This is a genomic window from Psychroflexus salinarum (assembly GCF_042677225.1).
Lineage (GTDB): Bacteria > Bacteroidota > Bacteroidia > Flavobacteriales > Flavobacteriaceae > Psychroflexus > Psychroflexus salinarum.
Genome location: NZ_JBHTIV010000009.1, coordinates 1 through 115,343, shown reverse-complemented (window position 1 = coordinate 115,343; position 115,343 = coordinate 1). Strand labels below are relative to the sequence as shown.

Here is a 115,343-nt window from a genome sequence, read left to right as displayed (position 1 = left end):
AATTGATCAAAATGGACAATCACAAATCATAAATTTCTTAAAAAATAATTTATCTAAAAATACAGGATGTACTGAAACTATATATACTACTTGTAGTCAGGGTATTCATTCTTTTGCCGATGGAACGGCAATGGAATGTACTTATTGGAATAATTTAAGTCAAGGCACACCTCCACAATTAACAACAGTTCCAATTGGCTGTTCAGGTTCTGGAAGTTCTGGAGGTTCGGATATTGGGGGTGGAACTTCGGGAGGAACTGTAAGTCCTGGCGGAGGTGTTTCTACGGGACCAACAGGCGGAGGAGACTCTGCGACTCCGTCTATTACAAAGGAAGAATGTGAAATAATGTTGGATTGTGATGATTGTAACCTGCAATATGATTTAAACGATGATTGCCAGATATCCTTTGATGAAGTACATTTTGTATCATTTCTCGAAACTTTAACAAGAGAAGAAAAATCTTTTATTATAAATGATTCGCTATTTTACGAAACATTATATAATTACTTTAGTCAAAACAACCAAAGTGTAGAATCCCACAATTTTGGATATTATGCTCTTTTAGCTAAGATAGAAAACCCAGAGGCAGAAGTGGATTTTGAGGATAGGATAATAGATGAGTTAGAGGGTAAAGAGAAATGTCTAAACGACCATTTGGAGGATTCAGGCAATGATTTTGTAAAAGATATGCTTTCGAATTTTCAAGGAGATGATTCTGAATTTGGAATAAATATAAAATCTGAAGACCAAGTCATTCATATAGATGATGATGGAAATCCTGTAGAAGTTAATGCAAAAACTACGTTTTCTGGAAATAGTAATATAATTAATATTGAAATAAGCACTTCTAGAGCACAAAGCAGAAAGGCCTTACAAGTCGTTAGAACATTACTTCATGAATATATCCATGCTGATATATTCAGAAAATTAAATACATTACCACCGTCAAATAGTGATTTAGATTTTAGAGATTTTTATGATAGTTTTGAAAATAATAATTTTGAACCTACTCCTGCTCACGAGACTATGGCTGCACTTTACATAAACTCAATGAAAGAAGCCTTAAAAAGTTTTCACATGACAGTCATGACTGGTGATTATGATTATTTATCTTCTCTTAATCCGAATAATTTAGATGCATTTTATGAAGCTTCGGCCTGGCAGGGATTAAAAAACCATAGTGTAGAAGCCTGGTTAAATATGCCTCAAAATCAAAAAGATAGTATTGATCAAGCCTATCAACAATATATTTTCACTACGACTAATAATTGTCCAAACTAGCTAATATGAAAAACTATATAATCCTTATTGTATTTGTAATGCTTGTGAAATGTGCTTTTTCACAATCAATATCAACTAGTCTTTTTTTGGTGGTAGATAAAAAGACAGATTCTATTAAAGTAAGTAATAAAGATTCAATTAACTTTAAATACTCTCATTTTAATAAAAAAAAGAATTGGCTAATAAGTATGTCTCATATTTATGTATCTGGAGCAGATCAGAATAATTACAGATATTTATTACCAAAAGAAATGATATCAGAATTGGAAAGAAAAGGAAATCTTGAGGATATTCAACCTTTTATGATTAAACTCAACCACTTTAATTTTAAAGAATTAGCACAATTTTTTAGTAAACATTATTCTTATTATTATGAGTATTTGTATAGGAGCAGAAAAAAGACCTACAAGCGTTATAATATTTTTATCATTTTTAAATCAGACTTAGATAAAACTTTCGTGCCCTGTTATGAAATGTCTTTGTTAAAGAGTAGAATCACGCATATTTAATTATTACTAAAAGCAATTAAATGAAAAGTATTTTAATTTTGTTTTTACTCATGTCAAGTTTTTTTACCTTCTCTCAAGGTACAAATGAACTTTTTATTTAAAAGGGGAATCTTCCTCCATTACTGCCGATGAATATGGTAAATTATACTACACGCTTGTTATAAATAGTCAGGAAGAAGATTTTATAACTGACGCATATAAATTTGAGATCCCGAATAAAAAAGATTTCGAAAACTATCATAAGTTATCAGAAATTAGAAAAGAAGTGGATTTAGATACTATACAATTTCAAGATAAAAAACAATTAAGTACATACAATCCTTGTGATTTACATAACTACATCAGCAGTAAGTCTATAGTTTACCTTCTATATGAGGATATTGATGGCTATTATTTTGTAAAGATGAATTATTTGGGAACCCAAAAAAATGTTGAAGTTTTAAAAACGGGTTTTTAGCTTATTTATAAGATCATCTTCCGAAAAACGGAGAAAATGAATAGCAAAGATATACACTTATCAATTTTAAGAAAAAACCACCTTTATTGAGGTGGTTTTTTCTTAAAATTAAATCCAATTTAAATCCTAACCCTTCTAATCCACAACATAATTTAATGGCACATCATATGATAGGTACACTTGTAAATTTTCTTATGCAATTTGACTCTTCACTTTCATAAACTCAAGCAGATGCTTTAGCTTGGGCAGGTTTGAAAAGGGTACAATATTTGAAATTAATGCATATGGTCAAGATTTAAATGCAGGTTCAGCACAATGGTTGATATTAAATAAATACTACTAAACATGAAGGCATTATTATCAATATTTTTAATTATTAATTTTTTATATCAAAATACGATTAAAGAAGAATTGATGACAAAAATATTAAAACATAAGGAAGTTTTACATTATGTAGATGATCCAATCGTTTTTAAAAATAGCCTAAGTGAGAACTTTAAAAATCTGCCTTTAACATCTGATAAAAAATATCGTGATGTTTTAGTTATCAAAGTTTTAAAGAAAATAAAGCCTAATAAAGAAAATTATAAGCTCGGAATTTTTATTCCTAACGAAAACGCTTATATAGAGTTTGAAGCTTTAAAAGATTTTTATGGATGTTGGGATATCAAAATACTAAGCTCTGTTGAATATTAATCGCCTATGACTTAAAGAATAAAAAGGCGGTTCTACATTATTAGATTCGTTTTCTTTTGCTTGGTGTTGCAATTTTACATGAGTTTGTTCACTACAGCAAATATCAAGGAGAAGAATGGAACTAATAAGCATTGGATGATTTCTTATACGTTCGAGAAAACTTTGGTCCATATTTCAAGCATAAATACAGTGTTGAATCTGATACCTGGAATTATTCTCATCCTGTTGGTGGACATCAGAATCATATTCATTTCTCAGTTAGATAATATAATTATGGAAAAAGCATTTTTAAAATTAAGTATTTTCTTATTTTTTTTAATTTCAACTATAAGTTGTAAAAGTCAGGAAGGGTATATTGAAATTAACAATAAAGAAGATTTAAGATATTATTTATCAAGCATAAATGAATTAAATGTGAATAGCTACAGTATGTATTCTAATGCTGTATTCCTGAAGATATTTATAATGGATGACTCAAAGGCGACTCCAGATGATTTTTTTGAAGGTTATGACGGAATACTTCAAAGTCTATTGATAACTATAAATCCTGATGGAGATTATTATACTCAAAGTAAATTGTTCAAGATAGAAGGAGTTTTGAATCCTGAAATAATAGAAATAAAAGAACTGGAATACCCAAATTTTAAAATTGTTATTGAAATAGGCAATGTTAATGATAGGGTGCAAAAATCATTTAATTTCAACGCTAAGTTTGATTAGAAGCTCTAAACAATGGTGGATTTAGATATTAAGGATGGCAATTTAATTCCTACTAATCAATAATATCATGAAACTATTATTCATTATTTCAGGACCAATATTTATAGTATTCATTTATCTACTTGTTAATTTCTTTATCAAAAATCGAGTCAAGTTCAAAACAAAGACTAAGCGTATTTTATTTACAATTTCAACGTCTATCTTAATTTATCTAATTGTTTTTTTGAGCACTGTATTTATTTATTTATTTCGGTTTTACACCTCAATTAGATTTTAACCAGCAAGTATGGATAGATGAGCCTTCAAAAAGATACTTAATGCTTGAAGACTTGATGGAAAGCAAGTTGCTTACTTCTTATACGACTGACGAAGTAAAGGAGAAGCTAGGTGAGCCAACGGTCGAAAATGATAGCATTTTTGAATATAAAATAATCGAAGTAGGTAAATTAGATTTTTATGAAAATAGATTGCTTATTTATCATGAAAATAAGGAAGTCATTAATGTGGACTTGAAAAAGCGAAAACTGCATTAGAATTACTTAAGTTAAATCCTCTTCAACCCCTTCAGCTAGATCCTCTTATCCAAGATACCTCTTAAAAGTCAGGAACAATTTTTTAAACTGAATATCTAAAAACATCAAACCATCAATGCACAAATTCAGTAGAAATAGAAAATAATAAGAGACAAGCACATTTCTTAAAATCTTTAATCCCGGGTTTGTAAAAGAAATTGTTGGATTGTCTTTATCTTTGCGGCTTTAGAAAATTATACACTCATGCAATTATCAGAACAAGAACGCGTAAGGCGAGATAAACTGGCTACTCTCAGGGAAATGGGCATCAATCCGTATCCTGCTGCTCAATTTGATTATACTCATACCTCCAAACAAGTAAAGGAGGATTTTGAAGAAGGTCAAAAGGTAGTGGTTGCTGGTCGTCTGGTATCACGTAGAATCCAGGGAAAAGCATCTTTTGCTGAGTTGCAGGATGGGGAAGGTCGCATCCAGGTTTATTTTAACAGAGATGAAATTTGCACAGGGGAAGATAAAACTTTGTACAATGAAGTATATAAAAAGTTGCTGGATATTGGTGATTTTATCGGGATAGAAGGAGAGTTGTTTACGACTCAAGTCGGTGAGAAAACCATTAAAGTTTTGGATTTTCAGCTCTTGAGCAAGTCTTTAAAACCGCTTCCACTACCCAAAAAAGATAGAGAAGGCAAGGAGTATGATGGGTTTCATGATGCCGAGCAGCGCTACAGACAGCGCTACGCCGATTTGGCGGTTAATCCTGATGTGAAAGAGATTTTCAAAAAACGCTCGGCTTTGTTTACAGCCATGCGGGATTTCTTTAATGCGCAAGGCTATATGGAGGTGGAAACGCCAATTTTACAATCCATTCCTGGTGGTGCGGCAGCGCGTCCTTTTATTACGCATCACAATGCTTTAGACATTCCATTGTACCTGAGAATTGCCAATGAATTGTATCTGAAGCGTTTGATTGTTGGTGGCTTTGATGGTGTGTATGAGTTTTCCAAAAACTTCAGAAATGAAGGCATGGACAGAACCCACAATCCTGAGTTCACGGCCATGGAAATTTATGTGTCTTACAAAGACTACAACTGGATGATGGAGTTTACCGAAAACTTGCTGGAGCATTGCGCCATGAAAGTCAACGGAACGACAAAAGCGAAGTTTAAAGAACATCATGTGGACTTTAAAGCGCCGTATAAGCGAGTGACCATGACCGATGCTATTATAGAGTTTACAGGCTTTGACATCACAGGCAAGTCTGAAGAAGAGTTGAGAAAAGCAGCTCTCGGTATGGGCTTGGAAGTGGATGAGACCATGGGAAAAGGTAAGTTAATCGATGAAATTTTTGGAGAAAAGTGTGAAGGCAACTATATAGAACCTACGTTTATCACCGACTATCCCAAGGAAATGAGTCCGTTGTGTAAAGAACATAGAGACAATCCGGATCTGACTGAGCGTTTCGAACTGATGGTGTGTGGAAAGGAAATTGCCAATGCCTATTCAGAATTGAATGATCCAATCGATCAGCGTGAGCGTTTTGAAGAGCAGCTAAAATTGGCCAAGAAAGGTGACGATGAAGCGACTGAGTTTATTGATTATGATTTTTTAAGAGCTTTGGAATACGGCATGCCTCCAACCTCAGGTTTGGGAATTGGTATGGACAGATTGATTATGTTTTTAACCGATAATCCATCTATTCAGGAAGTTTTATTCTTCCCGCAAATGCGTCCGGAAAAGAAAAAAGTAGAGCTTACTGAGGAGGAAAAAATAGTTTTAGAATTACTAAAACAAGAATCTCCACAAGAGTTAGAAGCTATCAAGTCAGCTTCAGAACTGAGTAATAAGAAATGGGATAAAGCTATAAAAGGATTGAGAAGTAAAGATCAGGCTACGGTTGATAAAACTGACGAAGGTTTGTTTGTAAGGTTGTTGTAAGCAGTAAAAAAACTTAAAACTGATTCTCTGTGAACTCCGTGTCTCTGTAGTTAAATTCTCATCATTAAGACACGTAGTGAACAAAGCCTTTGATGAAAGGCATGAGTCCTTCTAAAGTTCTATCTTTTTAAGCTGATAGTTGCTGAAAGTCTCCAGCGTTTTCTCTAAAGCATACTTCATGTTGGTCTCAGCCTTCAGGCTGTCATGAAAAACGATAATGCTGCCAGGTTTAGCTTGATTTCTTATCCGAAGAAAACAGTCTTCTTTTGAGACTTTTGCATTATAATCCTTACTAATTATGTCCCACATGATGATGTGCTGATAGTCTTTTAAAATGAGCTTGGCTTGAGTCGAGGTACATTTACCATAAGGTGGTCTAAATAGATTGGATGTAACTGAATTTGATTCTATTTCTTCTTTGCAAAGCTTTACATCCTTCAGGTATTCTTGGGTTGAAGTCTTCCAGCCATTGATATGGTGGAAGGTGTGATTGCCAACAGCATGTCCTTCAGCTATAATTTGTTGAAACAGTTCAGGATGCTTTCTGATGTTATCACCAATGCAGAAAAAAGTAGCCTTAGCCTTATGCTTTTTTAGTTTATCCAACACCCAAGGGGTAACTTCAGGAATTGGCCCGTCATCAAAAGTGAGGAACATCTCTTGATTTTGTGTAGAGATGTTCCAGACACGTTTGGGAAAGATTTGCTTCAGAAAGTCATTTGATTTCAAATCTTTTATTCATTTGGAATTTGATCTGGCCTCAATAAACCCTTCTTCGAGCTATCCTTTTCTATCTCCTTCATATCTTCTTCATTTAGTTCATCCAAAAGATCCTGGTCCACATTTTCAGACTCTGAATCTTGATAAAAATGACTGAATTTCTCTAAGTAAGAATTAAATTCAGCTGCCTTTTCTTTTACCATTTCATTGTCCTGATAAATGATTAAGATATCGACCAAACTTCTATACTTTTCGATTTCGGTAAAAATTCTTTCAGCATGTTCAACTTGGTTTTCATAACTCATACCTGCGTAATAGTTAAGCCATTCCTGGTAATTCGTAGCTAACTTTTCCCAAATTTCTCTGGCTTTTTCTGGTTTATCAATTTGATAGTAACCTGTTACAAAAGGTTCGACTAATTGATAATACTGATAATGTTCTACAGGGATGTGCTTCATGCCCAGATCAAGAACATCTTCTGCTTTTTCAAACTTATTTTCTTTAATCAATTTTTCGACAAGACGAGCCAGGTTACTTCTGTAAGTAATAGCGTTTTTTCGAGTTTCGGGATCGTGATAAATATCGTCACTTCCACTATTTCCCCATTCCCAATCCCTGACGATGTCATACATCTTGTCCTCGTCAATACGCCCCATATCAAATGGGTTATTTGGATTGACGGGTGTTTTGATAGGCACGAGTTTATAAGTCACTCCTTCAAGCTGCAAATAGTCTTTCATCCAGAGATAGTCTTCATCTCTAAAACTTCCCCCGGTGAAATAAATAGGCCTTTCCCAATCATTATTGGCTAGCAAGTCTAGCATCATCAAGTTGGGCTTATAAATCAGATTATCTTCAAGAGTAATATAAATATTAGGCTCAATTAAGTCAGCGTCCTCTGGCTTTACAATTCCATTTTGTAATATTTTTTCTTTGTCGACAGGAACTCTAATATTTTTGGTAGGAAACGTATTGATGACTTGTCCGCTTTGTAATTCAGCTTTAGTGGTTTCGTTATCACTTTTGATATATTGTATAAATTTATCAATGGAAAGTGTATCATTTATTCTAGGATCTTCTTGATACCAAACTGCATCATTAGTTCCATATTTATAATCATCGTGTTTTAAAGTAGTTTTAATGGGTTCACTTTCATAAGCTTTCCTTCTCATCTGGTCGATATACCAGTCGGTTGCAAAAAGACTTGTATTGATGGTTCTTACGTCTGTTCTGTAGCCTTCAATTTCCTGAGCATACCATAATGCAAACGTATCATTATCACCTATAGTGAATAGAATAGCATTTTCATCTACAGAGTCCAAATACTTTTTGGCCATCGCTAAAGTAGTATACTTGCCCGAACGGTCATGGTCATCCCAGTTTTCTGACGCCATCAAAACAGGCACACAAAGCAAACAAATAATTCCCACTGCCGGAGCTACTATTTTAGGAGTGATGTATTGCTTTAGATAATGAAATAAAGCATAAACTCCTAGACCAATCCATATAGCAAACACATAGAACGAACCTACGAGAGCATAATCTCTTTCCCTTGGTTCAAAAGGGCGTTCGTTCAGATAAATCTTTAGAGCTATCCCTGTAAACAGGAAGAAAACTGTGAGTACCCAGAACCGTTTGACATCCTTAGACGCATGAAAAAAGAGACCTATGAGTCCTAAGATGAGTGGTGAGAAGTAATAAGTATTTCTAGCTTTATTTTCAGATAAATCTGAAGGGAGATTTTCTTGTGTGCCCAATCTATTTTCATCAACGAAATCGATTCCACTCAACCAATTTCCATCAAAATTGGTGTATTTACCTTGATTATCATTTTGTCTTCCAGCGAAATTCCACATAAAATATCTCCAATACATATAACCCATTTGAAATTCAAACAAGTAATTGAAGTTAGATGCTGTAGATGGTTTTTGAATATCTAAATATTGATTGAACCTCTTTAAAAAGCTGATATATCCTTCTGAAGACACCTCTCCGTTTCTAAAGTCAGACCTAAATGTATTGACAATGGACGTTAGCTCTTGCTCTCCTCTGTATTCTGGTTTTATGGAAAAATCCAATGGTCCAGTAAACATCATGTAATTGGAGGCATGTTGAGTACTCCACATTCTAGGAAGGAAAGTTTTATGCGCCGCATCTGAGTTTTGCTTAGCATTTTTATAGTCGTTTATAATTACATATTCACCTTTCTCTTCATCTTTTTCATAAATAGGATCATCATCTAAATAGGGGTTCTCTGGGTCTAGGCCAGCAAAGATCTCTGTAAATTGAGGTCCGTAAAACAAATGAGTTTCTGGGTATTGATCTCTGTTATAATACGCTAATAACTGTTGAGCACTACTTGGATCGTTTTCATTAATAACCGTTCCTGCGTTGGCTCGAATAGGAAGCATGACCCAACTTGAAAACCCTATAAAGACAAATAAAATACAAAGCAAGACCGTATTGGTATGAATGTAATTTTTTCGTCTAGTATATTTTAATCCAAAGTAAAATCCAGCTATGACTAATAAGCCAGCGATGATTGTTCCAGAGTTGAAAGGAAGTCCAATACTATTAACAAAAAACACTTCCATCTTTGCGAAAAAGGTAAGCGAGTAGGGTAGAAGTAGTTTAAAAATAAACAGTAAAATTCCGACAACAACTACGTTAGCTATGACAAAATTTTTGACAGTAATAGTTTTATAATTCTTGAAATAGTATAAAAATCCGATAGCTGGAATTGTAAGTAACCCCATGAAATGTACACCAAATGAGAGTCCAATTATCAAACAAATCAAAATCAACCAGCGATTCCCTCTTGGCTTATGCATGTCTCTTTCCCATAGCAATCCAATATAAAACATCGCTGCCATGAGGCAGGCCGCCATCGCATATACTTCAGCTTCAACGGCACTAAACCAGAAACTGTCTGTAAATGTGAATGTAAGAGCCCCGATTAAACTACTCGATAATATAGCTATGTCCGATGCTTTAGTTTTTACTTCAATGTTTTTAGTTAGTTTTTTCAATAACAGCGTGATAGACCAGAACATAAATAAAATCGCAAATGCACTAGCTACTCCAGACATGAGGTTAACCATAAAAGCAATCTGGCTATCATCTGAGGCAAACATAGAAAAGAATGCACCAAATATTTGGTAAAAAGGGGCGCCAGGAGGGTGGCCAACTTGAAGTTTTGCTGAGGTAGAGATATATTCTCCTGCATCCCAAAAGCTAGCTGTGGGTTCTGCTGTGAGATAATAGGTAATGAACGCTACTAAAAAAGCAAACCAGCCTAATAGTTTGTTCCAAAATGAGAAGATGTGCTTTGCCATTGAAAAAAATTTTGGACGAAAATAAACAATTATGAAATCTTATAAACACTTGATATTGTTTATTATTCTGACTTGTTTTAAGTGATTCTGATGTAAGCTAAAATTTTTATTAAATAATTTTCAAAATGGGTTTGGTGATATGAAAGTTAGTTTTATATTTGCACTCCAATAATTATTGGCCTATGGTGTAACTGGCAACACATCTGGTTTTGGTCCAGAAGAGTCTAGGTTCGAGCCCTAGTAGGCCAACTTTATTTAAACCGATTTCTTAAATGGAATCGGTTTTTTTGTTTTTAATAGAAAGTTTTTAAGGGCGAGAAGTTTATCCTGAGCGAAGTCGAAGGGAGCCCTAGTAGGCCAACATTAATCAATCCGATTTCTTAATTGAAATCGGTTTTTTTATTTATTATCTCAAGGGTATTTTCCACATTCATTTAATTTATACAGATATTGCTTAAACGTCCCCTGTAAATCTCTTTAAAAGGCTGTCTTTATAATTGAAATTAGATTTTTATTTCCGCAAATTTTATTTTTTGAAAATTTCAGTATTTGGTGGAACTTAAGCTGATCCGGGTTGATTCGCTTATATATTATAGTAACTAAATATTTTTTCTTTAAAGATTGTAACTACTTAAATATCAATTTTAGCTTATTTATTAAACTATTTTATATTTAAATTGAAGTCATAAAAAAAGCTGATTATGAAAATCAGCTTTAATTTTGAGTTATAAGCTCAAACATAGGATGAGACATAATAGATTATATTTTAAATGCCATTGTGCAAAATTACGTCTTAAATTAAGCTGTGTCAATACCTGTTATTGGGTATTTTCCATTCTAATTAACAGCAAAAAGCTCCACAATATTTGTGGAGCTTTTCAATTTATATAAACCGATGTGTTATTTTAATTTCTTTTTTACTTCAACTTCCTGGTAAGCTTCTAATATATCACCTTCCTGTATGTCGTTGTAATTTTTTAATTGCATACCACAATCGTATCCTTTGGAAACTTCTTTGACATCGTCTTTGAAACGTTTCAGAGAGGTCAATGTTCCTGTATGAATTACAATACCGTCACGGATGAGTCGAATTCCAGAGTTTCTGTAAATTTTCCCTGTTAATACCATACAACCAGCGATTGTTCCAATTTTAGAAATTTTGAAAGTTTCTCTGATTTCTGCGGTACCCGTAATTTCTTCTTTCAGTTCTGGAGACAGCATACCTTCCATAGCATCTTTGATGTCATTGATCGCATCATAGATGATTGAATACATTCTGATATCGATTTCTTCATTATCAGCAAGAGTTCTCGCATTTCCTGCTGGTCTTACGTTAAATCCGATAATAACAGCTTCAGATGCTGAAGCTAGGAGCACATCACTTTCCGTAATGGCGCCGACACCTCTGTGTATTATATTAACCTGAATTTCTTCAGTTGAAAGTTTCTGTAAACTGTCTGTCAAAGCTTCAACAGAACCATCCACATCTGCTTTCAAAATAATATTTAATTCTTTAAAGTCTCCAAGTGCAATACGTCTTCCAATTTCGTCAAGAGTGATGTGTTTCTGAGTTCTAACACTTTGCTCTCTTTGAAGTTGATTTCTTTTAGAAGCAATATCTTTTGCTTCACGTTCGTCTTGCATCACTTGGAAAGTATCACCAGCTTGTGGTGCTCCATCGAGTCCAAGTATAGAAACTGGTGTGGATGGCCCTGCTTCTTTTACTTTATTGCCACGCTCATCTTGCATAGCTTTTATCTTACCACTAGTAGTTCCGGCTAAGACGTAATCTCCAATTTTTAAAGTACCTGTTTGTACTAAAATTGTGGAAACATATCCTCTGCCTTTATCTAGAAAAGCTTCTACAACACTACCTTTTGCAAGTCTGTCTGGATTTGCTTTTAAATCGAGAAGTTCAGCTTCTAATAATACTTTTTCCAATAATTCAGGAACACCAGTACCATGCTTTGCAGAAATTTCTTGAGATTGAACTTTACCACCCCAATCTTCTACAAGAAGATTCATGTTTGCAAGAGATTCTTTAACTCTTTCTACATTGGCAGTAGGTAAATCTACTTTGTTAATTGCAAAAACAATTGGGACACCTGCTGCTTGAGCGTGAGAAATTGCCTCTTTGGTTTGTGGCATTACATCATCATCTGCAGCAATTACAATAATAGCAATATCTGTAACTTGAGCACCTCTAGCTCTCATTGCCGTAAAGGCTTCGTGACCAGGTGTGTCAAGGAAAGAAATAGTTTCTCCTGTTTGTATTTTTACACTGTAAGCACCGATGTGCTGTGTAATTCCTCCAGATTCACCAGCAATTACGTTTTCTTCTCGTATGTAATCTAATAAAGATGTTTTACCATGATCAACGTGTCCCATCACAGTTACAATTGGAGCTCTTGGTTTAAGATCTTCAGGGTTCTCTACTACTGTTTCAGTTGTATCTTCAACTTCAGCACTTACAAACTCTACTTCATAGCCAAACTCTTCAGCAACTACACTTAAGGTTTCTGCATCCAATCGTTGATTCATCGTTACCATCATTCCAAGAGACATACAAGCCGAAATGATTTTAGTTACTGGGACATCCATCATTGTGGCAATCTCATTGACACTTACAAACTCAGTAACTTTAAGGATTTTACTTTCCTTTTCTTGTTGGGTAATATCGTCTTGAGAACGCTGTTTATGCTGATCTCTTTTGTCTCTTCTGTATTTTGCACCTTTCTTACCAGAGGATCTACCTTGAAGTTTTTCTAAGGTTTCCCTTACTTGTTTTTGTACTTCTTCTGGTGTAGGGTCTTCTTTTTGAACAGGCTTAGCACCTCTTCTTGAAGAAGGTTTTTGTCCGCCTCTTTTATTAGCAGTTTTATTTGCTCCAGGAGAAGTGTTTGTTTTAGAAATACGTTTACGTTTTCTTCTTTTTGAAGCGGCTTCTTTTTCTTTCTCTTTTTCTTTCTCTTTTTTGGTAGGTGTTTTCTTGAATTGATTTAAATCAATTTTCTCACCTGTGAAGTTTGGTCCAGATAACTTGGTGTATTGTGTCTCGTGCTTGACATCTTCTGGAGATTTTTCCTCTTCTTCTTTTTCAGTTTTTTTAATCTGAGGCTTTTCTTCAGCCTTTTTCGGAGTTTCTTTTGAAACAGGCTTAGCAGGTTTTGAAGACTTTTCAGGCGAATTTGATGCTTTTTTGCTTTTAGGTTTTTCTTTCCTAGCATCTTCAAGCTCAATTTTTCCGACTTGTTTTAAGCCAGAAATTTTAGACTTAGACCTAATAGTTTCTTCTTGCTGCGCAGTAGCTTTCTTAGATTCTTCGGCTTTGGCTTTTTCTTCTTCTTTAGACTTTGCCTTAGCTGCTTCTGCCTTTTTCTTATTTTCCTCAGCTTCACGCTCTCTTCTGGCTTCCTCTTCTTTTTTCTTTTCAAGCTCTTGTTCTCTTGCAAGACGCAACTCTTCCTTTTCCTTTTTGCGCTCTTCACTTACCTCTTTGGAAGCTACTTTTTTGCTTTTATCAGTCTCAAATTTGTCTGATAAAACCTCGTAAACTTCCGAAGAAATTTTTGTCGTAGGTCTTGCTTCAATTTCGTAGCCTTGAGCATTTAAATATTCCACAGCACGATCTAGTGAAATATTAAATTCTCTCAGTACTTTGTTTAATCTTGTTTGTTTTGATTCAGCCATAAATTGCCTCTAATATTACCTCTTATATAATGTTACAAAGATGAGTTTAAATAATCTATTCTTCAAACTCTTCTTTTAAAATTTTAATCACGTTCATAACAGTCTCTTCTTCCAAATCTGTTCTTCTTACGAGATCGCTAACTTCTAATTCTAAGATACTTTTGGCAGTATCCAAACCTATTCTACTAAATTCTTTAATAACCCAGTCTTCTATTTCGTCAGTAAACTCGGCTAGTTCAACATCTTCTTCTTCTATGCCATCTCTAAAAACTTCTATATTGTAACCTGTAAGTTGTCCTGCGAGTCTTATGTTGTGTCCGCCTCGGCCAATAGCTTTTGAAACTTCTTCTGGCTTAAGTGTGACTTCAGCATATTTTTTCTCTTCGTCCAGCTTAATATTTACAATTTTTGCTGGGCTTAAAGCTCTCTGGATGTAAAGTTGTGGGTTATTAGTATAATTAATTACATCTATATTTTCATTTCCTAACTCCCTTACGATTCCGTGAATACGTGATCCTTTCATACCTACACAAGCTCCAACTGGATCGATTCTATCATCATAAGTATCTACAGCTACCTTAGCTTTTTCACCTGGAATTCTTACTGCATTTTTTACAGTGATTAATCCATCAAAAACCTCAGGTATTTCTTGCTCAAATAATTTTTCTAAGAACATAGGTGATGTTCTGGATAGTATAATTACTGGCTTGTTACCTTTAAGTTCCACTTTTTCAATAACACCTCTTATATTATCTCCTTTTCTGTAAAAATCAGAAGGAATTTGATGTTCTTTAGGTATAATGAGTTCATTTCCATCATCATCCAGTAAAATAACGACATTATGTCTTACGTGATGAACCTCCGCAGAATAAATTTCACCAATTAAATCTTGGAAATATTTGAATGTGTTGGTGCTGTCATGTTCGTGTATTTTCGAAATCAAATTTTGTCTAAGAGCTAAAATTGCTCTACGACCTAATTGAAAAAGTTTTACTTCTTCAGATACATCTTCACCAACTTCAAAGTCAGGTTCTATTTTTCTAGCATCAGTAAGAGAGATTTCTTTGTTATCATCTTCTACCTCTCCATCATTCACAACAATTCTGTTTCTCCAGATTTCTAAATCACCTTTATCCGGATTGATAATAATATCAAAGTTATCATCTTGTCCGAATTTCTTTTTCAAAGCATTTCTGAAAACGTCTTCTAGAATAGCCATTAAGGTTACTCGATCTATTAATTTATCGTCTTTAAATTCAGAAAACGAGTTGATTAAATCGATATTTTCCATAATATCTTTATTTGTTAAAATTTATTATAACTTGAGCTTTTACGATATCGTCGAAAGCTATTTTTGCTTCTTTCTGCACTTTGTGCTTTCCCTTGCCAACAGGCTTAGGCTCTTTTGCTACCCACTTTAGGTGGATTTTATTGTCTTCGATACCAATTAAGTCTGCGTCAATAGTTTCTTCACCTGTAGTTACAGACAATTTTCTGCCAACATTTTTTTGATATTGTCTTGGATATTTTAATGGCTCAGTTGCCCCGCATGAGGCTACTTCCAGCGAGAAATCTTCAATTTCTCTATCCAAATTGTGCTCTATAGCTCTGCTAATGTTTACACAATCCGAAATAGATAAATCTCTATCACCGTCAATAATTACTTTAATATTATTACCGCCAGAAATCTGTAAATCAATTAGGAATAGACTTTCATCCTCTTGAAGACCCTCTTTTACCAGGGCCATTATTTGCTCTTTCTCTAAAGCCATTCTATACTTATAAAAAGAGGGGACTAATTTGTCCCCTCATATTCAAAACTTTGCAAATGTAATAATAATTTATCAGTTATAAAAGAGGCTATTTTTTTATAATTAATGTATTTTTAGATAAAGCACCAAACGTATATTATGAAACGAATTCTTGTCCCCACCGATTTTTCTCAGCAAGCCGATAATGCTCTTAAGGTTGCTGCTCAAATTGCTAAAAAGTATGATGGAGAAATTTTCCTTCTTCATTTACTCGATCTTCCTTTACAGCTAATTGACCCATTAAATGAAGGCGTTGGGTCTGAGCTTCCAGAAGCTCTTTTCTTTATGAAATTTGCTCATAAAAAATTTACCGAAACCTTTAGTAAATTTAGTGACCATTTGAAAGGTATCAAAGTTCATGAGACTGTAGAGTTTGACGAAGCTTTTGATGGGATTATGACTATTTCCAAAAAATATGATTGTGATATTATAGTTATGGGATCCAATGGTTCTGAGGGTTTAAAAGAAATCTTCGTAGGCTCCAATACAGAGAAAGTGGTTCGATATTCTGAAATTCCAGTTTTAGTTATTAAAGAAGAAATGTCTACTTTCAAAATCGGTTCTTTTATTTTTGTTTCCAACCTTACTCCAAGCAACAGAAAGGCTTTTAAGACTGCGTTGAGTTTTTCTGTACTTTTTGAAGTTAAGTTACAACTCGCTTATATCAATACGCCTCATAAGTTTAAAACTACAGAAGACTTAGATCTTATGTTTACTGACTTTGTAAAAAATATAGATTTCAAACCTTCTCAATTTCATATCTATAATGATGTGACTGTTGAGCGTGGGATTCGGAATCTTGCTTCTAAAATGGACGCTGATTTAATCGGAATAGGAACACATGGTAGAAAAGGAATTTCACATTTTATAAGTGGTAGCTTAGCAGAGGATGTAGTAAATCATATTAAAAAACCGATCATAACCTTTAAAATTTAAATTACAATAATGATTTTTTTAATCCTTGCAAATGAAATGTCCATACATAATTCCAAAATGATTTAGTTCTATCTCTCTTTACTTTTTCAAGTTTGTATTGATTATAAACATCTTTATTTCTTAAAATAGCATTACTTATTAAGCTTGCAAAGTTGTTTTTTGATCCATCTTTTTTGAGAATGTTTAGTTTCAATTTTTCATTAGCAATGCTGAAATCTCCGTTCATTTCAGTATTACTTCCAGCTATAGAAGTCCTTATTTCATTGATTGTTCCATCCATTTCCATTCGCATTGCTGGTGCAAAAAAACCATTTATGGATTTGTCTTCAATTTGTTTCAAATCAGTTGATACGTAAAATTGCTCATGATCTGGAACAAAATTATAATTGAATATAATTTCAGAACCTTTAGAAAATTTTGCTTTTGCTTCAACTTTTATGTCAGGTCGCTTAGCATTTAAGGAGTTATGAATATTTAAAACTCGCGCTTCTATAGCATTGAATTTGATTTCACTTGCTTTTCTATCATTATTCAATAATTCTTGATAGGTTAAATCCAATTCAGAAATCATTAATGAATCAATAGAAAGTTGGAAATCAAGCTCTCGTAAAGACTTGCTGTATAAGGCTTTGTAAGATGTGTCATCTGCAATCGTTTTATCTCTATAAATGTTGAAACCTGTAGAATCTATCTGAATTTTATTAGAGGTGACATGGAGCAAGCTATCTTTCTTTTGTAGTCCAATTCCGGTAATCTTTAAAATTTTAGACTTCATGTTCAACAGATCTTTTTCTTTTTTGATATGATTCACATAGTCTGACTTAGTGAACTTAGGTTTTATAGAAAAGTCTGTAAATGTGAGTGAATGTTTTGAAAACTGAAAAGCTTCAGAGGTTAAATCATGCAAAGTGTCCATAGTATATCTCAGTTTTTTTGCATCGATTGCTATGGTTTCGTTTTCTAACCATTTATAATTCTTATCCAGTGGCCAGGTCACATTTTCAGCTTTAAGATTTAACTTAAAGAGTTCAAACACGGTCTTATTCTTATTATCATAAATTAAGTTAGCGTCTTTGAGTTTTATTTTTTCAATCCTAACAATTTTCAACTTTCTCCCTTCTTTTGTTTTCGAATCTGAAGAAGATATCAGCTTTAAATCCAATTCTTCGGCGTCAATACTTTCAATTATGATTTCTTTGTTTAAAAAATAATGAAGTATATCAACATTGATATCTATTTCTTTAATCTTTATTGTCTTGCTAACATCATCAAATTTTACATCTTTTAAACTTAAGTTTCCTGTGAAAGCATTTACGTCAAACCCAGAGAAGGATAGGGATTTTTCTTCAGTTAAAAGCGTTTTAACTTTTTTGGACACAAAAAAATTGGTAACAAAAAAACCTACGATTAACAGTAACAGGATAGCAAGAGTGAAACGTATATAGGTTTTCATTTCAAATAGATTTGGGACTTGAATTTACACAAAAAAGCAATAAACTATAGCAAGTTTAAATCTGTCACAATTTTCTGGAATCGTGTAAGAATAAAATAGGTACTTCTGGTCTGCAGAGTGAATCTATAGAAGAGCTAAATAAATCCTGAAAAATACTCAGGTTCTTTGCTAAAACCATAACTAAGTCAAAGCCATTTATACAAGAGGCTTTATTGGTTGAGTAAATTTCTTTTACACTCTTAAATTCTAAAGAATTAATCACTTTTGAGATCAATTCTTTAGAGTGTTTTCTATTTGGCCCTAAAGTTTTATTAAGGCCAGTGGGTAATAATGAAAGATGAGTTTGATTGACGAATGGTAGAGATGTCAAAATATTAAATATGCTATAGTCCGAAGTGATGGAAAAGTCTGTAGGCAATAAAGCTGTTCGTGGTAAATCTATAGTGGCTTCTTCAGGAACAAGTACTACCGAGCATTTCACTTTTGTTATAATCTCCAGTGTTTTTTTATCAAAGAAGAGTCCAGTACTATAAGCTCCTTTATTGGAATTGCCAAGCATGATAAGATCTATCTGATCTTCTGTAATAACACTTCTTATGCTTTCAATATAAGCTCCTTCTATAAATTTTGTTTGTAGTTGATTTGTATGATATCCCTTTTTTATTAGAAGATTTTGATCTTTTTTTAAATTTTGAGAGAAAACAACACCGCATTTACCGCTACAGCTTTCACCTTTACAAGGAGCTTTAATGTGTAAAATTGTGAAATTGACTTTCTGGTTTTTGAAAAGCATCGCAGCATACTCCAACATATGTGTGGATGCAGAAGAAAAGTCCGAAAGCAATACTATATTCATAGATAAAATTCTATGAATGCAAATGTATAGGGAGAGTCAAATTCAAAATATGATAAAAGTCAGATTATCTTTTATTGAAATAATTTTTTGAAGTTTTTTAAACTATTCTCTCCAAAGCTTCAAAGTCATTTATTTTGATGTTTCTGCCCTCAACATCGATAATTCCTTCTTTTTTAAAGGTAGAAAGTGTGCGAATTAAACTTTCTGAAGCTATTCCCGCAACAGCTGCAAGATCTGCTCTGGAAATACGGATTTGGCTGAGTTTGTTTTTCTTCAATCGTTCAGAAAACAACAAAATGCTTTGAGCTGTTTTTTTTCTTACGGAGCTGTATGCCATGTCCATCAATTGAGATTTTGTCTCGCTAAGATGTTCACCAAGTTGATCAATAAATTCAAACATGGCTTTAGGGTGTTCATTGAAAAGCTTCTTTACTTTTTCTGTAGAAATTTCATAAAGAGAGGAGTCTTCTAAAGCAGAAGCAAATTCCGAAAGACTAGATTGTTTGGTAAAGCTTAAGTTTCCGAAAATATCATTTACTTTATTGATAGCGGTTATAAGTTCTTTTCCGTTTTCGTCTAGTTTGTAGGTTTTTACTACGCCTTTTTCAATTAGGTAAATAGAGTTTGAAGTTTGTCCGCTTTCGAAAATGTGCTCGCCAGCTTCAAAATTCTTAAGAGGTTCATTTCTAAAAAAATCTTTTAAAGCCTCAAAAGATTGAAGGCTCGAGTCTGGTTTTTGGTTAGTTTCATTAGAAAGTAGGATGTCCGCTTTTGCAAGTCTGCTTTCTATAGCATCTATTAATTCTTCTTCCTCAAAAGGTTTTGTAAGATAATCATCTGCTCCAAGATTCATCCCTCTTCTTACATCTTTATGATCTGTTTTTGCTGATAAAAAAATGAATGGTATTGTTCTTAAATTATCATCTTTAGACAGGTTTTCTAAAACCTGGTAACCGTCCATCTCTGGCATCATTATATCACACACCACTACGTCTGGAAGAAAAGCAGGTGCTTTCTCTATACCAATTTTACCGTTTGAAGCCGTTTCTACTTTGTAATTTGACAATTCAAGAAGTTCTGCGGTATTTTCTCTCACAGTCTTATCATCTTCAATTAATAGAATTTTTTTACTCATGTATTTTAGGTATTTCTATGTAAAATGTTGTGCCATTACCCTCTTCAGATTCAAAACATATGGAGCCTTTCAAGTTTTCAAGGTGAACTTTTGCTATATTCAATCCTATTCCAGTGCCTTGATTGTTAAGGGCGTTTTCTGCTCTGAAATAACGTTCAAAAATGTGTTTTTGATCCTTCTTAGGAATTCCCATTCCTTCATCTTTTATTCTGAATTTAATCAAGTTATCTTTAGAGGTTTCAACATCAAAATGTATCGTCGTATCTTCTGAGGAATACTTGATCGCGTTGCTCAATAAATTTGATAAGACCAATTCCAAAACATGTTTATCCTGTTTTAAACTGATATCCTGAAGATTTTGCGGATATAAAATTTCTTGACCATCTTTTAAGGTGACATTCGCGTTATAAATCACTTCATTTACGAGTGTGATCAGACTAAATTCTTCAAATTTATAAGTGACTTTTCCAGATTCTAAACGTTCAATAGAGAGAAAATCATTTAAAATTCCAGTGAGATAATGTACTTTGTTTTTTATGGTATTAAGATGTTTTTCTCGCTTGTCTTGTTGTTCGGATTCAGTATATTTTTTGGCCAATGTGGAAGAGGTAAGTATGCCGCTAAGTGGTGTTTTGAATTCATGAGAAACCAATGACAGGAATTTGGTTTTCAGTTCGTTGAGCTCTATCTCTTTCTGAAGAGCCTTTTTTGTTTTAGATTCAGCTTCTTTACGTTTTTGGACTTCACTGCCTAGCTTTGAATTGAGGTTTTGTAGCTTACCAATCGTTAATTTCAACTCTTCAGTACGTTGTTCGATCTTCTGTTCTAAATCCTTGTTGAGTTCTTCAATTTTAAGTTTTTGAGTCTGCCTTTCAGTTATATCACTTACCAGTGACATAACATAACGCTTACCTTCATATAAGAAAGGATTGAGTCCAGCCTCTACAGGAAATATTTCACCATTTTTCTTCAAGCCATGGAGATTTCTTCCATGGCCCATCTGTCTTTTTTCAGACTTATCTATAAATTTATCAACATGTTTATGATGATTTGCCCTGTATTTTTTAGGGATGAGCAGGTCTAGGTGTTGCCCAATTAACTCATTTTTCTTGTAGCCGAACATCACCTCGGTCGATGAATTAACTTCAACAACATGCTGTGTTTCATCTACCACTATTATTCCTTCTGAAATACCTTCAAAAAGTAGGCTGAAAATTTTGGAGTTTTTTTGAAAATCGGTTTGACTCAAGGCAACTTAGTTTTTTATTAAAATCTGTATCCTAAATTAAGGCCAGCTCTAAGCACAAAATCAAAATTACGGCTTGAATTGTATTCGCTAAACAAGTTTCTGCCACCGCCTAAAAAGGCTTCTAAGGTAACTCCTCCGCTAGAGACCAATTTATAACCTGCACTAAGACCAAGTGCAAGATCTGTAATGTCTTTGTCTCTTCTTTCAACCGGATCAGTGCCTTCTATGTCAATTCTATCTTCTACATTATTGAGATTGGCAAATACTTCAGCAAAGAAACCGTCTGCATAATTATCTCCAAAATAAAACCTGTAATAACCAGTAAGATTGTAATTGATATTCCATTCTACATAATCGTCAAAAGGAATCATTAAGTTAACACCAACGCCAGACTCCTCGCTTAAAAGATATTCATAGGACACATCAAAATTTCCTAGGATGAGATAACCAATGTTCAGTTTTGGTTCGTGAAATTCTGTGTAAGTGAAGTCAGTATCTGATTGAGCGAATGCATTTATCGAGCAAAACAAAACTAAAGCGATTACTATTTTTTTCATGATTTAGATTTTTAGCAAATATAAGGTTTCAACCTAAGTTTGAGAGCTCAAGGTTGGATTGAATTGCTTATTTTTGTAGAAATTTAAATTAAATACAATCGAAACTAAAACACATAAAGCAGGATTCGTCAATATTATAGGGAATCCGAACGTGGGGAAATCAACTTTAATGAACGCCTTTGTTGGAGAAAAACTTTCTATAATTACAAACAAAGCTCAGACAACGAGGCATAGGATACTTGGAATAGTGAGCGGTGAAGATTTTCAAATGGTTTTTAGCGATACACCTGGAATAATGAAGCCTGCTTACGAGTTGCAAAGTTCAATGATGGATTTTGTAAAATCAGCTTTTCAAGATGCTGATATACTTCTCTACCTCGTAGAATTAGGTGAGAAAGCATTAAAAGATGAAGCCTTTTTTAAAAAAATCCAAAATGCTGAAATGCCCGTTCTTTTACTTTTAAATAAAATTGATAAAGGAAATGAAGAATTGCTTTTGGAACAACAAAAACATTGGCAGGAGCAACTTCCGAACGCTGAGATTTTTGCTATTTCTGCATTAGAAAACTTTGGAGTATCGGAAGTTTTTAATAGAATTTTGGAATTACTACCAGAATCTCCTGCGTTTTATCCTAAAGATCAACTTACAGATAAGCCAGAGCGATTTTTTGTAAACGAAAAAATCCGAGAGAAAATATTGATGCACTACAAAAAGGAAATTCCTTACAGTGTAGAAGTGGAGACTGAAAGTTTTGAGGAATCAGAGTCGATTATCCACATTCGAAGTGTAATCATGGTAGAGAGAGAATCTCAAAAAGCAATTATTTTAGGTCACAAGGGTTCTGCTATAAAACGTGTAGGTACCGAAGCTAGAAAAGACTTGGAAAAATTTTTTGATAAAAAAATTCACTTAGAAACCTATGTGAAAGTGAATAAAAACTGGCGCAGCAATTCGAGCCAGTTGAAAAGATTTGGATATGATAATAATTAACGGATTAGTTCTGATAATGCTTTAAGTAATTGCTTGGATTGTGGGGTTGCTTTCTGCCGATTCTGTCTTGCAAAAATGTATAAGCCTATCCAGGAAATGACTATTAGTGACATTAAAATGTAAACAGTTGTGTTTGAGTTATCTAAAGTGATATTCGCATATAACCAAACGAATAACCCGATAAATGATAAGCCTAAAAAAAAGTGAACAAACATAAACATTGTCCATAAGTCCGGATCAGGACCAAAGGTGCAATGTAAAACACATAAGTGCTCTTTCTGTTCAACTTCAATATGTAATCGAGGTGAATAATATTTTCTGTTAGATTTTGGAATTGATAGCCAAATGTGTTCATCTAGACGTTTGATTTTCACAGTTTTCGAAAACTCATTTTGATTTGCTGAAAATCGGTCGTGAATATTTGTGTCATAAATTTCAACTCTGAAACTCGGCTTGAGTTTAAGTTGCTCATTTAGCTCTTCAATACTTATTAATTCAGCCATAAAGATTTATTAAGGGGCAAAATTTACATAAATTTTTAATATTGTAGCTTTAATTAAGTATTATTGAATTATGTGCAATTAAAGACTTAGATTTGCAAATTATTTAAAATACAAAAATGAATAGCATTGTAGCCGTTGTAGGTCGACCAAACGTAGGAAAGTCCACACTTTTTAACAGAATGATTAAGCGTAGAGAAGCTATAGTAGATTCTGTAAGTGGTGTTACTCGTGACAGACATTATGGTAAATCCGATTGGAATGGCCGTGAATTCACTCTTATTGATACCGGAGGATACATTATTGGAAGTGATGATGTTTTTGAAAAGGAAATCGATAAGCAAGTAGAATTGGCGATTGACGAAGCTGATGTGATTGTTTTTGTGGTCGACGTCATTACTGGTATTACACCAATGGATGAAGATGTTGCGAAACTATTAAGAAGAGTAAACAAGCCTGTTGTGCTTTGTGTGAACAAAGTAGATTCTAATAAAAACAGAACCGACGCTCTTGAGTTTTATAACCTTGGACTTGGAGAATATTATACGATTTCTGCAACAAGTGGTGGTGGTACAGGTGAATTACTAGATGCTATAGTAGAAAAACTACCTGAACGCGAGATAGAAGAAGAGGAAGATTTACCAAAATTTGCTATTGTTGGACGTCCTAATGCAGGTAAGTCGTCATTTATAAATGCTTTGCTAGGTGAGGAGCGGTATATTGTTACCGATATAGCAGGGACTACAAGAGATTCCATAGATACTCGCTATACAAGATTTGGATTTGATTTTAAACTGGTTGATACAGCTGGAATTAGAAGAAAGGCTAAGGTTAAGGAAGATCTTGAATTCTACTCCGTGATGCGTAGTGTAAGAGCCATTGAAAATGCAGACGTTTGCCTTATAGTAATGGATGCTTCTCGTGGTTTTGACAGTCAAGTGCAAAGCATTTTCTGGCTAGCAGAGAAAAACAGAAAAGGAATTGTGATTTTAGTCAATAAATGGGATTTGGTTGAAAAAGAAACCAATACTATGAAAGATTTTGAAGCTAATATCCGAAGAGAAATCTCTCCTTTCGTAGATGTACCGATTGTATTTATTTCAGTTTTGAATAAACAAAGAATCTATAAAGCTATTGAAACAGCTGTTGAGGTTTACAAAAGCCGAAGCACAAAAATCAAAACGAGATTACTTAATGATGTAATGCTTCCTGTCATTGCGGATAATCCACCGCCTGCTTTAAAAGGTAAGTACGTGAAAATTAAATTCATTACCCAGCTGCCAACTCCACAACCTCAGTTTGCGTTTTTCTGTAATCTTCCACAATATGTGAAAGAACCATACAAACGTTTTCTTGAAAATAAGTTGAGACAGGAATTTAATTTTACTGGAGTGCCAATTTCCATTTACATGAGAAAGAAATAAAATAAATATTTTTCATTGAGATTATACATCTTTACTTTTTTTGAGTCTTAGGTTTGTTAACCGACAGACCTATTATGAAGAAAATTTTATACGCCTCAATTTTATTTTTTACTTTTTTCATTTCAAATTCTCAAGAATACTCTATTAGGGGAAAAATTGTTGATAGTCTTACTTCTCAAGGTCTTAGCTCAGCAACAGTTTTTATAGAAAGCCTAAAAGATTCAACTTTATTAAATTATACAATATCAAATAGCTCAGGAGATTTTGAGCTGTCTTTTTCAACTAAAGAGTCTAAATCTAGACTTAACATTAGTTTTACTGGTATGCGTCCTTATGCCAAAACAATCAATCTTTCTGATAATAAAATAGAACTTGGGAGTATACGACTACAAGAGCTAGCTAGCGATTTAGATGAAGTTATAGTAAATGTTAATCGCTCACCAATTACAATCAAAAAAGATACTTTAGAATTTAATGCCGCTTCATTTAAAACTCGACCAGATGCTAATCTTGAAGAAACACTTAAGCAATTACCGGGTGTTGAAGTCGATGCTGCAGGAAATATTACTGTAAACGGTAAGCCTGTACAAAGAATTCTAGTGAATGGGAAAGAGTTTTTTGGAAATGATCCAAAGATTGCTACCAAAAATTTACCAAAAGAAATTATCAATAAAATCCAGGTAGTTGATACTAAAACTCGTTCTCAAGAATTTACAGGCGAGGAAGGTGATTCTGAAAATAAAACTATCAATATCACCATAGACGAAGATAAAAATAGAGGCTTTTTCTTGAGAGCTACTCTTGGAGGTGGAACTGATGAGAGGTATGAAATGAGTGGTATTTCCAATTATTTTCAGGATGATTTGAGAGTGAGTGTATTGGCAAGTTCTAACAATATCAACAGTAGTGGTTTTACCTTTGACGAAGTTTTTGATGCAATGGGCAGAAGAGCTAGAACCATTACCAGGAGTGGGGGAAGTTTTGGTATCAATGGAATAAATTTTGGTAGTAATAACGGTATTACAAAATCTGAAACCGCTGGATTAAGTTTTGTGAATGAGTGGAATAAAAAGTACGAAGTATCTTCAGACTATTTCTTTGGAAGTAATAAAACTGACACAAGGACTTCAACCAGAAGAGAAAATATATTACCAGACCGTACTTTTTTTACAAATTCTGAAAGTAACTCTACCAGAGATAATGACTCTCACAGAGGAAACATGAATTTTTCTTTCGAGCCAGATAGTCTTACTAGAATTTCTATAAGGCCATCCATCAATATAAACAAAGGGATTACTCAAAGTTCTAATTTATCAGAGTCTTTAGGCTCAGAAGGTTCTATTATAAACACCTCAGAGACAGAGAATAGAAATGAGAATCTTAATTCTAATTTTAGTAATAGCTTGTCTTTTACAAGAAAATTTGGGAGTAGAGGAGCTTTTTTGGATCTTTCTTTCGACAATGACAATGAAAAAAGTGAAAGCGATAATTTCTTCTTTTCGAGACGAGAAACGTTTGGTGATAATCCAACTTCTCAAGTTCAAGATCAGTTGATTTCAGAGGATAATAACTCAGATACTTATGAGATCCGAACACGATATAGATCTGTAATGACCGATAATTTGTTTTTGGATTTGACCTATTCTTATGAAATTGAATCAAGCAAAAATGAAAGAAATGTTTTTGATTTTGATAATGACACCAATAGTTATACAGATTTTAATACTGAATTAAGTAATGAATTTAAAGTAAAAGGTGAAACTCATATTCCTAGTGTTGGTTTGAGATATGAAGCAGATAAATTAAGAACAGGGTTTAACATTGGACTTTTAAATACTCAATTGAGAACAGAAAACCTGATTCAAAATATTGAGTTTAATAATGACTTCAATAATTTATTTGCCAGTGCTAACATCAGGTATGAATTTGAAAGGTCAAAACGTCTCAGCGTTTATTACCGAAATAATAATAATATACCCTCAATACAGCAGCTTCAGCCCGTCAGCATTCAAACTGATCCCCTGAATATCGTAGAAGGAAACCCCAACCTGAAACCTTCTTTTAACCAAGATGTACGAGTGAATTTTAATAATTTTGATTTTAGAACACGATCTGGATACGGTTTTTATATGTCTTATAGTTATGTTTCAGACCAAGTTGTTTCAGTTTCTGTTACAGATCAAAATTTATTAAGAAGAACGACTTATGATAATATAAGTGGCGCTCAAGACGCAAGCATCAACTTTTACTACAGTAAACAATTGAAGTCAGAAAATGATGACACTTACCGTTTACGAGGTAATATATCTGGTCAATATGCAAAAAACCTGGGTTTTACAAATGGACAAGAATTCCAAAGTGAGAATTATGTCGTTTTTCCTTATTTAGGTGTTACCTACGAAAAAGATGAAGTTATAACGTTGAATCCCGGATTTGGTCTGGATTATAATTTTAGAAATTATAACATAAACGCCAACAGGAATGAGGAATTTACTAATTTGAACTTTTCTTTGGAAGCGACCACTTACTGGCCAAAAAATGTGGTATTTGGTAATGATATCACCTATTTCAAATATGGCAATGTGGCTGCAGATTTTAGATCGACTTCTTTACAATGGAATATGAGTTTAGGCTATCAATTTGCAAAAGATAATGCAACTTTAAAGTTTAAAGTTTACGATTTACTAGATGAAAATATCGGTACACGTAGGCAGACAGGAGACGATTTCGTTCAAGATACAGACCAATTGATTTTGGAACGTTACTTAATGTTGAGTTTCACTTATAAGTTCAGCAAATTTGGTGGGAAAGACCCAAATTCTAAACGGAGATTTTAATATTTTAAATCAGGATCAGATATCGAGTATCAGTATTCTAGAACGAATTATCAATGCTTAGCTCAAACGAGCTAAGCATTGACTCACTACTATAAATTTGTAAAGATCCTTAAATTCGATGCTTTATAAGTTGAGACTCAGTGAGCTTACAATTTAGACCAACAGCTTTTTTACCAGCTTCCACCAGCGCCTCCGCCACCGAAGCCACCGCCGCCAAATCCTCCACTAAATCCGCCGCCTCCGCCAAAGCCGCCAGAAGATCCACCGCCAAAACTACCGCCGCCCATGCTTCTTCCCATACTACCGAGAATAAGGAAGTCTAGTAAGTCAGGGCCTCGTTTATTACTTCCATTACCATGACCGTCACCTTTATTTTTTCTTCTCACGAGAATAAAAATGACTATAAAAATGAGTATTGGGAAAATAGCAAAAGGCCATGTACTTTCATTTGATTTATCCTGAACTTCTGATGCGTCAAATCTTCCTGCAAGAACTTCAAAAACTGCTGTGGTGCCTTGGTCTAAGCCTTCGTAATAATTACCTTTTCTGAATTCAGGTAGAATAAAGTTATCAATTATTGTCTTGGTAGTAGCATCTGTAAGGTATTGTTCTAAACCATAACCAGTGGTGATCCAAATCTTACTATCAGATTTGGCAATCAAAAAAAGAAGACCATTATCTTCCTTTTTTTGTCCTATTCCCCATTTTTGCGCCCAGTCCGCCGCGTAAGTTCCAATATATTCTCCGTTAAGAGAATTTATAGTAGCAATGACAATTTGCGTTGAAGTGGTATCAGCGTAAGTTTCTAACTTTTTTCTAAGTTGCTTAGCTTCATTATCTTTAAGTAAATCGGCTCCATCATAAACAGCCATCTCTTTGGATGGCTTTTTTGGAATTTCAATCTGAGCAAGAGCTACAGAGTTGAAACTTATAATTGTAAGTATAGTAAGTAATGCTAAGCGATAAAATGACTTCATAAATTAACCTTTTGAAATTTCGTTGTTTAATTCGTTGGTGTCATCAGATTGATAAGGGAAATGCTTTTTAAGTTGCTTCCCGGCTTCCAGTACACCATTGATTAAGCCTTGCTTGTAGTTGCCAGATTTGAACTGACTTATAATTTCATCTTTTGTGCTTTCCCAGAACCCCTTTGGTGCCACATCGTTAATGCCTTTATCACCTAAAATAACAAGCTGATGATCATCTATGGAAACATAAATTAAAACTCCATTAGAAAGTTCAGTTTTATGCATTTCAAGCTTTTCAAAGATTTCTAAAGCATGGTCAAACCTATCCCCAGTACACTTGTGTTCTATGTGAACACGTATTTCACCAGAGGTATTTAACTCAGCTTCTTTTATGGCTTCTACAATTTCTTTTTCATCGTCTGGGCTTATAAATTCAGATACTTTCATGAGATGTGTTTTTAATTAAAGTCAAATTCTACTTCCTCAGCATTTTCAGAACCTTCATCTGCAGAATATCTGGACATTTCTTCAAAGCCAAACCAACCTGCGAAAATTGAATTTGGAAATATTTTGATATGAGTGTTGTATTCTCCAACCGTTGAATTGTAACGATTTCTCTCTACATTTATTCTGTTTTCAGTGCCTTCCAATTGAGTTTGAAGGTTCATAAAGTTTTGATTGGATTTTAAATCTGGATAGCGTTCGACACTTACCAATAATCTGGACAAGGCTGAATTTAAACCACCTTGAGCTTGCTCGAATTGTTGAATGTTTTCTTGTGTGAGATTATCAGCATTGATGTTAACAGATGTAGCTTTAGCTCTTGCCTCGATAACCTCTGTCAACGTATTTCTTTCGAAATCTGCTGCACCTTGCACTGTTTTTACTAGATTTCCGATAAGGTCATTTCTACGCTGGTAAGCACTCTCTACATTGCTCCATGCTGTTTTTGCTTCTTCTTTCATAGTTACAGCAGTATTGTTGAATCCTTTAGTCCAACTGTATAAGCCGAATCCAACAACTACGATTACAATAACGGGAATTAACCACTTTTTCATTTCTTTTGATTTTATTAAAGTTGATTTTTGATTGAGATAAGTTCAGATTTTATTGCTTTCAATTTGCTTATCAGTTCAAATTTTGAAAGTATTTCTTTTTTGTCTTCTCGTAAGTGTGTTTTTGCACCTTCAAGTGTGAAACCACGCTCCTTTACCAAATGGTAAATTAATTCTATAGTCTTGAGATCATCTTGAGAGAACTTTCTGTTTCCTTTTGCATTTTTTTTTGGTTGAATTTCATCAAATTCTTTCTCCCAAAATCTAATGAGAGAAGCATTGACATCAAATGCCTTGGCGACTTCTCCTATGGAATAATAAAGCTTGTCTCCAAGACGGTGTTTCATTAGTCTAGAGATTGATTTTCTAGAGCAGATTGATTTAACATGATGTCATATTCTTCAGCTGTTAAATCTCCATGATAGAAATTAATTGGATTTACTACTTTGCCATTTTTATGCACCTCATAATGTAGGTGTGGAGCTGTAGAAAGACCAGTATTACCAACATGGCCTATTATTTCGCCACGCTTTACTTTTTGTCCAGGCTTTACTTTGATATCCTCTAAGTGGGCATAATAAGTTTCGTAACCAAATCCATGATCGAGTACAATTAGATTTCCGAAACCACTGCTTCGCCGTGCTTTTTTTACGGTTGCGTTTCCTGTTGCAAATACTTCAGTATTTGTCGTAGCAGAAAAGTCCATGCCGTTATGCATTTTTCTATATTTTAAAATCGGATGCATACGGATTCCAAAACCTGAAGCCATTCGTTTTAAATCATCATTTTTAACTGGTTGTATGGCTGGGATTGAAGCTAAAAGCGCTTCTTTATTCTTAGCCAAAGTTGCTATTTCATCAAGTGATTTGGATTGAATAACTAGTCTTTTTGATAATCTATCCAGATTTTTTGTGGTTTCAGTAATGATTTCAGAATTTTCGTAGCCTTCTAAGTTTTTATATCTATTTATTCCGCCAAATCCAGACCTGCGTTGTTCTTCAGAAATAGGATTGGCTTCAAAATAAACTCTATAGATATTGTTATCTCGGTCTTCAACATTTTCCAAAACACTTACAACATCTTCCATACGTTTGTTCAATAATTCATATTGAAACCTCATATTCTCGATCTCTCTTTTGTATGCTTTTTCCTTTGGAGTTTCTACGTTAGGAATATTAAGATAAACCAGTGCTAGTACGAAACTCATAGCAACTATTCCGACAAAGAATAAAACACCTAATGCAAAATTTTTACCCTTCTTGGGTACAATCTTGCGATAAGATAAAGTTTCGCTATCGTAGTAATATTTTACTTTACTCATTCTTTAATTTTATAGTATTTTTGCGCGTATTGGGTTTCAAAATACTATTTTGTAACCTACAAATATAGCTTAAAATTGAAACACCTTAAAATAAATTCAGACCAGACTTTATGAAATCAATACTTCTTCGACGTCAATTTTTAGAATTTTTTGAAAGCAAATCTCACGCCATAGTAGATTCTGCTCCAATTGTATTAAAGGATGATCCAACTTTGATGTTTACCAATGCTGGGATGAATCAGTTTAAATCCTATTTTTTAGGAAATTCTGAACCGAGTTCCACAAGAGTGACTAATTCTCAGAAATGTCTACGTGTAAGTGGTAAACACAATGATCTTGAAGAAGTTGGTAAAGATACTTATCATCATACAATGTTCGAGATGTTAGGAAACTGGAGTTTTGGAGACTATTTTAAAAAGGAAGCGATAGAGTGGGCTTGGGAATTTTTAACCGAAGTTCTTGATATACCCAAGGACAATCTATATGTCACAATTTTTGAAGGTGATGATGCAGATGGAATTAAAAAAGATTCTGAAGCGTATGAATTTTGGAAAGCTTTAGTCAAGGAAGAAAAAATATTACTAGGTAATAAAAAAGATAATTTTTGGGAAATGGGTGACCAAGGTCCTTGTGGGCCAGCCTCCGAGATTCATGTAGATATAAGGTCTAAAGAGGAAAAAGAACAAATTCCAGGTAAAGACCTAGTAAACCAAGACCATCCACAAGTAGTAGAAATATGGAATTTGGTTTTTATTCAATACAATAGAAAAGCTGATGGAAGCTTAGAAACTCTCCCTTCGCAACATGTTGATACCGGAATGGGATTTGAGCGTCTCTGCATGGTCATGCAGGATAAAACGTCCAATTATGATACAGATGTTTTTACTCCTCTCATCAAGGAAATTGAAAATATTACAGGTAAAACCTACGGGGCTTCAAACGAAACTGATATTGCAATAAGAGTTGTTGCCGATCACGTGAGAGCAGTTGCATTTGCTATTGCAGATGGACAGTTGCCTAGCAGTACAGGCGCAGGATACGTTATAAGAAGAATATTGAGAAGAGCCATTCGTTATGGATTTACGTTTTTGGATGCCAAAGCTCCTTTTATAAATCAACTTGTTTCGGTGTTAGCTAAGCAAATGGGTGAAGCCTTCCCTGAAATTTCTACACAAGCTCAACTTTGTGAAAATGTAATTCGAGAGGAAGAGAAATCGTTCTTAAGAACCCTGGAGCAAGGCTTAGGATTACTGGAGAACCTCATGCAGGAGTCATCTTCTAAAACAATTAGCGGAAAAAAGGCTTTCGAACTTTACGACACCTTCGGTTTTCCTATCGACTTGACAAATCTTATCCTGAACGAGAAAGGATATAAGCTTGATTTCGAAGCTTTCAAGAATGAACTTTCAAAACAAAAACAAAGATCTAAAGATGCCGCACAAACAAGCTCCAGTGATTGGGTAGAAGTTAGAAAAACTAAAGAAGGACAATTTGTCGGGTATGATCATACAGAGATTGAAACTCAACTTACAAAATATAGAAAAGTCACTTCTAAAAAAGACGGTGAACAGTATCAGCTTGTTTTCAACAAAACTCCATTTTATCCTGAGGGTGGAGGACAAGTTGGAGACAAAGGCTATTTAGAGTTCAAAGATGGAAGCAAAACTTACATCATTGATACCAAAAAGGAGAATAATCAGGTAATACATATTTCTAAAACTCTTCCTGCATCAGTTGATGAAGAATTCAAAGCAATTGTAGACATAAACCGAAGAAAAAAAACAGCTGCCAATCATACGGCAACTCACCTTTTACACCAAGCTTTAAGACACGTTTTAGGGCCACATGTAGAGCAGAAAGGCTCTATGGTTCAGGCAGATTATTTGAGGTTTGATTTTTCCCATTTTTCAAAACTAACAGAAGAGGAACTAAAAGCTGTTGAAGATTTTGTGAATGCGAGAATACAGGAGAATTTATCTTTTGAAGAAGAACGACAAATTACCTACGATAAGGCGATTGAAAAAGGAGCCATTGCTCTTTTCGGTGAGAAATACGGTGATAAAGTCAGAATGGTGAAATTTGGTAAGTCCATGGAATTGTGTGGAGGAACTCATGTGAATAACACTTCAAAATTATGGCATTTTATTATCAAAAATGAATCTTCTGTTGCCTCTGGAATAAGACGTATTGAAGCCATTACATCAGAGGCTGCAAAAACATTTTTAACAAAAGAATCTCAACTTCTCGATTCTGTGAAATCTGTTCTGAATCAGCCACAGGATATTTTAAAGTATGTAGAATCCCTACAGGAAGAAAATCAAAAGTTAAAGAAGGAAGTTGAACAACTGAATCAACTGAAATTGAAACAAATCAAAACTGATTTGCAACACGAAATGAGACAAATTGGAGATATCAATTTTGTAGCTCAAAAGGTCAACCTTGATGCTGGAGCGATGAAAGATTTGGCGTTTCAAATTGGTGGTGAGATGGAAAATGTAGTTATAGTATTAGGATCTGTCAATAATGATAAAGCACTTTTAGCTTGCTATATTTCCAAATCTTTAGTAGAATCTGAAGGGTGGAATGCTGGTAAAATAATAAAATCACTTGGTAAGCACATTCAAGGTGGGGGTGGAGGCCAGGCTTTCTTTGCTACTGCTGGCGGAAAAAAACCTGATGGAATTCCTCAAGCTCTCGAAGCAGTAAAATCTATTGTCGAGCAAAAATTAACTTCTGGATAATATGAAGTTGACTACTGAAGTTCCTGTAAAGACATCACCTTATCCTATAGATTATAATTCTAGTCTATTGTGTTTAGGTTCTTGCTTTGCTGAACACATCAGTAGAAAGTTGGAATTTTACAAATTTAATGTTACCAGCAATCCTTTTGGAATTTTATTTCATCCGGAAGCTATTTTGAATGTGTTAGAAAAGGCAGTTAAAGATGAAGAATTTACTTCAGATGACGTTTTTCAACACAATGAAAAGTGGCAGTCCCTTTTCTCTCACTCGAGATTAAGTAGGAATTCTTCAACAGAAACTTTAGCAGTATTAAATTCAGCAAAAAGAGAATTGAAAGTAGCTAGTGAAGAAGCTACTCATGTAATTATTACTTTGGGGACTTCCTTTATTTACAAGCATAAATCTACTAATCTGGGAGTTGCGAATTGTCATAAACTTCCTCAAGATCACTTTGAAAAAGAACTGACATCGATTGAAGAATTAAAGAACATCTTGAGCAGATTGATTTCTAGTTTTGGGATGATGCAACCAGATGCTAAGCTTATTTTTACAATTTCACCGGTAAGACATATCAAGGATGGCATTGTTGAAAACCAAAGAAGTAAAGCGCATTTGATTTCAGCTTTGCATGAAGTTTTGGAGGAAACCCCAAATCAACCTTCTTATTTTCCATCTTACGAATTGATGATGGATGAGTTAAGAGATTACAGGTTTTTCAACCGAGATTTGATTCATCCAAGTGATTTGGCAGTAGATTTGATTTGGAATAGATTCAGATCGAATTTCATCTCGGAAGATATTTATCTTGACATGAGTAAGGTGGAGAAACTTCAAAAGTCTATAGCTCATAGACAAACCGAAACTGAAGGTGAAGTTTTCGAAAAGTTGAAAACATATCAATACAAAATCAAAGAGGAGCTAAAGAAAAAATATCCTTTTATGAGATTTCCAAATTTATGACTCGACGACAAGAAATTATAAAGTCTGCCAAAACCCTCTTTAGAGAACGAGGTTATAAATCTGTAAGCATGAGAGATTTGGCTAAGGCAATGGACTTTAAGGCAGCGAGTCTTTATAATCACATTAGCTCCAAAGAAGAAATTTTGGCTGAAATAGCTATGGATGTAGCTCATTATTTTACTAGAGAAATGGAACTTGTAAGAAGCATTGATATAAACACTCGAACTCGTCTTGAAGCAGTCATCAGTCATCACATAGACTTAACAGTGACAAATCCTGAAGCGATTGCAATCGTGAATAATGACTGGATGCACCTGGAAGGCAACAACTTTGAAGAATTCTTGAAACTTCGCAATGCTTACGAACAAGATTTACGCGATATTATTAATAAAGGAGTGGAATCTGGAGAACTTAAGTCAAAAAACACTGAAGTGATTTTATTTTCTACACTCTCTACATTAAGGACATTACATCTTTGGTATAGGAAGCGGAGCGGTGTGAACGGTCAGCAATTAAAAAATGACATCACCGAAATTCTTCTTAATGGAATTTTAACAAAAGCTTAAAGTTAAATACCATAAAAAGTTTAAATTTGAAGCTTAAAAACCTTTCTTAATTATGCAATCTTTATCCTTAAAGCTATTCTTATCTATTTTTTTACTCATTGGATTTACAAGCCATAGTCAAATCATAAGTCAATATGTTGACACAAATTCAGGAACGTTTCCAAAGGGAATTGAGATTTGGAACAACACTGGAGCAGTTCTTGATTTTACTGCAAGTAATCTTGTAATACAACAAGGTACTAATGGAGCAACGCCTACCGCTGCTGTAACTATCAATACTGGTACACTGGCCGTTAATGAAGTTTTAATAATAGGAACTTCAGATATGCAGGTAGCAGCAGATGCAAATTCAGTAAGGTTTGTTTTAAATAACTTCACCTTTAATGGCGATGATGCTTTAGTAGTTAAATATGGTACTTCCATAACAGATGTTTTTGGAACACCTAGTACCGACCCAGGGTCATCTTGGTCCGGTAACGGTGTCTCAACTGCCGATCAAAATATTAGATTGAAAGAAAGCATAACTACAGGAGATACAGGTGGTTTTACAGACCCAAGTACACGTTTTGAAACTGTAAATGCAGACCCTAAAGGTATAAATGGATTGGAAGGATTTGGCATTGCTCCAGTCGGAACAAGTGATCCCAGCTTAAAGGCATCGGTAGTTTCTTTAAGTGGTTTGGCTTATCCAGAAAATGGCGGTCCATCTGTTTCTCAAGAAATTTCTATAACAGGTAATAATTTAGATGGATCAGATGTTTTAATTCAACTTCCTACAGGTTCTGGTTTTGAGATTTCTCAAACACAAAATGGAACTTATTCAGATCAGATAATTTTCCCTGGTTATGACGGGTCTGCCTCCAGTGTTTATGTTAGGCTCAAGCAAGGTCTGATAGTTTCCAATTATTCAGATGTACTGGAGATTTCAGGTGGAGGTTCATACACTACAGGAGTATATCTGGATGGAAGTGTTTTAGGAGATGCTTTTGTTCTTTATGAGTTTACAGGTGATTCACCAAATCCAACCTACAGTCCTGGTAATGCAACCTTAAGTAACTTTGGAATTTCAGAAAATAGTTTAATTTATGGTACAACTGGTACTTGGTCAGGTTCGGGCACGCCTTATGCTCAAGGGGATTCTGGTTGGGGTGCTGTTTCGTCTAATGATGCTAAGAATTTCTTTTTTGTATTGCACCCAGATGCTGGATTCAGAGCAAATCTTACAAATATTTCTTTTGAATGGAAAGTGACAGGGAACGGTCCTTCAGCAGTTACTGTAGAAGTGAATGGTACAGAAGTAGAAACTTTTAATGCAGCTGATACTAATCCTTCTATTTTTAGTGCATCTTTGACTGGCTTTGATAATTTATCTGAAGTTATTGTCAGGATAAAAGGATGGGACAATGGTTCCAGAACAACTTCAGGTGGAGGAGATTTTAGAATTAATGATGTGAAACTTGAAGGTGAAATTATAAGCAAACCTTTCGATTATATCTACGAGAATGGAGCCTGGAGTCCAGAGACGCCAATAAATATTTCTACTGATCAAGATGATATCTTAATCGTTAACGGTAATTTGACACTAAATCAGAACTTAACTTCAAATGATTTTCAAGTCTCAAGCGGTGCAACAGTTGAAATAACAAGCACAAATACTTTGAATGTTACGGGAAATCTTAGTGTAAACGGCAATCTAACCTTCAAAAGTGATACTGCAGGTAGTGCGCAATTGTTACATTCTACGACTTCTAATATTATTGGAGATATTACTGTAGAGCGTTTTATTCCTGCAAAGAGAGCATTCAGATTATTGAGTTCACCAGTTGGAGGACAATCCTTTGCAGCATCCTGGCAACAAGGAACTCACATTACAGGAGAAGGAGGTACAACTAATGGTTTTGATGAGACTACAACGAATAATCCTTCTTTATTTGTTTACGATAATCAAATTGTAAATCCTTCAAACGGAGAGGGATGGGAAGCAGTCACATCTGCTTACGGTGTACTGGAGGCTGGAAAACCCTACAGAATCATGGTAAGAGGTGATAGGGGAGTAGATTTAACTAATAATGAAGCTGGTCCTTCGAATACAACTTTAGTATCTAAAGGAAATATGCTCTCAGGGGATTTATCAACCGGTGTTCAGCTACCTGCTTTATCACCGACAGCTGATAATTTCAGCTTTGTAGCCAATCCTTATCAGGCAGTGGTTGATTTTACAAAGCTTTCTAAATCTGGCCTTACAAATTTCCTATATGTCTGGGATGCAAAAATAGCTGGCGATAATGGCAAAGGAGGTTATGTTGTAGTAGATCCAGAAAGTACAACTCCAGATCCTTCATCATCTGAGGCAAATCAATTTATTATTCCAGGTCAGGCTTTTTTTGTGAAAAATTCCGCTCTTAATTCCAGCTTGACATTTACTCCAAATGCTATTGCTTCAGGAGAACCACAGCCAGAAATTTTATCAATTTCTGAATTAGCTTATCTCAACATAAGACTTTACAAAGCTCAGGATTTTATTAATGGTTCCATGGAGGCAGATGCAGCTGGTTTAAGGTTTTCAGAAGATTTCACAACACCTCCTTCAGATGAAGATGCGGATAAATTAATTAACTCAGGTGAAAATTTAGTGATTTACAATGAAAAGATTTTATCTATAGATAAACGGAAATTTCCTGAAAACGATGAGAAAATACAACTGGCTATAGCTAACTATAAGCAAAACGAGTATACGCTTGCTTTTTATTTTGACTATATGCCTGAAGACAAAAAAATAATACTTATTGATAAGCATCTTCAGGAAGAAGTTGAAGTCAGCGATGGATTTTCTTATCATTTTACAGTTGATAGCTCTATTGAGGGAAGTGAAGACCAAACCAGGTTTCAATTGATGTTGTCTCCGGTAACTTTAGGTCAGGATGGCTTTAGCTCAATAAACTCTGTCAGATTATATCCAAATCCAGTTGAAGATGTTTTGAAAATTAATACTGAAACTAATAATCCCATCGCCAACGTTGAACTTTATTCAATGTTGGGGCAAAAAATCACTTCTGATTTTATGACTACAGATAAAGGGATTCAAATAAACACTTCTTCATTGAATACAGGTGTTTATCTAGTTAAAATTGAAACTGAGCAGGGAATTACATCAAAGCGCTTTATTAAAAATTAGATACATTTCAAGTTATAAAATTAAAGGCCTTAATCTATTATTGAGGCCTTTGTTATTTGTAAAAAGCTTTGTTTATTTTAGTCGAATGTATTTAAAGTTTATAAAGCCTTTTCTAGATTTCATATTAAGCTTTATTGGGCTTTTCTTCCTGAGTCCAATAATAATTTTAATCTGGTTTTTACTATTATTCATTCATAAATCAAATCCAATTTTTTTTCAAAAGCGGGTGGGGCAATATGGTCATCTGTTTACCGTATTTAAATTTAAAACCATCAAAGAAAATGGTGAATCCAATTCATTTCTGAAATTATTACGTAAAACTAAAATTGATGAGCTACCTCAATTAATTAATATTTTAAAGGGGGAGATGAGTCTTGTTGGTCCAAGACCAGATATTCCAGGATATTATGATTTGCTTGAAGGGGAGGATCGTAAACTGCTTAATCTCAAACCCGGCCTTACGGGTTATGCCTCACTAAAATTTTCAAATGAAGAAAAACTTTTAAATCTACAGGATGAACCTTTAAGGTATAATGATGAAGTTATTTTCCCCGAAAAAATCAAACTCAACCTTTATTATTATCGAAACGTTTCACTACTGTTTGATTTTAAAATCCTTTTAAAAACAATACTTTTACCCGTATATCGCTAATCTAATTTTATGAGTTCAGAATTATCAAAAATCTGGTTATCTTCTCCACACATGGGAGGACAGGAAGAAAAATTTGTAGCTAAAGCTTTTAAAGAAAACTGGATCGCTCCTTTGGGTCCAAACGTTAACGGTTTTGAGTCTGATCTTGAGAATTATATAGGAAACGATAAGCATATTGCTGTATTGAGCAGCGGTACAGCAGCTATTCATTTAGCACTAGTTCAGCTAGGAGTAAAACAAGGAGATGAGGTGATTTGCCAAAGTTTCACTTTCTGTGGATCTGCAAATCCAATTATGTATCAAGGGGCGACGCCTATTTTTGTAGATAGCGAAACTAGTACGTGGAATATATGTCCAAAAGCATTAGAAACAGCAATTATAGATAGAATAGCAAAAGGGAAAACTCCAAAAGCGATTATTCCTGTGCACCTATATGGTATGCCTTATTTGGTTGAAGAAGTTGCTGCGGTTGCAAAGAAGTATGATATACCAATTATTGAAGATGCAGCCGAATCACTTGGCTCAACTTATAAGTCTCAAAATTGCGGAACTTTTGGAGATTTCGCAGCACTATCTTTTAATGGAAATAAAATTATAACCACTTCAGGTGGGGGAGCCTTAGTCTCCAACTCTAAAGCAACAAAAGATAAAGCTGTTTTTTATTCTACTCAAGCTAGGGATAATGCTCCTCATTATCAACACTCTGAAGTAGGATTTAATTATAGAATGAGCAATATCTCTGCAGGAATTGGTCGTGGACAAATGTTAGTTCTAGATGAACATGTGATTTTAAGGAGAGAAATGCATGTGTTTTATGAAACCTTGTTTGAAGGTATTGATGGTGTTGAGGTGTTATCCGAACCAAATAAAGATTTTTATAGTAATCATTGGTTGTCAGCAATCACTGTAGATCCAATTAAGACCAATGGCATTGATAGAGAACAAATGCGATTGCATCTCGAAACTCATAATATTGAAAGTCGGCCACTTTGGAAACCTATGCATTTGCAGCCGGTCTTTGCACATATGCCTTATTACGGTGGAAAAGTTGCTGAGGAATTATTTGAAAAAGGTTTATGTCTACCTTCGGGATCAAATCTAAATGATAAAGACAGAAAGAGAATTAAAGAGGCTATTTTAGAAGTGTTTAAAAACTAAATCATGGATATATTCGAACTTATAGAAAAAAGGCGATCTGTTTTTCCAAAACAATACAACGATGAACCTATCTTGAAGGATGAACTTGATAAAATTCTTGCAACAGCCAATTGGGCTCCCAATCATAAAAAGACTGAACCGTGGCGTTTTAAAGTTATACAGGGCGATAGTAAATTGAAATTAGCGAATTTTCTGGCCGATAAAAATGCTGAACTAGAGGGGAAGCCATCATCCTTCAAAAGAAAAAAAATAGTCTCCAAGTTTGAAGAATCTCACTCAGTAATCGCAATCTGCATGCAAAGAAGCCCAAAAGGTAAACCGCCTGAATGGGAAGAGATTTCCGCTGTCGCTATGGCAGTTCAAAACATGTGGCTGGCTTGCACTGAGCTTAATATTGGAGCTTACTGGAGCTCACCATCTTATAAAGACTTAGTGAGTGACTTCTTCAATTTAAATGAAGGAGAATCTTGTTTGGGATTTTTTTACATGGGAAAATATAATGGTGAGCTTGAAGAAGGTGAGCGCAAGTCCTCGATAGAAGCTAAAGTCGAATACTACTCATAACTCTTAAAGGTTTTACCAGCTAAATAATTTAACACCAATTTTTCGAATCTTAAACTAACAAATGTTAGTTTTGTTATTAAACTATTAATAAATGCCGAGTTTTTTTCCGATTAAAGTAAAGGATGTCTACAAAGAAACAGAAGATTGTTCTGTGATTACTTTTGATATCCCAGAAGATTTAAAATCTGATTTTATGTACCATCAAGGCCAGCACTTGACTTTGAAAAAAGATATTAATGGGGAAGACATTAGGAGATCTTATTCTTTATGTTCAAGTCCTGTTGATGATGAATGGAAAGTTGCCGTTAAACAGATTTTTGAAGGGAAATTTTCAACATATGTGAATCAAGAGTTGAAGGCTAATGATATTTTGGAAGTGATGCCTCCAAGCGGTGAGTTTGGTGTTGATGTTCAACAAGACACAGACAAGACTTATTTGTTTTTTGCTGCGGGAAGTGGGATCACGCCAATTTTGTCGATGATAAAAACGCATTTAGCCAAAGAGCCGAATGCAAAATGTAAGCTGTTTTATTTGAATAAGAATGCTAAATCCATTATCTTCAAAGAAGAAATTGAACAAATCAGAAATCGCTACTTCGGGAGATTTGAAATTTTCTATTTTTTAACTCGAGAACAGCGTGATATTGAATTGCTAAACGGAAGATTTACTCCTGAAAAGGTACAGATATTAGCCAATTCAGTCTTTGATATCGATGAGGTAAGTGATGTATTTATTTGCGGCCCAGAGCAAATGATTTTCATGATTCGTGATGAATTAACTTCTCTAGGTTTGAATGAAAACAATATTCATTTTGAATTATTTGTTTCTGGACTTTCAGAAGAAGACAAAAGGCGAACAGAAGAAGCTTTGGCTAAACGAAAAGACGGGACTCAAATCACCATTTTGGATGGTGGTAAAGAGTTTCATTTTGCCATGACCAAAGACTATGACAACCTGTTAGATGCTGCTTTGGCTGCAGGAGCAGATTTACCTTTTGCTTGCAAAGGTGGTGTTTGCAGTACTTGTAAATGTCGTGTGATGGAAGGTAATGTAGAAATGAAAGTAAATTACGCTTTAGAAAAAGAAGAAGTTGCTCAAAATCTGGTACTGAGTTGTCAATCTGTACCAACTACAGATAAAGTAACTGTTGATTTTGACGTTTAATAAAATTTGAAAAAATAAGCTACTATGGAAAATATGAATGAAAAAGAACAGATGAAAAGCTTAGAAGATATTTTTGAAGCAAAGATTGCTCGTGATGAAAAAATCGAGCCAAAAGACTGGATGCCGGAGAAATATAGAAAAACACATATCCGCCAGATTTCACAACACGCACACTCCGAAATTGTCGGGATGCTGCCAGAAGGAAACTGGATTACAAGAGCGCCATCTTTAAGAAGAAAAGTAGCGCTTCTAGCTAAAGTTCAAGACGAAGCCGGGCATGGTTTATACCTTTATTCGGCTTGTGAGACTTTAGGAATTTCCAGAGAGGAACTTTACGATCAGTTGCATTCTGGAAAAGCTAAATATTCAAGTATTTTTAATTATCCAACACTTACGTGGGCAGACATAGGTGCGATCGGCTGGTTAGTCGATGGTGCAGCGATTATCAACCAGGTGCCATTGTGTAGTACATCTTTTGGACCTTACGCAAGAGCAATGGTAAGGGTCTGTAAGGAAGAAAGTTTTCACCAAAGACAAGGTTATGAAATTATGATGACGCTTTGCAACGGAACTCAAGAGCAAAAAGACATGGCGCAAGATGCATTGAATCGTTGGTGGTGGCCATCTTTAATGATGCTTGGTCCTACAGATGATGAATCTACCCATACAGAGCAGTCCATGAAATGGAAACTCAAGCGTAAAACTAATGATGAGTTGCGTCAGCAATTTATTGACCAAACGGTTCCTCAAGCCGATATCCTCGGACTTAAAGTGCCAGATGAAAATTTGAAATACAACAATGAAACTGGCCACTATAACTTTGGTGATATCGATTGGGAAGAGTTTTGGCAAGTCGTAAAAGGTCACGGAATGTGCAATAAAGAGCGTATTTCAGCCAGAAAGAATGCCTGGGATAATGGAGAGTGGGTAAGAGACGCAGCTATTGCTTACGCAGATAAGCAAGCTGATAAAGAAGTAAAAGAAGCAGTATAGAAAGCTTTAATTTTCAAAATAAAATTCAATGTCAAAAAAAAACTGGCCACTTTGGGAAGTTTTCGTAAGAAGTAAGAATGGATTAGAGCACCGTCATTTCGGGAGTTTACACGCTCCAGACGCAGATATGGCGCTCAAAAACGCAAGAGATGTTTACACAAGACGCAGTGAGGGTGTGAGTATCTGGGTAGTAGAATCCAAAAATATAAAAGCATCCAACCCAGATGATAACGGAGAAATGTTTGAACCTGCTGCGGATAAGGCATATCGTCATCCGACCTTTTATGAGTTGCCAGACGATATTGAACATATGTAACTGATGAACAGGCTGTTTTAATTTTAAATATTTAAGTAAATGACGAACGAAAATTTAATTCGATATATCTACGGGATTGCCGATAATTCTTTGATTTTAGGTCAGAGAATTTCTGAACTCTGTGGACATGGTCCGACTTTGGAGACTGATATTGCCATGACTAATATGGCCCTGGATTTACTTGGTCAGACTAGAAGTTACTACCAGTACGTCGCCGAGCTTTCACCGAAAGACATAACTGAAGATGATGTTGCTTTTCTAAGAACAGAGCGCGAGTATAAAAATGTGCTTTTGGTAGAACAGCCCAACACGGATTTTGCTTACGTCATTGTCAGACAATATTTTTTTGATGTTTTTCATTTCATGCTTTTGAAGGAATTGGAAAATTCAAAAAACGTTAATTTTCAGGCGATCGCTAAAAAAAGCCTGAAGGAAGTGTCTTACCACAAGCGTTTTTCCGGAGACTGGCTCAAAAGACTAGGTGATGGAACCGAAGAAAGCAAACAAAAAGCTCAGCAGGCTATTGATGATTTGTGGGTGTATACCGATGAATTATTTCATATGACAGATAATGACAAAGCAGTCTCAAAAGCTGGTTATGGTGTAGATACCACAAACTTAAAAGACAGTTATTACGCTGCCATTACCTCACTCCTTAAAGAAGCAACACTAGATATCCCAAATACAAAATATTTTCAGAAAGGCGGTAAAAATGGAATTCACACAGAGCATATGGGTTTTATTTTATCAGACATGCAGTATATGCAGAGAACCTATCCAGGTATGAAGTGGTAGATTAGATTTGAGAGGTTAGGCTGTAGATACTTAAAGTCAGAAGTGCGATGTTTAATACTAAAGTGGCATATAGAATATTAAAGCTACTAATAACTGTCAACTATTAACTAATTTATGACGCAAGAAGCAGACATAGCAACAGAACTGTACACTATACTGAAATCGGTTCCCGATCCAGAAATTCCTGTATTGTCTATAATTGATTTAGGCGTAGTTCGTTCCGCAACAGTGCTGCCTAACCAAGTGGCAAAAGTTGAAATAACCCCTACTTATAGCGGTTGTCCAGCTATGGATGTGATTGGTGACGATATCAAAACCGAACTTGCAAAACACGGCTATAAGCCTGAGGTTAAGCTTATTTTGTCTCCCGCATGGACCACAGACTGGATGACCGATGAAGGCAAAAAAGCACTCAAGGATTACGGGATTGCCCCACCTATGGATGCTACCTCAGATAAAGATGCTCTACTTGGCAATAAGCGAGTAATACCCTGCCCGCAATGCGAATCTAAAAACACGAGATTGGTAAGTCAGTTTGCCTCCACAGCCTGCAAGGCGATGTTTAAATGTGAGGACTGCGAAGAAACTTTCGATTATTTTAAATGTTTAATCTAAGCTTGTTTTGGCGGTTACCCCCATTTAAAAATGAGGGTTGGGCTTTCGGCAGTCGCTTTCCTGTTGAAAAAACAGGAAGAGCTCCAACAAGTTCCTCAATCCCTAACCGAAGCTTACTTCAAGAATTTCTTTTCAGGACTTCCAGTATACATTATTCCAATTTATCAAATTGGAGTCAATTTCATTTTAAAGAAGAATTACATCTCAATTTTCGTAACTTTTCAATCTAAAAATCATTAAAAATCTAAGCTTATGGATTCCAGTATATTACTCACTATTCAAAATCAAGTAGCTTACATAAAATTCAATAGACCCACCAAATTCAATAGTTTCAATCGGGAAATGGCTTTTTCTTTGCAAAAAACATTAGACGATTGTATCCGTAATGATGAGGTCAGAGCTATTGTTTTAACTGGTGAAGGCAAAGCCTTTTGTGCAGGTCAGGACATACAGGAAATTACAGATCCAGATCAACATCCGGGTTTTAAGCAAATATTAGATGACCATTACAATCCTATCATTACCAGAATCAGAAATATCGAAAAACCTGTCATTGCTGCTGTTAACGGTGTAGCTGCAGGAGCAGGAGCCAACATCGCCTTGGCTTGTGATATCGTTGTTGCCAGCGAACAAGCTAGTTTTATTCAGGCCTTTTCAAAAATTGGACTGATACCCGATTCTGCAGGCACTTTTTTTCTGCCAAGACTTGTTGGTTTCCAAAGAGCTTCCGCTTTAGCCATGCTGGGTGACAAAGTAGATGCGGTTGAAGCGGAACGTATGGGCATGATTTACAAATATTATTCAGCCGAAACTTACCAAGAAGAAGTAAAGAAGTTAGCAGAAAAATTAGCCAAAATGCCAACCAAAGCTTTGGCTTATACCAAAAAAGCACTGAACAAGTCCTTCAATAATTCACTTGAAGACCAACTCGCTTTAGAGTCTGAATATCAAATCGCCTCCGCCAATACAGAAGATTATGAAGAAGGTGTGTCCGCATTTATGGAAAAGAGAGAGGCGAATTTTAGAGGAAAATAGATTAAGGATTAAAGAATTATGATTTCTGATTGCTGATTTTTTTAATCAATCCTTAAATAAGTTAAACATAAATCTTTTAAGTATGAAACCAGTTGAGTTAGAAGATAGACTGATCCAATTTTCAATCGATTCTATTTTATTTTGTAAAACTGTCAAGAATAATTTTGAAGGAGATTATTTGATCAAACAGTTAATAAGGTCGGCTAGTTCTTCAGCTTTAAATTACGGTGAAGCAAGAAGTGCTGAATCTACACGAGATTTTCTGTACAAAATGAAGATTTGTTTAAAGGAATTACGTGAATGCATGATTAATTTAAAAATTCAAAAGGGAGCAAATTTAACTTCGGATATTGATTTATTAGAGAAATTATTGAAAGAAAATAATGAATTGATATCCATATTTGTGATCAGTATTAAAACTTCTACTGCAAAACTCAATATTAAATCTAAATAAATCTCCAATCGTTAATCAACAATCTAATAAAATCGTTAATTACAATATGAACATAGCCATAATAGGAAGCGGAACCATGGGAAGTGGTATTGCACAAGTAGCGGCAACGGCGGGTTGCCAGGTTCAGCTTTACGATACAAAACAAGAAGCCTTAGATAAAGCCAAACAGGCTTTGGAGAAAATCCTTAATCGGTTAATCGAAAAAGATAGGATCGATGATGCCGAGAAAAATAGAATTCAGTCGAATATAGCGTATGAGGATGACTTAAAGTCGCTGGCAAAAGCTGATTTCACCATAGAAGCGATTGTTGAAAATTTAGACATTAAACAAAAGGTATTTAAGGAGCTGGAAACTTATCAAAGCAAGGACGCAATTATCGCCAGTAATACGTCCTCTTTGTCAATAGCTTCTATCGCTTCGGCTTTAGAACATCCAGAGCGATGTATTGGGGTTCACTTTTTCAATCCAGCGCCATTGATGCCTTTGGTAGAAATTGTGCCTGCAGTACAAACGTCTCAGGAGGTTTTTGATAAGGTCTTTTCAACGATTCAGGACTGGAAGAAAGTCCCTGTAAAAGCTCAGGATACCCCTGGCTTTATTGTGAATCGGGTAGCCCGTCCATTTTATGGTGAAGCCTTGAGGATTTACGAAGAGCGTTTTGCAGGTGTCCCTGAAGGCGAAGCAGGTTTTGCAACAATTGATTGGGCGATGAAAGAATTTGGCGGATTTAGAATGGGGCCTTTTCAGTTGATGGATTTTATTGGTAACGATGTGAATTATACAGTGACTGAAACTGTATTCAAAGCCTTTTACTACGATCCAAGATATAAACCTTCTTTTACTCAGAAGCGCTTTGAGGAGGCAGGCTATTTAGGCCGCAAGTCAGGAAAAGGTTTTTATAATTATGACGGAAATGCTCAAAAAGCAGCTCCTGTAAAAGATCGAGAAATGGGTCAGAAGATTTTTGATCGTGTATTGGTTATGCTTATCAATGAGGCAGCAGATGCTTTATTCTTAAGCATTGCCTCAGCCAAAGACATTGATCTGGCGATGACCAAAGGCGTGAATTATCCTAAGGGACTTTTAAAATGGGCTAATGAGAAAGGTATAACTTGGTGCGTAGAACAAATGGATCATCTTTATGATACCTATAGAGAAGATAGGTATAGGTGTAGTCCTCTGTTGAGGAAGATGGCGAAGGAAGGAGGGAGGTTTTAAATAGAAGGTTTTAGGTGATAGGGTTTAGGTGGGAGGTTGTAGGAAAAATAGTTAAGAAATGAAGAATTTCAAGTATCATTTTAAATTTGAGGATTTGAAAGTCTATCAAAAAGCAATGGAGTTTGGTGAAGTTGTTCATCAGCAAACGAAAAGTTTTCCTAGAGAAGAGCGATTCGAATTGACTTCCCAATTCAAAAGAGCGAGTGATTCCATAGCTTTAAATATCGCAGAAGGCTCAGCTGGAACAGATAAACAATTTTATAATTATCTTGGAAACGCTTATCACAGCTTACATGAATGTGTGTCTTGCAGTACAAAAGCTTTCCAAAGAAACTATATGAGTCAAGAGACTAATGAAGCAAATCGCGAATACTTAGTTGAGTTGGCTGAAATGATTAGCAGCTTACGTGCTTCAATTTCAAAAAGAATAAGAAGCAAATAAAATGACCTAAAACTTAACCTATGTCCTACAACCTAATACCCAAAAAGATGCTCTCCCAAGATCCCTTCAGCACCTGGCTTGGGATTGAAATTTTGGAAGTGAGTTTGGGAAAATGTAAAGTGGGCTTAAAGATAAGGCCAGAAATGCTAAATTCTATGCAGAAAGCACATGGAGGTATTACGTATGCTTTAGCGGATACGGCTTTTGGTTTTGCAGCCAATACGTATGGGAAGTATGCAGTGTCTATCGAAACGTCTATCAATCATATTGAGGCTCTCAGTGTTGATGATTATATTACAGCAGAATCGACTGTTGAGGTGACTAAAAATAGACTTGGTTTTCATTATGTTGAATTAAAGCGGGGAGAAGAGATTGTAGCGCTTTTTAAAGGGGTGGTATATAGAACATCTAAAGAATGGGACTTAAATGATAACTAAATTATATAAATTGAAAACGGATTTGCGTTAAGGATTGTAGTGGAAAGCCCGCAGGATTAGTGTTGTGCTGAAACAGCTTTGCCAAAGCGACTGAAAGGAGCTCATGGGAAAGTTTGCGAAAGCCATCACCGGACGAGGACTTGAAACGAAAAGCCTGTTAACGCCCAAAATAACAAAATACAAGACATGGATGCATTTATAATTGACGGAATACGAACTCCAATTGGGAACTACAGAGGGACGCTTTCGCCAGTGAGGGCGGATGATCTAGGCGCATTGGTCATCAAAGAAATAGCGAGTAGAAACCCATCTATTCCTAAGGAAGCTTTTGATGATGTGATTTTAGGCTGTGCCAATCAGGCTGGGGAAGATAACCGGAATGTAGCTCGAATGTGCTCGCTATTGGCAGGCTTGCCACACTCGGTGCCTGGTGAAACTGTGAATAGATTATGCAGTAGTGGACTTTCAGCAATTATTCATGCTAATCGAGCTATAAAAGCTGGTGATGGGGATTTATTCATTGCCGGAGGAGTGGAGCATATGACTCGTGGACCTTACGCTATCGCAAAACCGTCTACGGCTTATGGGAATGATGCCAAAATGTACGATACGAGTTTTGGATGGCGGTTTGTGAATCCAAAAATGGATGAGATGTACGGCACTGATGGCATGGGAGTAACGGCTGAAAATTTGGTGGACATCCATAATATTTCGCGTGAAGATCAGGATGCGTTTGCCTATAATTCTCAGATGAAAGCCAGTAAGGCTCAGGAAAGTGGCCGTTTAGCCAAAGAAATCATAGCTGTAAATATCCCAAGACGGAAACAAGAGGATTTGGTTTTCTCACAAGATGAGTTTGTGAAACCACAAACAAAATTAGAAGTTTTAGGCAAACTTCGACCAGCCTTTAGAAAGGACGGCAGTGTAACTGCGGGAAATTCATCGGGCCTAAATGACGGAGCAGCAGCTACGATTGTAGCTTCCCAAAAGGCAATTGATACATATAATTTGAAGCCTATGGCTAGAATTTTAAGTTCTGCTGTTGTAGGAGTTGAGCCACGTATTATGGGTATTGGCCCGGTAGAAGCATCCAATAAAGCTCTGGAAAAAGCAGGCTTAACAATGGAAGACATGGACATTATCGAATTAAATGAAGCTTTCGCAGCCCAAGCCTTAGCCTGTATCCGCGCTTGGGGACTAAAAGATGATGATCCGCGAATCAATCCTAATGGAGGTGCTATTGCGATTGGTCATCCATTGGGTGTCACTGGCTCAAGACTTGCGTATACTGCTGCACTTCAGCTTCAGTTGACTAACAAAAAATATGCTTTAGTCACAATGTGTGTTGGTGTAGGTCAAGGTTATGCTGCTGTAATTGAGAATGTGAGTTAAGAATTGAAACTTATCTAAAATAAAATAATTATAAATCATAGTTCGAATATTATGCAAACCACACAAAGTTATATACAAGGTCAATGGACCCATGGTAAAGGCGAGGGTCAACCTATTTATGATTCCATAACTGGAGAACATTTTACATCCATAAATGTAGAAGGTTTCAATATTCCCGAAGTATTGGCTTATGGTCGTGAAAAAGGAGATACCCTTAGAAAAATGACTTTTCAGGAACGTGGAAATATGCTGAAATCTTTAGCATTCTATCTACAGAAGAAAAAAAGAGCATTTTACGAATTGAGCTATCGTACTGGGGCTACAAAGATGGATTCGTGGTTTGATATTGATGGTGGTTTTGGTAATTTGTTTGCTAATGCTTCATTAAGAAAATTATTCCCCAATCAGCCGTTTGATGTTGAAGGAGATCCAATTGATTTATCTCATGGAGGAAGGTTTATGGCACATCACATCTTAGTACCTAAAGAAGGGGTGGCGGTTCATATTAATGCATTCAATTTTCCTGTGTGGGGAATGTTGGAAAAATGTGCGGTAAATTGGATGGCTGGCGTTCCAGCTGTTGTTTTACCAGCACCACAATCAGCTTATTTGACAGAAGCTGTTGTCAAGGAAATTATTGCATCTGGAATTCTTCCCGAAGGTGCTTTACAACTGATTTCAGGAACTGAGAAAAGCATTTTAGACAGTGTAGAATCTCAAGACATCGTCAGTTTTACAGGTTCAGCAACTACCGGACGACTGTTAAAAAACCACCCACGACTACTTGAAGAATCCGTTCCTTTTACTATGGAAGCAGATTCTTTGAATGCTTCAATTTTAGGGGAGGATGCTGTTCCAGGAACCCCGGAATTTGATTTGTTCATCCGTGAAGTCCGGAATGAAATGACCGTGAAATGCGGACAGAAGTGTACGGCTATTCGCCGTGCTATCGTTCCTGAATCTCTGATAGAAGATGTGCAAATTGCTTTAGGTAAAGCTTTGGAAAAAGTATCACTTGGTGATCCAAGATTGAAAGAAGTTAGAATGGGGAGCTTGATCGACAAAAAGCAAGTGGAAGCTGTAAAAAAAGCTGTCAACGAAATATCAAAAACTGCTGAAATTGTCTACGGAGATTTTGATGCTATGGAAACGATTAATGCTGAATTTAAAAAAGGTGCTTTCATTAAACCTATTTTGATGAGAGAGCATGAACCTTTTAAAAATGAAGCCGCACATGTTACTGAAGCTTTTGGCCCGGTAAGTACATTGATGCCTTATAAAAATTTAGATGAAGCTATAGAGTTGTCCAAAAAAGGAAAAGGCTCTTTGGTGAGTTCAATATTTACAAATGAAGATTCCATTGCTCGAGATTACACCATCAAAGCTGCTTCTCATCATGGAAGAATTATGTCCATAAATCGAGAGTCGGCCAAGCAGAGTACTGGTCATGGTGCTCCGTTACCAAATCTAGTACACGGAGGACCTGGACGAGCTGGAGGTGGAGAAGAAATGGGCGGAAAACGTGGAATCAAACACTTTATGCAGCGTTGTGCGATTCAAGGAAGTCCTACAACTCTGACTGAAATTACAGGAATTTATCAGCCAAAAGCGGATTATAAAGAAACTGAAAAACATCCGTTCGCTTATCACTGGGAAGATATTGAGCCAGGGATGTCTTTGAAAACCCATAACCGGACCTTGACGGATACTGATATCATCAATTTCGGGAATCTAACGTGGGATCATTTTTACGCGCATACTGACATTACTTCTTTAGAAGGCAGCATTTTTGAGCAACGTACAGCTCATGGTTATTTTATTATTTCAGCTGCTGCGGGATTATTCGTTTATCCAAATAAAGGTCCGGTTGCAGCAAATTACGGTTTGGAAGAAATCAGATTTTTGAGACCGCTTTATCATAATGATACGATTCATGTGCGCTTGACTTGCAAAGAAAAAGTAGATCGTGACCAAAAGGGAAAAGAATTGCCAAGTGGAATCGTAAAATGGTATGTTGAGGTTTTTGATACAGAAGCCGTGGAAGAGGAAGATAAATTGGTCGCCATAGCGACTATTTTGACTATGGTTCAGAAAAAGCAGACTACGTTTCATGATGTAGATAAAGATTTTATCGAAAGTAAGTTAAAAGCTCTTTCTGGAGAAAGTCAGCCTCAATGGGGAATGATGACTCCACAGCATATGCTTGAACACTTAGAAACGAGCCTTCGAATTGCGACAGGCGAGATTTCAAATTTTGAAGTAGCAACTCCAGAAGAGCATCTCGAAAAAGTACAGGAAACCTTATACACTTACGAAAAAATGCCACAAGGCTATAAAATGCCTTTGATGAAGAAAGATGAACTTGAAGTGTTACAGCATGAGAATCTTGATAAAGCCAAAAAAGCACTTCTAGAAGCTTACGAAGATTTTGTTGTTTTCTTTAGAGAACATCCAGACACCACTACTAAAAATGCTGTTTTCGGGGAGTTGACTGCATTTGAATGGAAGCTATTAAATCGAAAGCATTTCAATCATCATTTTGAGCAGTTTAATTTAATTTAATATTAAAACTGAAGCTAATCTAATTGCTATTCAGACTAACAATCATTAGTTTTGAGAAACATTCGAAAACGATTGAGAAAGAAAATTTATTATGACCAAACCATACGTTAAAAAAGATATTCAAGATAAAATTGCAACGATAGAATTTTTTCATCCGGCACATAACTCTCTGCCCAGCGACATTCTTGCTAAATTGGCGGAAACAATAACAGAAGTTGGAAAGGACGACGACGTTTTAGTTGTCATTTTAAAGTCTGGTGGTGAACGCACCTTTTGTGCTGGAGCAAGTTTTAAGGAATTGATTTCAATTGAAGATGAAAAAACTGGTAAACAATTCTTCAGTGGATTTGCTAATGTAATCAATGCCATGCGAAAGTGCCCAAAATTCATTATTGGTCGAGTTCAAGGAAAAACCGTTGGTGGTGGAGTAGGATTAGCCTCTTCTATGGATTATTGCATGGCTACAAAATACGCAGCGATTAAGCTAAGCGAATTGAATTTAGGTATAGGGCCATTTGTAGTCGGTCCAGCTGTAGAACGAAAACTTGGTGTAAATGGGATGTCTCAAATCGCTATAGATGCTAATACTTTCTATTCAGCTGAATGGGCCAAGGATAAAGGTTTATTCGCAAATGTTTATGAATCTACAGAAGAACTAGATATTGCTGTGTCGGAATTCGCTAAAAATTTATGTGAATACAATCCTGAGGCAGTAAAGCACATGAAACAAATGTTTTGGCGAGGAACTGAAGACTGGGATGAGCTGTTGATTGAAAGAGCAAAAATTAGTGGTAAGTTGGTATTGAGCTCTTTCACGAAAGAGAAGCTGAAGAGGTTTAAATAGAGGTGAGTGTTATGGAAAGTAAGTATTATTTTAAATTTGAAGACCTAAAAGTTTACCAAAAAGCGATAGAATTTGGTGAGCAGGTTAATCGTCAAACAGTGGGTTTTCCAAGTCATGAAACATATAGATTGGGTTCACAGCTTAATCGAGTAGCAGACTCTATGGCATTAAATATTGCAGAAGGTTCAGATAGTACTGATACAAATTTCGTGAAGTATTTAAAAATGGCTTGCGATAGTTGTCAAGATTGTGTTGCAGCATCAACAAAAGCCAGACTTTGAAGTTATATCACTTTTGAAGTTGATGAAGAAAATAGAAAACAACTTACTCAAATATCTAAAATGATATCAGCTTTGATTAAACATTTTAAAAGTAAACAATAATTTAAAAACAAAGACTAACCATTCAACACTAACAGACTGTTCTTTATGATCTTCAAATTCAAAAACCATATACCTGTCATTCACGAGTCCAGCTTTGTGCATCCACAGGCAGCTGTAACAGGAAATGTCATAATTGGTAAAGATTGTTATATTGGGCCCGGTGCAGCTATTCGTGGGGATTGGGGAGAAATTATATTGGAAGATGGCGTCAACGTTCAAGAAAACTGTACCGTTCATATGTTCCCTGGTAAGAGTATTACTTTGAAAAAAGGAGCGCATGTAGGTCACGGGGCAATCATTCATGGAGCGAATCTTGGAGAAAACTGCCTTATTGGTATGAATGCTGTAATTATGGATGATGCTGAAATTGGTGATGAATCTATTATTGGTGCTTTAGCATTTGTAAAAGCAGAAACTAAAATTCCCAAGCGTAGTTTAGTAGTTGGAAATCCTGCTAAAGTCATCAAAGAAGTGACTGATGAAATGATAGCTTGGAAAACTGCAGGTACCCGTTTGTATCAGCAATTGCCCACAGATTGTCATGAAAGTTTGGAAGAAGTGTTGACTTTGAGAGAAATTCCAGAAAATAGACCTAAACAGGAGAATTTCTATAAGACATTAAAAGAATTTAAAGGTAAAAATTGATTTGAGGATTGTTATAAGGAGGAGAGTAGAAGTTAGATATATAAATTATGAGCAGTAAAGACACTATAGAATTTCAACTCCCAAAAATGGGGGAAAGCATAACTGAAGGAACCATTTTGAATTGGATGGTTAGTGAGGGTGATGGTTTTCAAGAAGGAGACATACTGGTTGAAGTAGGCACAGACAAAGTAGATAATGAAGTTCCTGCTCCATTTTCAGGCCGACTCATAGAAATAAAGCATGTAGCCAAGCAAGTTGTGAAAATCGGTGAAATTATTGCTATTCTAGAAGCATCAGATGAGGATGTTTCAAGTTCAGAAGAGAAAGAGAAAAATTCTGATAAAACCGAATCAAAACAAAATAAAGGTCAATCAGCAAAAAAAACTAAAGAACAAAAAACTAAGGTTCCAAAACAAATAGATGATTCAGGGTGGAAACCAAGCACAAGAGGAAATCAATTCTATTCACCTTTAGTTGAAAAAATTGCCAGAGATTACCATATCAGTTATGAAGAGTTGGCAAGAATTCCAGCTTCTGGAGCAGATGATCGATTAAAAAAATCGGATATATTTAAATATATTGAAGATGGGAGGCCTGCTCAATTTGCACAATCACAACATGTCGAAAAAACATCTGGATTTCAAGTTCCTGATTTAAAATTTGATAAAGGAAAAGGAAAGCTTGTGGAAATGGATAGGATGCGACAAATGATCGCCGACCACATGGTGTTTTCCAAACATACCTCTCCTCACGTCACAGCTTATGTTGAAGCTGATATGACCAAATTGGTCGAATGGAGAAATGAAAATAAAGCTAAATTTCAAGCAGAAACCAGTGAGAAATTGACGTTTACACCACTTTTCATTCAGGCAGTAACTAAAGCAATTTTGGATTTTCCAATGATAAATTCGTCGCTGGAAGGAAATCAAATCATCGTAAAAGACGATATTAACATTGGAATGGCTACGGCTTTACCTAGTGGAAACCTTATTGTACCTGTGGTGAGAAATTCTGACAAGAAAGATTTAAAAACTTTGGCTCAAGATGTCAATGCATTGGTAGCTAAAGCCAGAGATAATAAATTGACGAGTGATGATACAAAAGGAAGTACGTTCACCATCTCAAATGTGGGAACTTTTGGAAGTTTAATGGGAACACCAATCATCAATCAGCCTGAGGCCGCTATTTTGGCGACAGGCATAATTAAGAAAAGAGCTGAAGTAATTGAATACGAAGACGGTGATAAAATTGAAATCAGGCAGATGATGTACTTATCTCTATCCTTTGATCACAGGATTGTGGATGGATATCTGGCGGGAAGTTTCTTAAGGCGGATTGCGGATTATTTGGAGGAAGATAAAAATTTTAAATGACAATAACTTAAATGATCTGTAATGAAATTAAACATAGTAAAAGATAAAAGCTTTGAATTTTTGTTTAAGATTATGCTGTTGTTTAAAATGATGCAAGATCAAAAAGAGTTTATAATTTCAAAACAGATATTGAGAAGCTGAACCAGTATAGGAGCTAATATCGCTGAATCAGAAGCCGCTCAAAGTCGAAGTGATTTTGTTCATGAGTTATCGATTGCATCTAAAGAGGCAAGGAAACAGTTTACTAGCTGCAGCTTTTGGATAAAAGTGAATTAGTTAATATAGAGGTAAATACTCATATCAAAGATTTTGAAGAAATTATTCGCTTACTAACTTCAATTATCAAAACAATCAAATTCAAATTATAAATTCATAATTTAAAATTAAACATGATTTCAAAGAACATATTCAAAAAAGCTTTTCAAAACTTAGTCACTGCTAAAGCTATGGCTGAGCTTTATGAAGAAAATTTTAAGGTGGTGTCCAAATATGTTCACGCTACTTCACGTGGACATGAAGTGATACAGACTGCTGTAGGGATGCAACTGAAACCACAGGACTATGTGTACCCTTACTATCGTGATGATTCCATTTTATTGGCAATAGGTATGCAACCAAAAGACTTGATGCTTCAACTACTAGCCAAAAAGGATGATCCATTTTCAGCTGGACGGACCTACTATTCACATCCAAGCTTGAACGATGAGGATAAGCCCAAAATCCCACATCAAAGTTCTGCTACAGGAATGCAAGCCATTCCTGCAACAGGAGCCGCATTGGGATTTTCATACAAAGAACATAAGAAGTCTGGTTTCAAAAATAAAAGTGAATCACCAGTAGTTGTGTGTTCACTAGGTGATGCTTCCGTAACTGAAGGAGAAATAGCAGAAGCTCTCCAAATGGCTGCATTGAAGCAACTGCCAATTATTTACCTGGTACAAGATAATGGCTGGGATATTTCTGCAAATGCAGAAGAAACTAGAGCTCAAGATGCCTTTGAGTATGCTAAAGGATTTCATGGATTGGAAGCCATAAGTATTGATGGTACAGATTTTATAGAATCTTACACTGAATTTGAAGAAGTTTTAAAGACGGTAAGAAAAGAGCGAAGACCATTTTTGGTGCATGCGAAGTGTCCACTTCTCAATCACCATACCTCTGGTGTTCGTATGGAATTTTACAGAGACGATCTCGAAGAGTCTAAAACTAGAGACCCTTATCCAAAATTAAAACAACAACTGCTCGACAATGGTTTCACAGCCGATGAACTAGACGCTATAGAAAAAGCTGCTAATGCAGTTGTTTCAAAAGAATATCAAGAAGCCCTTCAGGCCGAAGATCCTACACCGAAAGATTTATTTACACACGATTTTGCGCCAACACCTATTACTGAAGAACAAGGGGAACGCTCACCAAAAGGAGCAGAAAAAGTAGTGATGGTAGATTGCGCGCTATTTGCTATCGAAGAATTAATGACCAAACACAAAGAGTGTTTGCTTTACGGTCAGGATGTTGGAGGTAGACTTGGAGGTGTTTTCCGGGAAGCGGCGACTCTGGCTCAAAAATTTGGAGATTATAGGGTTTTTAATACACCAATTCAGGAAGCTTTTATTGTTGGATCAACCGTTGGGATGTCAGCTGTTGGACTCAAACCAATTGTTGAAGTTCAGTTTGCCGACTACATATGGCCCGGATTGAATCAGTTGTTTACCGAAGTCAGCAGAAGCTGTTATCTATCTAATGGTAAATGGTCTGTTTCCATGATCTTACGTGTACCTATAGGAGCATATGGAAGCGGCGGCCCTTACCATTCCTCTTCGGTAGAAAGTGTAGTGTCGAACATTCGGGGGCTCAAGATTGCATATCCCAGCAATGGCGCTGACCTCAAAGGTTTAATGAAAGCAGCTTATCATGATCCTAATCCGGTGGTTATTTTTGAGCATAAAGGATTGTATTGGAGCAAAGTGCCTGGAACAAAAGGAGCTACTAGCGTAGAGCCTGCAGAAGATTACGTGTTACCCTTCGGGAAAGCCTGGGTATTACAAGAGATTTGGCCTCAGGATAATAAGGAAACGCTAAGCATTATCACTTACGGCATGGGCGTGCACTGGGCCATGAATGCCTCTCAGGAACTAGGTCTCCAAGATCAAATCGAAATTGTTGATCTCAGAACACTTCATCCTTTAGATGAAGAGACTATCATGAAATCGGTCAAAAAATGTAAAAAATGTCTGGTGGTGACAGAGGAACCTTCAGACAATACTTTTGCCAGAGCACTTAGCGGGAAGATACAAGAGAAATGTTTTCAGTATCTGGATGCGCCAGTAATGACCATTGGTTCAGAAAACATGCCAGCAATTCCACTCAACACGATTCTTGAAGAAACCATGATTCCAAGTACTGCAAAAGTAAAGACAAAAATTCAAGAGTTGTTGGATTATTAATGTTTAGGACATTAACTTGTTTAAAAAAAGTAAGGTCTTGTTTGTTTTGTTTCAATTCCTCGCTTTTTGCTATCCTAAATCAACCCGTCTGTCGTCTCACAAAATCGCCACCATTCATGCGGCTTTGCTATCATCTCTCAAGCAAAGCTTAATGCTAGAAATTTAGGTTTTGCATCAAATAAAAAATGCCTTGAAACTTTCAAGGCATTTTTGTTGATATAAAAACAAGGATTTAATCTTCTATAATAATATCTTCATCTTTAGCGCCAATCTCTTTTAGATCGTCGACAACGCTCTCCACCATCGGTGGAGGTCCACATATATAAAATTTACGATCCAAATTAAGCACATGATCTTTTAAAAAAGTCTTATCGATATGACCATGGGCGTATTCTTCCGTTTCTTCTTCAGAGAGAATATTTATAAAATTACTATCTAGCATTTTTTCAAGTTCATCCTTAAGTATAATGTCAGCTTTAGTCTTATTTGCAAAAATCAGCTTATTATCTTCGTTTTTGCCGTTTTTATCTCGATCTCTAAGAATAGAAATAAGAGGTGTTAGCCCAGCACCACCAGCAATAAAAGTTCCTTCACCTCTGAAATAGATATTACCAAAAACTTCATTCTGGAGAAATTCGTCTCCTTCTTTAAGATCGAGCAATTTTTCTGTAACTCCGTTGTGATCAGGATAAGTTTTGATCACAAATTCAAAATAATTATCTTCTGGTAAACTTGTAAATGTGAATGGTCTTCCTTCTTCTTTCCAGCTTTCTTGGTTAATAAAAAGCTCGGTTGCCTGTCCAGGCTTGAATTCCAAACCTGATGGTTTGTTTGTTATTATTTGTAGTACATCAGGTGTGATTTTTTCTACGTGTTTAATTTTAAGAGTATTCATTTTTATTTATAAATTAAAAAAGGTACGAGATTTATCTATTAGGATTAAGAAATAATGTCACTTATTTTAACAATTTGAATCTATTCGGTAAAAGCTTCAGAATATGAGTATTAATAATTACCTTATTCAAAAATCAATTTTTGAAAATGGATACTTCATTCCTTGAGACCCTAAAAGACTATTTACAAGAAATTATTTTCTCCGTTGGACCTGACTTGCTTTATTCAATAGTGGCACTTGTAATCGGTATTCTCATCATTAAGATGATTATGAGAATATTAAAAGCCGCATTGAGAAAATCGAAAGTTGAATTATCACTCAAAACTTTTGTAGAGAGTTTATCGATTTTTGTATTATACGGCTTGCTGTTCACACTTATAGGTTCTATTTTAGGAGTAAAGACTACATCTTTCTTAGCTATTTTTGGTGCCGCTGGTATTGCTATCGGCTTAGCTTTGCAAGGAAGTTTAGCCAACTTTGCAGGAGGAGTTTTAATTTTAGTTTTCAAACCTTTTAAGGTGGGAGATTTGATTAATGTAAATGCCACCACTGGTTTTGTAAAGAATATCGATATTCTCTACACAAGAATTGAAACATTCGACGGTAGGGTTATTACGATGCCCAATGGCAACGTAGCCAATAGTGATGTTGATAACAGAACCATGAATCCATTACGAAGAATGGACTTGAGCCTCAAATTTGCTTTTGATATAAAAATGGGAACAATCAGACCAATAATTATAGATGCAATGAAGTCTCACCCAATTGTAGAGAAAAATCCAGAACCTGACGTTTGGCTGGAAGAAATTGGTGAATCAGAAATTCGTGTTACTGCAAGAAGTTGGGTAGAATCAGAATACTACTGGCCAACATTTTGGGAACAATAGGAAGCCGTTAAAAAATCACTTGATGCTCATGGAATTGAAACCCCAATCCCTAGAAGAATCGTTTACCAAGGTGGAGATTATAAATCTTTTGACTCTTCATCGAAGAAAGAATAAATCAACTTATTGACTTCTTTATTCTTTCCATAGCTCTTTCAATATCAGATTCACTCGCTGCGTAAGAAATTCTTATGCAGTTTGGGTTTCCAAAAGCTTCACCTGTTACTGTAGCAACGTTAGCTACTTCCAATAAAAACATTGAAAAGTCAGTTGCATTTTCAATGTTTTTTCCATTGTAAGTCTTTCCGAAAAAGGAAGAGACGTCTGGGAAAACATAAAAAGCTCCTTTAGGTTCGTTACATTCAAAACCTGGTATAGTTTCAATTAAATCTAAAATTAATTTTCTTCTAGATTTAAATTTATCAATCATATATTGAATCTTGTCCAATGGTGCTTCAAGTGCTGTTATTACAGCACGTTGAGCTATACAATTCGCGCCGCTTGTAACTTGTCCTTGTAATTTTTTACAAGCATTCGCTATCTTTTCTGGAGCACCTATATAGCCAATTCTCCAACCAGTCATTGCAAAAGCTTTAGACACCCCGTTTACAGTAACAGTTCTGTCAAACATATCTGGTATTCCTGCTATAGAAAATCGTTCTTCGCTAAAATTGATGTGTTCATAAATTTCATCGCTTACAACAATAATATCTGGATAATCTTTCAGAACTTCAGCTAATGCTATCAGTTCATCTTTAGAATAAACAGATCCACTTGGATTACATGGTGAACTGTACCAAATCATTTTTGTTCTGGAAGTAATAGCAGATTTTAACTGCTCTGGTGTCATTTTGAAATCTTGATCTATGTCAGTTTTTACTTCAACTGGAACACCTCCGTTCAATTTTACAATATCACTATAGCTCACCCAGTAAGGACATGGAAGTATGACTTCATCACCTGGATTCAACACCACAGAAGCAACATTATATAATGATTGCTTGGCTCCAGTAGAAACAACTATTTGATTTAATTCATAGTCAAGATTATTATCCCTTTCGAATTTTTTTTGAACCGCTTTTTTAAGATCTTCATACCCATCTACAGGGGTGTATGAATTGTAGTTATCATTTACAGCTTGTATGGCTGCTTCTTTTATAAAATCTGGAGTATTAAAATCTGGTTCACCAAGACTCAAGCCTATGATGTCTTTACCTTCTGCTTTAAGCTCTCTTGTTTTTGCAGCCATTGCTAAGGTTGCAGAAGTTTCAAGTTTTTGGATTTTATCAGATAGTTGGATCATAAAAAGTTGATTAAGATAATTGAGGTTTATTTCCTAGCATTTTTAAATGTCTAAAATGAGACTTTATAGCACCTCTAGTAGATTCATATTCGTTATATGGAAGGTTGAATTCTCTCGCTGTTTCCTTTACGATTTCACTTATTTTACCGTAATGTATATGACTTATATTTGGAAATATATGATGTTCCACCTGATGATTTAGACCACCGCTAAACCAGTTTATAATTTTATTATTTGTTGCGAAATTTGCTGTTGTAAATAACTGGTGTATTGCCCATGTATTTTTCATTTCACCAGCTTCATTTGGCATTGGCATATCGTTATCTTCAACCATATGTGCTAATTGGAAAATGATACTTAAAATTAATCCAGCTGTGTAGTGCATTATGAAAAAACCTAAAAGAACTTTCCACCATACAATTCCAATTAATATAGGTATAACAATCCACATTGAAATATATAAAGCTTTAGTAATAGCCAATAAACTCCATTGTTTCCATTTGCTTGGCATTTTTCCATATGAAAGTTGACGCTTAAGGTAACTTCTGGTTTGTTTAAAGTCTGATGTAAGGGACCAGTTAAACGTTAATAGACCATATAAAAAGACAGAATAAATATGTTGGAATTTATGAAAGCGTTTCCATTTTGCATGCCTGGAAAATCTAATTATTCCTCCTGCATCGATATCTTCATCATGACCATGTATATTGGTATATGTATGGTGAAGTACATTATGCTGCACTTGCCAGTTGTAAACATTTCCAGCCAATATGTAAATAGAACTCCCCATGAATTTATTAACCCACTTTTTTCTTGAGTAAGTTCCATGATTACCATCATGCATCACATTCATACCAACACCAGCCATTCCAGCACCCATCAAAACAGTGAATAGTAATTTCCACCAATCTGAAATATCCAAAAATAAAATCAAAAAGTAAGGAACTAAAAATAAACTGAACATGACAATTGTCTTAAGGTGCAATTTCCAATTACCAGTCTTTTTAATATCATTTTCACTAAAGTAATTATTGACTCTTTTGTTTAATGTTTTAAAGAACTTTTGAGGATCTTTTCTGGAAAACTTTATTGTAGGGTTTGTCATTATAAATATAATTGAATCGCAAAGATAAAAATTAATCTATATCAAAGCTTTTGACAAATGCCAATTGTGTTCGATTTATAGAAGTTTAATGGAACTGGCTTTTTTTGACTGTTATGAGTTGTTTGCGGATAATGAAGTTATTTTTTTATCCATATTGATGTTAATAACTATTATTTTTGCATTATAAAATTTAACATATTGGAATTAATAAAACACTACTTTGAGGATCTTGACGAAATGCAGATTGAACAATTTGAAAAAATTGCAGAAGTCTACAAGGATTGGAATCAAAAAATTAATGTTGTCTCTAGAAAAGACATAGATGAGATATATATCCGTCATGTATTGCATAGTTTAGGAATTGCAAAAGTCCAGTCTTTTTTACCTGGCTCTAAAGTTCTAGATGTTGGGACGGGTGGAGGTTTTCCAGGTATCCCTTTGGCTATCCTATTTCCTGAAACACAATTTACTTTGGTGGATAGTATTGGTAAAAAAATTAAAGTCGTGGAAGAAGTCGTTGATGCACTTGGGCTTAAAAATGTTAAGGCTATCAACGATAGAGTCGAGAATGTGACAGGGGAGTATGATTTTATTGTGAGTAGAGCTGTAGCTGTGATGCCAAGCTTTGTGCACTGGGTAAAAGGCAAAATTGCTAAAGAATCTAGGCATGACAGGAAAAACGGAATTCTCTATTTGAAAGGAGGAGATTTGTCGGAAGAATTACTACCTTATCGTACTGTTGAGATTTTTGAATTGTCAGAAGTCTTTAATGAAGACTTTTTTGACACCAAAAAAGTAGTCTATCTCCCTATGAAATATAGAGGTTAACTTAAACCACTTTCATATCATTATAAAGTAATATTTGTCCTAAATAAAAGAATCCCTCAAAAACCTAATTTTGAGGGATTTTTACATTTATAATGAAATCTACATTATCCCATATGTGGATAAGTGTAATCTGTAGCTGGAACAAAAGTTTCCTTTATTAATCTTGGTGAAGACCATCTTAATAGGTTGAACTTAGATCCTGCTTTATCATTTGTACCACTATTTCTAGCACCTCCAAATGGCTGACGACCAACAACAGCTCCTGTACATTTATCATTGATGTAGAAGTTACCAGCAGAATTTTGTAAAATATCTGTAGCTACTGATGCTGCATAACGATCTGTAGAAATAATAGAACCTGTTAATCCATACTGACTTGTGTTATCTACTAAATGTAGAGTGTCTTCATATTTATCATCATCGTAAACATAAAGTGTTAATACAGGTCCAAATAATTCTTCTACCATCGTTTCATATTTTGGATTGGTAGTGACTATTACAGTTGGCTCTACAAAATAGCCTTTTGATTTATCGCAATTACCACCCACTATAATTTCTGCTTCATCACTTTTCTTAGCTCTTTCAATATACTCAGATAATTTATCAAAAGATTGTTCGTGTATTACAGCGCCAATAAAGTTGCTCAAGTCTCCAGTTGGTCCCATTTTAATAGACTTCACATCTTTAACCAATTTCTCTTTTACACTAGGCCATAGGCTACTGGAAACATAAGATCTTGATGCGGCACTACATTTTTGGCCTTGAAACTCAAAAGCACCTCTTAGTAAAGCTGTGGCAACTACTTGTGCATCAGCAGATTTATGAGCTACAATGAAATCTTTACCGCCAGTTTCACCTACAATTCTAGGATAAGTATTGTAGTTATGGATATTTTCTCCAATTTTAGACCAGATTCCTTTAAAAACATTGGTACTTCCTGTAAAGTGGATACCTGCAAATTCTTTTCTAGCTAAAATTTTATCGGTAATCATTACGGGATCACCAATTATCATGTTAATTACGCCATCTGGCAATCCAGCTTCTTTAAAGACTTCCATAATTACCTGAGCAGAGAGCATTTGACTATCACTTGGTTTCCAAACTGCCACGTTACCCATGAGCGCTGCACTTGAAGGTAAATTACCAGCAATAGCAGTAAAGTTAAAAGGAGTAATCGCATACACAAAACCCTCAAGCGGTCTGTGCTCCAATCTGTTCCACTCATTATCTGCAGACTCTGGCTGTTCTCTATAAATTTCAGACATGTATTCAACATTAAATCTTAAAAAATCACAGATTTCGCAGGCAGAATCAATTTCAGCTTGAAAAACAGTTTTAGATTGACCAATCATGGTCGTTGCATTCATTTTATCTCTATAAGGTCCAGAAATTAAATCTGCTGCTTTTAAAAATACAGCCGCTCTTTGTTCCCAAGGTAATTTAGCCCATTCTTTTCGAGCTTCCAAAGCACTATCAATTGCTTGATCGACATGTTTTTCTTCCGCATTATGATAGACACCAACTTCGTGCTGATGATCATGTGGAGGTCTTATGCTTTTAGTATTTCCCGTTTTTATTTCTTCTTTACCTATATATAAAGGAACTTCTGCCTTTTGATTATAAATTTTCTTATACATTTTCTCAATAGACTCTCTTTCTGGAGAACCTGGAGCATAAGTTTTTATAGGTTCATTTATTGCTGTTGGTACTTGAAAATAACCTTTTCCCATAATATTTAAATTATTTTATTGATTTCTGTAAATATAAAACTTATATAACATTTTAAAAGTTTATGATGATAAGCTTTTATTAATACCTGTTAAGAAGACTTAATTAATGATATTTTCACCATTTCCAAAGCCAGTTCCAATTACTCTATCAAATCTAGCGCCTACATCTCTATAATAAACAATGACTTGGTAATCGTTTTCTGTAATGTCATGATTTCCACTTATGAACCCTTCTATAAAGTCCCCGTTTTTATCAAGAAAAACATATTTATAATTATAAAAACCTTGCTTAAGTAAAAGTTCATTTGTTAGAATATTTTGTTGAGTTTTACTGGGTTTCATTAGTGTAGTATCGTCCAATACATAATTATTAAATCTGCCGTAAAGGTGAACTTCACCGCCATTTAATTTTTTAAAATTTTGTAATGTAAAATGAACTCTAGCATATTCAGATTCAATATCAATATCGCTACCCTGGATAGAATTTATTTTAAAAGCCCCATTTATATCTGGATTGAAAGTGTAAGCTCTGCCATATCTGACAAAATCTGGAAATAAATATGAATTATATAAGTCATTCAATTCTACACGTTCTACTCTTGAAGTTCCTTGTCTAATATCCTTATTATCAAAATTTAGATATTCATTACCGCCCCAAAATGAGGATTCATCGTTATATCTATATATGAGTGTATTCCCTTGAGTAAACTGGGGTTTCAAATTATAAATTGCTGTGCTAAAATCATTATTTTGAACAACAACAGTTTTTACAGTCTGTTCAGGATTTCTAAAAAAGAAATCTTCTCTTCCTATTTCAAAATTTACAACCTGTTTTTTATCTATAACTTCGAGGTCTCTTGATCTTCTGATGGTTAGATCAACATTTACTAAATTTTCGTAAACAATAAATTTTCTAGAAAACAGTAGCTGTTTATCAGTATTATAGATATAAAGCATGTAATTACCACTTACTTTAAAGCGTCTTGTATTCTCGTTGGGTAAGCTTAATTGGTAGTGTGTATAAGGCTGAAGTGTGGTGAAAGAGTTTCTGAAATCAAATAGTCTAATGTTATCGAAGCCTTCTAAATATTCATTTTTTGAAAGTTTAGATCGTGTCCAGTCAAAATTATAATGCTCAATTTCATAGTAATAATCATTTTCAGCTGCAGTTAAATCATCAAATTTTAGATTCAATGTTTCGTTAATTGATATAATAGGAGTGCCACTAAATTTATCGGTTGAACCAAAAAATTCTATGGTTTTGATAAAATTTGGAGGTAATGTCTCATAAACTTGCTGACCTTGTAATGAAGAACTTATGAAAGTTATTAAAATAATGAAGGTGAACTTGTTGATAATAATGTTAAGCCCTAATTTTAGTGAAGTCATTTAGTTATTTAGATTAAGTATAAATAATGAAACTATAAGATTTGTTTGCTTTAAGAATGTAAGTTAAATTATTAAATTTGCAAACCAAAATAAAATTTTATTTAAACATGCCCATAGACGTAAAAATTAAAAAGGGTTTAAAGCTGAATCTAAAAGGTGAAGCCGAAAATTCGATTGAAAAAGCACAGAAATCGAAAACTGTAGCTTTGAGGCCTTCAAATTTTCACTCTTTGGTACCTAAGATGGTTTTGAAAGAGGGTGCAAAACTTAAAGCAGGTGATGAAGTTTTTTTCTCAAAATATTCAGAAAAAACAAGAGTCGTTTCTCCTGTTAGTGGTACACTAAAAGAAATTAAACGTGGAGCTAAAAGAAAGATTTTAGATGTTGTTATTGAGGCAGATGAAGAAATAGAATACAAAGATTTTGGTAAAATGAATCCTTTGGAATCAAACTCTTCAGATGTTAAGGAGAGAATTTTTTCAACAGGATTAGGTGTTTTTTTAAATCAAAGACCTTACGATATTCCTGCTAATGCTGAAGATACGCCAAAAGCTATTTATATTTCAGCTTATGATACAGCGCCTTTGTCAGCGTCTTACGAGGTGGTGTTGAAAGATAAAATTGAATATTTTCAAAATGGTATCAATGCGCTTACAAAACTTACTGGTGGCAAAGTTTATTTAGGTGTTGATAAACAGTCAGCTAGTGTTTTAAAAGACATAGAAAATGTTGAGCTAATAACTATAACAGGGCCGCATCCGGCAGGTAATGTAGGTACTTTGATTCACGAAACTGAACCAATGAATAGGGGAGAGCGTGTTTGGACGATCAACCCTGAAGATGTTGCAATCATTGGTGAGCAATTTAAAACTGGGAAATTCAATGCTGAAAGAACAGTTGTAGTAACAGGTTCTGCGGCAAAAAACAGAAAATATTTTAAAACTATAATTGGGGCTGAAGTTTCTTCAATCCTAAAAGATTATGAGAGTAATTCTAGGATTATCAGTGGAAACGTTTTGACTGGCGAAAAAGTTGAAAATGATGGTTATATTAATTTCTTTTCAAATACGTTAACTGTTATTCCGGAGGGTAATGAGTATAGAATGTTTGGCTGGGTTCCTTTCAAGGATAACGACATTCATTCAGCATCAAAAACTTCATTGTCTTGGTTATTTCCAAATAAGAAGTATGATGTAAATACAAATTTGAATGGTGAAGAAAGAGCTCTTGTTGTAACAGGAGAAATGGAAGAAGTTATGCCGTTGGATATATTACCTATGCAACTTATTAAGGCTTGCATGGCTGGAGATATTGAGAAGATGGAGAATTTAGGAATCTATGAGGTTGTTCCTGAGGACTTCGCATTAGTAGAATATACAAATACATCTAAAATTGAAGCGCAAGAAATTATACGCAACGGCTTAGACATAATGATAACTGAAGTAGGATAAATTTATAACAACTATGAATTGGATTAGACAGAAAATTGATCAAATTAAGGAGCCTTTTGAGCCTGGAAATAAATTAGAAAAATATCGACCAGCAATTAATGCGCTTGATACATTTTTATTTGTTCCGGATCACACAACAAAGAAAGGTGCACATATTAGAGATGCTGTAGATTTGAAGAGGACGATGATAACAGTTGTGCTGGCTTTGATCCCTGCATTGATTTTTGGAATGTGGAATGCTGGTTATCAGCATTACACTCAGCTTGGTGAAAATCCAGCTTTTCTTGAAGCATTTTTACATGGAGCTTATAAAATAGTTCCAATGATTGTAGTATCCTATGCTGTAGGTTTGGGATTGGAATTTGCTTTTGCTATAATGAGAGGACACGAGGTAAATGAAGGTTATTTAGTAACTGGTTTGCTTATACCTATGATTATGCCAATAGATATACCGCTATGGATGGTAGCATTATCAGTTATTTTTGCCGTTTTGATCGGTAAAGAGGCTTTTGGAGGTACGGGGATGAATATCCTTAACCCAGCTTTAACCGCTAGAGCATTTGCATTTTTTGCTTATCCAACTTATATGTCCGGAAATAAAATATGGGTAAGTGAGGCTTCTAATGTGGATGGTATTTCAGGTGAAACAATTTTAGGTTCACTTGCTGCCAATAAGGAGGTTACTTACAATGCTGCAGAAATGTTTACAGGAGTTATTCCAGGATCCATTGCTGAGACTTCAACCCTTTGTATTGTTGCAGGAGCTTTAATTTTGATTTTGACTAAAGTTGGTGACTGGAGAATCATTTTAAGTGGTATAATTGGTGCTGCGGCAATGGGACTGCTGTTAAACGCTTTGCCAGCAATGGGAGTAGAAGGGAATGGGTTAACTAATTTTCCTTGGTATAACCATTTAATAGTTGGTGGATTTGCTTTTGGAATTGTTTTTATGGCAACAGATCCTGTAAGTGCAGCTCAAACCATGAAAGGTAAATGGATTTACGGTGTTCTTATTGGTTTAATAGCTATCTTAATTAGAACATTAAATCCAGCATATCCAGAAGGAATTATGCTATCTATATTGTTACTTAATGTTTTTGCTCCAACTATAGATTATTACGTGATTGAAGGCAATATTAAGAAAAGAAAGAAACGTCTAGAAATGAAATCAGTAAAAACAGCTTAAAATGAATAAAAATAGTAATGCATACACGTTTATCTTTGCAATAGCGATGGTTGTAGTTGTAGCGGTGACACTTTCATTCACAGCAACAACATTAAGTCCTTTGCAGAAAGAGAATGTACGTAAAGAAAAAATGCAAAACATTTTATCTACGATTGGTATCGATGTAGATAGAGATAGTGCAGAAGAGTTATTTAACAAACACATTACTCAACAATTAGCTTTAAATCACGAAGGCGAAGAAAAAGAAGGTGTTGTTGCGTTTGATGTTAACTTGGCAAAAGAACTTTCTAAGCCAGAAGATGAACAAACTTATCCACTTTATATTGCCAACTATGAGGGTTCTGAGTTTTATATAGCTCCATTGAGAGGTAATGGCCTTTGGGATGCCATCTGGGGATATATAGCTCTTAAAGATGACGCAAATACTGTGAAAGGTGTTGTGTTTGATCACAAAGGTGAAACAGCTGGTCTCGGTGCAGAGATTACTACAGATTGGTTTCAGCAGCGTTTTACTGATGAGAAAATATTTAACAATGATGGAGATCTTGTTGGTGTAAACGTCGTTAAAGGATATAGCGGCGGTAATGACAAGGATGATAATAAAGTTGATTCAATTTCAGGAGCTACGATTACAAGTGATGGTGTTTCTGAAATGATAGAAAAAAGGTTAAAAAATTATTTGCCTTACTTCAAAAAGCGTCAAGAAATTAAAGTTGTAACAAGATAATTATGAGCTTAGAAACAAATCAAAAGCCTCAAACTGAAGAAGAAAAGAAAAAAAGTGAAATGTTGCTTTTTTTGTCAAGTTCTGAAGAGAAGGAACATTTCTTATCAAAGGCTAATCGAAAAATACTAAAGGATCCTTTAGACGACAATAATCCTATAACAGTTCAAGTCTTAGGTATTTGTTCTGCACTAGCAATTACAGTTCAACTTAAGCCGGCGATTGTAATGTCCTTAGCAGTTGTATTCGTAATGGCATTTAGTAATGTTATTATATCGATTCTGAGAAATTCAATTCCAAGTCGAATTAGAATTATTGTGCAACTTGTAGTTGTTGCGTCTATGGTAATATTAGTTGACCAAATTTTAAAGGCTTACGCTTTTGACGTAAGTAAACAGTTATCTATTTTCATTGGTTTGATTATTACGAACTGTATAATTATGGGTCGTTTAGAAGCATTTGCCTTGGGTAACGGGGTATATAAATCGTTTTTAGATGGTATTGGTAACGCAGCTGGCTACGGACTTATTCTTATAATTGTCGCATTCTTTAGAGAATTATTTGGTTCTGGTAAATTGTTAGGATACGAAATACTAGGTCATAAAGGTGTTACAATGGCAGAATCAACTGGTTTGTATGCATTAGGTTACGAGGATAATGGCTTTTTCCTATTATCACCAATGGCGCTTATAGTTGTTGGAGTCCTAATTTGGATACAAAGAGCTAGAAATAGAAAATTAATCGAAGAAAATTAAATAAACCTCATAGATGGATTTAGTAAACTTATTTGTTAAAAGTATTTTCATAGAAAATATGATTTTTGCCTATTTTCTAGGCATGTGTTCCTATTTGGCAGTATCAAAAACAGTTAAAACTGCAGTTGGACTTGGATTAGCAGTAATTTTTGTATTGTTAATTACAGTTCCAGTAAATTATCTTTTGGATAATTATTTGCTTCAGTCTGGAGCTTTAGCTTGGCTTGGGCCTCAATTTGCAGATGTGGATTTAAGCTTTCTTAGCTTTATTATGTTTATAGCTGTTATTGCATCAATGGTTCAATTGGTCGAAATGATTGTTGAGAAATTTGCCCCTGCATTATATGGATCATTAGGTATATTTTTACCTCTTATTGCTGTGAACTGTGCTATTTTAGGGGGTTCATTATTTATGCAACAAAAAGATTTTAGCGGTATTGAAGGCGCGGTCGTTTATGGCCTTGGTAGTGGCATAGGTTGGTTTTTAGCTATACTTGCTATTGCTGCAATAAGAGAGAAAATTGCTTATTCCAATGTTCCAGCACCTCTAAAGGGTCTTGGTATCACATTTATTATCACAGGATTGATGGCGATTGGATTTATGAGTTTTATGGGAATTAAATTATAAACACAGAGGATTATGACAGTTATATTAGCGAGTGTTGCAGTATTCTTAACTTTAATTTTGTTGTTGGTAGTTATTTTATTGACTGCAAAATCAAAATTATCACCTTCGGGACCAGTTAAGATTAATGTAAATGATGAGAAAGATTTAGAAGTTGATTCTGGTTCAACTTTACTTAATACATTGAGTGATAACAAATTGTTTTTACCTTCTGCATGTGGAGGTGGTGGAACATGTATCCAATGTAAATGTATTGTGAAAGATGGTGGAGGAGCTATATTACCAACAGAAGAACCTCACTTTACCAGAAAAGAGATTGCTGAAGGCTGGAGACTTGGTTGTCAAGTAAAAGTAAAGCAAGACATGACGATTGAAATTCCTGAGGAAGTCTTTGGAATTAAGAAATGGGAAGCTACAGTGGTTTCTAACTATAATGTAGCGTCTTTTATTAAGGAATTTATTGTTGAAATTCCTGAAGATATGGATTACAAAGCTGGTGGGTACATTCAGATTGAAGTACCTCCATGTGAAGTGAAGTTCGAGGATATGGATATTACTGCTCATCCAGAAGAGCATCCTGATGAAAAAGACAAATTTAAAACAGAGTGGGACACATTTAAATTATGGCCACTCGTAATGAAAAATACTGAAACTGTAGAAAGAGCATATTCTATGGCTTCCTATCCTGCAGAAGGTAAGCGAGTCATGTTAAATGTTCGTATCGCTACTCCTCCTTTCGATAAATCTAAGGGCGATTGGATGGATGTTAATCCTGGTGTTGCATCTTCTTACATATTTGGATGTAAAGCAGGTGACAAAGTAACAATTTCAGGTCCTTACGGAGAATTCTTTATTAATGAAAGTGAGGCAGAGATGCTTTATGTTGGTGGTGGTGCTGGTATGGCTCCAATGCGTTCACATTTATATCACCTTTTCAGAACCTTGCAGACAGGTAGAAAAGTTACATTCTGGTATGGTGGTAGATCTAAGCGTGAGTTATTTTATACAGATCACTTCAGAGCTTTAGAAAAAGATTTTCCAAACTTTAAATTTTATCTAGCCTTATCTGAGCCTCAAGAAGAAGATAACTGGAAAGTGAAAGATGGCATTGACGGGGAAGGTGATGGTTTTGTTGGTTTCATTCACCAATGTGTAATAGATAATTATCTAAACTATCATGAAGAACCAGAAGATATTGAATTATATTTTTGCGGACCTCCATTGATGAACCAAGCCGTTCAAAAAATGGGTGAAGATTTCGGTATTCCTGATGAAAATATTAGATTTGATGATTTCGGCGGATAAGAACTAATGACTAAATCAAACCCAAACAAATTATTGTTTGGGTTTTTTTATATCTAATAAAATGGGACTACTAACAGAACAACAGCTTCATAATCTCGCTATGAACGTCGTAGGTAAGGATTTAGAAGAGATGGGATATGAATTTTTAGCTGTGAATAGTAAAAAATCAAAAAATCCACAGTTTGTGGCCACGAAGGATAAAAAGTTAATTTTTGTTGTGGTAAGAGCTGTGAAATATCCAGAAAATCCTGTTTTGTATAATGAAGAGCTTTTGCAAAAAGTTGCTAAACATGGAGTAAGTTTTGAAGCAAAAACTTTTTATGCTGGTGTAGGGATTGCAAATTCCATTAGTTACGAACTTCCTGTAGATTCCGAAGAAGATTACGTTTTAAATTACTCAGGTTTAATTGAAATAAAATGAAATACATTATATTATTCATAAGTTTTCTAATTTTGACATCTTGCAATGATTCAACTGAGGTTAAAACGTTACGAGGAAATGCTTTAGGAACTACTTATTCAATTAAATATTTTTCTGATAAGACAATTAGATCAATAGAAATTGACTCTATTTTGAATGTTATTAACTCTTCCATGAGCACTTATATGGAAAATTCAGACATTTCTAAAATTAATTCAGGAGATACCTCGATTGTAGTTGATAATCATTTCCGTAATGTATTCAAAGCTTCTAAACGAATCTACGAAGTCACTGATGGCTTTTTTGACCCTAGCGTAGGATTGCTTGTAAATGCTTACGGTTTTGGCCCTGCAGGTTATCCAGACAGAGTAACTGATATAGAAATTGACTCCCTTCATCAACTTATAGGTTTTGACAAGATCGAACTGACTGAGAGTTCAAAAATAGAATTTGATACTTCTACTTCATATATTGATTTTAATGCTATCGCCAAAGGTTATACTGTCGATGTCTTCGCAGATTTTGTCGAGACAAAAGGCTCTAAGAATTACTTAATTGAAATAGGAGGTGAAGTTTCTGTTAAGGGGCAAAATTTAGATAATCAAAATCCATGGAAAATAGGAATCGAATTACCTCTAGAAGATGGTTCAAGAGAATTGAAGTATGGAGTTAATTTATACGATCAATCATTGGCCACATCAGGAAACTATAGAAAATTTAGAGTAGATTCTACAACTGGCCAAAAGTACGTCCATACTATTAACCCCAAAACCGGTAAATCTCAAAAGTCTGATATTTTATCTGCATCTGTAATAGTTGATTCCTGTACAGATGCCGATGCTTTTGCTACTGCATTCATGGCAATGGGCTATAAAAAATCAGTTGAATTTCTTCAAACAAATGATGTTTTGAAGGTGATTTTTATTTATTCTGAAAAGGATGGAAATCAGAAGACATTTATCTCTGAAGATCTACAAGACTCAGTTGAGGAATTTTAATGGGGTTTAAAGCAGACAGGAATAATTTCACCCTGTTGTATGCGATAGTAATCAATTTGAGATTCATCTAATTCAGAAGTAAAATCAACTTCTTCGACTTCAAAACCTATTGCTCTCAATTTTTTAAAGTAATCTTTGCCGTAAATTCTTAGGTGGTCATATTGTCCAAAAATTCTTGCTCTTTCCTTAGGATCCACGATCGAATTATCTTCAAAGGTGGTTTCTCTATTGAGATCTTGTGGAATTTGTAGTATAGCCATGCCGCCTGGCTTAAGAACTCTGTAAAGCTCTTGCATGGCTTTCGTGTCATCCTTAATATGCTCTAGCACATGATTGCAAATTATGGTATCAAACTTATTATCATTAAAAGGTAAATCACAAATATCCGCCTTAACATCTGCAATAGGTGAGTTTAGGTCGGTAGTTGTATAATTTAGGTTTGAAAGACTTTTGAATCGTTTGTAAAAAGCTTGTTCTGGAGCGAAATGAAGAACTTTTTGTTTGCTAGTAAAGAAATCAGTTTTCTTTTGAAGATAAAGCCATAATAAGCGGTGTCTTTCAAGTGATAAAGTGGACGGGCTTAAGACGTTTTTTCTTTTCTTCTCATAACCGTAAGGTAAAAACTTAGAAAACGTTTTTCCATCAATTGGATCCTTATGCTTATTACCTCTGTATAATAAGACCAATAATGGCTTTAAAAATAGACTTACTCGAATTAAAAAAGGTCTAGGAAATAAATTGAGTAATACTTGAAAGGGTTTTTTCAAAATGATTTAATAAAAGTTTTATTTATGATAATTCAAAATTTAATCTGAGATCAAACCAACTATTGGTATAAATTACTTTAGTTAATTGCTGAGAAGGTTTCGCCATTTGGACCATCATCACTTATCAAAACTGGTTTTAGGGCACCTGGTAAAACTTCTTCGACAGAATGGTCTGCAAATTCACCACCTAAGTCTGTCGATATCCATTGAGGGTCCAAGGAATTAATTCTTACACCAGTTTCTTCTAGTTTTACTGCGAGGTCAATAGTTATTTTAGATGCAGCCCATTTTGAAACACTATATGGCAATAATTCGGGTTGATCTTTAATTCCAGAAACCAAATTTACAATTCTGCCGAAGCCATTTTCTATCATGGCAGGGATAAAAGCACTACTAAGCTTGTAAACACTCAAAACATTGGTTTTCATACTTTCCATCCATTCCTCCCAGCTATGACTCCAGAAATCTTCTTTATAACTCGTCATTATTGCAGCATTGTTATATAAGATGTCTATGTTGATGTCTAAGTCTTTTACCTGTTTTATCACGTTATCTATGCTTTTTTCTTCTGATAACTCACCAAAAACGCAATATACTTTTACATCGTATTGCTTAAGAAGCTCCAATGTTTTATTACAATTTTCTCGTTTTCTACCATGTACAATAACATGACAACCCTTAGCTGCTAGTCCAAGCACTATTTGCTGTCCGATACCTCGGCTAGAGCCTGTGACTAGAGCATTTTTATTTTTTATATCAATCATTTAATAGATTTTAATGGAAATTATATTCAATTCTGAAAACAATTTCCAGTGATATTAATTCAACTTAAAAAAAAATGGTATTACACCATATTAAGTGTAAAGGTATTTATTCTAAAGTCATTTTACTCTCCCCTAGATCTGATTTTTCATAATTCAGCTTATAGGATTAGGGTAGGTTTTATTTAGCTAGTTCAATATAGTAAGTTACTAAAATTCAAAAACTGATAAAAGATTTTGACTTAAGAGAAAGAAAATTTTGGAAAAAATGATACGAAGAATAATAAAGGAATAAAAAAAGTGCCCAGAGCGGGAGTCGAACCCGCACGCCCTAAAGGACACATGGCCCTCAACCATGCCTGTCTACCAGTTCCAGCACCTGGGCATTAAGTGAACAAATATAACTATTATTTTAATTTTCAATTAAAATTGAAAATCAGGTATAAAAGATATATAAGGATTGAGATTTTTTACAAAAAGTGATCTGGCTGGGGCTCGAACCCAGGACCCTCTCCTTAAAAGGGAGATGCTCTACCAACTGAGCTACCAGATCGGAAAATGTTTAAGAACTTTTTCAAATAAAAAAAAGTGATCTGGCTGGGGCTCGAACCCAGGACCCTCTCCTTAAAAGGGAGATGCTCTACCAACTGAGCTACCAGATCTTAATGCGTCTTTTTGCGGGTGCAAATATAATATCTTCCTTTGTTATTTCAAGCAAAAATAAATTAAATTTGAAACATTTTTAATTTGTTCAAAGTACAAGCTTATGAAAGTAGTTTTATTGGGATATATGGGAGTAGGAAAGTCAACACTTGGGCGGGTTTTGGCTGATTCTTTTAAATTCAACTTTATTGACTTAGATTCTTATATTGAGAATAAAGAGGACATGAGTATTCCAAAAATATTCAAAATTAAAGGAGAAATTTACTTTAGAAAATTAGAATCTCAATGTTTGAAGGAGGTTCTTGAAAAAGATGAAGATATTGTATTATCCTTAGGGGGAGGGACTCCAGTTTACGCGAATAACATGCAGGAGATTATTGATAATCAAGATGTCACTTCCGTTTATTTAAAAATACAACTAGATGAACTTGTAAGTAAATTATTTCAGCAGCGATCTTCTCGTCCACTCATATCTCACTATAAAGATAAGTCTGAATTTGAAGAGTTTGTAAGAAAACATCTATTTGAACGTCAGCAGTTTTATTTCCTTGCGGATTATGTTTTAGATTTATCAGATAAGACTGTAGACGAGAGTTTAAGTGAATTACAAGACCTAATCAACTAGAATACTTAAATCAATTTTGCATTTGCCGGGGTTTTGAAGTCTACTTTAACCCTTTCATTTAATGAAGTTGATAACGATATCCCCTTAAAGTCTGCTTTAATAGGATATTTTTTGTGGTTTCTATCTACTAAAACAGCTGTTTTAAACTGTCTTAAAGGAACATCAAGAAAATGTTTGGCTGCAAACATGAGTGTAGAACCTGTATTTAATACATCATCAACTAGAATAACGCTTTTATTTTCATACTCCGATGGAGTTAAAGAAACCTCTACAGTATTGAGTGGATTCTTTTTGTCTATTTTCACCTTAGCGAGGACTATATTTTGTTGAGACAGTTTATTGAGATTGTCTAAAATCAACTCGGCCATTTTGAAGCCATTTTTATCTATTCCTGCAATCACGATAGTTTCATCATCTAAGCATGCTTCAAGTATTTGAAGTGATATGCGCTTGATTTTAATTTCGATATCTTGTTTTGATAAAATTAATGTTGGTTCTGGTTCCATTTTACTAGTCTATATCGTCTTTAGTGTTTTCTTTGAGGTCATCCAGTTCTCTTCTGTCCTTCTTAGTAGGTCTGCCCGCTCCTTTCTTTCTATAATAATCTTGAGAGTATTTCAATAAATCCAATTTCTCTAGGTTTTCTTTTGGAGTAATATCAATACAATAAATATTCACCAATTTGGCTCCAACTCTAGATTTTGGTAAGTCTAAAATTTCAATTTGATAATTGATTTGATTTTTTCTTATTTCAACCTTATCGGTAGGATAAACATTCCTTGAAGGCTTCACAGATTCACCTCCTATTTTCACATGACCTTTTTTGCAAGCATTGGTTGCGATGCTTCTTGTTTTAAAGTATCTGACTGCCCACAAGTATTTATCTACTCTCATCAAAATTGAATTTAATCGTAAACAAAAATATAAGAAAATCGTATCTTGCGGCCAAAATAACAGTTAAATGAAAATACAAAATTTAGTTTTAATATTTATCTTTTTTTCAATTATAGGATGTAGTTCGGATGATGATAGTCCGGAAGAGGTTGTTACAAGAGATGTTGAAGAGGTGAAGGTTGAAAATATGGAGCAAATCAGGACCTTTTTGGAAACTCATTATTACGAGTTAGAAGAAAACTCTCAAAATTCAAACTTTCAAAACATCGTTTTTAAAGAGATTGGGGAAAATGATACCGACAAGCAACCAGTCATGGACTCTGAGTTTCTGAAATCAAAAACCGTCACTCAGCGAGAAACTGATTATACCTTATATTACTTACAAATTAGAGAGGGGGCAGAATCGCAAAGGAAGCCGACTTTTGCAGATTCAGTATTGGTAACTTACAAAGGTTTTACAATAACAGAAAAGCAAGTTTTCGATAATTCTCCTAACCCTGTTTGGTTTGATCTGATAAATAATATAGTTGGATTTTCTGAGGTGATGGATGAATTTAGAGGTTCAACCGGTATTGATCCAGATCAACAAAATTCCGACGGAACAGTGGTGTTTAACGATGATTTTGGAATGGGCTCAGTTTTTATTCCTTCTGGATTAGCATATTTTGCCTCACCGCCATCTGGGTCTGGTATAACTCCTTATGAGCCTATAGTTTTCAATATCCAATTGTATAAATCTTTAGAATCAGATCACGATGGCGACGGTGTTCCTACATGGATGGAAGATGTGAATGAGAACAGAAGAGTAAATGATGACGATACTGATGAAAACAATGTTCCAAATTTTGTAGATACAGATGATGATGGTGATGGCATTCCTACACGTGATGAAATTGAATTTGACTCAAACGATAATTTAGTTTTACCAGATTCTAACGGTAATGGTGTTCCAGATTACTTAGATCCTACTTTTCCTACTCAGAATTGATGTACAGTATTTAATCAATAAAAAATCCCCTTAAATCGAATTTAAGGGGATTTTTTCGTTTAGTCTATTATGAGATTAGATACTTCTTTCTGTATCAAAGCTTTCTATGTATTCTTTCATTCTTTGGATAAACTGACCTCCAAGTGCACCATTTACAACTCTATGATCGTAACTGTGTGATAGGAACATTTTATAGCGGATTCCTATGAAATCACCTTCAGGGGTTTCAATGACTGCAGGAACTTTCCTTATAGCGCCTAAGGCCAAAATACCCACTTGTGGTTGATTGATTATGGGAGTTCCCATAACGCTACCAAAAGTACCTACGTTTGTTACTGTGTAAGTTCCACCTTGAGTTTCATCTGGCTTTAGTTTTCCGTCACGAGCTCTTGCTGCTAGGTCATTTACTTTTTTGGCCATACCAAGTAAGTTAAGTTGATCTGCATCTCTTATTACAGGTACAATTAAATTACCATCAGGTAAAGCTGCAGCCATTCCCAAATTGATATGCTTCTTCATGACAATTCTATCGCCATCTACAGAAATATTAATTTTAGGGAAATCTTTTATAGTTTTAGCAACAACTTCCATGAAGATAGGAGTAAAGGTAAGCTTTTCACCTTCTCTCTTTTGGAATTCGTTTTTATGCTTATTCCTCCAGTTCCAAACATCAGTAACATCAACTTCGATGAATGACTGAACATGAGCAGAAGTTTGCGTACTAGCAATCATATGACTGGAAACTAATTTTCCCATTCTACTCATTTCTATAACCTCATCTTCAGCATTTATATTTACTGGTGTGCTAACCTTTGGTACAGATTGAGATTTTTCCTTTGTTACGGGAGCTTTCTCTTCTGATGCAGGTTTAGGCTCAGCTTGCTGTGAGGAAGTTTTACCTTCTTTTTTGTCTTTAACGTAAGCAAGGATATCATCTTTAGTCACTCTTTCATCCATACCTGTACCTTGAATGGCTTCAAGTTCATCGAAAGAAATGTTTTCTTTTTCTGCGATATTTTTGACGAGAGGTGAATAAAATCTAGATGAATCTGAATAATTAGATTCTGTTACTGTAGTGCTTTTAGCTTGATTGACGCTTTCTTCAACAACTGACGCTGCTTCTTGAGCTTCTTGTGAATCGGCTTGGGAATCATCATCAGATGAGTCATCTTCGCCATCTACTTCAATTATTGCAACAACTTCCCCAACTTTAACAACGTCGTCTACATCAAATAATTTTTCTACCAAAACTCCGTCATATTCACTTGGAACTTCAGAGTCTACCTTGTCTGTAGCAATTTCTAGGACTGCTTCATCAGCTTCTATAGTATCGCCGACTTCTTTTAACCAACTGGTAATGGTTGCCTCAGCAACACTCTCTCCCATTTTGGGTAATTTTAATTCTTTTTTTGCCATATATATAACCTAAAAGGTGTTTTTGTATTTCAGATTGCAAATTTAGTAAAATTAAGCTAGTTATATTCCTAAGTTGTTATGTTCTTAACTTAGATCAATAACCTCACCCTTTAAATGCTTACTTTCGCTACCTATCATAAAATTATAATTTCTAGGTTTTATCCTGAAAGCATTATTCTTTGATTTAAGGTCAGTGATAACTTTTATAGAATCACTGTACTGAAGACAATTAGCATCGATTACGATAAAAGCATTTTCTAATTCCGAGCTTGTTTTTGTAATTACATTTATCTCAGAATTCAATTTGGCCTTAATTTTATCCTGCAAACATTTATTTTCAGAAATTAGATGTATTTCATTAAACTTTAGACTTTGAATTTCAATTGATTTAAGTTTTATTTTTTCTAAAGCCATAGTTAGTTTAAGAATCTGTTTGACTAACTTAAATGTTGTTTTGTAGTTTTTGAAATGCTTTTTAAAAAAGATATACATAGCATTATAAAAGCGATTTAAGTACACTTGATCTTTGGTTGTACTTTCTCCTTTAAAATGCAATACTTTAGTAGATCCTAGATAATAATTTTGATAACCAGCCTTTAAGATTCTATAGCTTAAGTCTATGTCTTCTCCATACATAAAGTAATCTTCATCAAAACCTCCAATATTTAGATATAATTTAGTTTTCATGAACATAAAAGCACCAACTAATATATCAGTAGGACCGTTCTCTTCTTTTGCTAAATTAAAATTATAATAAGAAGAACAATTGCCACTTAGTTTCTTAAGTGCAACTTGTGGAGTAGGTATGTTTCTTTTGCTTTCTTCAAGAAACTCTCCAGACCCATCAATTAGCTGGACACCTATTACTCCAGGGTTTTTAACTTTTCGATGATGATCAAAAAGTTTTGTGAAACAATCTTCAGGTACAACTGTGTCTGGATTCAGAATACAAAGGAATTCTCCCTTTGCTTTTTTTACTCCAATATTATTTCCTTTTGAAAATCCTAAATTTTCTGTATTACTTATTAAAAGGACTCCGGGAAAGTTTTTTTCTACTAGTTTGCAACTTTCGTCTTCAGAATTATTATCTACGACAATTATTTCAGCATCAATACTTTCTATTGCTCTGCTAACACTATCCAAGCACAACATTAAATGATGAGGAACTTTATAGTTTAAAATGACAATTGAAAGTTTCAAAAAGACTAGTTTTTTAATGAATTTTCAAAGGGTACACGCTGTAATATACTTCTTCCTAAAGTAATTTCGTCTGCATATTCCAATTCATCTCCTATTGAAATACCTCTAGCAATAGTAGAGGTTTTTAAAGCATATTTAGAATTTTGAATCTGTTTGTAAATATAAAAATTAGTGGTGTCACCTTCCATAGTACTGCTTAAGGCGAAAATTACTTCATTAACGTCGCCCTCTTTTATTTTGGCTACTAAAGTTTCAATATTGAGTTGTTGAGGTCCAACACCATCCATTGGGCTTATTTTACCACCTAGAACGTGATAAATCCCTTTATATTGTTCGGTGTTTTCAATAGCCATAACATCTCTTATGTCTTCTACCACACATATTATAGAGTGATCTCTAGACTGGTTTTTACAGATGCCGCATACGTCCTGGTCAGATATATTATGACAGTTCTTGCATTGCTTGACTTTAGTTTTAAGATCTACCAATGAAGTAGCTAAATCTGTGGTTTGAGATTGCGGCTGTTTTAACAAGTGCAACGCTAGGCGAAGCGCTGTTCGTTTGCCTATTCCTGGCAATAAAGAAATTTCTTCTATTGCCCTTTCAAGATATTTTGATGAAAACTCCATACTTTGCTAAAATACAATTTTGAGTTTTGTTTTTATTAAAATCCTAACTAAACATTTGTATTTTCGCCAGCCAAACTTAGACTATGCAAGCTTATCAAATTCTACTTCTGGTTCTGGCTTATTTTGTAGTCCTCATTCTTATTTCATTTTTAACTAATAAAAGTGGAAGTAATTCTGAGTTTTTTCAGGCTAATAAGCAGTCTCCATGGTATTTAGTAGCCTTCGGAATGATTGGTGCATCGCTTAGTGGAGTCACATTTATTTCAATTCCAGGAACTGTTGCTTTCAGTAGTTTTAGTTATTTTCAAGTTGTACTTGGATACACTATTGGGTATGCTGTAATTAGTCTAGTACTTATGCCGCTTTATTATAGGCTTAATCTGACTTCAATATATACTTATCTAGACACTCGTTTCGGAAATAGTGCTTATAAAACAGGGGCTTCTTATTTTATTTTATCTAGAATAGTCGGAGCTAGCTTCAGACTTTTTTTGGTGGCTAACGTACTACAGCTTATTGTTTTTGATGCTTTAGGAATTCCTTATTATATAACAGTAAGCATCACGATTTTATTAATTTGGTTATACACCTTTAGAAGTGGAATTAAAACCATTGTGTGGACAGATACACTTCAGACTCTGTTTATGCTTATCGCTTTAGGTATCTCTATTTATTTTATTTCAGACGCGCTCCAGATTGAAAGTTTGTGGAGTTACCTGGGAACCCATGATAACTTTCAAATTTTCTTTTTTGAAGATTATAAAAGTTCAGACTTTTTTTTCAAGCAGTTTATTTCTGGGATGTTCATCGCCATTGTGATGACGGGCCTTGATCAAGATATGATGCAAAAAAACTTAACCTGTAGAACACTTGAAGATGCTCAAAAAAATATCTTTTGGTTTACTTTGGTGCTTACTGTAGTCAACTTTTTGTTTTTACTCTTAGGCCTCTTGTTAACCGATTACGCTGATTTAGTTGGGATAACAGAAACCAGAGACGATTTATTTCCAGCTGTAGCAACTTCTGGAGTGCTTGGTGTGGCTGTGGCAGTAACCTTTATTTTAGGTCTTATCGCAGCAGCCTATTCTAGTGCAGATAGCGCATTAACCTCCCTGACAACTTCTATAAGTATAGATATATTAAATATTGAGGATAGATATTCAAAAGCTTCTCAAATCAAAGTCAGAAAACTTATTCATATTATCATTTCATTGGTGTTAATAGCAGTGATGATGATTTTCAAATATGCTATTGCAGACAAAAGTGTCATCAATAAATTATTCGAATTTGCTGGATATACCTATGGTCCACTTTTAGGTCTTTATGCTTTTGGCTTGTTCACAAAATGGAATGTTAAGGATCGATGGGTGCCAGTTATTGCTATTCTGTCACCTATTTTATCTTATTTAATCAGTACGTTGAGCTTAATCTATTTAAATTTTGAGTTCGGTTTTTTTATTCTGATTTTGAATGGATTTTTGACATTTGTTGGGTTAATATTGATTTGTAGCCAGAAGAACCAAAGTGCAAGCATTTAAAGTTTGGATTCCAGCTTCTTTGAGCTCTTTCTGAAGTTCAGAGTTTTCAGTACCAGGGTTAAAAATAACGCGTTCAGGATCTAAATCCAGCAGGAAGTTTTTGTACTGTTTTTGATGATCAGGGTTTATATATAATGTAACAGTGTCAACTTGCTCATCTGTTGAAATTTCAGTTTGAATTTCAATACCCTTCACTTCTCCTTTCTTTTTGCCAAGAGCTATCACATCGTGGTTATTCTGCAATAATGCACGGATAGCCTTATTGGAGTATCTACTTAAATTCTCGGAGGCACCTATTACAAGAGTTTTATTTTTCATTCTATTTTGGTTTTTTGTTCAACTATGCTTGAGTTTTGATTATCAGTATGTTAAACTGTGTTAATGAATATAAGATAAGCTCTTTTTTTACGTTTTAGTAGATAAATATTGTTTTTTGTATTAGCCCTTATTAAACTCATTTTATAAAAAAGGTAGTCTTGAAGATTACCTTTTTTAATATAAAATCATTTTATCACCTCTTTTAAGTGACAGTTCATCGACTAAACCCGCTTTCAATTCAAGTACATAAACAGAAGGAATTTCAGAAGGAATAAGTTCTTCAGACAATGGAGTAGTATTTAAATTGAAATTTACAATCTGTAAGTTTTTGTCCAAATAAATCAGATCTAAAGGAATATAAGTATTTTTCATATAAAACGAAGACCTTGACCTTTCAGTCTCATAAATAAAAAGCATACCTTGATTTGATTCCATCTCTTTTCTATGCATCAAACCAGTCTCTTTTTCGTAATCAGATTTTGCTAGTTCAATTTCGAATACAGTAGTTAGCGTATCTTTGTTTTGAGTAAACTTTAAAAGTGTATCTTTTTTAAATTGAATTTCACGTGTTAAATTTTGATCTTTGCTTCTTTCAGATTGACAAGATGTTAGAAGTAGTGTAAGACCGAAAACAAAAAATATTTTAAGCAGATTCATTGACTTTCGCCCTTTTGTTGGAAAAATAAATGATGCCGAGACCTATTAAAATCATAGGTATACTTAGTAATTGTCCAGTATTAAATAGCCAATCTGCTCTTTCAGCCACTTGAGGTTCTTTAACGTATTCTACCAAGAACCGTATAGTCCAAAGTAACGTGAAGAAAACTCCGAATAGGACGCCTTTTTTTTGCTTTACATTTGTTTTCCAAAATATAAGCGATAAAATACCGAAGAGAATCAAGTAACATATTGATTCATACAGTTGAGCAGGATGCCTAGGGAAACTTTCTCCCAACTGAACAAAAACAACTCCGAAATCTGAGTTGGTTGCCTTGCCAACTATTTCAGAATTTAAAAAGTTACCGATTCTTACAAAAACAGCTCCGAAAGCAACAGGCATCGTAATACGGTCTAGAATCCAAAAAATAGATTTATTAGTGACCTTTTTACTATAAAAATACATTCCTATGGCAATCCCAATAGCTGCTCCATGACTTGCAAGTCCTCTAAAGCCTGTAAACTCAATTTCTGGAACAAAACTTACAGGTAAAAAAACTGAAAGCGGATCTTCTAAAAACAATTCTGGCTGATAAAAAATAACGTGACCTAATCTGGCTCCAATTAAGGTAGAAAGTATAGTATAGATGAGAAGTTTATCTAGTTTTTCTAAGGAAACACCTTCAGAAATAAATATCCGTTTCGTAATGTAAAATCCAGCACCAAAAGCAATGAGAAACATTAAACTGTAGTACCTTATAGTAAAAATTCCTAAATCGATTCCTAATGATGGATCCCATTGGATAGCTTGGAGCATGCTCAAATTATTTAATGGCTAATATACAGATTATTGAAATGTTCACCTCTTATTTGAGCCTTTTTTGAGTTTAGGAACTGGATCGTAGCCAGATTTACCCCAAGGGTGGCATTTTGAAATTCTCAGAATACTTAAGTAGAATCCTCTAAATACACCGTGAGTCTCAAACGCTTCTAAAGCATAATGAGAACAAGTTGGCTGGAATCTACAACTAGGACCCAAAAGTGGGGATATAATCCATTGGTAAAGTTTTATAAGAACAGTAAATGGGAAAATCAACACTTTACGCAACATCGCCTAGGATTGAATCTGAAAAGTTGTTCCTTCTCGACTGTCTTTAAGTTCAACTTTCATTTCTGAAAGTTTGTCTCGTATCTTATCACTAGTTTCGAAATCTTTATTGAGACGTGCATGATTTCTCATATCTATCAAAAACTGGATAAGCTCCTCAAAATCGTTTGAATTATCTTTTGTTTCTGAATTATTTTCTGCATTTACAAGTCCCATGACATCGAAAATAAAGTCTTTCATGGTTTGTTTAAGTACGTCAATATTTTCATGAGTCAATTTAGTTTGATCCGCTTTAGCTAGATTAATTTGCTTTACAGCTTCAAACAAATGAGCAATGAGAATTGGGCTATTGAAGTCGTCATTCATAGCTTCATAACACTTGTCTTTCCAATCTGAGACATCAAAATCTGAAGTTTTTGAAGCTTTAATTGACTTTAGAGTAGTTATGCTATCCATCAGTTTGTTGAATCCTTTTTCTGCTGCAGACAAAGCTTCATCAGAAAAGTCGAGGATGCTTCTATAGTTAGCTTGAAGCATGAAAAAGCGTACCACTGGAGCTGTGTAAGCTTTTGATAAATTCTCATTCTCTCCTGTAAATAGTTCTCTAGGTAAAATATTGTTGCCTGTACTTTTAGACATTTTTTTACCGTTAAGTGTCAGCATATTGGCATGCATCCAATAGTTTACCGGATCTTTTCCCGTAGAAGCATGACCTTGAGCAATTTCGCATTCGTGGTGAGGAAACTTTAAATCCATCCCACCACCATGAATATCAAATTGATCGCCAAGATATTTGGAACTCATGACTGTGCATTCCAAATGCCATCCTGGGAAACCAACTCCCCAAGGAGAAGGCCAGCGCATAATATGTTGAGGTTCTGCTTTTTTCCATAAAGCAAAGTCCTGAGGATTTTTTTTATCGGATTGGCCAGTAAGCTCTCTTGTATTGGAAATAAGGTCTTCAATTTTTCTACCACTCAACTTTCCGTAATGTTGAGATTCATTATATTTCATCACATCAAAATAGACATTACCATTAACTTCATAACCCAAACCTTTATCTATAATGGTCTTAATGGTCTCAATTTGCTCAATGATATGTCCAGTAGCTGTTGGCTCTATGCTGGGAGGGAGATTGTTAAATTTCTGAAGAATTTGATGAAAATCAACACTATATTTTTGAACCACTTCCATGGGTTCAAGCTCCATTAACTTTGCTTTTTTTGCAATTCTGTCCTCGCCTTCTTCGCCGTCGTTTTCGAGATGACCAGCATCGGTGATATTTCTGACATATCTTACTTTGTAGCCTAAGTGCTTCAAATAACGAAACACCAAATCAAAAGATATAAAAGTTCTACAATTTCCTAAATGAACATTACTATAAACAGTAGGTCCGCAGACATACATGCCGACGTAGCCTTCAGTCAGTGGTTCAAAGGTTTCTTTTTCTCCAGAAATGGAATTGTAAATCTTTAAGGATTGGTGCTCGTATAAAGCCATTTGTTAGAATTTTGTATCCAATTTTATATAATTGAGAAGTTCTTTTCTCACATTTTCCTCTTTGAATTTGCCTCCAAATTCACTTGTAACTGTACTGCTTTCAATGTCATTGATGCCACGACTGTTTACACAAAGGTGTTTTGCATCAATAATACACGCAACATCTTCAGTGTTTAGAGCTTTTTGGAGCTCTTTAACAATCTGCATGGTGAGTCTCTCTTGGACTTGAGGGCGTTTCGCGTAATAATGAACTATTCTATTCATTTTAGAAAGACCAATCACTCTGCCGCTTGAAATATAAGCAACGTGAGCTCTTCCAATAATTGGTAAAAGGTGATGTTCGCAAGTTGAATAAACTGTAATGTTTTTTTCAACTAGCATTTCTCCGTATTTGTAATTATTCTCGAATGTGGAAGCTTTAGGTTTTCTATCTGGATGTAGGCCTCCAAAAATTTCATTTACGTACATTTTAGCAACTCGATTGGGAGTGCCCATCAAGCTATCATCTGTCATGTCCATTCCTAATGTTTCCATTATTTCATGGACATGTCCTTTTATTTTTTGAACTTTTTCATCATCTGTCAAATCAAAAGCATCTTTTCTTACGGGATTCTCGTAAGATGTAGCTATGTGATTATCACCGATTTCATCTGTCAATTCTTTGTGTTTCTGTTCGGACATTTTTTAAAAAATTATTGGATGCAAAGATAGTTTTTTTGCGCTTTTGATTACCCCAAGTTTACGCTTTATAAGGTTTTCTAAAATAAATTAACTAAGCTTTTGTATTTATTCTGAATTTGAATCTGTTTTAATAATGGACTAATGAATTCACATTAGCTTTTGGAAGATGTTTCCTACCTTCTAAAAAGTCTAACTCAATCAAAAAATTGACCTGGACAATTTCTCCTCCCAATTTTTCTATAAGCTGACAAGCTGCCGCTGCAGTACCGCCAGTTGCAAGTAAATCGTCATGAAGAATAATGCGTTCCCCTTTTTTGATATCGTCCTTATGAATCTCGATGGTATCGCTACCATATTCAAGATCATAAGATTGAGAAAATGTTTGTGATGGTAGTTTTCCAGGTTTACGGATGGGTACAAATCCTACGTTTAATGCTTTAGCAAGTAACATTCCAAATAGGAATCCACGTGATTCTATGCCTACCACTTTATCGATAGGTTTTCCTTCAAGTCCTTTGATGAATTCTGAAACTACGAGCTCGCAAGCTTCAGGATTTAAAAGTAAAGGTGTAATATCCTTATAAGAGATGCCTTTTTTTGGAAAATCTTTGATAGTTCTGATATAATCGGTAAGTTGCATGATAAATGTGATTTTATGTTTGGTAAAAGTATAAAAAGAAATATATTTGCAAACTGAAAAAGGCCACGTGGCGCAACTGAATAGCGCATCTGATTACGGCTCAGAAGGTTGCAGGTTTGAATCCTGCCGTGGTCACATTTAAGAGTTACAATTCATACCAAAACCATGCAATTCTTAGGAATTGCATGGTTTTCTGGTTTTTACGCAGCCATACCATTTGATTCAATTTGAATTAAAATGTCTGCAATTCGGTAACTCAACCCTCAAAGTGTCTGCACTGCAGACACTTTGAGAAGTACTGATTTTGATGCACTTAAGTTGATTTGACATTCGTCCAAACGAAGTTTAACTTTAAAGACGACAACGATGCGCACAAAACACACTTTCTCAACCATGTTCTGGCAACAAACAACCAGAGCTGTCAATAATGAGGCTGGAATCTATCTACGTATTACTGTAGATGGCAAAAGATTAAATGTTAGCCTGAAGAGACGTATTCCAATTGACCTCTGGGATGCGAAAAGCAAAAAAGCAAAAGGAGCTTCTGCCAAAGCAAAACAGATCAATCAATATCTGGATGAGGTAAAAAATAAAGTATTTCAGATTTATCAAGAATTGAAATATCGCGATCAGTTAATCACTGCTCAGATCATAAAAGCAAAATTTACAGGCGAAGATGAACAATCAAAAACCTTGCTTGAGCTGATGGCATATCACAGTAAAAAAATTGAAAACTCATTAGCTGCGGGCTCCATCAGGAACTTTGGGGTAACTGAAAATTACATTAAAAAGTTCATGGTAGAGCATAAAAAAACAAAAGATGTCTACTTAAAGCAGCTGGATTTCCAGTTTCTCATTGATTTCGAAAACTACTTGTCGAATGTATGGCCAGTCGGACATCCAAGGGCGATGAGCCAAAACACGACGATGAAACATCTTCAGCGTTTGAGAAAAATGATTACGCTGGCTTACCATTTAGAATGGATAGACAGAGATCCTTTTGTTAGGTGGAAACCTGTATATGAAAAGAAAGTGAGAGACTACCTTTCAGAAACGGAGCTGGCTCAGCTTGAAGATTTTGATTTTAATAACGACCGTCTGGATAGAGTAAGAGACCTGTTCATTTTTAGTTGCTACACTGGTATTAGTTACATTGACATAATGAACCTCACCAGGGATAATGTTGTTAAAGGCCTTGATGGAGGAAACTGGATAATAACCCGGAGACAAAAAACAAAATCCTCAGTAAAAGTGCCCTTACTTGAAAAAGCCGAAAACATTATACAGAAATATGAGAGTCACCCTATGACGGAGATCAGTTCTTCACTTTTGCCTTTAATCACAAACGAAAAACTGAATGTATATCTGAAGGAAGTTGCCAGTCACGTAGGCATTAGGAAAAACCTAACCTTTCATATGGCACGACATACATTTGCAACGACGGTTACTCTATCTAACGGTGTTCCTATCGAAACCGTATCAAAACTTTTAGGGCATACTAAAATCGCTACTACTCAAATCTATGCAAGGGTATTAGAAACAAAAGTGAGCAAGGATATGGAATTTCTTAAGGAAAAACTAAAACGTAAAAGTTCTCAGCCTGAGAAGCTATCCAGAAAAATATAACTTCTTAGGGAAATCTATTAACTTAAATCAAAAGCTACCTTAGAGTACATATCCTCATACTCGGGCGTTACACTGGAAATCTTAAGTAGAAAAAAGCCTATTTAAAAAATAAAATAGCTTTAGAACTTATGTAATATGACGGCAGAAGGGGGGTATATTAAAAAACTATAAAATTACTACGTGATTTCTGTTCTTGATGCCTGCTTGACGAACTTGTAAGATGTTATGAAAAAATGCAAAACTTAATTTGCTTGAGACTAGTTTCAATTGAATTAAAACAATAAATTTGTGAATGATTGGAAAAAATACACGTTTCCAATTCAGTTAAGCCCACAAGTTATAATATTCTAATGCATAAAAATAAATATTCTCGCCCCTCAACGGGTAATATTTTTTTTTAATGGTTTTGTAGGAGCTCTTCTTAGCTCACTATTTTATATTACTATATGTTTTTATATTAAAAATATATTTGGCTTTTCTAACAATACGACTGAATTGTTTCTAGGTTGTACATTTCTTTACGCCTCTCATTATTTTCTAACTATATCTATTATGAACCTCATCAAAAGTAGAGTAATCGCTTATGCTAAAAGTTTGTTTTGCAGTAGTGTTAATATCGAATATTAATACTAAGCTGGCCACAGGTAAAATTTATATCGCAGGAAAAGCCTGTTTGATAAGTCTAATGACTCTTTTTGAACCTCGATTTATGGCATATTCCATCAGAAAGGGAAAGACATTAGGATCTGCTTTGTTAGATTAATCTTAACCTTATCTGTTTTGCTGGTAAACGAAATCCTTAATACATATAAAGAAGAACTCAAAAAGCTGGAGGGAAAATCATTATCAGAATGTTCCAATGTGGAGGCAGGAATACAACTTTCTAGAATGTATCTTCAGAAACTAAGAGAAGCAGTTAGAAATCAGGATTTTAAGACCAAAGAACAAGAGATTTATTTTTTCAAAGTTCAAAAGCCATTCGTCTATTCAAGATTGAAATTCTATGCAAAAGTATATAACTATCTTTTACTTAAGCCAGCGGGAAGTATGAAGTCTCAGCGTCAATTCATCGATGATGAGATTAAAAAACTTCAGGACAACTTCAAGAAGAACATAGATTTTGTTAAGTATTACCGGGAGAAGGAAACAATTCTAGATCAATATTATTTTTTACGTGGCAAAGACAATCTAAGTATAGTGTCAGATACCAGTCATTTTTATACCGATGCTGAATTTTCTACTAGCCATGATAATGCTATAGCTAAAATTATGGCTTACGATCTACTGGTTAATTTTTTCAACCAGGAGCTTGTAGCTTTAGGGTTTGCTAATAAATTAGAAGATAAACCTAAACACATTTGCTCCGACACTTCCTTAAAATGGACGGCTAGCAAAACAGATCTAATCGAGTTAATTTATGCACTACAGGCTTCGGGAGCAATCAAGGATGGAAGAGCTGGCATAAAACAGATGGCTGCCGTTTGCGAACAGATATTCGATATAGACCTTGGTAATTACTACAAAACCTACGTCGAAATACGTGCTAGAAAATACAATAGGACAGGTTTTATGACGCTTCTCAAGTCCAGCCTGGAGCAGAGAATGAATAAAGATGATGAATGTTGATACTTTAGTTTAGCATCATATCCCTCCTTATAATGTTAAAATTTGTCGTAACTCGTTCGTAACTACCGAACAAATACAATCATAACAAATCACATTTGTAGAACGAATGTCAAATCAAACAAAGCGTAGTCAAAAAAATTAAACCTAACTACGCTTTGCTACCTCTTGCAAGTTCCCCTTCCTGTCGCATTAATTGAGGGAGACGAAAGGAAATGGGGAACTAGGGGGGTAGGCTTAAAAACTTTTTATAAATGCCAACATCCATTATCACTACCGACGACCTAAGAGAGTTCAAGCTGGAACTGATTGAAGAACTTAAAGCTTTAATCTCAAAAACACCTACACAGCAAACCAGGAAATACCTCAAATCAGCTGAGGTGATGGAATTGCTTCAGATAAGTCCTGGAACGCTACAGAATTTGCGAATCAATGGTACTCTGCCTTATTCAAAAATTGGAGGGATTATTCTTTATGATGCTGAGGAAATTCAAAGGATACTCAATGAAAACCGTATAGACAATTCGTTCTAATGAAAAATGATGTCAACTCGGGCTTCAATGAGAGGTCTCAGACTGTTAATTACATCCTGCACCTCAACTCGGTATTTCTACAATTCCAAAAAGATAACCGGTTAAATCCTACGCACATAAGTCTGTATATGGCACTATTTCAACTGTGGAATTACAATCGCTTTCCGGAGCAGTTTCAAATCAATAGAGAAGAAGTGATGAAGCTATCCAAAATTGGGAGTAAAACAACTTATCACCGTAACCTTAAAGAACTTACACATTATGGGTATATTCTTTATGTGCCTTCACACAATCCTTTTAAGGGGTCCAGAATTCATATGCCCGTTTTTGGAACAACTCATGGACAAGCAGTAGACTTACCTGTGCCAAATTCTGAACAAGCAGTAGGACCTATTTATAAACATAATAAAACATTAAAAACAAATAATAAAGAAACTAAAGTCGCTAAGCCAAAAAATGAACAAGTAGTCATAGATTTTTTTAAAAAAAGCAAATGGCCAATAGTTGAAGCTCAAAAGTTTTTTAACCATTACGAGTCAAATGGTTGGAAAATAGGAGGAGCAACTCAAATGTTCAATTGGAAAGCATCTGCTAAAAAATGGATGCTTAATGCCGCAGAACTCAAACAAAACAAACACCAGTCCCAATTTCTGGACAACCCTCACTTACACCATTCGGGTAATGCTGGAGGGAGGCATACAAAGGAGGAAGATAGCTTACATACCACCCGTAACAAAAACTACAACCAGCCCTTATGAATCAATTTAAAAGCAAAAAACTTGGAGGTAATGCCAGAGCCTTATGGGGTAAACACCCTGGAATTCTACTCCTTGATGGTTGTCAGTATCAGGTGGCCGATTACCAGCATAACCAGCTTTATTATAATTTCAAACCCTGCGTACATTTCCTGGAAGCTAAAGGCAAGCTTTTATTTGGGAAAGAGTTTAAAATCTATGAAGAAGACAAAGCTTTATTGTTTAAACTCATTTGCTACTTTATAGAAGATGCAAAGGAGTGTCATAAATTTGGTATTCAACTCAATAAAGGCATTCTGCTATCTGGTCCTGTGGGTTGTGGTAAGACTACTTTGATGCAGTTGTTACCACATTTAGTGCCTCATAAACTTATCTCTCAGTATGAATTGTTATCCTGCCGTAAGATTGTTTTTGAATTCAACAAGTTAGGCTATCAGACGATCGAAGAGTATGCAGAGCTTAAGGCTTGTTGTTTTGATGATCTTGGGGTTGAAGCCATAGGTCGGCATTTCGGCAAAGACTGTAATGTGATGGGCGAAATCTTAATCAGTCGTTATGAGTCATTCCAGAGATCTGTTTCCAATCAGCTATATACCTATAACACATACAATCCCTTTTCCTTTGGAGGGATAAGAGGCAGAACACACATTACGACTAACCTCAACGCCGAAGAACTTGAGCAAAAATATGGAGAACGGGTGCGTTCGAGAATGCGAAAGCTTTTTAATTTGATTGCTTTTGACAAGAATTGCGACGATAAAAGAAAATAAAAATTGTGTATTATAATAAACATTTTAAGCTTATTACTTATATTTGTGTATTATAATAAACAATAAGATGATAGATGCAGTGACTATAAAGGAGGTGAAACTACAGCTTGGTGAGCTGTGTAAACAGAAAAGACAAAGTTACGACATGTCTCAGCAAGACTTGGCCGAGGCATTGGAGTTATCAAGATATACCATACAGAAATTCGAAAATGGTAAAAATGCGACCTTAGATACTGTCTTAAAAATCGCGAACCACTTCGATTTGTTAGGGAATTTATACCAGGCCCTTAAAGACCTGGAACAGAATAACGACATAAATTCATTGTATTAAGATGGCTAAAAATAAAATCATAGAAGTCATATTATTTGGTCAGGAAATAGGCAAAGTGGGTTATGATATAGATAAACAGGCTTCTTATTTTCAATACAACCCGGCTTATTTAGAGTCCAATCAATATTCCAATATATTCCCTTACATAGTTAAACGAATAAAACCGGTTCAGGTATTCAATCAGTTTGAAGGGGAAACCTTCAGAGGATTACCGCCAATGATTGCTGACTCTCTGCCGGACATGTTTGGTAATATTATTTTTAAAGAGTGGTTTGAAACCAAAAATAAAGAGCTCAGGAAAATTACTCCTCTGGAACAGCTAACTTATGTAGCCAATAGGGGAATGGGGGCAATCGAATACCAGCCGACTAAAAAAATTCCGAAAACCTCATCTATTCATATCGATGAGATCGTTGAGGTATTAAAAAAAGTCTTGGATGTAAAAAATGAAACGGCTGCAGAAGCTTTAAATGATGCAGCACTATTAAATATATTCAAAATAGGAACCTCGGCAGGTGGAGCACGGCCCAAAATATTGATTTCAGAACATAAAGACACGGGGAAAATAATCCCCGGAGATTTAGAGTATTCAGACGCATACAACCATTACCTGGTCAAGTTGTCTATGAATGAAGACTGGGGTTACAACAAAGAAAAAGTTGAATATGCTTACTACCTCATGGCCCAAAAAGCAGGGATAAACATGATGCCCTCCAAGTTGATAGATAATAAACACTTCGCCACCTTACGTTACGATAGACAAAACGGAGAAAAACGTCATGTACTCACTGTGTCTGGCCTGACGGGCTGGGATTTTAAAAAGCCGGAGAACAGTAACTATGAAAATGTATTCAGGTTAGCCTTAGATTTAAAAGTACCTCATAAAGATATCATCGAGCTGTTCAGGCGTATGGTGTTCAATGTGATCTATTATAACATAGATGACCATTTGAAAAACCATTCATTTATCTATGATAAACAAACGAATACATGGTCCTTATCGCCGGCTTACGACGTAACTTATCCCTTAAATATAAACGCCAATTACACCAATATTTCCAGAGCCTTAGCGATCAACAATAAGAGAGCAGACATCACCCTGGAAGATGTGCTGACCATAGCCGAAGCCTATGCCATCAAAAATCCCAAAGCCATCATCAGCGATGTGCAAAAAGCAACACAAAGTTGGGATGAAATGACCAGCCAGTTAGACATTCCACAAAAAATAGCTGCTTCTATAAAACGAGAGTTTAAAGATCTTATTTGAAAAGAACCTTATGCATAAGGCTAAGCAGCTAAACAACTGTCTAAATTTATTCATACCTCTAATGCAATCTATACGAGCTGCTAAAATTGAAAGAATTATAGTAGTTTTACATAAGGTCTTGACTCTCTAAGAGTCATCTTCGCTTAACTGTCTAAGCATAAGAAATGATAGTTTTTATAATAACACATAGATAAAATAGCATAGCTCTATTAATTCAGAAAGGCAGATTCGAAATACTAAAAAATCCTTTTCACCTTTTATTATTATCAAAGGTGAAAAATCGTTTTTATAGTATACTACACAAAAATCTTTCTCTTTCAAACGAAACTGGTTTAAATTATCTCTAACTCAATCAGCATTTTTGTAATGTACTAAGTACATATTTGAATTTAGGTTGAGCCATATGTTCGGTATTATTGTTAATTAGAAATTTAACTTTTAAAGGTTCTAATTCTGATTGCATTATAGTACTTCTTAAAATTCAGTTGATATAAATGGTTGCCCTAATTCATTAAAGTTTTATAATTTTAAAAAAATGTATTAATCAATTATCTACCGAAATATTTTAAAGATAAATTTGAGTTTACATTATTTAATTAATGCTAACTTATCATTTTTAAAGTATAATGTTTTACCTCTCCAGTCATAAACCTCATCATATCCAACCAAAGAACCATAAAACGAGGTAGGGCTTCCCCATGCCCATCTGCATTGCTGTTCTGTCATTCCTAATTTTACAACTTGATTTCTTATTTCATCGATGAAACGAGGATTTTTGGATTTAAATTTTTCGAATAAATCCTGTTCTATCATTTTTAGTATTGTGTAATCAGACTTTAAATTTATCCATCCTTTATTAGGCACGTTTTTTTCACCATCATAGTAAGTTGGTTGCTCAAAACTTTCGGTTGGATACTCAAAAGAAAAATTTGAGTTCAATTCTACCTTAATACCATAATCATAAGATGAAAGTTTTGAGTATGCAACATCCGTTATTGTGTATTTCTTTGAACCATCAATAACTATTTCGCTTCCATTTAAACTTTCTATTTCAGTAGTGTTGTATAGTGGGATATAGGTTTTGTCTATAAGTTTTTTGCTGATTTCATCTAGATATTTATTAAACAAATATTCACTTGTCGAAGTAACGCTCCATTTATATACTTCTGTTTCACTTTCAATCGTGTAAGTTGGATATATATCTTTTTCAAAGTCTATGATGGTAAATGTTTTATTTTCGAATTTATCTTTATCAGACCTGCTTAGGCTTGAACCATCTAAATTTTCTATATTATAAATAGAAACATCTATTAAGGTAACTTTTTCTCCTACCAAGCCAAGTGCTATCTTATTTTCAACACCGATGGGTAGTTTCATAAATTCACCACTATAAGGCATTGCATTTTCTTTTTTCTTTTTTACCTCGTCGATTTCAATTTGAGAATTGGAAAATTGAAAAAAAATGAGAAATGGAATTAAAAGGATAGTTTTCATGATTGGTTTTTTTAATTTTTGGAAATGAAATTAGACTATTAATCCTAAAATAATGACTATTTAATCAATAGTTTTTGTTTCAAGTAAGTTTCCAGTTTCATTAGCTCCTATAAGGATTCGAGTAAAGGTAAGCTGTAGCATTAAGATTGACATTTGTAATACAACCCCAGAGATGGTGTAATGCAAAAGTCAAATGAGTGTACTACAGACTGTGTTTTTTAAGCTTTAATGTATTACAAACTGTATTGCTATTGGCATAAGCACCGTAATTCTGTATTACAAACTGTATTCAATTAACATTAAAACCTTTGAAACGTATTACAAAATCAACAAATGCTTAGAAATTAAGTTGTTTAATATGAATCTTGTCTCCTTTTCCTAGATATTGTATGTAATAGTTGAAGAGAAATTAAAGATATAGATAAGTGTTATTCAGCTTTATTTTTTAACAGTAAACTACTTATACCTAGCTTATCAGTATTTTTCGACTCATGATTTTTATAAGAAAACCAAAAAACTATAAATTACATTAAAAGACTTAAAACCTGCCATTTATAGTCTATGCAAAAGCAAAATTGCTCTAAATCATAGCTTTACAAATTTATTGAATACCGTTACGTAAATTAATAATATTTATTTTGAATTGTCTCACAAATAATCCTTTAAATAAAGATCGACAAATAGAGTCAATGGTTTTTATATCCTAGCATTTATTAGCTTCTTTGTGCAAAACAGTACAGTATTGGCTAACCAGAAATCACTTTATCGTTTATTAAAGTTAATAGCATTACTCAAAAAAGAGCCTCCTAAATCTATAAATTACATAGCGGATTTTTTGGAGTCATCTACCAGAACAGTATACAGATACTTAGAGCTTTTAGAAAAAGTAGGGTTCAATATTGAAATAGATAAGTTTAAAAAATATAGCATAAAGGATAATCAATTCATTGCACCTTCACATTTCAATGAAGAAGAATTAAATTTTTTGAAAGAACTTTTACTTTCCTCAGGACGATCAAACAATCTTTCTACGTCCATGATCCATAAATTGAGCTTCAAAACCGATGCAGAGTTAATTAATCACGAAATATACAATGCTAAGCTTTCTAACACTATTAGTCTAATAAACAAGGCTATACATACCAATAAACAAATTGAAATTAAACAGTACCAGTCTATTAATTCTCAAAAGGTCTCAGATAGACTTGTCGAACCCTTTAAGTTTACGGCCAACTACAGGTCAATTTGTGCCTTTGAAATTGCAGATGAACAGAATAAGTTTTTCAACATTGAGCGAATAGGAGATGTTGTAATTATTGATCAGGATCAAGTGAATAAGCATTTTCAGAAATTTTCTGTACCTGATGCGTTTGGATTTTCAAAAGATTCTAAAACATATAAGGTCAACTTAGAGCTTAATTTAAAGGCGATGTTATTATTAACCGAAGAATATACGCTGACTAAATCTTTAATACAAAAAAAGGATGAGAATGTATTTTTATTTTCAACGGTTATATATAATCCTAAGCCTTTAAAAAGATTTTATCAAGGCTTAAAAAATGATATTAAAATACTGGATAACAACACTATTGACTTTAATTAATCACTATTATAAACTTTTAATCTCAATCAAAGACTATGGACAACAACAAATTAATGCTTTATGAAACTAGAAAAGCAAAATCAGGTACTATATGGCTATTGTTTCTATTCTTAGGCTGGTCTTACGGCTCTTTGGATAAAATAGGCACTCAAATCTTATACTATATTACTATAGGTGGTTTTGGTGTTTGGACTTTAGTGCGATTATTTACTTTGAGTGGTGCTATAAAAGAATATAACAGAAAAATTGCTGCTCAAATAGGACTAGATAATCAGGAAATGAGTACACTCGGGCTGTTTTAGCATGGCTTATCCATCATAACTAACCAACAAATTTAAAGTCGGAATAAGCCGAAAATCGACTTAAAAAAGGAGTAGGCCAACTATAAAATTAATTATTATGCTTAAAAGAAACTTCTCTATTTTTATCATGGCTTGTGTTGTATTATTATCAACAAGTTGTGCTTCAATTTTTACTGGTGCAAAACGAAATGTTCTGTTTGAAACTGAACCTTCTGGTGCTAAAGTATTCGTAAATGGATTTGAAAAAGGGACTACGCCAACACAAATTAAAGTTAAGGCAGATGATAAAGTACATTTTAGATTAGATGACTTTACTGAACGAGTTGTAATTATGGATTCAAAATTTAATCTCGTAGCGATTTTAAATGGTTTTAGTATTATTGGCTGGGGGGTTGATGCCTTAACAGGTTCTTTAAAAAGAGTAGATACTAAGTATGTAAAAGTAACTCTAGAAAAAGAAGATAAAATTGCATTCTTAAACTCTATGCAAAATGGTGAACTTACAAAAGTGAATGTTGATGAAGAAAATAAAGTAATAGAATCTGTAATAGTATTGAATGAATAGATTATACATTTTATCTATTTACTTCATTCTGAGTCCTGAGTTTACATTCAGGACTTTTTTTATATACTATCACTAATTTTAACTCTATTATTAAATTAATTCAAGGCTTCTATTTCGACAAGCTCTATCAAGCAAAACTAGAATTAAGCTTAAAAAATTCCAAAATTACTTATGGAATAGCTCTATACAAACAAAATCAGGCTCGCAAAAAAGAACAAAGCTCTACAAAAATCAGTTGTTGATATAACTGGCTACTCAAAAAGTCAAGTATTTAAATTATGGAGTAGAGTTTAGCTTTGGAAACAGGAAACTTGAAACTCTTTTGATTCTACTTTTAAGATATTATTAATCAGTTATTTAAAGCATTATAGCTTAAAGTTTCGAGTTTCCAGTTTCATTAGCTCATATAGAGATTCAAGCAAAAGTAAGCTGGAGCATTAAGATTGACATTTGTAATACAATTCCTAGATGTTGTAATGCAAAAGCCAAATGAGTGTATTACAAAGTGTATTGCGATCGACATAAATACCGTAATTCTGTATTACAATTGACTTTAAAGCCGTTGATAGGTATTATAAAACCAATAAAACTTAGTGATTCCATTGTTTTATTGGGTAGTTATAATTCTTCTATTCAATAATTAAAACTATCAAACAGTATTACATTTTATTTATATCATACCGATAATTTTAGCTCTCGACTCCTTTTACTCAATAAGTTTACTATTTTCGAGGCTAAAATTTTTTTAGAAATACATTTTAGCTAATGGCGTTATTCCAAAGCACTGTTATAAAGAAATACATCAATGCCCAAGATCAAAGTTTATTAAAAGAAAAGTGGGAAGCTTATAAAACTCACTTTCATGACCCAAGAATTAAGGAAAACATAAGAAATGCCAAGAAAGAGCAATACCAGGAAGGTTTTCTAAGAGTTTTGTTTGTCAAGATTTTGGGATATACTCTAAATCCTGCAACTGACTATAATTTAACTACAGAACTAAAAAAGGTCAAGGACAGTAAAAAAGCAGATGGCGGAATCCTCTCCCCATCCCTCTCCAAAGGAAAGGGTGAAAAAGATGTAATTGGAGTTATTGAACTAAAAGGCACCAATACAACAGATCTTAGTAAAATTGAAGCTCAGGCCTTTGGCTACAAAAATAACCTGTCCACTTGTACCTATGTGATTACCTCCAATTTTGAGAAGATCAGATTTTATATTGATAATGCCATAGAGCATGAAACCTTCAATTTATTTGAACTGACTGAAGAGGACTTTAGCTTGCTTTATCTTTGCCTGGCTTATGAAAACATAAAGCGAGATATTCCCAAGAAGATAAAAAACGATTCTCATAATCAGGAGGATATCACCACCAAACAGCTTTATAAAGACTACAGCGTTTTCAAAAGGGAATTGTATAACAATTTAGTAGAGCTTAATCCTAAATATGAGCCATTATTGCTTTTTAAAAAATCACAGAAATTATTGGATCGTTTTCTGTTTTTATTCTTTGCTGAAGACAGACACTTACTGCCTCCAAACTCTGTTAGGTTAATACTCAGACAATGGAAGCAACTTCAAGAGCTAGATGCTTATACTCCACTTTATAAATTTTTCAAAAAGTATTTTGGGTATCTCAACACAGGACACAAAGGCAAACAGTATGATGTTTACCCCTACAACGGTGGTTTATTCAGACCTGATGAGGTGTTAGACAAAATTACCATTGATGATGAATTGCTTTATAAATATACGCTTAGACTATCCGAATATGATTTTGCTAGTGAAGTAGATGTCAATATAATTGGTCATATTTTTGAAAGTTCACTAAATGAAATTGAAGAAATTCAAACTCAGCTTGAAGAGAATCCCTCTGAAGTCAAGATCTCTAAACCGAAAAAGGATGGTGTGTTTTATACCCCAAAATACATTACCAAATACATTGTTGAAAACACTATAGGTAAGCTTTGTGAGGAAAAGAAAACAGAAGTGAATCTAGTTGAAGAAGATTACAACATCAAACGACAAACGAAGACCAAAAAGGAATTATTAAAAAAACTGAATACCTACAGAGATTGGTTGTTACAACTAACTGTTGTTGATCCAGCTTGTGGTTCTGGAGCATTCCTTGGTGAAGCACTCAACTATTTGATAGCAGAACACCAGTATCTTGATGAACTGGAAACCAAACTCATGGGTGGCGGGTTTGTGTTCCCTAATGTGGAAAACAGCATTTTAGAAAACAACCTCTTTGGTGTTGACATTAATAATGAATCTGTTGAAATAGCCAAGTTGTCTTTATGGATAAGAACAGCGCAACCTAACCGAAAGCTTAATGACCTTAGCAATAATATAAAATGTGGTAATTCCTTAATAGATGATCCTGAAGTAGCTGGTGATAAAGCCTTTAAATGGAAAAAAGAATTTCCTCAGGTGTTTGCCAAAGGTGGTTTTGATGTAGTGATTGGTAACCCACCTTATGTAAGGCAAGAATTGTTTAAAGAAATAAAACCTTACCTAGAAAAAAAATATAAATCTTATAATAGTGTAGCTGACTTATATACTTATTTCATTGAAAAAGGTATTGATTTAATTAATGAGAATGGGTTATTTTCTTTTATCCTCCCTAATAAATTCTTAAAAGCTACTTATGGCAAAAATATAAGAAAAGTAATTATAGAAAACGCTAACTTGGAGTTGTTAGTAGATTTTGATGACTATCCTATATTTTCTGATGCTACAACTTATCCAATTATTTATGTGCTCAATAAGAGACCTTATTATGGTGCTAAGACATTTGTATACTCTAAAATAAATAAAAATGATCAGACGAATGACCCAATAAGCACTTTAGAACTAAAAAAACAAGAAATTTATATTTCGAGCTTAGATTCAGAGGGTTTATGGAATTTCATTCCTAAAAAAGAATTTCTATTATTTGAAAAGCTAAATAAGAACTTAAGGTTATCAGAGTACGTGGATGAAAAAGCTTATTTAGGAATTAAAACAGGGAAAAATGATGCTTTCATCATCGATGATAAAACTAAGTCTAAAATAGTTGATAAAGATGAAAACTCTTTAAAACTTATAAAAAAAGTTGCAACTGGAAAAGAAATATATAGATATAGGTTGATTGATTCTCCTAAGTATATGCTTTTTACTCAATATGATATTAACATACCCGAAAAGTTTCCTTCAATTTTTGGATGGTTGAAAAAATTTGAATCAGATCTTAAAGGAAGAGGTGACAAAGGAGAAAATTGGTGGAATTTAAGACCCTGTGATAACCACAAAGAAATTCAAAAGCCAAAAATTATTTGGAGAAGCATAACAAATGAATGTGGATTTTATTTAGATAGGGAAGGTGATTTACTGCTTACTAATAATAATAATTATTTTATTGCTAATTCAACAAAAGGCTTAATTGCCTTATTGAATTCAAAAGTTTCTTTTTTTATTCTTAAAAATATATGTACATCGCCTAGAGGAGGCTTTTACGATTTTAGAAGAGACAAAGTTATGACATTACCTATACCTAATAATCTAAATGAAAATGAAATACACTTTGAGCAAAAAGTAGATAAAATATTAGATTATAATTTAAATAAAACAGATCTCATCAATAAATTCCAACGCAGTTTACAACGTCAATTTCCAGTAGAATTAGAAAAACTACCCAAAAAGCTTCAAGACTGGTATGAGTTAAGCTATGCCAACTTTATCAAAGAGTTGAAGAAGAAAAAGATACAACTCAGCCTCTCCCAGGAAGCCGAGTGGGAAGAGTATTTCCTTTCAGAACAACAAAAAGCTAACAACCTTAAATCTCAAATCCACCAAATTGACAAGGAAATTGACCAGATGGTGTATGAGCTGTATGAATTGACGGAGGAGGAGATTGAGATGGTTGAGAATAGTTAGCTATGGGAGATGTTGAAACTTATCTAGGAGAATGGTGGCTATCAAAAAATCCTGATAAAAAATTTACAGGCACTCTCCAAATCAAGGAAAAAAAAGTTATGTGTTAGAAACTATCGGGAGTTTTCAGTCGGATGAAAGTGAAAGCATGATTATAGGTGTTGCAAAACGTGAAAATGAAGTCTATGAGTATGTTTTCAAACTAGTAAACTGTTTACTTACAAGAGAAACACAATTTAATCATTTAAAAAGTAAAAAATTTAAAATAGGTCTTATTCTAAAAAATAATAAAGGAACAATAAATAACTCTCTACTCTTTGATAAGATATCGTTGCGTCCATCTGGCATAGATAAATGGTTTAGAAGTATAGCTTATCATGTTAAACCCCATTAGACAAAGTTTTGATTTAAATTATAATAAAGCAGAAGACTTTTTACTTTTTTTAAAGACGAGAACCTTAAATCAAAATAGAACATAGTTATCAGTATGGACTTAAAAATACCCCCCCAAGTGAATTTAATACTTCACAAATGGCATCTATCAACATTTACTATTCCAGAGAGCGAGAATTAAGTAAAGCATTCGTTAACTTAAAAAAAAACTCATTCTTAATCTTAAGTTAATATTAGAATCTCTTATATCATTTTCTTTGCAACCTCATATAAACAAAAACATTTTCAAATGAAAAAAATGCTACTTGGCTTATTCTTACTTATGGGGATAGGGACTTATGCGCAAAACACTGTAACCGGAACAATTTTAGATGGCTCAATGAATGCTCCTTTACCAGGAGCCAATGTCATACTTGAAGGTTCACGTACAGGGACAACCACAAACTTTGATGGTGAGTTTACTTTAAACGTCAAAGTAAATTCAGGGACACTTAAAATTTCCTATGTTGGTTTTAAACCAACTACTGTTGATTTTACAATAGCTGGTAACCAGGTAAATATTGGTGAAATAAAATTGTCAGAAGACGATAACGCACTTGAAGAAATTGTAATTACAACGTATTCATTGGCAATCGATCGTCAGACTCCTGTAGCAGTATCTACTTTGAAATCAAAAGAAATTGAAACTCAATTAGGTAGCCAGGAATTTCCTGAAATCTTAAAATCTACTCCAGGTATTTATGTGACCAAGCAAGGTGGAGGTTATGGAGATGCTAACTTGAGATTAAGAGGTTTCAATTCAGAAAACATTGCTGTGATGATTAACGGTGTACCTGTTAATGACATGGAGAATGGTCGTGTCTACTGGTCAAACTGGGCTGGTTTATCGGATGTGACTCGTTTTATGCAGGTACAAAGAGGTCTAGGTGCTTCTAAGGTTGCTGTGCCTTCTATTGGAGGAACAATCAACATTGTTACAAAAACAACTGATGCCGAAAAAGGAGGAAGCTTTTTTGCGACTACTGGTAACGATGGCTACCAGAAATTTGGTGGTACAATTTCGACTGGACGCATGGACAATGGCTGGGCAGCTACAGTTTCAGCTTCTAAAACATCTGGTAACGGTTTTGTCGATGGGACTTGGTTTGAAGGTTACTCATACTTTATAAATATAGCTAAAGATTTAGGAGAAGATCATCAGCTATCGTTCACAGCTTTTGGTGCACCACAAGAACATGGTCAGCGTCAAAACAGAGAATTGATTAGTACTTTCCAAAGAAGTGAAAGAGGAATCAAATTAAACAGGGACTGGGGTTATAAAAATGGCCAGGTTACCAGCGTGGAAGACAACTTTTACCACAAGCCTCAGATGTCTTTAAATCACTATTGGGATATCAGTGATAAAACACAATTATCTACAGCGCTTTATGCCTCGTTTGGTACTGGTGGTGGCGGAGGCTTCTCTGGTGTGAGTAAATTTGGTTTAGACTCTGAATACAGAGACGGTTTTGCACAACCTGTTAACTTCGATAAGATTGTAGATGAAAATGTTGCTCGTGGAGCTTTAGGGTCTGAAACTATTTTGAGAGATTCAAGAAATGATCACTCTTGGTTTGGTGGCTTGTCTACGTTAACAACAGATTTAACCGATGATATAAAATTATTAGCTGGTCTTGATCTTAGATATTACGAAGGAAAACACTTCCAGGAAGTAAAAGATTTATTAGGAGGTCAGTTTTATTTTGATGACTCCAACGTGAATAACCCGACAAATACTGCTGAAGTTGGTGATAAAATCAGCTATTGGAATGACGGAATCGTGCTTTGGGAGGGAGGTTTTGTTCAGGCTGAGTACTCAAATAATGAATTATCCGCATTTGTTTCTTTAGCAGCTTCAAATACTTCATATAAACGTATTGATTATTTCAACTACTTAGATTCTGATCCAGAACAGGAAACTGATTTTCAAAACTTTTTCGGATACTCTGCAAAAGGGGGTGCCAATTTAAATATAGATGATAATCAAAACATCTTTGCAAACGTTGGTTATTTTGAAAGAGCACCGTTTTTTAGAGCAGCATTCTTAAATTTTCAAAATGACATCAATGAAGGCGCTGAAAACCAAAAAATATTTAGTGCTGAACTTGGTTATGGTTTTAGATCAAGCAAGTTTTCAGGAAACTTAAATATTTACCACACCCGTTGGAACGACAGAACATTAACTCAAAGTTTCCAAAATCAGGATGGTACGTTTGGATCAGCAAACATTTTAGGTGTAAATGCAATTCACCAGGGAATTGAATTGGACTTTAGATACAAGGCTACCAATCGTTTAACATTCACAGGTATGGTTTCTTTAGGAGACTGGACATGGGATAACAATGTAACTGACGTTCAAATCTTTGATGATGAACAAAACCTTGTAAGAACCATAGATCTTTATATCGAAGATTTAAAAGTAGGTGATGCTGCTCAAACTACTTTTGCTTTAGGTTCTCAATACGAAGTGTTCCCAGGAACAAACCTTCGCTTAGATTACAATTATGCAGGAGACTTCTATGCAGATTTCGATCCAAACACAAGAACTTCTCCAGATGCACCACAATCCTGGAAGGTTCCAGAATATGGCCTTTTTGATTTTGGCTTAACTCATAACTATAAAATAGGGAGTTTAGACGGGACTATCATTGTAAACGTCAATAACTTATTTGATACAGATTACATTGCTGATGCAAGAAACGGCTCTACTGCAACTGCTTCAGATGCACTCGTATGGTACGGTTTCGGAAGAACATATACAGTAGGAACTAAAATTAACTTTTAAAACAAATTGAAATGAAAAAAATATCTCTCTTAGCAGGCTTATTTTTTAGCTTATTCATCATAAGCTGTGAGCCAGTAGAAGACATTGAAAACGAAATCAATGCTGAACTTGATAGCGAGCCTGTTGTTGGTGCTGCAGAATATACACTGGTTGAAGAAGATTATACAGATGTTCTGGACCTAAGATTCCCTAACTTTAGCAACACTGACGAAGCCAAAGAGCTAGTCCCTGTTTTGCTTGACGGATTGTTTCCATTTTGGGGTAGGGGCTCTCAGGCACTAGTCACTTACGATTTATATTCACCCGTATTATCAGTTAGTGACGATACTACTAGATATACGTTGACAAGTGCAGATTACGCTCCTTATTCAAGATATGGCAACTTTGATAATTACGACGACATTAAAGATTTCTTAAGTACTAAGTATCCTGACGCTGGAGAAGATGACCTTGTTTTATTAACCTTCAAGTTTTATGATGGCTCTGTAAATACATGGACTCAGGGATTCATATTTGATGGTTCAAAGTGGAATGAAACCATGAGAGTAACAGATGCTCAGTATGAGGAAATGGGTCACGGTAGATTCAATAATTTTGATAGCCAGGATCAGGCTGAAACTAAACTTCAAATTTTACTTAACAACTCTGTTTTTTATGATGAAGTTATAGAGGAAGGTACAGTTAAAAATATCCTTTACAAGTATTACGATGGCAGTGTAAATTTCCAGTTTGCTAACTACATCTATAAAGATAACACGTGGACATTAATGACTAACGTGGTTCCTGAAACGCTACAGTTTGGTCATGATGGTGAAACCTGGGTTCCGGATAACACGATCAAATACGAATTAACGGCAGAGGATTTCAGTTTAATCGCTAATGCTCTATCAAGCCAGTATCCAGGACCAACATCAAGTGCGGATAACTTTGGTAACTTCGACCGTAGAGAAGGTAATCCTAATTTCTGGAGTGAGGAGATGATATTAGAAGCGATGAATGTTTTACTAGAGAGCAAAAATCCTGATGCTGAAAATGGTCAAAAGTATGTCATTACTTATGCTATTTATAACGGTACTTCTGGTACAGAAACCGTCTACTTAATCAAGGAAGAGGGAAGCTGGATCTACAATCCGGATGCTTAATATAAATTCAACCTTATTTATTAAACGAGACCCATTTTGGGTCTCGTTTTTTTTTACAATTAATCAAACTTGTCTGAAGCTAAGTTGACTTTTTTCTTGTTATTTTAACCTAGCCTATGATTAACAAGCGTCTCCTTATCAAAAACCTTACTACCCATAGTGGCGAGAATAGTTTTTACGACAAGAAATTGCTTGACGATATTTGCTTACGAGTAGAGAAAGCTAAATTTTTGAAACACGTTTGCTGCCTCTCCAATACCAATCTAAACAAAAATAGCTATATCGTCATAGGTGTTGAAGACGAGAATAACCTCATTGTTGGTGTAGAATTTTTTGATGCTAGTAAGATTCAAAATTTGATCAATACGTACTTGGAACACCTGCCAATTGCGTCTTAAGAAAATTTACAGTTTTTGCGTTTGCCTAAAGTCAAACTGATGAGTCAGAACTTGATGACATAATTGTTTCAGATAATGATGATGACTTTAAGATTTCCTATGCAAACTATAATGATTTCATGAAATCCTTAAAATAAATGCATTGATCTATTTATATTTCAACGCTTAAACCAACTCTCAATCGTAAAAGCCTTTGTTTAAGCGTTGATAATGTTGATTAATAGTTTTTTCTATCTAAACCTACATTCCTCTTTAAAAGATAAAACGCCACCGCGCTATAATTTATGCATGGACCAAAAAAACGCGAAGGTTGCCCCTCGCGTTTTAATTTTGATTTAATCAGTTAAGCCTTTTTCTAAATCATAAAAGCTTTTAGTTTAAAATGCCTATTACTCTATTCTTTGATAATTTTCATTCGCTGGGGAATCCCGTCAATGACCACTTCAAGAATATAGATGCCTTTACTCAATTCAGTGCCTAATCTGATTTCATTGGTATACCGGTTTTTTGGATATAAATGGCTCTCGATTTTTTGGCCCGTTAAAGTGTATATAGTCATCAAAACCTCTGAAGCTTCTGGTGAACTAAACTTTAGCCTGGCTGTATTCTGAAACGGATTTGGATAAAATATCAGCTTATCTTTTACCGCATTGATGCCGAAAGTACTTAAGGTGGTATTTCCTAAATACCCAAATGTATCTTTTGTATAAGTATCCCATTCATTAACATCATAGATCGTTCTGGGAGAGGTAACTCTGGATTTCCTTACCAGGGTTACATCTTTTGCAAAATAGGCATCGTCATTAAAAACACCGAGGATATCCAAAAGCTCACCAGATTTAAATAAGGCAACAGCATCATTACCGTTAAAGTTGATTTCTGAAGTAGTTATGTCTATATCGGCCTGTGCAAGAATTTCAGGGGATGCAGAGGAATGTGCAATAACATAAACGTCTCCCTGGGCCAGAGTTCCTGAAAGACTAAGCCCTGTACTCCAGTCTCCGGATCCATTGGTTTGTTTATGTACAGAATAAGAGGAAAGGTCAACGTCTGAACCCGTCAGATTGGCTATTTCTAAAGCTTTATTATACGAAGAGCCTTCAATATATTCTGAAAAAAACAAGTCGGGTGTATTCGAAGAAGATTCTATAGTAATAGTAACAGCCTCCGACATGCTTGTTGTGTTTTTATCATCATAAGCTAGGGCTGTAAGAGAGAAACTACCCGAAGTCGAAGTTGACCAGTTCAAAGAATAAGGCGAAGAATCATCTTCACCAAGAACGTTGCTGCCTTCGTAAAATACTACTTTGGTCACATTCCCATCAGCATCATTCGCAGAAGCTTCAATGCTAATAACATCGCCCTCTGTAAAAGCAGAATTAGTTGTCGGAGAAGTAATCGAAACGGTTGGAGCTTCGTTTTCTGCAGAGCTAAATGTATGCCCGCCTAAATACGTAAATGTATCTTTTGTATACGTATCCCATTCGTTAGCATCATAGGTAATCGTTGGAGATGTAACACTCGATTTTCTCACCAGTGTGACATCTTTTGCAAAATTGGTCCCGTCGTTAAAAACACCTACTATATCCAGTAAATTACCCGATTTGAATAAAGCGACAGCGTCATTGCCATTAAAATTCAATTCTGATGAACCCGAGGTTAAATCAGCCTGTACAATAATTTCAGAGGATGCAGAGGGATGCGCAATAACGTACACTTCGCCTTGTGGTAGGATTCCTGTAAGATTTAATCCTGTACTCCAGTCTCCGGATCCGTTGGTTTGTTTGTGCAGAGAATAAGATGAAAGGTCAACATCGGAACCTGTAAAATTGGCTATTTCCAGAACTTTATTATACGAAGATCCTTCAATGTATTCTGAAATCAGTAAATCCGTGGCATATCCATCGCCAGAAGGTGATGCTGTCACGGTTAATGTAAAGGCCTGCGAGGTATTTTCTGTTCCATTAGTAGCATTTATATCAATAGCATAGGTGCCTGTATTCGCTTCCGTAGGGGTTCCCGTTAAAATAGCGGTGCCATTATTATTGTCGGTAAAGGTCAACCAGGATGGCTTCTGAGTTGCATCAAATGAGACTGTAGATTCTTCTCCCGAGGCTGTGATGTTATACGTGTAAGTCGTATTGACGGTGACCTCATCTACCGGAGTTGATGTAATAGCTAATGCAGGATCAGTTGCTTGTCCCCAGATGGATTCCACGTATTCAGGATGGTCAATATAGGGGTTGCGATTTTGCTGATAGGTATAAATGATATCATTTCTCTGTTTTTCCAGTTCATCTACGGGGTCAGCTGCATGCCAGGCCAATAAATCCGAAAGTTTTCCGTGGAGTGGCGATTTATCTGAGGCATCAACTACATAATCTACAAGTTCTAAGTCAGGTTCCCCATTAAAACCTTCATAGCGAGTGGCCATATAAAAAATCATCCGGGCAACATCTCCTTTGACTTCGGCTCTAGGCTCCCATACAAACTCACTGCTACTCGTGTAAGATCCTGTAGCTCCCTGATAGGTTCCGCTTCCATCCACATAGGGGGCGGTAGCTTCAGCGAAGGTTCTGTTGTTCCGTGCCGAGTTGGTTGAAATATCAGCAGCACGAAGATGGTGAACATCTGTTCCTGCGCCAAGATTTGTCCCAAAGTCTCCTTTGGATTTGGCCCAGACGTGCTCCCTGTTCCATCCGTCACCACTGTTATATTCTAGGGAAGCTGTCATTGAAAAATTAGAATATATCCCTACAACATTGTTAGGATTATTCGGATCACGATCTGTTTCTTTGAGAATATCCCAAACATCAGTCGAGCTGCTCGTATACGGAAATTCGACATGATTTTTAATAATTTCGTAAAGACTGCTTTTAAGCGCTTCACCTGCCTTTCCTTCGGCTGTCGAATAATAACCGGCGGGTGCTTGTGCCTGAACTGCATAAAAAGAAAAAGTTAGTATCCCCAGGAGTATACTTTTCCACATTAACTTGTAATTTTTTGTCATTTTTATTTGTTTTTTTTATGAGCCTAAAACTATATAAATGGTAAACGGGTGAGATTATCAGATTGTAAACAAACCGTTATGGTTAGCCTTTAAGGCTCAACACAGAATTGAAGGGATAGGCTAGCTGTTTCAAAGCCGTAACGGCTCAGCAGCGGCTTTCATGAATAACCGCCGGAACCGTTGATATATATAACTTTTGACTATTATTTTTAGTACAGAAGTCAATATTTAGATGGAAGATTTTATAACAAGCGAAAGTTTTGAATTATAGTAAAGTAATCACTTCTAATCTTTTATGTAAAAATCCAACTTGCTCATGTATTCTTAAAGCATTATAAAATGTCGTCTAGTTACACTGCTTACTTCGGGTGCTTCCATTATATCCGAAGCACTATAAACATACTTAATAAAATTACCTCTATAATTTCTTCAAAACTCCATAGTTACTATATCTATTTTCTAAAACACCTGCTTAGTAGCTGGTAAGTACCTTGATTGAACACCTTTGAAATTAAATAAAAATAGCTTTGCTGTGAAGTTTTTCGAATAGATTATATCTTTATAAGATTTAAATTTTATAATATTCTTTAGCTTCAAGAACTTCTTTAATGTTTTTATTATTACATGTTTTCTATTTAAGAGTGTTTTTATAACCTATTCAAATTATAATTTTACCAATCGCTTTACCGCTATATTTAGTTGGCTTTCAATTATAAAATGGTACACTCCTGCCGCCAATTCTGAAACATTAATTTGCTCTTGGATATTCATTTCTCTGAGGTTTATTAATTGAACGATTTTACCGCTTGTATCTACAATCTTTGCTTGAATCAGGTTAGATTGGGTTTGATTGATAAGATTTATTCTATCATTAACAGGGTTGGGAAAGATTATGATTTGATTATCAAAAGACGCTTCTTTCGTTGCCAAAGTTGAATTTAAGTCCAAACCGACCAACACGGGATCGTGATCTGAAGCTCTATATGCATTAGCTTCATAAATTGGAAGTGCATCAGATTCTCGTTCATATGAAGCTTCTGAGGAATCCGTCACATCATCATTATAATCAAATAGATTTATTTCATCAGCATTCACGTGCCAAATGCTAGTTCCTGTGATTTGGTTGGCCAGACTTGAATTTGCCAAAGCATAATCTAAATAACCGACTTGTCCTCCATAAACATAACTGTAAGCACCTTCGCCCAGGTAATCGTCTATAAGATTGGTGAAGTCATCGGCCGTGTTTGCGTTATCATCACTTCCCAGTAGAATATTATCGATAGGAGTTTCGTTTTTATATGCATTTAAATCGCCAATAATCAAGAAATCTTCATCTTCACTAGAGGTTGGATCTGTGGCTAGCCAATCTACAAGGGCAGCAGCTGCTTCAGTTCTGGTCTGGTTACAATTGCCAGCACCATCGTTCAAATCTGGATCTCCGGAACAGGGGGAGCCTTTAGATCTCAAGTGATTGACTGCAACTGTAAGAACGCCATCGGTAGAATGTTGCCTGAAGGTCTGAGCCAAACTAGGACGGTTACTGGTATCTTTAAAACGAGGGTCTACAGAAGCATCTAGAATTGCAGGATTCCCCTCCAAACTTACCGTTGCAGTGTTGTAAATAAAGGCAACAGTAATCTGACCTGTTCCAATAATGCCAGTGTCTAGCCCAACATAATTGTTTCCACATACTGTATTGATTCCTCCAGTGCCATTTAACAAATCGTCTAAAGCAACCGCTCCATTGTTTTCAATTTCAATTAATCCAATGATATCGGCGTCTAAGCCACAAATAGCAGCGGCAATCTTTTCGCGTTGGCGCTTCAATTCTGCTGTTGAATTTGCTCCTCTTTCGTTTAAAGTTGTAAAATAATTTAAAACATTAAAGCTAGCTACTTTTAAGCTACCTCCAACATCCTCTGGAGAAGCTGGTCTTGGATTTGAATGGGTAAATTCGTAGTTAAAGGCGTTTAAAACTGGTCTAATTCTCCAAGCATCTGTGCCGTTTTGCCCTGAAAATGACCAGTGCATAATACCAGTGAGATTGCTTATTTTATCACCACTACGGATAAGGTTGGAGTTGCTTAGTCCAGGGCGTGGCCAAAAGTAGGGCTCATCAATAGAACCACTAGTAGGTTTGTTCTGGATATTGTTATCATCATCCAAAATAATGCGTGACGCTTCCAATTCTTCTAGATGGGTGGCGTAGCCAGAAACATCAGGTTCATTTGAATCTGTAAATTGTTGTACTCTTGAATTTCCACTCAGGACCAATTGGCCAAAACGGGCAAGTTCAAAACTTTCACTAACTACTAAATCTGTCGTATAGGTCACCAGCATGTTTTCTACACTTTCGTAAGTGTCTTCGAGCTGGGTTCCTGCAGGGGCAGGAAAACTCAAAGTTGCATGAGTAGGTAGGGGATTCCCGCTGCTGACAATGCTTACAGCATTACTATCGGTAGCTTCGATTTGTGTATTTCCATAGAACTCTACCACTTGTCCAGACACTTTCACCAGATCTCCTACATTGACATCGACTGGGCAATATTGACAAAGTACAAATAGAGCTTCAGATGTCATAGGATCAGTATCACTATCTTTATCTTCTTCCTGAATAAAAAATCCGATCAGCTGGTTGTCTTCTTGATAGTCTCCAATGACAATTGCTTCAACCATAACAGTGGTGTTTTCCAAGGGACTTGCATCTGTACTTCCTTGCACCTCACTTATCTTTACAATTGAATTATTTTGTGACTCAGCCGCAGCATCATTAAGGCTGACAAAAACAGCAGGATTTTGTTCAGACAGAACAGGAGAGATTTCAGGAAAATTTTCTAGCTCCTGAGCATCATTCATATCAGCTTTAATATTGTCTGCCAAATCATAGGGCATAGCGTTACCAACTATCCGATCATCTACACTGCTAAATAGATTTTCAACACTAACTTCATACATTTCGGAGTCTGCAATATGGTTTGCATTTAAGTTAACGGTATTGCTATCAAAATCTTCTACCGACATAACATTTTGAGCATACGTCCCTACACATAATCCTAGCAATAATACGTAAAATAAAGGTGATTTTTTTTTCATTAAAATTTGATTTACAGTCCTTTAATGCTATGCAGTAAAGGATAAAAATTCACCGGTAAACATAAAAGTATTTTATAATATAACAGGATGATTTTATGAATATTAATTAAAGTTCACTAATGGAATGTATCTGCTTTAGGAAACTAAAGTAGCTCCGCTAAGAATCGGAACTTAGATCTACACTAAATTAAAGACGATAAGGTATTAAAGAGCTTTTAGTTGTAATCCTAAAAAATGAAGGTATTGATTGTCTTTCTTGTCTGCATGATAAGCTCTAATATCGGTAATGACATGGAGTCCAGTATCTACGCTTAACTGACTTAGGTAATTCAGCTTTCTGGCTTTGCCAGGTTTGACATTAATGCAAGCGTCTGGATCTGTTGGAATGTCTTGCCTCCAACGAGTTTGCTTTATTGAAAGCGTAACGAGAGGAAAGCATCATTACTGGTATAGGGAGCCCCTTTGTTTTTTGCCTCTGGACGGTAGTCCTGATCTTTTGACCATTTTTTGTTTCTGGACTTTAGTGCTGTTGCCTCTTGTTTATTAGCACTGATGCTTTGTTGCTCCTTACTGGCTTTGAATGGTGCGGAGTCTATAGCTTGGGTATGACTATTCACCATACCTTTATCAATACACATCTTTAAAACTTTGGGAAAGATCTCTTCAAATATCTCTTCTGGAAAAAGCTGACGAGTTCTTCTTATTGTAGAATGCCAGGGCAATTCACCGTCTATATCGTAGTCTATAAAGAACAAAATATCCAAGCGCATACTACAATGCTCAATCAGTTTCCGATCACTGATAATGTTCTCTAAATACCCACCAAGCATAACTTAAAAAACACAACAGGATCAATGCTTTTTTGACCGCTTGATTCGTAATAAGGCTTGGTCAATTTGTACAGATACTCTAAATCTAAAACCGACTTTAATCTGCGATAAAAATTCTCTTCGGGGATGCGTTCACTCAGTAAGAATCGAGTAAACAATTTCTCTTGATAGGTCTTTTTTCCTTGCATTACTAAAGATAATCAATTCCAAACTTTTCAATGCCAATCAATTATATATATTTACAAGAAATTGAGTTGTGCAATAGGCACAGCGCTTATAGCTCATTGCGGCTAAAGTGCTTAACGCAAAATCGGTGTTTTTTTTTGCTACTTTTACTGCTTAAATGAAAAACTTAGTTGTTTAATCCGCAACGAGCCATACACGCAAAACGTTAGCATACATTTAAAGAACTGTCTTTTCCTGAAATTGGTTGACTAAAAATCAATCATTTAATTCAGGATCAAGATGAAAGACAAAGAACAAGACTGCCCAAAAAAAAAGTATCAAAAGTTAAGTTTTGAACTCAAACTCATGATCATTGACAAAATTCAAAACGGTCAGATCTCCATCAACCACGCTGCTAAATCTTATAAGGTCTCCAGGTCTTCAATAGAGTACTGGCTCAAAAAATACAGTACCTTAGAACAAAAGAAACGAGGTATGAGTAAGCAAGATGAGATCAAAAAGCTAAAAGATAAAATTGAAGAACTCGAGTTTATCAAAGAGTTTCAAAGGGATTACATTGCTAATCTAGAAAACCTTTCAGGACTTGATTTAGCAAAAAAGCATTTGCCCGATGCATTGGCCAAAGCGATAGAAAAACGCAAAAGAGACCTTTCAAAATGAAGTGGGTCTATCAGTGTTTCGGGATATCTAAACAAGTGTCTTTTCCTGAAATTGGTTGACTAAAAATCAATCATTTAATTCAGGATCAAGATGAAAGACAAAGAACAAGACTGCCCAAAAAAAAAGTATCAAAAGTTAAGT

The 115,343-nt window shown here is 34.8% G+C and carries 101 protein-coding genes, 5 tRNA genes and 2 pseudogenes (1 of these 108 running past the window's edge); 66 read left to right on the top strand and 42 right to left on the bottom strand.

What is annotated here, in order from left to right; all coding sequences use genetic code 11:
* From ACFQ0R_RS08430 to lysS, 6 genes are all read left to right on the top strand, one after another.
* A protein-coding gene (locus ACFQ0R_RS08430) for a hypothetical protein (RefSeq protein ID WP_379657934.1) crosses the window boundary here: on the top strand, positions 1-1,282 show its 3' portion. The gene continues 446 nt to the left of window position 1, outside the view; only the last 1,282 of its 1,728 coding nucleotides appear in the window; its start codon lies off the left edge, out of view; its stop codon occupies positions 1,280-1,282.
* Between the two features lie 5 nt (positions 1,283-1,287).
* Positions 1,288-1,791, top strand: coding sequence for a hypothetical protein (locus tag ACFQ0R_RS08425; RefSeq protein ID WP_379657933.1), 504 nt, complete (start codon positions 1,288-1,290; stop codon positions 1,789-1,791).
* An 802-nt stretch (positions 1,792-2,593) separates the two neighbouring features.
* A complete protein-coding gene (locus ACFQ0R_RS08420; RefSeq protein ID WP_379657932.1) occupies positions 2,594-2,944 on the top strand; it encodes a hypothetical protein in 351 nt (116 codons plus the stop codon).
* A gap of 78 nt (positions 2,945-3,022) precedes the next feature.
* On the top strand, positions 3,023-3,664 hold the full coding sequence (locus ACFQ0R_RS08415) for a hypothetical protein (RefSeq protein ID WP_379657931.1): 642 nt from the start codon (positions 3,023-3,025) through the stop codon (positions 3,662-3,664).
* Positions 3,665-3,981: 317 nt separating this feature from the next.
* On the top strand, positions 3,982-4,197 hold the full coding sequence (locus ACFQ0R_RS08410; protein WP_379657930.1) for a hypothetical protein: 216 nt from the start codon (positions 3,982-3,984) through the stop codon (positions 4,195-4,197).
* 243 nt (positions 4,198-4,440) lie between these two features.
* A complete protein-coding gene (lysS, locus tag ACFQ0R_RS08405) occupies positions 4,441-6,132 on the top strand; it encodes a lysine--tRNA ligase (RefSeq protein ID WP_379657929.1) in 1,692 nt (563 codons plus the stop codon).
* Positions 6,133-6,243: 111 nt separating this feature from the next.
* Here the strand turns inward: lysS and ACFQ0R_RS08400 are convergent, their stop codons facing one another.
* Both ACFQ0R_RS08400 and ACFQ0R_RS08395 read right to left on the bottom strand, forming a co-directional pair.
* Complete coding sequence (locus ACFQ0R_RS08400) at positions 6,244-6,861, bottom strand: polysaccharide deacetylase family protein (protein WP_379657928.1); 618 nt, start codon at positions 6,859-6,861, stop codon at positions 6,244-6,246.
* Between the two features lie 5 nt (positions 6,862-6,866).
* A complete protein-coding gene (locus ACFQ0R_RS08395) occupies positions 6,867-10,187 on the bottom strand; it encodes a glycosyltransferase family 117 protein (RefSeq protein WP_379657927.1) in 3,321 nt (1,106 codons plus the stop codon).
* 176 nt (positions 10,188-10,363) lie between these two features.
* Here ACFQ0R_RS08395 and ACFQ0R_RS08390 point away from each other — a divergent pair.
* A tRNA-Gln gene (locus tag ACFQ0R_RS08390) sits at positions 10,364-10,436 on the top strand.
* Between the two features lie 651 nt (positions 10,437-11,087).
* On the opposite strand, the gene infB is transcribed toward ACFQ0R_RS08390, so the two are convergent.
* From infB to rimP, 3 genes are read right to left on the bottom strand one after another with little or no spacing between them, the layout of a single operon-like run.
* Positions 11,088-13,877 (bottom strand): translation initiation factor IF-2, encoded by a 2,790-nt coding sequence (infB, locus tag ACFQ0R_RS08385; protein ID WP_379657926.1) that lies wholly within the window; start codon positions 13,875-13,877, stop codon positions 11,088-11,090.
* 55 nt (positions 13,878-13,932) lie between these two features.
* Positions 13,933-15,168, bottom strand: a complete 1,236-nt coding sequence (gene nusA, locus ACFQ0R_RS08380) for a transcription termination factor NusA (protein ID WP_379657925.1) — start codon at positions 15,166-15,168, stop codon at positions 13,933-13,935.
* A 7-nt stretch (positions 15,169-15,175) separates the two neighbouring features.
* The gene (gene rimP, locus ACFQ0R_RS08375; RefSeq protein WP_379657924.1) at positions 15,176-15,649 is read right to left on the bottom strand and encodes a ribosome assembly cofactor RimP; all 474 of its coding nucleotides are present in this window, start codon (positions 15,647-15,649) and stop codon (positions 15,176-15,178) included.
* A gap of 138 nt (positions 15,650-15,787) precedes the next feature.
* On the opposite strand from rimP, the gene ACFQ0R_RS08370 reads away from it, so the two are divergent.
* Entirely contained in the window at positions 15,788-16,624 is an 837-nt protein-coding gene (locus ACFQ0R_RS08370) for a universal stress protein (RefSeq protein WP_379657923.1), read from the top strand.
* A 1-nt stretch (position 16,625) separates the two neighbouring features.
* Here ACFQ0R_RS08370 and ACFQ0R_RS08365 read toward each other — a convergent pair whose 3' ends face one another.
* The 5 genes from ACFQ0R_RS08365 to ACFQ0R_RS08345 all read right to left on the bottom strand — a co-directional run bounded on the left by ACFQ0R_RS08365 (position 16,626) and on the right by ACFQ0R_RS08345 (position 21,874).
* Entirely contained in the window at positions 16,626-18,077 is a 1,452-nt protein-coding gene (locus ACFQ0R_RS08365) for a hypothetical protein (RefSeq protein ID WP_379657922.1), read from the bottom strand.
* Positions 18,078-18,141: 64 nt separating this feature from the next.
* The gene (locus ACFQ0R_RS08360) at positions 18,142-18,933 is read right to left on the bottom strand and encodes a universal stress protein (RefSeq protein ID WP_379657921.1); all 792 of its coding nucleotides are present in this window, start codon (positions 18,931-18,933) and stop codon (positions 18,142-18,144) included.
* Between the two features lie 97 nt (positions 18,934-19,030).
* The gene (locus tag ACFQ0R_RS08355) at positions 19,031-20,068 is read right to left on the bottom strand and encodes a response regulator (RefSeq protein WP_379657920.1); all 1,038 of its coding nucleotides are present in this window, start codon (positions 20,066-20,068) and stop codon (positions 19,031-19,033) included.
* Complete coding sequence (locus ACFQ0R_RS08350; protein ID WP_379657919.1) at positions 20,061-21,317, bottom strand: PAS domain-containing sensor histidine kinase; 1,257 nt, start codon at positions 21,315-21,317, stop codon at positions 20,061-20,063. Before ACFQ0R_RS08350 ends, ACFQ0R_RS08355 begins: the two co-directional genes overlap by 8 nt.
* 17 nt (positions 21,318-21,334) lie before the next feature.
* Positions 21,335-21,874, bottom strand: a complete 540-nt coding sequence (locus ACFQ0R_RS08345; RefSeq protein WP_379657918.1) for a hypothetical protein — start codon at positions 21,872-21,874, stop codon at positions 21,335-21,337.
* A 97-nt stretch (positions 21,875-21,971) separates the two neighbouring features.
* On the opposite strand from ACFQ0R_RS08345, the gene era reads away from it, so the two are divergent.
* Complete coding sequence (era, locus tag ACFQ0R_RS08340) at positions 21,972-22,865, top strand: GTPase Era (protein WP_379658067.1); 894 nt, start codon at positions 21,972-21,974, stop codon at positions 22,863-22,865.
* On the opposite strand, the gene ACFQ0R_RS08335 is transcribed toward era, so the two are convergent.
* Complete coding sequence (locus ACFQ0R_RS08335) at positions 22,862-23,368, bottom strand: hypothetical protein (RefSeq protein ID WP_379657917.1); 507 nt, start codon at positions 23,366-23,368, stop codon at positions 22,862-22,864. The genes era and ACFQ0R_RS08335 overlap by 4 nt on opposite strands.
* A 116-nt stretch (positions 23,369-23,484) precedes the next feature.
* Here ACFQ0R_RS08335 and der point away from each other — a divergent pair, with 116 nt between their 5' ends.
* Together der and ACFQ0R_RS08325 are read left to right on the top strand one after the other, a co-directional pair.
* Positions 23,485-24,789 carry a ribosome biogenesis GTPase Der gene (gene der / locus ACFQ0R_RS08330; RefSeq protein ID WP_379657916.1) on the top strand — a complete coding sequence of 435 codons (1,305 nt, stop codon included), beginning with the start codon at positions 23,485-23,487 and terminating at the stop codon, positions 24,787-24,789.
* A 74-nt stretch (positions 24,790-24,863) separates the two neighbouring features.
* The gene (locus ACFQ0R_RS08325; RefSeq protein WP_379657915.1) at positions 24,864-27,626 is read left to right on the top strand and encodes an outer membrane beta-barrel protein; all 2,763 of its coding nucleotides are present in this window, start codon (positions 24,864-24,866) and stop codon (positions 27,624-27,626) included.
* Positions 27,627-27,796: 170 nt separating this feature from the next.
* Here the strand turns inward: ACFQ0R_RS08325 and ACFQ0R_RS08320 are convergent, their stop codons facing one another.
* From ACFQ0R_RS08320 to ACFQ0R_RS08300, 5 genes are read right to left on the bottom strand one after another with little or no spacing between them, the layout of a single operon-like run.
* Positions 27,797-28,603 (bottom strand): TPM domain-containing protein, encoded by an 807-nt coding sequence (locus ACFQ0R_RS08320; RefSeq protein ID WP_379657914.1) that lies wholly within the window; start codon positions 28,601-28,603, stop codon positions 27,797-27,799.
* Positions 28,604-28,606: 3 nt separating this feature from the next.
* Positions 28,607-29,041 (bottom strand): TPM domain-containing protein, encoded by a 435-nt coding sequence (locus tag ACFQ0R_RS08315; RefSeq protein WP_379657913.1) that lies wholly within the window; start codon positions 29,039-29,041, stop codon positions 28,607-28,609.
* Positions 29,042-29,052: 11 nt separating this feature from the next.
* Entirely contained in the window at positions 29,053-29,652 is a 600-nt protein-coding gene (locus ACFQ0R_RS08310; RefSeq protein WP_379657912.1) for a LemA family protein, read from the bottom strand.
* 14 nt (positions 29,653-29,666) lie between these two features.
* Positions 29,667-29,996 carry a MerR family transcriptional regulator gene (locus ACFQ0R_RS08305; protein WP_379657911.1) on the bottom strand — a complete coding sequence of 110 codons (330 nt, stop codon included), beginning with the start codon at positions 29,994-29,996 and terminating at the stop codon, positions 29,667-29,669.
* The gene (locus ACFQ0R_RS08300; RefSeq protein WP_379657910.1) at positions 29,996-30,970 is read right to left on the bottom strand and encodes a M23 family metallopeptidase; all 975 of its coding nucleotides are present in this window, start codon (positions 30,968-30,970) and stop codon (positions 29,996-29,998) included. Before ACFQ0R_RS08300 ends, ACFQ0R_RS08305 begins: the two co-directional genes overlap by 1 nt.
* A 110-nt stretch (positions 30,971-31,080) precedes the next feature.
* On the opposite strand from ACFQ0R_RS08300, the gene alaS reads away from it, so the two are divergent.
* The 25 genes from alaS to ACFQ0R_RS08175 all read left to right on the top strand — a co-directional run bounded on the left by alaS (position 31,081) and on the right by ACFQ0R_RS08175 (position 57,901).
* Complete coding sequence (gene alaS, locus ACFQ0R_RS08295; RefSeq protein ID WP_379657909.1) at positions 31,081-33,711, top strand: alanine--tRNA ligase; 2,631 nt, start codon at positions 31,081-31,083, stop codon at positions 33,709-33,711.
* 1 nt (position 33,712) lies between these two features.
* Complete coding sequence (locus ACFQ0R_RS08290) at positions 33,713-34,672, top strand: GSCFA domain-containing protein (RefSeq protein ID WP_379657908.1); 960 nt, start codon at positions 33,713-33,715, stop codon at positions 34,670-34,672.
* Positions 34,669-35,238 (top strand): TetR/AcrR family transcriptional regulator, encoded by a 570-nt coding sequence (locus ACFQ0R_RS08285; protein WP_379657907.1) that lies wholly within the window; start codon positions 34,669-34,671, stop codon positions 35,236-35,238. The genes ACFQ0R_RS08290 and ACFQ0R_RS08285 overlap by 4 nt, the downstream gene beginning before the upstream one ends.
* Positions 35,239-35,290: 52 nt before the next feature.
* Positions 35,291-38,413 (top strand): T9SS type A sorting domain-containing protein, encoded by a 3,123-nt coding sequence (locus ACFQ0R_RS08280; RefSeq protein WP_379657906.1) that lies wholly within the window; start codon positions 35,291-35,293, stop codon positions 38,411-38,413.
* An 85-nt stretch (positions 38,414-38,498) separates the two neighbouring features.
* Positions 38,499-39,065, top strand: a complete 567-nt coding sequence (locus ACFQ0R_RS08275; protein WP_379657905.1) for a sugar transferase — start codon at positions 38,499-38,501, stop codon at positions 39,063-39,065.
* 9 nt (positions 39,066-39,074) lie between these two features.
* Positions 39,075-40,223 (top strand): DegT/DnrJ/EryC1/StrS family aminotransferase, encoded by a 1,149-nt coding sequence (locus tag ACFQ0R_RS08270; RefSeq protein ID WP_379657904.1) that lies wholly within the window; start codon positions 39,075-39,077, stop codon positions 40,221-40,223.
* A 3-nt stretch (positions 40,224-40,226) separates the two neighbouring features.
* Positions 40,227-40,787: a nitroreductase family protein gene (locus ACFQ0R_RS08265; RefSeq protein WP_379657903.1), complete on the top strand. Its 561-nt coding sequence runs from the start codon at positions 40,227-40,229 to the stop codon at positions 40,785-40,787.
* 91 nt (positions 40,788-40,878) lie between these two features.
* The gene (locus ACFQ0R_RS08260; protein WP_379657902.1) at positions 40,879-41,952 is read left to right on the top strand and encodes a 2Fe-2S iron-sulfur cluster-binding protein; all 1,074 of its coding nucleotides are present in this window, start codon (positions 40,879-40,881) and stop codon (positions 41,950-41,952) included.
* A gap of 33 nt (positions 41,953-41,985) precedes the next feature.
* Positions 41,986-42,945 carry a 1,2-phenylacetyl-CoA epoxidase subunit PaaA gene (paaA, locus tag ACFQ0R_RS08255; protein ID WP_379658066.1) on the top strand — a complete coding sequence of 320 codons (960 nt, stop codon included), beginning with the start codon at positions 41,986-41,988 and terminating at the stop codon, positions 42,943-42,945.
* Positions 42,946-42,973: 28 nt separating this feature from the next.
* Complete coding sequence (gene paaB / locus ACFQ0R_RS08250) at positions 42,974-43,261, top strand: 1,2-phenylacetyl-CoA epoxidase subunit PaaB (protein WP_224463509.1); 288 nt, start codon at positions 42,974-42,976, stop codon at positions 43,259-43,261.
* A gap of 39 nt (positions 43,262-43,300) precedes the next feature.
* Positions 43,301-44,056 carry a 1,2-phenylacetyl-CoA epoxidase subunit PaaC gene (paaC, locus tag ACFQ0R_RS08245; RefSeq protein WP_379657901.1) on the top strand — a complete coding sequence of 252 codons (756 nt, stop codon included), beginning with the start codon at positions 43,301-43,303 and terminating at the stop codon, positions 44,054-44,056.
* A 114-nt stretch (positions 44,057-44,170) separates the two neighbouring features.
* A complete protein-coding gene (gene paaD / locus ACFQ0R_RS08240; RefSeq protein WP_224459714.1) occupies positions 44,171-44,671 on the top strand; it encodes a 1,2-phenylacetyl-CoA epoxidase subunit PaaD in 501 nt (166 codons plus the stop codon).
* Positions 44,672-44,923: 252 nt separating this feature from the next.
* Positions 44,924-45,706, top strand: a complete 783-nt coding sequence (locus ACFQ0R_RS08235; RefSeq protein WP_379657900.1) for an enoyl-CoA hydratase-related protein — start codon at positions 44,924-44,926, stop codon at positions 45,704-45,706.
* 82 nt (positions 45,707-45,788) lie between these two features.
* A complete protein-coding gene (locus ACFQ0R_RS08230; protein WP_379657899.1) occupies positions 45,789-46,160 on the top strand; it encodes a four helix bundle protein in 372 nt (123 codons plus the stop codon).
* A gap of 46 nt (positions 46,161-46,206) precedes the next feature.
* A complete protein-coding gene (locus ACFQ0R_RS08225; RefSeq protein WP_379657898.1) occupies positions 46,207-47,379 on the top strand; it encodes a 3-hydroxyacyl-CoA dehydrogenase NAD-binding domain-containing protein in 1,173 nt (390 codons plus the stop codon).
* 58 nt (positions 47,380-47,437) lie between these two features.
* Positions 47,438-47,821, top strand: coding sequence for a four helix bundle protein (locus ACFQ0R_RS08220; protein ID WP_379657897.1), 384 nt, complete (start codon positions 47,438-47,440; stop codon positions 47,819-47,821).
* Between the two features lie 20 nt (positions 47,822-47,841).
* Positions 47,842-48,258 (top strand): PaaI family thioesterase, encoded by a 417-nt coding sequence (locus ACFQ0R_RS08215; protein WP_379657896.1) that lies wholly within the window; start codon positions 47,842-47,844, stop codon positions 48,256-48,258.
* Positions 48,259-48,444: 186 nt separating this feature from the next.
* Entirely contained in the window at positions 48,445-49,650 is a 1,206-nt protein-coding gene (gene pcaF / locus ACFQ0R_RS08210; RefSeq protein WP_379657895.1) for a 3-oxoadipyl-CoA thiolase, read from the top strand.
* 51 nt (positions 49,651-49,701) lie between these two features.
* Entirely contained in the window at positions 49,702-52,212 is a 2,511-nt protein-coding gene (gene paaZ, locus ACFQ0R_RS08205; protein WP_379657894.1) for a phenylacetic acid degradation bifunctional protein PaaZ, read from the top strand.
* 91 nt (positions 52,213-52,303) lie between these two features.
* The gene (locus tag ACFQ0R_RS08200) at positions 52,304-53,056 is read left to right on the top strand and encodes an enoyl-CoA hydratase/isomerase family protein (protein ID WP_379657893.1); all 753 of its coding nucleotides are present in this window, start codon (positions 52,304-52,306) and stop codon (positions 53,054-53,056) included.
* A gap of 11 nt (positions 53,057-53,067) precedes the next feature.
* Positions 53,068-53,337, top strand: coding sequence for a four helix bundle protein (locus tag ACFQ0R_RS08195; protein ID WP_379657892.1), 270 nt, complete (start codon positions 53,068-53,070; stop codon positions 53,335-53,337).
* Positions 53,338-53,484: 147 nt separating this feature from the next.
* Entirely contained in the window at positions 53,485-54,084 is a 600-nt protein-coding gene (locus tag ACFQ0R_RS08190) for an acyltransferase (protein ID WP_379657891.1), read from the top strand.
* 47 nt (positions 54,085-54,131) lie between these two features.
* Complete coding sequence (locus ACFQ0R_RS08185) at positions 54,132-55,457, top strand: dihydrolipoamide acetyltransferase family protein (protein ID WP_379657890.1); 1,326 nt, start codon at positions 54,132-54,134, stop codon at positions 55,455-55,457.
* Positions 55,458-55,604: 147 nt separating this feature from the next.
* Positions 55,605-55,733, top strand: coding sequence for a four helix bundle protein (locus tag ACFQ0R_RS08180; RefSeq protein ID WP_379658065.1), 129 nt, complete (start codon positions 55,605-55,607; stop codon positions 55,731-55,733).
* A 113-nt stretch (positions 55,734-55,846) separates the two neighbouring features.
* Entirely contained in the window at positions 55,847-57,901 is a 2,055-nt protein-coding gene (locus ACFQ0R_RS08175; protein WP_379657889.1) for an alpha-ketoacid dehydrogenase subunit alpha/beta, read from the top strand.
* A 232-nt stretch (positions 57,902-58,133) separates the two neighbouring features.
* Here the strand turns inward: ACFQ0R_RS08175 and ACFQ0R_RS08170 are convergent, their stop codons facing one another.
* The gene (locus tag ACFQ0R_RS08170) at positions 58,134-58,796 is read right to left on the bottom strand and encodes a flavodoxin reductase (protein WP_379657888.1); all 663 of its coding nucleotides are present in this window, start codon (positions 58,794-58,796) and stop codon (positions 58,134-58,136) included.
* A 146-nt stretch (positions 58,797-58,942) separates the two neighbouring features.
* Here ACFQ0R_RS08170 and ACFQ0R_RS08165 point away from each other — a divergent pair, with 146 nt between their 5' ends.
* The gene (locus ACFQ0R_RS08165; RefSeq protein WP_379657887.1) at positions 58,943-59,683 is read left to right on the top strand and encodes a mechanosensitive ion channel family protein; all 741 of its coding nucleotides are present in this window, start codon (positions 58,943-58,945) and stop codon (positions 59,681-59,683) included.
* A 115-nt stretch (positions 59,684-59,798) separates the two neighbouring features.
* Here the strand turns inward: ACFQ0R_RS08165 and ACFQ0R_RS08160 are convergent, their stop codons facing one another.
* Positions 59,799-60,983, bottom strand: coding sequence for a pyridoxal phosphate-dependent aminotransferase (locus ACFQ0R_RS08160; RefSeq protein ID WP_379657886.1), 1,185 nt, complete (start codon positions 60,981-60,983; stop codon positions 59,799-59,801).
* 10 nt (positions 60,984-60,993) lie between these two features.
* Positions 60,994-62,088, bottom strand: a complete 1,095-nt coding sequence (locus ACFQ0R_RS08155) for a fatty acid desaturase family protein (protein WP_379657885.1) — start codon at positions 62,086-62,088, stop codon at positions 60,994-60,996.
* Positions 62,089-62,286: 198 nt separating this feature from the next.
* Between ACFQ0R_RS08155 and rsmG the strand changes: the two genes are divergently transcribed.
* Positions 62,287-62,916, top strand: coding sequence for a 16S rRNA (guanine(527)-N(7))-methyltransferase RsmG (rsmG, locus tag ACFQ0R_RS08150; RefSeq protein WP_379657884.1), 630 nt, complete (start codon positions 62,287-62,289; stop codon positions 62,914-62,916).
* Between the two features lie 104 nt (positions 62,917-63,020).
* Here rsmG and pruA read toward each other — a convergent pair whose 3' ends face one another.
* Together pruA and ACFQ0R_RS08140 are read right to left on the bottom strand one after the other, a co-directional pair.
* Positions 63,021-64,646 carry an L-glutamate gamma-semialdehyde dehydrogenase gene (pruA, locus tag ACFQ0R_RS08145; protein WP_379657883.1) on the bottom strand — a complete coding sequence of 542 codons (1,626 nt, stop codon included), beginning with the start codon at positions 64,644-64,646 and terminating at the stop codon, positions 63,021-63,023.
* A 99-nt stretch (positions 64,647-64,745) separates the two neighbouring features.
* Positions 64,746-66,035 carry a type IX secretion system plug protein gene (locus tag ACFQ0R_RS08140; protein ID WP_379657882.1) on the bottom strand — a complete coding sequence of 430 codons (1,290 nt, stop codon included), beginning with the start codon at positions 66,033-66,035 and terminating at the stop codon, positions 64,746-64,748.
* Positions 66,036-66,142: 107 nt separating this feature from the next.
* On the opposite strand from ACFQ0R_RS08140, the gene ACFQ0R_RS08135 reads away from it, so the two are divergent.
* The 8 genes from ACFQ0R_RS08135 to ACFQ0R_RS08100 all read left to right on the top strand — a co-directional run bounded on the left by ACFQ0R_RS08135 (position 66,143) and on the right by ACFQ0R_RS08100 (position 73,500).
* Positions 66,143-67,486, top strand: coding sequence for a Na(+)-translocating NADH-quinone reductase subunit A (locus ACFQ0R_RS08135; protein WP_379657881.1), 1,344 nt, complete (start codon positions 66,143-66,145; stop codon positions 67,484-67,486).
* A 13-nt stretch (positions 67,487-67,499) separates the two neighbouring features.
* Positions 67,500-68,672, top strand: coding sequence for an NADH:ubiquinone reductase (Na(+)-transporting) subunit B (locus ACFQ0R_RS08130; RefSeq protein WP_379657880.1), 1,173 nt, complete (start codon positions 67,500-67,502; stop codon positions 68,670-68,672).
* Position 68,673: 1 nt separating this feature from the next.
* A complete protein-coding gene (gene nqrC / locus ACFQ0R_RS08125; protein WP_379657879.1) occupies positions 68,674-69,399 on the top strand; it encodes an NADH:ubiquinone reductase (Na(+)-transporting) subunit C in 726 nt (241 codons plus the stop codon).
* Between the two features lie 2 nt (positions 69,400-69,401).
* Complete coding sequence (locus ACFQ0R_RS08120) at positions 69,402-70,151, top strand: NADH:ubiquinone reductase (Na(+)-transporting) subunit D (protein ID WP_379657878.1); 750 nt, start codon at positions 69,402-69,404, stop codon at positions 70,149-70,151.
* A gap of 13 nt (positions 70,152-70,164) precedes the next feature.
* The gene (gene nqrE, locus ACFQ0R_RS08115; protein WP_379657877.1) at positions 70,165-70,779 is read left to right on the top strand and encodes an NADH:ubiquinone reductase (Na(+)-transporting) subunit E; all 615 of its coding nucleotides are present in this window, start codon (positions 70,165-70,167) and stop codon (positions 70,777-70,779) included.
* Between the two features lie 12 nt (positions 70,780-70,791).
* On the top strand, positions 70,792-72,081 hold the full coding sequence (gene nqrF, locus ACFQ0R_RS08110) for an NADH:ubiquinone reductase (Na(+)-transporting) subunit F (RefSeq protein ID WP_379657876.1): 1,290 nt from the start codon (positions 70,792-70,794) through the stop codon (positions 72,079-72,081).
* A 61-nt stretch (positions 72,082-72,142) separates the two neighbouring features.
* Positions 72,143-72,502, top strand: coding sequence for a Na(+)-translocating NADH-quinone reductase subunit F (locus tag ACFQ0R_RS08105; protein WP_379657875.1), 360 nt, complete (start codon positions 72,143-72,145; stop codon positions 72,500-72,502).
* A complete protein-coding gene (locus ACFQ0R_RS08100; RefSeq protein WP_379657874.1) occupies positions 72,499-73,500 on the top strand; it encodes an FAD:protein FMN transferase in 1,002 nt (333 codons plus the stop codon). Before ACFQ0R_RS08105 ends, ACFQ0R_RS08100 begins: the two co-directional genes overlap by 4 nt.
* On the opposite strand, the gene ACFQ0R_RS08095 is transcribed toward ACFQ0R_RS08100, so the two are convergent.
* The 5 genes from ACFQ0R_RS08095 to ACFQ0R_RS08075 form a co-directional block, all read right to left on the bottom strand.
* Positions 73,497-74,267 carry a class I SAM-dependent methyltransferase gene (locus ACFQ0R_RS08095; protein WP_379657873.1) on the bottom strand — a complete coding sequence of 257 codons (771 nt, stop codon included), beginning with the start codon at positions 74,265-74,267 and terminating at the stop codon, positions 73,497-73,499. The two genes, ACFQ0R_RS08100 and ACFQ0R_RS08095, sit on opposite strands and share 4 nt — an antisense overlap.
* 77 nt (positions 74,268-74,344) lie before the next feature.
* A complete protein-coding gene (locus tag ACFQ0R_RS08090) occupies positions 74,345-75,031 on the bottom strand; it encodes an SDR family NAD(P)-dependent oxidoreductase (RefSeq protein WP_379657872.1) in 687 nt (228 codons plus the stop codon).
* Positions 75,032-75,329: 298 nt separating this feature from the next.
* A tRNA-Leu gene (locus tag ACFQ0R_RS08085) sits at positions 75,330-75,413 on the bottom strand.
* Positions 75,414-75,508: 95 nt separating this feature from the next.
* Positions 75,509-75,581: transfer RNA gene (locus ACFQ0R_RS08080), tRNA-Lys, on the bottom strand.
* Between the two features lie 36 nt (positions 75,582-75,617).
* Positions 75,618-75,690: transfer RNA gene (locus tag ACFQ0R_RS08075), tRNA-Lys, on the bottom strand.
* Between the two features lie 104 nt (positions 75,691-75,794).
* Between ACFQ0R_RS08075 and ACFQ0R_RS08070 the strand changes: the two genes are divergently transcribed.
* Positions 75,795-76,316 (top strand): shikimate kinase, encoded by a 522-nt coding sequence (locus ACFQ0R_RS08070; RefSeq protein WP_379657871.1) that lies wholly within the window; start codon positions 75,795-75,797, stop codon positions 76,314-76,316.
* 5 nt (positions 76,317-76,321) lie between these two features.
* On the opposite strand, the gene ACFQ0R_RS08065 is transcribed toward ACFQ0R_RS08070, so the two are convergent.
* Together ACFQ0R_RS08065 and ACFQ0R_RS08060 are read right to left on the bottom strand one after the other, a co-directional pair.
* Positions 76,322-76,822, bottom strand: a complete 501-nt coding sequence (locus tag ACFQ0R_RS08065; protein ID WP_379657870.1) for a phosphoribosyltransferase family protein — start codon at positions 76,820-76,822, stop codon at positions 76,322-76,324.
* A gap of 4 nt (positions 76,823-76,826) precedes the next feature.
* Positions 76,827-77,210, bottom strand: a complete 384-nt coding sequence (locus ACFQ0R_RS08060) for an RNA-binding S4 domain-containing protein (RefSeq protein WP_379657869.1) — start codon at positions 77,208-77,210, stop codon at positions 76,827-76,829.
* A gap of 67 nt (positions 77,211-77,277) precedes the next feature.
* On the opposite strand from ACFQ0R_RS08060, the gene ACFQ0R_RS08055 reads away from it, so the two are divergent.
* Positions 77,278-78,198 carry an FKBP-type peptidyl-prolyl cis-trans isomerase gene (locus ACFQ0R_RS08055; protein WP_379657868.1) on the top strand — a complete coding sequence of 307 codons (921 nt, stop codon included), beginning with the start codon at positions 77,278-77,280 and terminating at the stop codon, positions 78,196-78,198.
* A 75-nt stretch (positions 78,199-78,273) separates the two neighbouring features.
* On the opposite strand, the gene ACFQ0R_RS08050 is transcribed toward ACFQ0R_RS08055, so the two are convergent.
* The 3 genes from ACFQ0R_RS08050 to recR form a co-directional block, all read right to left on the bottom strand.
* Entirely contained in the window at positions 78,274-79,614 is a 1,341-nt protein-coding gene (locus ACFQ0R_RS08050; RefSeq protein WP_379657867.1) for a dihydrolipoamide acetyltransferase family protein, read from the bottom strand.
* A gap of 84 nt (positions 79,615-79,698) precedes the next feature.
* Positions 79,699-80,814, bottom strand: a complete 1,116-nt coding sequence (locus ACFQ0R_RS08045) for a glycosyltransferase family 2 protein (protein ID WP_379657866.1) — start codon at positions 80,812-80,814, stop codon at positions 79,699-79,701.
* A 5-nt stretch (positions 80,815-80,819) separates the two neighbouring features.
* Positions 80,820-81,443, bottom strand: a complete 624-nt coding sequence (gene recR / locus ACFQ0R_RS08040; protein WP_379657865.1) for a recombination mediator RecR — start codon at positions 81,441-81,443, stop codon at positions 80,820-80,822.
* A gap of 83 nt (positions 81,444-81,526) precedes the next feature.
* Between recR and ACFQ0R_RS08035 the strand changes: the two genes are divergently transcribed.
* Complete coding sequence (locus tag ACFQ0R_RS08035) at positions 81,527-82,981, top strand: sodium:solute symporter (RefSeq protein ID WP_379657864.1); 1,455 nt, start codon at positions 81,527-81,529, stop codon at positions 82,979-82,981.
* Here ACFQ0R_RS08035 and ACFQ0R_RS08030 read toward each other — a convergent pair.
* From ACFQ0R_RS08030 to ACFQ0R_RS08000, 7 genes are all read right to left on the bottom strand, one after another.
* The gene (locus ACFQ0R_RS08030) at positions 82,937-83,299 is read right to left on the bottom strand and encodes a CoA-binding protein (protein WP_379657863.1); all 363 of its coding nucleotides are present in this window, start codon (positions 83,297-83,299) and stop codon (positions 82,937-82,939) included. The two genes, ACFQ0R_RS08035 and ACFQ0R_RS08030, sit on opposite strands and share 45 nt — an antisense overlap.
* 174 nt (positions 83,300-83,473) lie before the next feature.
* A complete protein-coding gene (locus ACFQ0R_RS08025; protein WP_379657862.1) occupies positions 83,474-83,956 on the bottom strand; it encodes a DUF192 domain-containing protein in 483 nt (160 codons plus the stop codon).
* Positions 83,943-84,773: a prolipoprotein diacylglyceryl transferase gene (lgt, locus tag ACFQ0R_RS08020; RefSeq protein WP_379657861.1), complete on the bottom strand. Its 831-nt coding sequence runs from the start codon at positions 84,771-84,773 to the stop codon at positions 83,943-83,945. The genes ACFQ0R_RS08025 and lgt overlap by 14 nt, the downstream gene beginning before the upstream one ends.
* Before the next feature lie 42 nt (positions 84,774-84,815).
* Positions 84,816-85,067 (bottom strand): membrane protein insertion efficiency factor YidD, encoded by a 252-nt coding sequence (gene yidD / locus ACFQ0R_RS08015; RefSeq protein WP_379657860.1) that lies wholly within the window; start codon positions 85,065-85,067, stop codon positions 84,816-84,818.
* Between the two features lie 3 nt (positions 85,068-85,070).
* Positions 85,071-86,564 carry a cysteine--tRNA ligase gene (cysS, locus tag ACFQ0R_RS08010; protein WP_379657859.1) on the bottom strand — a complete coding sequence of 498 codons (1,494 nt, stop codon included), beginning with the start codon at positions 86,562-86,564 and terminating at the stop codon, positions 85,071-85,073.
* A gap of 3 nt (positions 86,565-86,567) precedes the next feature.
* Positions 86,568-87,245 (bottom strand): GTP cyclohydrolase I FolE, encoded by a 678-nt coding sequence (folE, locus tag ACFQ0R_RS08005; protein ID WP_379657858.1) that lies wholly within the window; start codon positions 87,243-87,245, stop codon positions 86,568-86,570.
* A gap of 127 nt (positions 87,246-87,372) precedes the next feature.
* Positions 87,373-87,885: an adenine phosphoribosyltransferase gene (locus ACFQ0R_RS08000; RefSeq protein ID WP_379657857.1), complete on the bottom strand. Its 513-nt coding sequence runs from the start codon at positions 87,883-87,885 to the stop codon at positions 87,373-87,375.
* 61 nt (positions 87,886-87,946) lie between these two features.
* Between ACFQ0R_RS08000 and ACFQ0R_RS07995 the strand changes: the two genes are divergently transcribed.
* The 8 genes from ACFQ0R_RS07995 (at position 87,947) to ACFQ0R_RS07960 (ending at position 94,790) form a co-directional block, all read left to right on the top strand.
* Positions 87,947-88,020: transfer RNA gene (locus ACFQ0R_RS07995), tRNA-Arg, on the top strand.
* A 231-nt stretch (positions 88,021-88,251) separates the two neighbouring features.
* Entirely contained in the window at positions 88,252-89,511 is a 1,260-nt protein-coding gene (locus tag ACFQ0R_RS07990; RefSeq protein WP_379657856.1) for a site-specific integrase, read from the top strand.
* 780 nt (positions 89,512-90,291) lie between these two features.
* Positions 90,292-91,137 (top strand): RteC domain-containing protein, encoded by an 846-nt coding sequence (locus tag ACFQ0R_RS07985; RefSeq protein ID WP_379657855.1) that lies wholly within the window; start codon positions 90,292-90,294, stop codon positions 91,135-91,137.
* A 251-nt stretch (positions 91,138-91,388) separates the two neighbouring features.
* The gene (locus ACFQ0R_RS07980; protein WP_379657854.1) at positions 91,389-91,667 is read left to right on the top strand and encodes a helix-turn-helix domain-containing protein; all 279 of its coding nucleotides are present in this window, start codon (positions 91,389-91,391) and stop codon (positions 91,665-91,667) included.
* A 128-nt stretch (positions 91,668-91,795) separates the two neighbouring features.
* Positions 91,796-92,425, top strand: a complete 630-nt coding sequence (locus ACFQ0R_RS07975; RefSeq protein WP_379657853.1) for a hypothetical protein — start codon at positions 91,796-91,798, stop codon at positions 92,423-92,425.
* Positions 92,422-93,192, top strand: a complete 771-nt coding sequence (locus tag ACFQ0R_RS07970) for an ATPase (RefSeq protein ID WP_379657852.1) — start codon at positions 92,422-92,424, stop codon at positions 93,190-93,192. Before ACFQ0R_RS07975 ends, ACFQ0R_RS07970 begins: the two co-directional genes overlap by 4 nt.
* A gap of 67 nt (positions 93,193-93,259) precedes the next feature.
* Positions 93,260-93,523: a helix-turn-helix domain-containing protein gene (locus ACFQ0R_RS07965; RefSeq protein ID WP_379657851.1), complete on the top strand. Its 264-nt coding sequence runs from the start codon at positions 93,260-93,262 to the stop codon at positions 93,521-93,523.
* A 1-nt stretch (position 93,524) separates the two neighbouring features.
* The gene (locus ACFQ0R_RS07960) at positions 93,525-94,790 is read left to right on the top strand and encodes a type II toxin-antitoxin system HipA family toxin (RefSeq protein WP_379657850.1); all 1,266 of its coding nucleotides are present in this window, start codon (positions 93,525-93,527) and stop codon (positions 94,788-94,790) included.
* 588 nt (positions 94,791-95,378) lie between these two features.
* Here the strand turns inward: ACFQ0R_RS07960 and ACFQ0R_RS07955 are convergent.
* Positions 95,379-96,284 carry a hypothetical protein gene (locus ACFQ0R_RS07955; protein ID WP_379657849.1) on the bottom strand — a complete coding sequence of 302 codons (906 nt, stop codon included), beginning with the start codon at positions 96,282-96,284 and terminating at the stop codon, positions 95,379-95,381.
* 742 nt (positions 96,285-97,026) lie between these two features.
* On the opposite strand from ACFQ0R_RS07955, the gene ACFQ0R_RS07950 reads away from it, so the two are divergent.
* The 8 genes and pseudogenes from ACFQ0R_RS07950 to ACFQ0R_RS07915 form a co-directional block, all read left to right on the top strand.
* Entirely contained in the window at positions 97,027-97,887 is an 861-nt protein-coding gene (locus ACFQ0R_RS07950; protein WP_379657848.1) for a helix-turn-helix transcriptional regulator, read from the top strand.
* 35 nt (positions 97,888-97,922) lie between these two features.
* On the top strand, positions 97,923-98,189 hold the full coding sequence (locus ACFQ0R_RS07945; protein ID WP_379657847.1) for a TM2 domain-containing protein: 267 nt from the start codon (positions 97,923-97,925) through the stop codon (positions 98,187-98,189).
* Between the two features lie 97 nt (positions 98,190-98,286).
* Positions 98,287-98,754 (top strand): PEGA domain-containing protein, encoded by a 468-nt coding sequence (locus ACFQ0R_RS07940; protein ID WP_379657846.1) that lies wholly within the window; start codon positions 98,287-98,289, stop codon positions 98,752-98,754.
* A 765-nt stretch (positions 98,755-99,519) separates the two neighbouring features.
* Complete coding sequence (locus ACFQ0R_RS07935; protein ID WP_379657845.1) at positions 99,520-102,669, top strand: Eco57I restriction-modification methylase domain-containing protein; 3,150 nt, start codon at positions 99,520-99,522, stop codon at positions 102,667-102,669.
* A 100-nt stretch (positions 102,670-102,769) separates the two neighbouring features.
* Positions 102,770-103,060, top strand: a complete 291-nt coding sequence (locus ACFQ0R_RS07930) for a hypothetical protein (RefSeq protein WP_379657844.1) — start codon at positions 102,770-102,772, stop codon at positions 103,058-103,060.
* Between the two features lie 288 nt (positions 103,061-103,348).
* The gene (locus tag ACFQ0R_RS07925; RefSeq protein ID WP_379657843.1) at positions 103,349-105,883 is read left to right on the top strand and encodes a TonB-dependent receptor; all 2,535 of its coding nucleotides are present in this window, start codon (positions 103,349-103,351) and stop codon (positions 105,881-105,883) included.
* 11 nt (positions 105,884-105,894) lie between these two features.
* Entirely contained in the window at positions 105,895-107,025 is a 1,131-nt protein-coding gene (locus tag ACFQ0R_RS07920; protein ID WP_379657842.1) for a hypothetical protein, read from the top strand.
* Positions 107,026-107,141: 116 nt separating this feature from the next.
* Positions 107,142-107,420 (top strand): annotated as a pseudogene (locus tag ACFQ0R_RS07915) (RNA-binding domain-containing protein); the annotation flags it as partial.
* 397 nt (positions 107,421-107,817) lie between these two features.
* On the opposite strand, the gene ACFQ0R_RS07910 reads toward ACFQ0R_RS07915, so the two are convergent.
* From ACFQ0R_RS07910 to ACFQ0R_RS13280, 3 genes and pseudogenes are all read right to left on the bottom strand, one after another.
* The gene (locus ACFQ0R_RS07910) at positions 107,818-110,433 is read right to left on the bottom strand and encodes an endonuclease (RefSeq protein ID WP_379657841.1); all 2,616 of its coding nucleotides are present in this window, start codon (positions 110,431-110,433) and stop codon (positions 107,818-107,820) included.
* Positions 110,434-111,096: 663 nt separating this feature from the next.
* Positions 111,097-113,526 carry an ExeM/NucH family extracellular endonuclease gene (locus tag ACFQ0R_RS07905; protein WP_379657840.1) on the bottom strand — a complete coding sequence of 810 codons (2,430 nt, stop codon included), beginning with the start codon at positions 113,524-113,526 and terminating at the stop codon, positions 111,097-111,099.
* Between the two features lie 237 nt (positions 113,527-113,763).
* Positions 113,764-114,544: pseudogene (locus ACFQ0R_RS13280) on the bottom strand (transposase); the annotation flags it as partial.
* A gap of 277 nt (positions 114,545-114,821) precedes the next feature.
* Between ACFQ0R_RS13280 and ACFQ0R_RS07895 the strand changes: the two are divergent.
* Entirely contained in the window at positions 114,822-115,202 is a 381-nt protein-coding gene (locus tag ACFQ0R_RS07895; RefSeq protein ID WP_379657838.1) for a helix-turn-helix domain-containing protein, read from the top strand.
* The last annotated feature ends 141 nt before the right edge of the window (positions 115,203-115,343 follow it).

Excerpts from the sequence above, each read along its gene's own strand:
- lysS (WP_379657929.1), top strand. The coding sequence starts at position 4,441 with ATGCAATTATCAGAACAAGAACGCGTAAGGCGAGATAAACTGGCTACT.
- ACFQ0R_RS08415 (WP_379657931.1), top strand. The coding sequence starts at position 3,023 with ATGAGTTTGTTCACTACAGCAAATATCAAGGAGAAGAATGGAACTAAT.
- ACFQ0R_RS07895 (WP_379657838.1), top strand. The coding sequence starts at position 114,822 with ATGAAAGACAAAGAACAAGACTGCCCAAAAAAAAAGTATCAAAAGTTA.
- ACFQ0R_RS08155 (WP_379657885.1), bottom strand. The coding sequence starts at position 62,088 with ATGACAAACCCTACAATAAAGTTTTCCAGAAAAGATCCTCAAAAGTTC.
- ACFQ0R_RS07980 (WP_379657854.1), top strand. The coding sequence starts at position 91,389 with ATGCCAACATCCATTATCACTACCGACGACCTAAGAGAGTTCAAGCTG.
- ACFQ0R_RS08000 (WP_379657857.1), bottom strand. The coding sequence starts at position 87,885 with ATGCAACTTACCGATTATATCAGAACTATCAAAGATTTTCCAAAAAAA.
- ACFQ0R_RS07935 (WP_379657845.1), top strand. The coding sequence starts at position 99,520 with ATGGCGTTATTCCAAAGCACTGTTATAAAGAAATACATCAATGCCCAA.
- lgt (WP_379657861.1), bottom strand. The coding sequence starts at position 84,773 with ATGCTCCAAGCTATCCAATGGGATCCATCATTAGGAATCGATTTAGGA.
- ACFQ0R_RS08395 (WP_379657927.1), bottom strand. The coding sequence starts at position 10,187 with ATGGCAAAGCACATCTTCTCATTTTGGAACAAACTATTAGGCTGGTTT.
- ACFQ0R_RS08130 (WP_379657880.1), top strand. The coding sequence starts at position 67,500 with ATGAATTGGATTAGACAGAAAATTGATCAAATTAAGGAGCCTTTTGAG.
- cysS (WP_379657859.1), bottom strand. The coding sequence starts at position 86,564 with ATGGCTTTATACGAGCACCAATCCTTAAAGATTTACAATTCCATTTCT.
- ACFQ0R_RS07945 (WP_379657847.1), top strand. The coding sequence starts at position 97,923 with ATGGACAACAACAAATTAATGCTTTATGAAACTAGAAAAGCAAAATCA.
- ACFQ0R_RS07990 (WP_379657856.1), top strand. The coding sequence starts at position 88,252 with ATGCGCACAAAACACACTTTCTCAACCATGTTCTGGCAACAAACAACC.
- ACFQ0R_RS08185 (WP_379657890.1), top strand. The coding sequence starts at position 54,132 with ATGAGCAGTAAAGACACTATAGAATTTCAACTCCCAAAAATGGGGGAA.
- ACFQ0R_RS08305 (WP_379657911.1), bottom strand. The coding sequence starts at position 29,996 with ATGAAACACCGTCTTGGAGACAAGCTTTATTATTCCATAGGAGAAGTC.
- infB (WP_379657926.1), bottom strand. The coding sequence starts at position 13,877 with ATGGCTGAATCAAAACAAACAAGATTAAACAAAGTACTGAGAGAATTT.
- paaC (WP_379657901.1), top strand. The coding sequence starts at position 43,301 with ATGACGAACGAAAATTTAATTCGATATATCTACGGGATTGCCGATAAT.
- ACFQ0R_RS08065 (WP_379657870.1), bottom strand. The coding sequence starts at position 76,822 with ATGGAACCAGAACCAACATTAATTTTATCAAAACAAGATATCGAAATT.
- ACFQ0R_RS08025 (WP_379657862.1), bottom strand. The coding sequence starts at position 83,956 with ATGAATCTGCTTAAAATATTTTTTGTTTTCGGTCTTACACTACTTCTA.
- ACFQ0R_RS08420 (WP_379657932.1), top strand. The coding sequence starts at position 2,594 with ATGAAGGCATTATTATCAATATTTTTAATTATTAATTTTTTATATCAA.
- ACFQ0R_RS08060 (WP_379657869.1), bottom strand. The coding sequence starts at position 77,210 with ATGAGAGTAGATAAATACTTGTGGGCAGTCAGATACTTTAAAACAAGA.
- ACFQ0R_RS08105 (WP_379657875.1), top strand. The coding sequence starts at position 72,143 with ATGGGACTACTAACAGAACAACAGCTTCATAATCTCGCTATGAACGTC.
- ACFQ0R_RS08090 (WP_379657872.1), bottom strand. The coding sequence starts at position 75,031 with ATGATTGATATAAAAAATAAAAATGCTCTAGTCACAGGCTCTAGCCGA.
- ACFQ0R_RS08370 (WP_379657923.1), top strand. The coding sequence starts at position 15,788 with ATGAAACGAATTCTTGTCCCCACCGATTTTTCTCAGCAAGCCGATAAT.
- ACFQ0R_RS07975 (WP_379657853.1), top strand. The coding sequence starts at position 91,796 with ATGGCACTATTTCAACTGTGGAATTACAATCGCTTTCCGGAGCAGTTT.
- alaS (WP_379657909.1), top strand. The coding sequence starts at position 31,081 with ATGAAATCAATACTTCTTCGACGTCAATTTTTAGAATTTTTTGAAAGC.
- recR (WP_379657865.1), bottom strand. The coding sequence starts at position 81,443 with ATGGAGTTTTCATCAAAATATCTTGAAAGGGCAATAGAAGAAATTTCT.
- pruA (WP_379657883.1), bottom strand. The coding sequence starts at position 64,646 with ATGGGAAAAGGTTATTTTCAAGTACCAACAGCAATAAATGAACCTATA.
- ACFQ0R_RS08345 (WP_379657918.1), bottom strand. The coding sequence starts at position 21,874 with ATGAAAAAAATAGTAATCGCTTTAGTTTTGTTTTGCTCGATAAATGCA.
- ACFQ0R_RS07925 (WP_379657843.1), top strand. The coding sequence starts at position 103,349 with ATGAAAAAAATGCTACTTGGCTTATTCTTACTTATGGGGATAGGGACT.
- ACFQ0R_RS08160 (WP_379657886.1), bottom strand. The coding sequence starts at position 60,983 with ATGATCCAACTATCTGATAAAATCCAAAAACTTGAAACTTCTGCAACC.
- ACFQ0R_RS08265 (WP_379657903.1), top strand. The coding sequence starts at position 40,227 with ATGGATATATTCGAACTTATAGAAAAAAGGCGATCTGTTTTTCCAAAA.
- paaA (WP_379658066.1), top strand. The coding sequence starts at position 41,986 with ATGAATGAAAAAGAACAGATGAAAAGCTTAGAAGATATTTTTGAAGCA.
- ACFQ0R_RS08335 (WP_379657917.1), bottom strand. The coding sequence starts at position 23,368 with ATGGCTGAATTAATAAGTATTGAAGAGCTAAATGAGCAACTTAAACTC.
- folE (WP_379657858.1), bottom strand. The coding sequence starts at position 87,245 with ATGTCCGAACAGAAACACAAAGAATTGACAGATGAAATCGGTGATAAT.
- ACFQ0R_RS08215 (WP_379657896.1), top strand. The coding sequence starts at position 47,842 with ATGTCCTACAACCTAATACCCAAAAAGATGCTCTCCCAAGATCCCTTC.
- yidD (WP_379657860.1), bottom strand. The coding sequence starts at position 85,067 with ATGTTGCGTAAAGTGTTGATTTTCCCATTTACTGTTCTTATAAAACTT.
- ACFQ0R_RS08310 (WP_379657912.1), bottom strand. The coding sequence starts at position 29,652 with ATGAAAAAGTGGTTAATTCCCGTTATTGTAATCGTAGTTGTTGGATTC.
- ACFQ0R_RS08190 (WP_379657891.1), top strand. The coding sequence starts at position 53,485 with ATGATCTTCAAATTCAAAAACCATATACCTGTCATTCACGAGTCCAGC.
- ACFQ0R_RS08315 (WP_379657913.1), bottom strand. The coding sequence starts at position 29,041 with ATGAAAGTATCTGAATTTATAAGCCCAGACGATGAAAAAGAAATTGTA.
- ACFQ0R_RS08050 (WP_379657867.1), bottom strand. The coding sequence starts at position 79,614 with ATGGCAAAAAAAGAATTAAAATTACCCAAAATGGGAGAGAGTGTTGCT.
- ACFQ0R_RS08280 (WP_379657906.1), top strand. The coding sequence starts at position 35,291 with ATGCAATCTTTATCCTTAAAGCTATTCTTATCTATTTTTTTACTCATT.
- ACFQ0R_RS07970 (WP_379657852.1), top strand. The coding sequence starts at position 92,422 with ATGAATCAATTTAAAAGCAAAAAACTTGGAGGTAATGCCAGAGCCTTA.
- ACFQ0R_RS08225 (WP_379657898.1), top strand. The coding sequence starts at position 46,207 with ATGAACATAGCCATAATAGGAAGCGGAACCATGGGAAGTGGTATTGCA.
- nusA (WP_379657925.1), bottom strand. The coding sequence starts at position 15,168 with ATGGAAAATATCGATTTAATCAACTCGTTTTCTGAATTTAAAGACGAT.
- ACFQ0R_RS08260 (WP_379657902.1), top strand. The coding sequence starts at position 40,879 with ATGCCGAGTTTTTTTCCGATTAAAGTAAAGGATGTCTACAAAGAAACA.
- ACFQ0R_RS07965 (WP_379657851.1), top strand. The coding sequence starts at position 93,260 with ATGATAGATGCAGTGACTATAAAGGAGGTGAAACTACAGCTTGGTGAG.
- ACFQ0R_RS07905 (WP_379657840.1), bottom strand. The coding sequence starts at position 113,526 with ATGAAAAAAAAATCACCTTTATTTTACGTATTATTGCTAGGATTATGT.
- ACFQ0R_RS08170 (WP_379657888.1), bottom strand. The coding sequence starts at position 58,796 with ATGAATACTCTTAAAATTAAACACGTAGAAAAAATCACACCTGATGTA.
- ACFQ0R_RS08070 (WP_379657871.1), top strand. The coding sequence starts at position 75,795 with ATGAAAGTAGTTTTATTGGGATATATGGGAGTAGGAAAGTCAACACTT.
- ACFQ0R_RS07960 (WP_379657850.1), top strand. The coding sequence starts at position 93,525 with ATGGCTAAAAATAAAATCATAGAAGTCATATTATTTGGTCAGGAAATA.
- ACFQ0R_RS08135 (WP_379657881.1), top strand. The coding sequence starts at position 66,143 with ATGCCCATAGACGTAAAAATTAAAAAGGGTTTAAAGCTGAATCTAAAA.
- ACFQ0R_RS08165 (WP_379657887.1), top strand. The coding sequence starts at position 58,943 with ATGGATACTTCATTCCTTGAGACCCTAAAAGACTATTTACAAGAAATT.
- nqrE (WP_379657877.1), top strand. The coding sequence starts at position 70,165 with ATGGATTTAGTAAACTTATTTGTTAAAAGTATTTTCATAGAAAATATG.
- paaZ (WP_379657894.1), top strand. The coding sequence starts at position 49,702 with ATGCAAACCACACAAAGTTATATACAAGGTCAATGGACCCATGGTAAA.
- pcaF (WP_379657895.1), top strand. The coding sequence starts at position 48,445 with ATGGATGCATTTATAATTGACGGAATACGAACTCCAATTGGGAACTAC.
- ACFQ0R_RS08035 (WP_379657864.1), top strand. The coding sequence starts at position 81,527 with ATGCAAGCTTATCAAATTCTACTTCTGGTTCTGGCTTATTTTGTAGTC.
- ACFQ0R_RS08055 (WP_379657868.1), top strand. The coding sequence starts at position 77,278 with ATGAAAATACAAAATTTAGTTTTAATATTTATCTTTTTTTCAATTATA.
- rimP (WP_379657924.1), bottom strand. The coding sequence starts at position 15,649 with ATGGCTTTAGAGAAAGAGCAAATAATGGCCCTGGTAAAAGAGGGTCTT.
- ACFQ0R_RS08175 (WP_379657889.1), top strand. The coding sequence starts at position 55,847 with ATGATTTCAAAGAACATATTCAAAAAAGCTTTTCAAAACTTAGTCACT.
- paaB (WP_224463509.1), top strand. The coding sequence starts at position 42,974 with ATGTCAAAAAAAAACTGGCCACTTTGGGAAGTTTTCGTAAGAAGTAAG.
- ACFQ0R_RS08220 (WP_379657897.1), top strand. The coding sequence starts at position 47,438 with ATGAAGAATTTCAAGTATCATTTTAAATTTGAGGATTTGAAAGTCTAT.
- ACFQ0R_RS08320 (WP_379657914.1), bottom strand. The coding sequence starts at position 28,603 with ATGAAGTCATTTTATCGCTTAGCATTACTTACTATACTTACAATTATA.
- ACFQ0R_RS08200 (WP_379657893.1), top strand. The coding sequence starts at position 52,304 with ATGACCAAACCATACGTTAAAAAAGATATTCAAGATAAAATTGCAACG.
- ACFQ0R_RS08365 (WP_379657922.1), bottom strand. The coding sequence starts at position 18,077 with ATGAAAACCTATATACGTTTCACTCTTGCTATCCTGTTACTGTTAATC.
- ACFQ0R_RS08290 (WP_379657908.1), top strand. The coding sequence starts at position 33,713 with ATGAAGTTGACTACTGAAGTTCCTGTAAAGACATCACCTTATCCTATA.
- ACFQ0R_RS07940 (WP_379657846.1), top strand. The coding sequence starts at position 98,287 with ATGCTTAAAAGAAACTTCTCTATTTTTATCATGGCTTGTGTTGTATTA.
- der (WP_379657916.1), top strand. The coding sequence starts at position 23,485 with ATGAATAGCATTGTAGCCGTTGTAGGTCGACCAAACGTAGGAAAGTCC.
- ACFQ0R_RS07910 (WP_379657841.1), bottom strand. The coding sequence starts at position 110,433 with ATGACAAAAAATTACAAGTTAATGTGGAAAAGTATACTCCTGGGGATA.
- ACFQ0R_RS07920 (WP_379657842.1), top strand. The coding sequence starts at position 105,895 with ATGAAAAAAATATCTCTCTTAGCAGGCTTATTTTTTAGCTTATTCATC.
- ACFQ0R_RS08355 (WP_379657920.1), bottom strand. The coding sequence starts at position 20,068 with ATGAGTAAAAAAATTCTATTAATTGAAGATGATAAGACTGTGAGAGAA.
- ACFQ0R_RS08270 (WP_379657904.1), top strand. The coding sequence starts at position 39,075 with ATGAGTTCAGAATTATCAAAAATCTGGTTATCTTCTCCACACATGGGA.
- ACFQ0R_RS08030 (WP_379657863.1), bottom strand. The coding sequence starts at position 83,299 with ATGAAAAATAAAACTCTTGTAATAGGTGCCTCCGAGAATTTAAGTAGA.
- ACFQ0R_RS08195 (WP_379657892.1), top strand. The coding sequence starts at position 53,068 with ATGGAAAGTAAGTATTATTTTAAATTTGAAGACCTAAAAGTTTACCAA.
- ACFQ0R_RS08140 (WP_379657882.1), bottom strand. The coding sequence starts at position 66,035 with ATGACTTCACTAAAATTAGGGCTTAACATTATTATCAACAAGTTCACC.
- ACFQ0R_RS08275 (WP_379657905.1), top strand. The coding sequence starts at position 38,499 with ATGTATTTAAAGTTTATAAAGCCTTTTCTAGATTTCATATTAAGCTTT.
- ACFQ0R_RS08425 (WP_379657933.1), top strand. The coding sequence starts at position 1,288 with ATGAAAAACTATATAATCCTTATTGTATTTGTAATGCTTGTGAAATGT.
- nqrF (WP_379657876.1), top strand. The coding sequence starts at position 70,792 with ATGACAGTTATATTAGCGAGTGTTGCAGTATTCTTAACTTTAATTTTG.
- ACFQ0R_RS07955 (WP_379657849.1), bottom strand. The coding sequence starts at position 96,284 with ATGAAAACTATCCTTTTAATTCCATTTCTCATTTTTTTTCAATTTTCC.
- ACFQ0R_RS08285 (WP_379657907.1), top strand. The coding sequence starts at position 34,669 with ATGACTCGACGACAAGAAATTATAAAGTCTGCCAAAACCCTCTTTAGA.
- ACFQ0R_RS08120 (WP_379657878.1), top strand. The coding sequence starts at position 69,402 with ATGAGCTTAGAAACAAATCAAAAGCCTCAAACTGAAGAAGAAAAGAAA.
- paaD (WP_224459714.1), top strand. The coding sequence starts at position 44,171 with ATGACGCAAGAAGCAGACATAGCAACAGAACTGTACACTATACTGAAA.
- ACFQ0R_RS08325 (WP_379657915.1), top strand. The coding sequence starts at position 24,864 with ATGAAGAAAATTTTATACGCCTCAATTTTATTTTTTACTTTTTTCATT.
- nqrC (WP_379657879.1), top strand. The coding sequence starts at position 68,674 with ATGAATAAAAATAGTAATGCATACACGTTTATCTTTGCAATAGCGATG.
- ACFQ0R_RS08410 (WP_379657930.1), top strand. The coding sequence starts at position 3,982 with ATGCTTGAAGACTTGATGGAAAGCAAGTTGCTTACTTCTTATACGACT.
- ACFQ0R_RS08235 (WP_379657900.1), top strand. The coding sequence starts at position 44,924 with ATGGATTCCAGTATATTACTCACTATTCAAAATCAAGTAGCTTACATA.
- ACFQ0R_RS08230 (WP_379657899.1), top strand. The coding sequence starts at position 45,789 with ATGAAACCAGTTGAGTTAGAAGATAGACTGATCCAATTTTCAATCGAT.
- ACFQ0R_RS08360 (WP_379657921.1), bottom strand. The coding sequence starts at position 18,933 with ATGAATATAGTATTGCTTTCGGACTTTTCTTCTGCATCCACACATATG.
- ACFQ0R_RS08100 (WP_379657874.1), top strand. The coding sequence starts at position 72,499 with ATGAAATACATTATATTATTCATAAGTTTTCTAATTTTGACATCTTGC.
- ACFQ0R_RS08300 (WP_379657910.1), bottom strand. The coding sequence starts at position 30,970 with ATGAGTAAAGTAAAATATTACTACGATAGCGAAACTTTATCTTATCGC.